At 68.2% G+C, this 114128-nt stretch carries 109 protein-coding genes and 1 tRNA gene (1 of these 110 running past the window's edge); 50 read left to right on the forward strand and 60 right to left on the reverse strand.

From position 1 onward, the window contains the following. Window positions 1–157: 157 nt before the first annotated feature. The gene (gene aat / locus DIZ26_RS22640) at window positions 158–823 is read right to left on the reverse strand and encodes a leucyl/phenylalanyl-tRNA--protein transferase (protein ID WP_112244745.1); all 666 of its coding nucleotides are present in this window, start codon (window positions 821–823) and stop codon (window positions 158–160) included. A 96-nt stretch (window positions 824–919) separates the two neighbouring features. Between aat and DIZ26_RS22645 the strand changes: the two genes are divergently transcribed. The 5 genes from DIZ26_RS22645 to DIZ26_RS22665 all read left to right on the forward strand — a co-directional run bounded on the left by DIZ26_RS22645 (window position 920) and on the right by DIZ26_RS22665 (window position 4720). Further along, window positions 920–1861, forward strand: coding sequence for a class I SAM-dependent methyltransferase (locus DIZ26_RS22645; protein ID WP_112244746.1), 942 nt, complete (start codon window positions 920–922; stop codon window positions 1859–1861). Beyond that, window positions 1858–2367: a GNAT family N-acetyltransferase gene (locus DIZ26_RS22650; protein WP_157979786.1), complete on the forward strand. Its 510-nt coding sequence runs from the start codon at window positions 1858–1860 to the stop codon at window positions 2365–2367. Before DIZ26_RS22645 ends, DIZ26_RS22650 begins: the two co-directional genes overlap by 4 nt. Then, window positions 2364–3527 carry an SGNH/GDSL hydrolase family protein gene (locus tag DIZ26_RS22655; RefSeq protein WP_112244750.1) on the forward strand — a complete coding sequence of 388 codons (1164 nt, stop codon included), beginning with the start codon at window positions 2364–2366 and terminating at the stop codon, window positions 3525–3527. Before DIZ26_RS22650 ends, DIZ26_RS22655 begins: the two co-directional genes overlap by 4 nt. A gap of 114 nt (window positions 3528–3641) precedes the next feature. After that, window positions 3642–4337, forward strand: coding sequence for an EcsC family protein (locus tag DIZ26_RS22660; RefSeq protein ID WP_112244752.1), 696 nt, complete (start codon window positions 3642–3644; stop codon window positions 4335–4337). Beyond that, window positions 4334–4720 (forward strand): VOC family protein, encoded by a 387-nt coding sequence (locus tag DIZ26_RS22665; protein ID WP_198676233.1) that lies wholly within the window; start codon window positions 4334–4336, stop codon window positions 4718–4720. The genes DIZ26_RS22660 and DIZ26_RS22665 overlap by 4 nt, the downstream gene beginning before the upstream one ends. A 30-nt stretch (window positions 4721–4750) precedes the next feature. Here the strand turns inward: DIZ26_RS22665 and DIZ26_RS22670 are convergent, their stop codons facing one another. Together DIZ26_RS22670 and DIZ26_RS22675 are read right to left on the reverse strand one after the other, a co-directional pair. Then, window positions 4751–5587, reverse strand: a complete 837-nt coding sequence (locus DIZ26_RS22670; RefSeq protein ID WP_112244754.1) for a helix-turn-helix transcriptional regulator — start codon at window positions 5585–5587, stop codon at window positions 4751–4753. Between the two features lie 140 nt (window positions 5588–5727). Then, window positions 5728–6654: a hydroxymethylglutaryl-CoA lyase gene (locus DIZ26_RS22675; protein WP_112244755.1), complete on the reverse strand. Its 927-nt coding sequence runs from the start codon at window positions 6652–6654 to the stop codon at window positions 5728–5730. Between the two features lie 78 nt (window positions 6655–6732). Between DIZ26_RS22675 and DIZ26_RS22680 the strand changes: the two genes are divergently transcribed. Beyond that, on the forward strand, window positions 6733–7377 hold the full coding sequence (locus DIZ26_RS22680) for a GNAT family N-acetyltransferase (RefSeq protein WP_112244757.1): 645 nt from the start codon (window positions 6733–6735) through the stop codon (window positions 7375–7377). Between the two features lie 180 nt (window positions 7378–7557). On the opposite strand, the gene DIZ26_RS22685 is transcribed toward DIZ26_RS22680, so the two are convergent. The 4 genes from DIZ26_RS22685 to DIZ26_RS22705 all read right to left on the reverse strand — a co-directional run bounded on the left by DIZ26_RS22685 (window position 7558) and on the right by DIZ26_RS22705 (window position 11046). After that, the gene (locus tag DIZ26_RS22685; RefSeq protein ID WP_112244759.1) at window positions 7558–8364 is read right to left on the reverse strand and encodes a metallophosphoesterase family protein; all 807 of its coding nucleotides are present in this window, start codon (window positions 8362–8364) and stop codon (window positions 7558–7560) included. Window positions 8365–8514: 150 nt separating this feature from the next. Continuing rightward, window positions 8515–8940 (reverse strand): ester cyclase, encoded by a 426-nt coding sequence (locus DIZ26_RS22690; RefSeq protein WP_198676234.1) that lies wholly within the window; start codon window positions 8938–8940, stop codon window positions 8515–8517. A gap of 259 nt (window positions 8941–9199) precedes the next feature. After that, window positions 9200–10480 (reverse strand): hypothetical protein, encoded by a 1281-nt coding sequence (locus tag DIZ26_RS37520; RefSeq protein WP_157979787.1) that lies wholly within the window; start codon window positions 10478–10480, stop codon window positions 9200–9202. Then, window positions 10480–11046 carry a hypothetical protein gene (locus DIZ26_RS22705; protein ID WP_112244767.1) on the reverse strand — a complete coding sequence of 189 codons (567 nt, stop codon included), beginning with the start codon at window positions 11044–11046 and terminating at the stop codon, window positions 10480–10482. Before DIZ26_RS22705 ends, DIZ26_RS37520 begins: the two co-directional genes overlap by 1 nt. Before the next feature lie 810 nt (window positions 11047–11856). Here DIZ26_RS22705 and DIZ26_RS22715 point away from each other — a divergent pair. Both DIZ26_RS22715 and DIZ26_RS22720 read left to right on the forward strand, forming a co-directional pair. Then, entirely contained in the window at window positions 11857–12321 is a 465-nt protein-coding gene (locus DIZ26_RS22715; protein WP_112244771.1) for a MarR family winged helix-turn-helix transcriptional regulator, read from the forward strand. Window positions 12322–12412: 91 nt separating this feature from the next. Further along, window positions 12413–13975 (forward strand): molybdopterin-dependent oxidoreductase, encoded by a 1563-nt coding sequence (locus tag DIZ26_RS22720; protein WP_112244773.1) that lies wholly within the window; start codon window positions 12413–12415, stop codon window positions 13973–13975. On the opposite strand, the gene DIZ26_RS22725 is transcribed toward DIZ26_RS22720, so the two are convergent. Then, window positions 13962–14588 carry a TetR/AcrR family transcriptional regulator gene (locus tag DIZ26_RS22725; protein ID WP_112244775.1) on the reverse strand — a complete coding sequence of 209 codons (627 nt, stop codon included), beginning with the start codon at window positions 14586–14588 and terminating at the stop codon, window positions 13962–13964. The genes DIZ26_RS22720 and DIZ26_RS22725 overlap by 14 nt on opposite strands. Before the next feature lie 58 nt (window positions 14589–14646). Here DIZ26_RS22725 and DIZ26_RS22730 point away from each other — a divergent pair, with 58 nt between their 5' ends. Together DIZ26_RS22730 and DIZ26_RS22735 are read left to right on the forward strand one after the other, a co-directional pair. Next, window positions 14647–15588: a hypothetical protein gene (locus DIZ26_RS22730; protein WP_232828522.1), complete on the forward strand. Its 942-nt coding sequence runs from the start codon at window positions 14647–14649 to the stop codon at window positions 15586–15588. Then, window positions 15585–17648, forward strand: coding sequence for a YhgE/Pip domain-containing protein (locus tag DIZ26_RS22735; protein WP_112244777.1), 2064 nt, complete (start codon window positions 15585–15587; stop codon window positions 17646–17648). The genes DIZ26_RS22730 and DIZ26_RS22735 overlap by 4 nt, the downstream gene beginning before the upstream one ends. Here DIZ26_RS22735 and DIZ26_RS22740 read toward each other — a convergent pair. From DIZ26_RS22740 to DIZ26_RS22775, 8 genes are all read right to left on the reverse strand, one after another. Further along, the gene (locus DIZ26_RS22740; protein ID WP_112244779.1) at window positions 17645–18520 is read right to left on the reverse strand and encodes an RNA polymerase sigma-70 factor; all 876 of its coding nucleotides are present in this window, start codon (window positions 18518–18520) and stop codon (window positions 17645–17647) included. The genes DIZ26_RS22735 and DIZ26_RS22740 overlap by 4 nt on opposite strands. Continuing rightward, window positions 18517–19779, reverse strand: coding sequence for a hypothetical protein (locus DIZ26_RS22745; protein WP_112244781.1), 1263 nt, complete (start codon window positions 19777–19779; stop codon window positions 18517–18519). Before DIZ26_RS22745 ends, DIZ26_RS22740 begins: the two co-directional genes overlap by 4 nt. After that, window positions 19776–20681 carry a carbohydrate ABC transporter permease gene (locus tag DIZ26_RS22750; protein ID WP_198676235.1) on the reverse strand — a complete coding sequence of 302 codons (906 nt, stop codon included), beginning with the start codon at window positions 20679–20681 and terminating at the stop codon, window positions 19776–19778. The genes DIZ26_RS22745 and DIZ26_RS22750 overlap by 4 nt, the downstream gene beginning before the upstream one ends. 10 nt (window positions 20682–20691) lie before the next feature. Beyond that, window positions 20692–21582 carry a carbohydrate ABC transporter permease gene (locus tag DIZ26_RS22755; RefSeq protein WP_112244783.1) on the reverse strand — a complete coding sequence of 297 codons (891 nt, stop codon included), beginning with the start codon at window positions 21580–21582 and terminating at the stop codon, window positions 20692–20694. 1 nt (window position 21583) lies between these two features. Further along, the gene (ngcE, locus tag DIZ26_RS22760; RefSeq protein ID WP_112244785.1) at window positions 21584–22960 is read right to left on the reverse strand and encodes an N-acetylglucosamine/diacetylchitobiose ABC transporter substrate-binding protein; all 1377 of its coding nucleotides are present in this window, start codon (window positions 22958–22960) and stop codon (window positions 21584–21586) included. Between the two features lie 109 nt (window positions 22961–23069). Further along, window positions 23070–23747: an N-acetylmannosamine-6-phosphate 2-epimerase gene (locus DIZ26_RS22765; protein WP_232828523.1), complete on the reverse strand. Its 678-nt coding sequence runs from the start codon at window positions 23745–23747 to the stop codon at window positions 23070–23072. 11 nt (window positions 23748–23758) lie between these two features. Then, window positions 23759–24643, reverse strand: coding sequence for an N-acetylglucosamine kinase (locus tag DIZ26_RS22770; RefSeq protein WP_112244788.1), 885 nt, complete (start codon window positions 24641–24643; stop codon window positions 23759–23761). Beyond that, on the reverse strand, window positions 24640–27297 hold the full coding sequence (locus DIZ26_RS22775) for a hypothetical protein (protein WP_112244790.1): 2658 nt from the start codon (window positions 27295–27297) through the stop codon (window positions 24640–24642). The genes DIZ26_RS22770 and DIZ26_RS22775 overlap by 4 nt, the downstream gene beginning before the upstream one ends. 174 nt (window positions 27298–27471) lie before the next feature. Here DIZ26_RS22775 and DIZ26_RS22780 point away from each other — a divergent pair, with 174 nt between their 5' ends. Both DIZ26_RS22780 and DIZ26_RS22785 read left to right on the forward strand, forming a co-directional pair. After that, on the forward strand, window positions 27472–28554 hold the full coding sequence (locus DIZ26_RS22780) for a glycoside hydrolase family 172 protein (protein WP_112244792.1): 1083 nt from the start codon (window positions 27472–27474) through the stop codon (window positions 28552–28554). A gap of 11 nt (window positions 28555–28565) precedes the next feature. Next, the gene (locus tag DIZ26_RS22785) at window positions 28566–29012 is read left to right on the forward strand and encodes a GNAT family N-acetyltransferase (protein ID WP_198676236.1); all 447 of its coding nucleotides are present in this window, start codon (window positions 28566–28568) and stop codon (window positions 29010–29012) included. Between the two features lies 1 nt (window position 29013). Here DIZ26_RS22785 and DIZ26_RS22790 read toward each other — a convergent pair whose 3' ends face one another. Further along, window positions 29014–30447, reverse strand: a complete 1434-nt coding sequence (locus DIZ26_RS22790; RefSeq protein ID WP_112244794.1) for a gamma-aminobutyraldehyde dehydrogenase — start codon at window positions 30445–30447, stop codon at window positions 29014–29016. A gap of 197 nt (window positions 30448–30644) precedes the next feature. Here DIZ26_RS22790 and DIZ26_RS22795 point away from each other — a divergent pair, with 197 nt between their 5' ends. Next, window positions 30645–32024 (forward strand): aspartate aminotransferase family protein, encoded by a 1380-nt coding sequence (locus tag DIZ26_RS22795; RefSeq protein ID WP_112244796.1) that lies wholly within the window; start codon window positions 30645–30647, stop codon window positions 32022–32024. 287 nt (window positions 32025–32311) lie between these two features. On the opposite strand, the gene DIZ26_RS22800 is transcribed toward DIZ26_RS22795, so the two are convergent. The 5 genes from DIZ26_RS22800 to DIZ26_RS22820 are packed head-to-tail and all read right to left on the reverse strand — an operon-like array spanning window position 32312 to window position 37793. Then, on the reverse strand, window positions 32312–33736 hold the full coding sequence (locus tag DIZ26_RS22800; protein WP_112244797.1) for an NAD(P)/FAD-dependent oxidoreductase: 1425 nt from the start codon (window positions 33734–33736) through the stop codon (window positions 32312–32314). After that, complete coding sequence (locus DIZ26_RS22805) at window positions 33726–34535, reverse strand: ABC transporter permease (RefSeq protein WP_112244800.1); 810 nt, start codon at window positions 34533–34535, stop codon at window positions 33726–33728. Before DIZ26_RS22805 ends, DIZ26_RS22800 begins: the two co-directional genes overlap by 11 nt. Then, a complete protein-coding gene (locus tag DIZ26_RS22810; RefSeq protein WP_112244802.1) occupies window positions 34532–35434 on the reverse strand; it encodes an ABC transporter permease in 903 nt (300 codons plus the stop codon). The genes DIZ26_RS22805 and DIZ26_RS22810 overlap by 4 nt, the downstream gene beginning before the upstream one ends. After that, the gene (locus tag DIZ26_RS22815) at window positions 35434–36594 is read right to left on the reverse strand and encodes an ABC transporter ATP-binding protein (RefSeq protein WP_232828524.1); all 1161 of its coding nucleotides are present in this window, start codon (window positions 36592–36594) and stop codon (window positions 35434–35436) included. The genes DIZ26_RS22810 and DIZ26_RS22815 overlap by 1 nt, the downstream gene beginning before the upstream one ends. A gap of 11 nt (window positions 36595–36605) precedes the next feature. After that, on the reverse strand, window positions 36606–37793 hold the full coding sequence (locus DIZ26_RS22820; protein WP_112244806.1) for a polyamine ABC transporter substrate-binding protein: 1188 nt from the start codon (window positions 37791–37793) through the stop codon (window positions 36606–36608). Between the two features lie 145 nt (window positions 37794–37938). Here DIZ26_RS22820 and DIZ26_RS22825 point away from each other — a divergent pair, with 145 nt between their 5' ends. After that, a complete protein-coding gene (locus tag DIZ26_RS22825) occupies window positions 37939–38421 on the forward strand; it encodes an Lrp/AsnC family transcriptional regulator (protein ID WP_112244808.1) in 483 nt (160 codons plus the stop codon). Between the two features lie 33 nt (window positions 38422–38454). Then, window positions 38455–39915, forward strand: a complete 1461-nt coding sequence (locus tag DIZ26_RS22830; RefSeq protein ID WP_232828525.1) for an NAD(P)/FAD-dependent oxidoreductase — start codon at window positions 38455–38457, stop codon at window positions 39913–39915. On the opposite strand, the gene DIZ26_RS22835 is transcribed toward DIZ26_RS22830, so the two are convergent. Then, window positions 39916–40824: an NADP-dependent oxidoreductase gene (locus tag DIZ26_RS22835; RefSeq protein ID WP_112244810.1), complete on the reverse strand. Its 909-nt coding sequence runs from the start codon at window positions 40822–40824 to the stop codon at window positions 39916–39918. 179 nt (window positions 40825–41003) lie between these two features. Here DIZ26_RS22835 and DIZ26_RS22840 point away from each other — a divergent pair, with 179 nt between their 5' ends. After that, window positions 41004–41600, forward strand: a complete 597-nt coding sequence (locus tag DIZ26_RS22840) for an HD domain-containing protein (protein ID WP_198676237.1) — start codon at window positions 41004–41006, stop codon at window positions 41598–41600. Window positions 41601–41652: 52 nt separating this feature from the next. Here DIZ26_RS22840 and DIZ26_RS22845 read toward each other — a convergent pair whose 3' ends face one another. The 3 genes from DIZ26_RS22845 to DIZ26_RS22855 all read right to left on the reverse strand — a co-directional run bounded on the left by DIZ26_RS22845 (window position 41653) and on the right by DIZ26_RS22855 (window position 44631). Further along, a complete protein-coding gene (locus DIZ26_RS22845; protein ID WP_232828526.1) occupies window positions 41653–42498 on the reverse strand; it encodes an SCO6745 family protein in 846 nt (281 codons plus the stop codon). After that, window positions 42495–43196, reverse strand: a complete 702-nt coding sequence (locus DIZ26_RS22850) for a hypothetical protein (RefSeq protein ID WP_198676238.1) — start codon at window positions 43194–43196, stop codon at window positions 42495–42497. The genes DIZ26_RS22845 and DIZ26_RS22850 overlap by 4 nt, the downstream gene beginning before the upstream one ends. A 100-nt stretch (window positions 43197–43296) precedes the next feature. Next, window positions 43297–44631, reverse strand: coding sequence for a glycoside hydrolase family 36 protein (locus DIZ26_RS22855; RefSeq protein ID WP_112244812.1), 1335 nt, complete (start codon window positions 44629–44631; stop codon window positions 43297–43299). A gap of 105 nt (window positions 44632–44736) precedes the next feature. Here DIZ26_RS22855 and DIZ26_RS22860 point away from each other — a divergent pair, with 105 nt between their 5' ends. Beyond that, window positions 44737–45189 (forward strand): MarR family winged helix-turn-helix transcriptional regulator, encoded by a 453-nt coding sequence (locus DIZ26_RS22860; RefSeq protein WP_232828527.1) that lies wholly within the window; start codon window positions 44737–44739, stop codon window positions 45187–45189. On the opposite strand, the gene DIZ26_RS22865 is transcribed toward DIZ26_RS22860, so the two are convergent. After that, window positions 45186–45926, reverse strand: a complete 741-nt coding sequence (locus DIZ26_RS22865; protein ID WP_112244816.1) for a GntR family transcriptional regulator — start codon at window positions 45924–45926, stop codon at window positions 45186–45188. The two genes, DIZ26_RS22860 and DIZ26_RS22865, sit on opposite strands and share 4 nt — an antisense overlap. Before the next feature lie 179 nt (window positions 45927–46105). Between DIZ26_RS22865 and DIZ26_RS22870 the strand changes: the two genes are divergently transcribed. The 9 genes from DIZ26_RS22870 to DIZ26_RS22910 are packed head-to-tail and all read left to right on the forward strand — an operon-like array spanning window position 46106 to window position 56908. Next, window positions 46106–46894: a TIGR03084 family metal-binding protein gene (locus DIZ26_RS22870; RefSeq protein ID WP_112244818.1), complete on the forward strand. Its 789-nt coding sequence runs from the start codon at window positions 46106–46108 to the stop codon at window positions 46892–46894. Next, window positions 46891–48624: an acyclic terpene utilization AtuA family protein gene (locus DIZ26_RS22875; RefSeq protein WP_112244819.1), complete on the forward strand. Its 1734-nt coding sequence runs from the start codon at window positions 46891–46893 to the stop codon at window positions 48622–48624. The genes DIZ26_RS22870 and DIZ26_RS22875 overlap by 4 nt, the downstream gene beginning before the upstream one ends. Next, window positions 48621–49754 carry an acyl-CoA dehydrogenase family protein gene (locus tag DIZ26_RS22880; RefSeq protein ID WP_269815401.1) on the forward strand — a complete coding sequence of 378 codons (1134 nt, stop codon included), beginning with the start codon at window positions 48621–48623 and terminating at the stop codon, window positions 49752–49754. Before DIZ26_RS22875 ends, DIZ26_RS22880 begins: the two co-directional genes overlap by 4 nt. Further along, window positions 49751–51319 (forward strand): acyl-CoA carboxylase subunit beta, encoded by a 1569-nt coding sequence (locus tag DIZ26_RS22885; protein WP_112244823.1) that lies wholly within the window; start codon window positions 49751–49753, stop codon window positions 51317–51319. Before DIZ26_RS22880 ends, DIZ26_RS22885 begins: the two co-directional genes overlap by 4 nt. Before the next feature lie 5 nt (window positions 51320–51324). Beyond that, a complete protein-coding gene (locus DIZ26_RS38915; RefSeq protein WP_112245426.1) occupies window positions 51325–52590 on the forward strand; it encodes an ATP-binding protein in 1266 nt (421 codons plus the stop codon). Continuing rightward, entirely contained in the window at window positions 52587–53510 is a 924-nt protein-coding gene (locus DIZ26_RS38920) for a biotin/lipoyl-containing protein (RefSeq protein WP_232828528.1), read from the forward strand. The genes DIZ26_RS38915 and DIZ26_RS38920 overlap by 4 nt, the downstream gene beginning before the upstream one ends. After that, window positions 53507–54664 carry an acyl-CoA dehydrogenase family protein gene (locus DIZ26_RS22900; protein ID WP_112244825.1) on the forward strand — a complete coding sequence of 386 codons (1158 nt, stop codon included), beginning with the start codon at window positions 53507–53509 and terminating at the stop codon, window positions 54662–54664. The genes DIZ26_RS38920 and DIZ26_RS22900 overlap by 4 nt, the downstream gene beginning before the upstream one ends. Window positions 54665–54709: 45 nt before the next feature. Beyond that, window positions 54710–56275 carry an AMP-binding protein gene (locus tag DIZ26_RS22905; protein WP_112244827.1) on the forward strand — a complete coding sequence of 522 codons (1566 nt, stop codon included), beginning with the start codon at window positions 54710–54712 and terminating at the stop codon, window positions 56273–56275. Window positions 56276–56299: 24 nt separating this feature from the next. Beyond that, window positions 56300–56908 carry a TetR/AcrR family transcriptional regulator gene (locus DIZ26_RS22910; protein ID WP_198676239.1) on the forward strand — a complete coding sequence of 203 codons (609 nt, stop codon included), beginning with the start codon at window positions 56300–56302 and terminating at the stop codon, window positions 56906–56908. Here DIZ26_RS22910 and DIZ26_RS22915 read toward each other — a convergent pair. After that, window positions 56891–59173 (reverse strand): NACHT domain-containing protein, encoded by a 2283-nt coding sequence (locus DIZ26_RS22915; protein ID WP_232828529.1) that lies wholly within the window; start codon window positions 59171–59173, stop codon window positions 56891–56893. The genes DIZ26_RS22910 and DIZ26_RS22915 overlap by 18 nt on opposite strands. A gap of 165 nt (window positions 59174–59338) precedes the next feature. On the opposite strand from DIZ26_RS22915, the gene DIZ26_RS22920 reads away from it, so the two are divergent. After that, window positions 59339–60790 (forward strand): MDR family MFS transporter, encoded by a 1452-nt coding sequence (locus tag DIZ26_RS22920; RefSeq protein ID WP_112244829.1) that lies wholly within the window; start codon window positions 59339–59341, stop codon window positions 60788–60790. Here DIZ26_RS22920 and DIZ26_RS22925 read toward each other — a convergent pair. Beyond that, window positions 60787–61662: a proline dehydrogenase family protein gene (locus tag DIZ26_RS22925; protein ID WP_112244831.1), complete on the reverse strand. Its 876-nt coding sequence runs from the start codon at window positions 61660–61662 to the stop codon at window positions 60787–60789. The two genes, DIZ26_RS22920 and DIZ26_RS22925, sit on opposite strands and share 4 nt — an antisense overlap. Before the next feature lie 38 nt (window positions 61663–61700). Here DIZ26_RS22925 and DIZ26_RS22930 point away from each other — a divergent pair, with 38 nt between their 5' ends. Beyond that, on the forward strand, window positions 61701–62717 hold the full coding sequence (locus tag DIZ26_RS22930) for a GNAT family N-acetyltransferase (RefSeq protein ID WP_112244833.1): 1017 nt from the start codon (window positions 61701–61703) through the stop codon (window positions 62715–62717). On the opposite strand, the gene DIZ26_RS22935 is transcribed toward DIZ26_RS22930, so the two are convergent. After that, window positions 62704–63135 carry a MarR family winged helix-turn-helix transcriptional regulator gene (locus DIZ26_RS22935; protein ID WP_112244834.1) on the reverse strand — a complete coding sequence of 144 codons (432 nt, stop codon included), beginning with the start codon at window positions 63133–63135 and terminating at the stop codon, window positions 62704–62706. The two genes, DIZ26_RS22930 and DIZ26_RS22935, sit on opposite strands and share 14 nt — an antisense overlap. 28 nt (window positions 63136–63163) lie before the next feature. On the opposite strand from DIZ26_RS22935, the gene DIZ26_RS22940 reads away from it, so the two are divergent. Continuing rightward, window positions 63164–63574 (forward strand): MarR family winged helix-turn-helix transcriptional regulator, encoded by a 411-nt coding sequence (locus DIZ26_RS22940; protein WP_198676240.1) that lies wholly within the window; start codon window positions 63164–63166, stop codon window positions 63572–63574. Window positions 63575–63949: 375 nt separating this feature from the next. On the opposite strand, the gene DIZ26_RS37955 is transcribed toward DIZ26_RS22940, so the two are convergent. Then, window positions 63950–64126: a hypothetical protein gene (locus DIZ26_RS37955; protein WP_198676241.1), complete on the reverse strand. Its 177-nt coding sequence runs from the start codon at window positions 64124–64126 to the stop codon at window positions 63950–63952. Window positions 64127–64356: 230 nt separating this feature from the next. On the opposite strand from DIZ26_RS37955, the gene DIZ26_RS22950 reads away from it, so the two are divergent. From DIZ26_RS22950 to DIZ26_RS22975, 6 genes are all read left to right on the forward strand, one after another. Next, a complete protein-coding gene (locus DIZ26_RS22950) occupies window positions 64357–65655 on the forward strand; it encodes an XRE family transcriptional regulator (protein WP_112244840.1) in 1299 nt (432 codons plus the stop codon). 26 nt (window positions 65656–65681) lie between these two features. Then, on the forward strand, window positions 65682–66227 hold the full coding sequence (locus DIZ26_RS22955; RefSeq protein ID WP_112244842.1) for a GNAT family N-acetyltransferase: 546 nt from the start codon (window positions 65682–65684) through the stop codon (window positions 66225–66227). A gap of 95 nt (window positions 66228–66322) precedes the next feature. Beyond that, a complete protein-coding gene (locus DIZ26_RS22960; protein ID WP_112244844.1) occupies window positions 66323–67993 on the forward strand; it encodes a PHP domain-containing protein in 1671 nt (556 codons plus the stop codon). Window positions 67994–68032: 39 nt separating this feature from the next. Further along, the gene (locus DIZ26_RS22965; protein ID WP_112244846.1) at window positions 68033–68935 is read left to right on the forward strand and encodes an oxygenase MpaB family protein; all 903 of its coding nucleotides are present in this window, start codon (window positions 68033–68035) and stop codon (window positions 68933–68935) included. A gap of 9 nt (window positions 68936–68944) precedes the next feature. Then, complete coding sequence (locus DIZ26_RS22970) at window positions 68945–70156, forward strand: ROK family transcriptional regulator (protein ID WP_112244848.1); 1212 nt, start codon at window positions 68945–68947, stop codon at window positions 70154–70156. 72 nt (window positions 70157–70228) lie between these two features. Further along, window positions 70229–71041, forward strand: coding sequence for an SAM-dependent methyltransferase (locus DIZ26_RS22975; protein ID WP_112245432.1), 813 nt, complete (start codon window positions 70229–70231; stop codon window positions 71039–71041). Between the two features lie 73 nt (window positions 71042–71114). Here the strand turns inward: DIZ26_RS22975 and DIZ26_RS22980 are convergent, their stop codons facing one another. The 6 genes from DIZ26_RS22980 to DIZ26_RS23005 form a co-directional block, all read right to left on the reverse strand. Continuing rightward, the gene (locus DIZ26_RS22980) at window positions 71115–71711 is read right to left on the reverse strand and encodes a ParA family protein (RefSeq protein WP_112244850.1); all 597 of its coding nucleotides are present in this window, start codon (window positions 71709–71711) and stop codon (window positions 71115–71117) included. An 89-nt stretch (window positions 71712–71800) separates the two neighbouring features. Next, on the reverse strand, window positions 71801–72769 hold the full coding sequence (locus tag DIZ26_RS22985; protein ID WP_232828530.1) for an ABC transporter substrate-binding protein: 969 nt from the start codon (window positions 72767–72769) through the stop codon (window positions 71801–71803). A 20-nt stretch (window positions 72770–72789) separates the two neighbouring features. Continuing rightward, on the reverse strand, window positions 72790–74724 hold the full coding sequence (locus DIZ26_RS22990) for an ABC transporter permease (RefSeq protein ID WP_112244852.1): 1935 nt from the start codon (window positions 74722–74724) through the stop codon (window positions 72790–72792). A 1-nt stretch (window position 74725) separates the two neighbouring features. After that, the gene (locus DIZ26_RS22995) at window positions 74726–75811 is read right to left on the reverse strand and encodes a quaternary amine ABC transporter ATP-binding protein (protein ID WP_112244854.1); all 1086 of its coding nucleotides are present in this window, start codon (window positions 75809–75811) and stop codon (window positions 74726–74728) included. Window positions 75812–75943: 132 nt separating this feature from the next. After that, on the reverse strand, window positions 75944–76405 hold the full coding sequence (locus DIZ26_RS23000; RefSeq protein WP_112244870.1) for a group II truncated hemoglobin: 462 nt from the start codon (window positions 76403–76405) through the stop codon (window positions 75944–75946). 34 nt (window positions 76406–76439) lie between these two features. Beyond that, window positions 76440–77381 (reverse strand): aminoglycoside phosphotransferase family protein, encoded by a 942-nt coding sequence (locus DIZ26_RS23005; RefSeq protein WP_408610264.1) that lies wholly within the window; start codon window positions 77379–77381, stop codon window positions 76440–76442. Window positions 77382–77416: 35 nt separating this feature from the next. On the opposite strand from DIZ26_RS23005, the gene DIZ26_RS23010 reads away from it, so the two are divergent. After that, window positions 77417–78190, forward strand: coding sequence for a hypothetical protein (locus DIZ26_RS23010; protein WP_198676243.1), 774 nt, complete (start codon window positions 77417–77419; stop codon window positions 78188–78190). Between the two features lie 3 nt (window positions 78191–78193). Here the strand turns inward: DIZ26_RS23010 and DIZ26_RS23015 are convergent, their stop codons facing one another. The 13 genes from DIZ26_RS23015 to DIZ26_RS23075 all read right to left on the reverse strand — a co-directional run bounded on the left by DIZ26_RS23015 (window position 78194) and on the right by DIZ26_RS23075 (window position 89995). Further along, window positions 78194–78871 (reverse strand): class I SAM-dependent methyltransferase, encoded by a 678-nt coding sequence (locus DIZ26_RS23015; RefSeq protein WP_112244876.1) that lies wholly within the window; start codon window positions 78869–78871, stop codon window positions 78194–78196. Between the two features lie 138 nt (window positions 78872–79009). Next, window positions 79010–79831, reverse strand: a complete 822-nt coding sequence (locus DIZ26_RS23020) for a siderophore-interacting protein (RefSeq protein WP_112244878.1) — start codon at window positions 79829–79831, stop codon at window positions 79010–79012. A 166-nt stretch (window positions 79832–79997) separates the two neighbouring features. After that, window positions 79998–80717, reverse strand: coding sequence for a cation transporter (locus tag DIZ26_RS23025; protein WP_332872742.1), 720 nt, complete (start codon window positions 80715–80717; stop codon window positions 79998–80000). Continuing rightward, window positions 80714–81046 carry an ArsR/SmtB family transcription factor gene (locus tag DIZ26_RS23030; protein WP_112244879.1) on the reverse strand — a complete coding sequence of 111 codons (333 nt, stop codon included), beginning with the start codon at window positions 81044–81046 and terminating at the stop codon, window positions 80714–80716. Before DIZ26_RS23030 ends, DIZ26_RS23025 begins: the two co-directional genes overlap by 4 nt. A gap of 43 nt (window positions 81047–81089) precedes the next feature. Beyond that, window positions 81090–82328 (reverse strand): MFS transporter, encoded by a 1239-nt coding sequence (locus DIZ26_RS23035; RefSeq protein ID WP_232828531.1) that lies wholly within the window; start codon window positions 82326–82328, stop codon window positions 81090–81092. Between the two features lie 267 nt (window positions 82329–82595). After that, a complete protein-coding gene (locus tag DIZ26_RS23040) occupies window positions 82596–83159 on the reverse strand; it encodes a YbhB/YbcL family Raf kinase inhibitor-like protein (RefSeq protein WP_112244884.1) in 564 nt (187 codons plus the stop codon). Window positions 83160–83199: 40 nt separating this feature from the next. Further along, window positions 83200–83676, reverse strand: a complete 477-nt coding sequence (locus DIZ26_RS23045) for a MarR family winged helix-turn-helix transcriptional regulator (protein ID WP_112244886.1) — start codon at window positions 83674–83676, stop codon at window positions 83200–83202. 195 nt (window positions 83677–83871) lie between these two features. Beyond that, window positions 83872–84303, reverse strand: coding sequence for a VOC family protein (locus DIZ26_RS23050; RefSeq protein WP_112244888.1), 432 nt, complete (start codon window positions 84301–84303; stop codon window positions 83872–83874). Between the two features lie 52 nt (window positions 84304–84355). Next, window positions 84356–85477, reverse strand: a complete 1122-nt coding sequence (locus DIZ26_RS23055) for an endonuclease (RefSeq protein WP_112244890.1) — start codon at window positions 85475–85477, stop codon at window positions 84356–84358. Between the two features lie 392 nt (window positions 85478–85869). Further along, window positions 85870–86703 (reverse strand): carbohydrate ABC transporter permease, encoded by an 834-nt coding sequence (locus tag DIZ26_RS23060; RefSeq protein WP_112244892.1) that lies wholly within the window; start codon window positions 86701–86703, stop codon window positions 85870–85872. Next, window positions 86700–87671: a carbohydrate ABC transporter permease gene (locus tag DIZ26_RS23065; RefSeq protein WP_232828532.1), complete on the reverse strand. Its 972-nt coding sequence runs from the start codon at window positions 87669–87671 to the stop codon at window positions 86700–86702. The genes DIZ26_RS23060 and DIZ26_RS23065 overlap by 4 nt, the downstream gene beginning before the upstream one ends. Before the next feature lie 4 nt (window positions 87672–87675). Continuing rightward, window positions 87676–88944 carry an extracellular solute-binding protein gene (locus DIZ26_RS23070; protein ID WP_112244894.1) on the reverse strand — a complete coding sequence of 423 codons (1269 nt, stop codon included), beginning with the start codon at window positions 88942–88944 and terminating at the stop codon, window positions 87676–87678. 268 nt (window positions 88945–89212) lie between these two features. Continuing rightward, window positions 89213–89995, reverse strand: a complete 783-nt coding sequence (locus DIZ26_RS23075) for a PrsW family intramembrane metalloprotease (RefSeq protein ID WP_112244896.1) — start codon at window positions 89993–89995, stop codon at window positions 89213–89215. Between the two features lie 129 nt (window positions 89996–90124). Here DIZ26_RS23075 and DIZ26_RS38375 point away from each other — a divergent pair, with 129 nt between their 5' ends. After that, window positions 90125–90505 (forward strand): hypothetical protein, encoded by a 381-nt coding sequence (locus DIZ26_RS38375; protein ID WP_232828533.1) that lies wholly within the window; start codon window positions 90125–90127, stop codon window positions 90503–90505. A 122-nt stretch (window positions 90506–90627) separates the two neighbouring features. Beyond that, on the forward strand, window positions 90628–94302 hold the full coding sequence (locus tag DIZ26_RS23085) for a S8 family serine peptidase (RefSeq protein WP_112244898.1): 3675 nt from the start codon (window positions 90628–90630) through the stop codon (window positions 94300–94302). A 42-nt stretch (window positions 94303–94344) separates the two neighbouring features. On the opposite strand, the gene DIZ26_RS23090 is transcribed toward DIZ26_RS23085, so the two are convergent. Beyond that, window positions 94345–95352 (reverse strand): helix-turn-helix domain-containing protein, encoded by a 1008-nt coding sequence (locus DIZ26_RS23090; protein ID WP_232828534.1) that lies wholly within the window; start codon window positions 95350–95352, stop codon window positions 94345–94347. Window positions 95353–95535: 183 nt separating this feature from the next. Here DIZ26_RS23090 and DIZ26_RS37525 point away from each other — a divergent pair, with 183 nt between their 5' ends. Beyond that, complete coding sequence (locus DIZ26_RS37525; RefSeq protein ID WP_157979789.1) at window positions 95536–95736, forward strand: hypothetical protein; 201 nt, start codon at window positions 95536–95538, stop codon at window positions 95734–95736. Here DIZ26_RS37525 and DIZ26_RS23095 read toward each other — a convergent pair. Genes DIZ26_RS23095 through DIZ26_RS23105 form a run of 3 tightly spaced genes read right to left on the reverse strand, consistent with a single transcriptional unit; the run spans window position 95680 to window position 98884 of the window. Next, entirely contained in the window at window positions 95680–97557 is a 1878-nt protein-coding gene (locus DIZ26_RS23095; RefSeq protein ID WP_112244902.1) for a hypothetical protein, read from the reverse strand. The two genes, DIZ26_RS37525 and DIZ26_RS23095, sit on opposite strands and share 57 nt — an antisense overlap. Beyond that, window positions 97542–98294 (reverse strand): ABC transporter ATP-binding protein, encoded by a 753-nt coding sequence (locus DIZ26_RS23100; RefSeq protein ID WP_112244904.1) that lies wholly within the window; start codon window positions 98292–98294, stop codon window positions 97542–97544. Before DIZ26_RS23100 ends, DIZ26_RS23095 begins: the two co-directional genes overlap by 16 nt. Beyond that, window positions 98294–98884: a TetR/AcrR family transcriptional regulator gene (locus tag DIZ26_RS23105; RefSeq protein WP_112244906.1), complete on the reverse strand. Its 591-nt coding sequence runs from the start codon at window positions 98882–98884 to the stop codon at window positions 98294–98296. Before DIZ26_RS23105 ends, DIZ26_RS23100 begins: the two co-directional genes overlap by 1 nt. An 82-nt stretch (window positions 98885–98966) precedes the next feature. Here DIZ26_RS23105 and DIZ26_RS23110 point away from each other — a divergent pair, with 82 nt between their 5' ends. Then, the gene (locus DIZ26_RS23110) at window positions 98967–99569 is read left to right on the forward strand and encodes a GNAT family N-acetyltransferase (protein ID WP_112244908.1); all 603 of its coding nucleotides are present in this window, start codon (window positions 98967–98969) and stop codon (window positions 99567–99569) included. Here DIZ26_RS23110 and DIZ26_RS23115 read toward each other — a convergent pair. After that, complete coding sequence (locus DIZ26_RS23115) at window positions 99566–100393, reverse strand: carbon-nitrogen hydrolase family protein (RefSeq protein ID WP_112244910.1); 828 nt, start codon at window positions 100391–100393, stop codon at window positions 99566–99568. The genes DIZ26_RS23110 and DIZ26_RS23115 overlap by 4 nt on opposite strands. Before the next feature lie 96 nt (window positions 100394–100489). Then, window positions 100490–100573: transfer RNA gene (locus DIZ26_RS23120), tRNA-Leu, on the reverse strand. Window positions 100574–100807: 234 nt separating this feature from the next. On the opposite strand from DIZ26_RS23120, the gene DIZ26_RS23125 reads away from it, so the two are divergent. The 6 genes from DIZ26_RS23125 to pknB all read left to right on the forward strand — a co-directional run bounded on the left by DIZ26_RS23125 (window position 100808) and on the right by pknB (window position 108358). Next, window positions 100808–101626: an FhaA domain-containing protein gene (locus tag DIZ26_RS23125; RefSeq protein ID WP_112244912.1), complete on the forward strand. Its 819-nt coding sequence runs from the start codon at window positions 100808–100810 to the stop codon at window positions 101624–101626. A gap of 10 nt (window positions 101627–101636) precedes the next feature. Further along, the gene (locus DIZ26_RS23130; protein ID WP_112244914.1) at window positions 101637–102119 is read left to right on the forward strand and encodes an FHA domain-containing protein FhaB/FipA; all 483 of its coding nucleotides are present in this window, start codon (window positions 101637–101639) and stop codon (window positions 102117–102119) included. A 9-nt stretch (window positions 102120–102128) separates the two neighbouring features. Then, entirely contained in the window at window positions 102129–103520 is a 1392-nt protein-coding gene (locus DIZ26_RS23135) for a protein phosphatase 2C domain-containing protein (RefSeq protein WP_112244916.1), read from the forward strand. Then, window positions 103517–104914 carry an FtsW/RodA/SpoVE family cell cycle protein gene (locus DIZ26_RS23140; protein WP_112244918.1) on the forward strand — a complete coding sequence of 466 codons (1398 nt, stop codon included), beginning with the start codon at window positions 103517–103519 and terminating at the stop codon, window positions 104912–104914. The genes DIZ26_RS23135 and DIZ26_RS23140 overlap by 4 nt, the downstream gene beginning before the upstream one ends. Further along, window positions 104911–106368: a peptidoglycan D,D-transpeptidase FtsI family protein gene (locus DIZ26_RS23145; RefSeq protein WP_112244920.1), complete on the forward strand. Its 1458-nt coding sequence runs from the start codon at window positions 104911–104913 to the stop codon at window positions 106366–106368. The genes DIZ26_RS23140 and DIZ26_RS23145 overlap by 4 nt, the downstream gene beginning before the upstream one ends. 127 nt (window positions 106369–106495) lie before the next feature. Further along, the gene (gene pknB, locus DIZ26_RS23150; RefSeq protein ID WP_112244922.1) at window positions 106496–108358 is read left to right on the forward strand and encodes a Stk1 family PASTA domain-containing Ser/Thr kinase; all 1863 of its coding nucleotides are present in this window, start codon (window positions 106496–106498) and stop codon (window positions 108356–108358) included. Between the two features lie 124 nt (window positions 108359–108482). On the opposite strand, the gene DIZ26_RS23155 is transcribed toward pknB, so the two are convergent. Both DIZ26_RS23155 and DIZ26_RS23160 read right to left on the reverse strand, forming a co-directional pair. After that, on the reverse strand, window positions 108483–109100 hold the full coding sequence (locus DIZ26_RS23155) for an aminodeoxychorismate/anthranilate synthase component II (RefSeq protein ID WP_112245442.1): 618 nt from the start codon (window positions 109098–109100) through the stop codon (window positions 108483–108485). A gap of 43 nt (window positions 109101–109143) precedes the next feature. Then, window positions 109144–109776, reverse strand: a complete 633-nt coding sequence (locus tag DIZ26_RS23160) for a DUF881 domain-containing protein (protein ID WP_232828535.1) — start codon at window positions 109774–109776, stop codon at window positions 109144–109146. A gap of 270 nt (window positions 109777–110046) precedes the next feature. Between DIZ26_RS23160 and DIZ26_RS23165 the strand changes: the two genes are divergently transcribed. Next, window positions 110047–110313, forward strand: a complete 267-nt coding sequence (locus tag DIZ26_RS23165) for a cell division protein CrgA (RefSeq protein WP_112244926.1) — start codon at window positions 110047–110049, stop codon at window positions 110311–110313. A 268-nt stretch (window positions 110314–110581) separates the two neighbouring features. On the opposite strand, the gene DIZ26_RS23170 is transcribed toward DIZ26_RS23165, so the two are convergent. Then, on the reverse strand, window positions 110582–111568 hold the full coding sequence (locus DIZ26_RS23170) for an alpha/beta hydrolase (RefSeq protein WP_112244928.1): 987 nt from the start codon (window positions 111566–111568) through the stop codon (window positions 110582–110584). 95 nt (window positions 111569–111663) lie between these two features. Here DIZ26_RS23170 and DIZ26_RS23175 point away from each other — a divergent pair, with 95 nt between their 5' ends. The 3 genes from DIZ26_RS23175 (at window position 111664) to DIZ26_RS23185 (ending at window position 114098) form a co-directional block, all read left to right on the forward strand. Continuing rightward, window positions 111664–112197 carry an EXLDI protein gene (locus DIZ26_RS23175; RefSeq protein ID WP_112244930.1) on the forward strand — a complete coding sequence of 178 codons (534 nt, stop codon included), beginning with the start codon at window positions 111664–111666 and terminating at the stop codon, window positions 112195–112197. A 147-nt stretch (window positions 112198–112344) separates the two neighbouring features. Then, complete coding sequence (locus tag DIZ26_RS23180; protein ID WP_112244932.1) at window positions 112345–113310, forward strand: ATP-binding cassette domain-containing protein; 966 nt, start codon at window positions 112345–112347, stop codon at window positions 113308–113310. Then, the gene (locus tag DIZ26_RS23185) at window positions 113307–114098 is read left to right on the forward strand and encodes an ABC transporter permease (RefSeq protein WP_112244934.1); all 792 of its coding nucleotides are present in this window, start codon (window positions 113307–113309) and stop codon (window positions 114096–114098) included. Before DIZ26_RS23180 ends, DIZ26_RS23185 begins: the two co-directional genes overlap by 4 nt. Here the strand turns inward: DIZ26_RS23185 and DIZ26_RS23190 are convergent, their stop codons facing one another. Further along, a protein-coding gene (locus DIZ26_RS23190) for a pyridoxamine 5'-phosphate oxidase family protein (protein ID WP_232828536.1) crosses the window boundary here: on the reverse strand, window positions 114099–114128 show its end. It continues 654 nt past the right edge of the window; only the last 30 of its 684 coding nucleotides appear in the window; its start codon lies off the right edge, out of view; its stop codon occupies window positions 114099–114101.

Consider the following 114128-nt stretch of genomic DNA (forward strand, 5'->3'; position numbering starts at 1 on the left):
GGTGGCGGCGGGCTGCGGGCGGCGGGCTGCCGCCGTGCGGTCCGGCGGCGTGGGTCCGGCGGCGTGGGTCCGGCGGCGTGGGTCCGGCGGCGTGGGTCCGGCGGCGTGGGTCCGGCGGCGTGGGTCCGGCGGCGTGGGGGCGTGCCGCGCCTGTGGATTAGCTGAAGGCGGCGGGGAGTGGGAAGGCCAGGGCGCGTTCGACGCGGGCGATGTACTCCTCGCGTGGGATCGCGATCGCGCCGAGGGTGGCGAGGTGGCTGGTCACCCACTGGATGTCGAGCACTCGCTCGGAGGCGTACTTGTCGTCGAGCAGTTCGACCAGCCCGGCGACGGCCGCCTTCGAGCCGTCGGTCTTGTGGTGGAACATCGACTCGCCCGCGAACAGTCCGCCGATCGCCACGCCGTACAGGCCGCCGGCCAGCTCGTCGCCGTCCCAGGCCTCGACCGAATGCACCCAGCCGAGCTCGTGTAGCCGCGTGTACGCCGCGATGATGTCCGCGTCGATCCAGGAACCCGGCCGGCTCGGATCCGCGCAGGCCCGGATCACCTGGTCGAACGCGGTGTTCACCCGGATCTCGAACTTGCTCCGGGCCCGGCGCAGCGACCGCGACGGCGCGAAGTTGTCGACCTCGATCACGCCACGCTCGACGGGCGACCACCACAACAGCGGACCGTGGCTGTCCGGCATTGGGAAAAGCCCTCGCCGGTACGCCGCGAGCACCGTACCCGGCTCGAGATCCGCCCCGGCCGCGACCACATCGCCGGCTCCGGCGACTCCGACCGGCGGAAAGTCCCAGACAGACGCGGGAGGTTCGATTGGCACCCCACCATCCTGACGTACACCCCTCGACACAAGACGGCCTGGGCGAGGCGCAACAAATGTTGCGCGGAAGCAGCACAGGCAACATATGCTGCTCAGGTGAAACCAACGAGACGGATCGTGGCGGACATCGTCGGCGCGGGCGGGATCGACGGCCTGGCCCGGGTGACGAAGGTGCTGACCGCGTTGGAGGCCGAGCGGGCTGAGCTGATCCAGCAGTTGCGGTCGCAGCGGCTGGCGAGCTGGGACGAGATCGGTCAGGCCTGCGGCATGACGCGCCAGGGTGCCAGCCGGAGGTGGTCGCAGCAGGCTCAGGCGACCTCCTTCGGCGACGCGGCAGCGGCGTACCAGCAAGGGCGGCCGCCCTACCCCGCCTCAGCAGTCGACTGGCTGGTGCCTGGGAATTCTCACCGGGTGCTGGACTTGGGAGCGGGGACGGGGAAGTTGACTCGGTTGCTGGTCGATCGCGGCTTCGAGGTGACTGCGGTCGAGCCGTTGGTGGAGATGCGGGAGCAGCTTGCCGCGAGCGTGCCGAAGGCGGCCGTGGTGGACGGTACCGCCGAGCGAATTCCGGTGGCGGACGGCAGCTTCGATGCTGTCGTGGTCGCTCAGGCTTGGCATTGGTTCGACGCGGCGACAGCGCTGCGAGAGGCGGGCCGAGTGCTCGTTCCGGGCGGGACGCTGGGTCTGGTCTGGAACGTTCGCGACCAAAGCGAGCCGTGGGTGGCCGAACTCGATCGCATTCTGCATCAGCACGGGCCGCAGGTGATGGACACTCGCCCTGAGCTGGCAGCGCCGTTCGAGCAAGCGGAACGCCTGGAGGTTCGCTGGGAACACCAGCTGAGCCGAGCCGACCTGCTCGCGATGGTCGCGTCCCGCAGCTACGTCATCACCTTGCCCGAGACCGAGCGAACCGAGTTGCTGAACCAGGTCTCCGAACTCCTCGACTCACACCTGGACCTGCGCGGACGCAAGCGCCTGACGATGCCCTACCTCACCCATTGCACCCGGGCCCGTCTGTCCGCGACAGGCGAGTCGTGATCGTCCGGCCGCTCGGGCCAGAAGACGCCAGGCAATACCGGGAGTTTCGGTTGCAGGCGTTGCGGGATTCGCCGAGCGCGTTCACTTCGTCGTACGAGGAAGAGGTCGAGAAGCCGCTGGAGTTCACGATCGATCGGCTGCTCGGGGGAGGGCGGCCCAAGGACGTCACGCTCGGCGCGCTCGACGACGACGGGCAACTGCTCGGCATCGCCGGGATGACGGTCGAGCCGCGGCGGCAGGTGCAGCACAAGGCGACCCTGTTCGGTATGGCGGTCGCGCCGGCGGCGGCTGGACGAGGGATCGGCAAGACGCTGGTGACCGCGATCGTCGAGCAGGGGGCCGCTACCGACGGGCTGCTGCAGATCGGACTGACCGTTTCCGAAGGCAACGAAAGGGCCGAGCGGCTCTACCGCTCGTGCGGCTTCGAGGAGTGGGGACGCGAGCCGCAAGCCGTGATAGTCGGAAGACAGCCGGTGGTGAAGATTCATATGCTGCGGTTCTTATGACTTTGATCAGTACGCCGATCACGGCGGAGATTGTCCGGGGCGCGCTGGAGTTGGAGCCGACGGAGTACGGCGTACTGCCGCATCGGTTGCCTGCGCGGGCGCGGGCGCAGAACACCGATGGGCAACTGGCGATGTCGGAGTCCAAGCCGGCCGGCGTCCGGGTGGTCTTCCGGACTCGCGCTACCGAGATCGAACTCGTGACGCGTCCCACCAAGATGGTTTACGTGGGTGCTCCGCCGGTGCCGGATGGGGTCTACGACCTGGTCGTCGACGGAGTTCTCACCGCCCAGGGAAGTGTTGCCGGAGGCAACATTCTGACCCACGACTGGGCTACCGGGTCGTCAGAGCTGACGCCGGGGCCGACCGGAACTCTTCGGTTCGACGGGTTGCCCGGTGACGACAAGGACGTCGAGATCTGGCTGCCGCACACCGAGACCACCGAATTGGTTGCCTTGCGCACCGACGTACCGGTTGAGGCCGCGCCGGACCGGGGGCGGCGAGTGTGGCTGCATCACGGGAGTTCGATCAGCCACGGCTCGAACGCGGGCAGTCCTACCGCGACGTGGCCGGTGCTGGCTGCCGCGCTCGGTGAGGTGGACCTCATCAACCTCGGCTTCGGCGGCAGCGCGTTGCTGGATCCGTTCACCGCGCGGGCGATGCGCGACACTCCGGCCGACCTGATCAGCGTCAAGCTCGGCATCAACCTGGTCAACGCCGATCTGATGCGCCTGCGCGCCTTCGGTCCGGCGGTGCACGGCTTCCTCGACACGATTCGCGAGGGGCATCCGACGACGCCGCTGCTGGTGATCTCGTCCGTCTACTGCCGGATTCACGAAGACACGCCCGGGCCGGCCGCGCCGGACTTCAGCACCGGGAAGATGTTGTTCCGGGCGACCGGTGATCCGGCGGAGGTCGCGGCCGGAAAGCTGACGCTGAGCGTGATCCGCGACGAGCTCGCCCGCATCACCGCCGTACGGGCGGCCGAGGATCCCAACCTGTACTACCTCGACGGTCTCGAGCTGTACGGCGAGGCGGATTACGCCGAGTTGCCGCTGCCCGACGAGTTGCATCCGGACACCGCCGCGCATTGCCGAATCGGCGAGAACTTCGCCGCCCACGTCTTCGCGCCCGACGGCCCGTTCGCGGAGAAGCGTTCGTAGTACGGGGCTGGTCAGGGTTTCTCCCGAGTGGCGGGTTCGGGGGTGGCACGTAGAGTTGAGGGTGCGCCCAGCCTCGAGACCAGGGGTCGGCGTCCCGAGTTCCGAAGGAGCACTGTGGCCGGAGTAGCCAGGTTCGTCGCCAGCAGTCTCGCCCCCGCGGCGCAGCGGTTCGCACCGCAGGCCGCCGCGGGTGTCCTTCGTCAGGTGCTGGAAGTCGCCATCGACGGCTATCAGCGGTTCCCCGGTGCCGAGAAGGTCGCCGCCAAGCATCTGGAGAAGAACGGCGACGACCCCGAACTCGCCGTCGACACGGTGATCGAGCAGCACATCCGGCTGGCCGGCGTCCAGGGGTTCGTCACCAGCATCGGCGGGCTGATCACGCTCCCGGTCTCGCTCCCGGCGAACCTGACCGGGATCGCGATCGTGCAGGCCCGGATGGTGGCTTCGATCGCGCATCTGCGCAACTACGACCTCGACGATCCCCGGGTCCGCACCGCGGTGATCACCTGTCTGCTCGGCGAGGACGGCGTCACCGACCGGCTGAAGAAGGAGAGCCTGGTGACCTCGCCGCTCGCGATCGCGACGGCGCCGGTGTTCGACCCGGAGCTGGATCGGCAGGTGGCCGGCGAGGTCGTCGGCGAGCTGATCGCCCGGATCAGCGGCAAGCGGATGGCGCTCACGGTGACCAGGCGGGTGCCGCTGCTCGGTGGCGCCGTGGGAGCCGGAGTCGACGGCTGGTCGACGTACCGGATCGGTCAGTACGCCGACAAGAGCCTGGTCCGGCGGATTCCCCGGTCCCTCGAGCAGTGATCGCACCGTTCTGGGGGCCGATGCTGGACTGCCCGGATCCGCAGGCGCTGGCCGAGTTCTACCAGCGGATCGGCGGCGGCACGATCGCGGTGTCCTCGGAGAACTTCGCCGAACTCCGCTGCGACGGGGTCAGCCTGGGCTTCCAGCGCGACCTCAACTATCGGGCGACGACCTGGCCGGACCCGCGGGTTCCCCAGCAGTGCCACCTCGACTTCAAGACCGACGACCTCGATACCGCCGAGGCTCAATCGATTGCGGCAGGCGCGACGAAGTCAGCAGTACAGCCGCACCCCTCGGCTTTCCGCGTCCTGCTCGACCCGGCCGGCCATCCCTTCTGCCTCTCCACCTGGGGCACCGAAGCAGGCCCACCGGAATCCCGGTAGCTCCGTCCGCGAGGTGGTCTCGGGGCTGGATCAGAGCTCAGCCGGCTGGAGCGAGCGACGGGTGAGGGGCAGACGCTCGCGACTGATTTCGTCGGACGGGGTGTCGACGAACAGGACCAGGTCGGGGTGGGCCGGGACGGCGAGCTCGGTGACGGTGAGGTGGAGCTCACCAGCGACCGGGTGGACCACATGACGCGGACGTGGGGTGCACTCGGCGACCTCGTGCCGCGCCCACAGCTCGGCGAACTCCGGGCTCAGCTTGCGCAACCGGGCCAGGTCCTCCTCCCAGTCGGGATCGCCGATGTGCTCGCTGTAGGCCGAACGCAGGCGCGCGACCAGGTAGGGCACCTCGTCCTCGTAGTTCAGCAACCGCTTGCGGGCCAGCGGTTCGGTGACGATGCACCAGAGCAGGTTCTTGTGCACGCAAGGCAGCGTGTGCCAGTCGTGGAAGAGATCTCTGAACGCCTGGTTCGGCATCACGATGTCGAAGCGGGTGTTGGTGATCACCGCCGGTAGCGGGTCCAGGGCGGTCAGGATCTCCGTCAGCACCGGCTCGCTGGCGCAGACGCCGCGCTTCGGTCGCACCGGCGTCGCCTCAGCGAGTCGATACAGATGCGCGCGCTCGGGATCGGTCAGCCGCAACGTCCCGGCGACCGCGTCGAGGACCTGACCGCTCACGTTGATCGGGCGGCCCTGCTCGAGCCACGTGTACCAAGTCACGCCGACGCCGGCGAGCTGGGCGAGCTCCTCGCGCCGAAGTCCCGGCGTACGACGTCGTCCGCCCGGGGGCAGGCCGACCTCCTGAGGGGTCACCTGCGCCCGGCGGGCCTTGAGGAAATCACCCAACTCGGCGCGGCGAGTACTCACTGGATCATCGTGACAGGCAGGACGGACACTTTCCTCCGGATTACCGGGGATCCGGCTCTGGCTTGATTACCGGGGATCCGGCTTTGGCTTGATTGCCGGGGGTCCGGCTTTGGCTTGATTACCGGGGATCCGGCTCTGGCTCAGCCGGCGAGCGCCTGGACCACTCGGCTCGCGGACGGTTTACCGAGTTGTTCGGCCATCCAGGTGCTGGTGCCGACGAGCTTCTCGAGGTCGACGCCGGTCTCGATGCCGAGGCCGTCGAGTTGCCAGACCAGGTCCTCGGTCGCGAGATTGCCGGTCGCGCTCTCGGCGTACGGGCAACCGCCGAGGCCGCCCGCCGAGCTGTCGACCGTGGTGACGCCCTCGCGCAGAGCGGTCAGGGTGTTGGCGAGCGCCTGGCCGTAGGTGTCGTGGAAGTGCACGGCCAGCCTGTCGACGCCGACGCCTGCCTGGCCGAACGACTCGATCAGGCTGATCACCTGGCCGGGCGTGGCGACGCCGATCGTGTCGCCCAAGGAGAGTTCGTGGCAGCCGAGTTCGACCAGGCGCGCGCCGACCTTCACGACCTGGTCGATCGGTACGTCGCCCTCCCACGGATCGCCGTAGCACATCGAGACGTAGCCGCGGATGCTCAATCCCGCCGCGAGCGCCCGCTCGATCGTCGGGGTGAACATCGCGAACTGATCGTCCAGCGTGGAGTTCAGGTTCTTGGCCGCGAACGTCTCGGTGGCGCTGGCGAAGATCGCGATCTCCCGTACGCCGGCGGCCAGCGCGCGGTCGAGGCCGCGCTCGTTCGGGACAAGGACGGGAGCCCGTACTGCGGCGGGCAGGTCGAGTTGGTCGAGAAGCTCCGCGGCGTCGGCGAGCTGGGGAACCCACTTGGGGTGGACGAAGCTGGTCGTCTCGACGGTGGTCAGGCCGGCCTCGACCAGCCGGCGGATGAACTCCGCCTTCACCGCGACATCCACGATGGCCGACTCGTTCTGCAGGCCGTCGCGCGGACCGACCTCGTAGATCGTCACCCGCTCGGGAAGTCCCTCGGCCCGAACCTGCTGCGGTCTGCGCATCTTCAGCCTCCGTCTCGACCCGCTTCGTGGGCGGGCACTCGCCGCCGTCCGGAGGGTTCTCCTCCAGAATGGCGGGTGATGACAACTCTGGCTGACATTCTGCGCGGGATCGAAGGTGGGACGTTTCCCACCCCCGATCTCGAGGTCGAGGTACTACCGGCGCCGTCCGAGCGGGAGGTGTGTGTCGTCGCCTTCACCGCGCACATCGTGGTGGCCGCGGACGTGACCCCGCAGTGGGTTGCCGAACGCGTTCCGGCCGGCGACCTCTCGGCGCCACTCAACCCGCCGTTCCTGTTCGCGCTCGAGCAACTGACCGGCCGGCGGGTGAACGCGATCGACGCGATGCTGCTCGCGCCGGCGCTGCCCGATGCGGCCGAGCGAGCGATTGCGGTCGACGGGCTGACTGAGTTCACCGACCACACGCATCCGCGCATCCAGCGAGCCTGGCGGTACCGCGACGGCGTACGGGCTTATGCCGATCCGTACGGCGGGTTGGTCGTGATCGGGACCGGTCTCGCCGGCCGGCTCGAGTGCGCGCTGGAGGTGCCCGAGCGATCGCGCGGCAAGGGCCACGGACGGCGGCTCGCGCGCGCGGCCCGGGCTTTGATCCCCGCCGATGCGCACATCTGGGCCCAGGTCAGCCCTGGCAACGCCGCCTCTCTCCGCACCTTCCTCGCCGCCGGCTACACCCCCATCGGCTCCGAAGCCCTCCTCACCAACTGACACTTCCGCCGGCGCGGTGGTGCAGCCACATGCGCACGTCGGAGAGGTGCGGGGCGTACCGACGGACAGGAGGTGTCGCTTGTTGGTGGGAGAAGCCACACCGCGTTGAGCGTGCACGTCGGGTGATCGCCCGAGGACCTCCTGTCCGTCGGTACAGCCTTCCGGCGGACGCGGGTGGTGTCAGCGGTTGGTGTCGGCCGGCTTGGTGGTTCGGCGGTGGTAGGTGGGTGGGGTGTTGGCGTAGAGGTCGCCTCGGTAGATGCCGTGGATGATTTCGGATTCGTAGCCGGCGAGTTCGGGCATGCCGAGGGTGCGGGCGATCTCGAGTTCGGCGGCGGCGTCGTACGGGACGCGGACGAACTGGATCGAGAAGGGTGCCTCGTCGAGGGTGTCGGGGATGCCTTCGAGGATCACGTAGACCGGGGTCGGGTCGCTCATGCTGTTGCCGACGCTGCCGGCGTTGAAGAGGACGCGGCGGTCCAGGTCGGCCTCGTAGAACGGGTCGTGGGTGTCGCCGTACCCGACGACAGTGGGGATGGGGCCGTCGCCGGTGGCGGGGGTGTTCTCGAACATGCCGAGGTACTCCTGCTCGTCATGGTCGAACCGGACCCGGCGGTGTACCGAGGTCGCGGACGCGTGGAAGAGGCGGATCCGGCGACCGCTCAGGACGAAGTCGTGGCTGAACGGGAGGTCGCGGAGCCACTTCCACTGGTCCTCGCGGAGTTCGTTCTTCCACCAGCGGAGGCTGTCGTTGTCGATCTCCCGGTCGGGGTCGGGCAGAAAATCGTCCCAGTTGCCGAGGATGTTCACCTCGCAGAGCTCCCGGCACCGGTCCACCACCGCGCGCCCGCGCGGTCCTTTGCCGACATAGTCGCCGAGGTTGAAGATCCTGCTGATCCCCCGCGCCTCGATATCCGCGAGCACCGCCTCCAAGGCCGACAGATTCCCGTGCACATCCGAAATCAACGCGATCCGCTCCAGCCTCATCACCCCATCATCCGTCAGGGCGCTTCCACTGTGCAGACAGCCCGTCCGCCTCTGCCGCTTGTTGCAAAGGCAGCCCATCCGCCTCTGCCGCTTGTTGCAAAGACAGCCCGTCCGCCTCTGCCGCTTGTTGCAGAGGCGGACGAAGGCCGGTCAGTCGGTCTGTGGCCAGGGCCAGCCGAGCTGGAAGAAGAGGCCGAGGCGGTCACTCACCGCCCGGATCCCGGAGATCTTGCCCTCGGTCAGGGTGAGGATCCAGATCGCCTCGTTCTCGAAGCTCCGGCCGGTCGGCTCGGGCATGCGAGGGTGGGTCCCGCTGTGGACGCCCCGCTGGATCACCCGGGCGACCACCTGATCGCCCTCGCCGATCAGCTCCTCCACCTGGACGGTGAGGGGATCGAACGCGGCCAGCTGCTGACGGAGCCCCTCGAACGCCGCGCCGGGCTCGTCCGGCTCGCCGTGAATGATCTTGTTGTGGTCCACGACGTCCTGCGCCACGTACTGCGGCAGGTCCTCGACCCGACGGTCGCTGACCGCCTCGAAGAACCCCAGGACCGCCTTCTTGTTGTCGTCGATCACGATCTCCCCACCCCTGTCTGAGCCAATTTGCCGGCCGCAAGATTAGCTTGACCGGTAGCTCATTCAGCGGCTTCCGGTGGGGCCCGCGGGTTGTCCGTGGCTGGGTGGTGGCGTCGCGCGGGTGGTGTCAGCGGCTTCCGGTAGGGCCTGTGGGTTGTCCGTGGGCCGCGTGGTCGATGTCGCGCGGGTGGTGTCAGCGGCTTCCGGTGGGGCCGGTGGGTTGTCCGTGGGCTGCGTGGTCGGTGTCGCGCGGGTGGTGTCAGCGGCTTCCGGTGGGGCCGGTGGGTTGGGGAGTATTGCTGGAGGAGGACGAGCGGCTGCTGGATCGGCGGGGGGCGCCGGGGCGGCTGGTGGAGGAGTTGGTGGGGGTGGGGGAGCCGCCGCCGGATTCGCCGGCGGAATGGGCGGCCGCGCCTGCCAGGCCGCCGCCGGCCTTCTTGGCGCCCGACATTGCGGCGCCCGCTGCGGCCGCCCCGACGCCGATCGCTCCCGTGGCCCGGCCACCGCCACCGCCCCCTCCTCCACCGCCGCCGCCCGAGCCGCCAGAGGAACCGCCTGCGCGGCCTGACGAGCGGCCGAGGTTGATGGCACCCGTGGCGAGGTTCCCCGGGTCGGCGACGCCCGCACCGGCGCCCGCGCTACCGCCTGCGACAGCGGCGGTGACCGGTACGGCGAAGCGCAGGAGCGCGGGCAGCGCGAAGACCGCAAGCAGCATCATCATCAGTCCGGTCAGTGCTTGGACCATCCCATTGCCGGACTTGCTCGTGATGCCGGCCTCGTTCATCTTCATTGCCGCCGCGTAGATCAGCGCCGCGGCCGGTTTGTAGGCGATGAAGGCCAGCGCCCACGCGCAGTACTTCTTGAACCACGCCTTGCCTGCTTCGGTGTTGGTCGCGGCAGCGGCGATCGGGAAGGTACCTGCCAGGAGCACGAGCATCGCCGACCGGATCAGCAGCAGGACGACCTGGATCACCGAGGCGATGAAGACGGCGATGCCGAAGAACATCCCGACGATCAGCGGCACGTTCCCGAATCCCGTGCCTTGCGTACCACCCTGCAGCACAAGGCCGCCGAGCGCGGAGTGGAACGCCTGGTCGTGCGGTGTCGCGTGCTGGACGATGTCCATCGCGAAGGTGTCGGACCAGGCGGACAGCAACTGGATCGTGGCCGTCCCCATTCCCGCGACCACCACCAGCGTCATTGTTGCCTTGAGCAACTCTCTGAGTGGCTCGGCGCGTTGCTCCCAGGCCGTTCGCATACCCGCGATCAGGACGGCGAACGTGAAGACGCTGATGGCGAGCGCCGTCGAATAGCTGTGCAGGTAGGCGACCGGACCGCTGTCGACCCAATCGCCGGACTTCTGGGTCGCGAGCTGAGGGCTGTCGATCTTCATCCAGAACGTGGCGACCGCTTGCAGACCTGCGCTCGCGGTCTCACCGATCTTGGTCGCGAGATCGTTGATCATGCTCGACGCGGCGTTCGTCGCGGCCGACTGGAAGCTCTCGCGGACATTGCACGCGACATCGAGACGCCCGCACATCAGACACCACTCCAGGCGACGAAGCCGGACAGATCACGCTGCTGCCCGTACGGCGCGCCGACCGACTCGCCTGGTCTGGGCGGCACCACTCGCCAGTCGCCGGCGGACCACACCAAGGTGAAGGTGGCGCTGACGAAAGCGGTCTCGACGGGCATCGCCAGCATCACCGTGACGCGGTCCGCCTCGGCGTCGACCACTCGGTAGCCGGAGATCTGGGTCGGGTTCGAGTCTTCGTCGCCAGAATCCTTGCGCAGGTCCGCGAGCAGGGCGTCGGTGTCCGGACCGGGGACCATCAGTTTGCCGACGGTGGTGAGGACGTGGCGCTGATCTGCCATCGCCGCGACCGCGTGGTACGCCGCGTACAGCGCGCCCGTCGGCGAGTGGGCGAAACAGCGCCGGAAGCCGTCAGGATCCTGCTTCAAAGGTCCGTACGCCGAGGAGCGCGGCACCACGACGCGATGGTTCACCTCCCAGCTGTCGACCGCCGGTGCCTTCGCCGGAATCCCCTGATCGCCGGCCGTCAGCCCACAGCGGCTACCGGCTGTCGAGTCACCCGAAGCAGGCACCGCAGGACCACCAACCGAAGGCGCACACCCAGCGGAGGCACTCGACGCGGACGAGCGCGAGACGGAGATCGCCCGGGCGGAGTAACTGGAACCCCGGGCGCCCGCAGCGGAGGTGGCCAAGGTGGAGATCGCCGGGGCAGAGGAGCCGGCGCCCGCGCCGCCGGACACAGAGGAGCCCGGGACGGAAGAGCCCGGGGCGGAAGAGCCCGGGGCGGAAGAGCCCGGGACGGAAGAGCCCGGGGCGGAAGAGCCCGGGGCGGAAGAGCCCGGGACGGAAGAGCCCGGGGCGGAGGAGCCCGGGGCGGGGGCGGCGGGGCAGGGGGTGGGGGTGGTTTGGGGAGTGACGGCGGCTGGAGGGCTTTGCGGGGTGGGGGTGGGTTGGGGAGTGACGGCGGCTGGAGGGCTTTGCGGGGTGCCGGCGGCTGGCGTGCTGGATGGGCCGGTAACCAGGAGGAGGATGCCGCAGAGGAGGATGGCGGTGAGGACGATGGCGGCGGCGACGAAGCCGCGGCCGTAGGGTGATTTCTCGTCGGTGGTGTTCATCGTGGTCCCCGATCCGCGGCGGCTGATTGCGTACGATCACCAGCCTGGCAAAGATCGGCCGACCGCCGCGGAAGTTATCCACAGGCGGTTGTCACGCTCAGCTGTCCATCAATCGTGTCTCAACCTGTAGCTGACAGGTCACCCCGTGTAGCGAAGTGACCTAGTCAGCTAATAGAGTCCGCGCATGACCATCGCGCCATCGCTTTGCTCGCCCCTAGCGCTCGCCGATGCAGAACCCACTCACGCCGCCGAACCCTGGGAAGCGACGTGATCACCGCGTACGGCCTGCTGCGTGAAGCAGCAGCCGAACTCGATCACCTGATGCGCCATTCCCTGAAGCGCAGTGGTCTGCAAATGGCAATGTTCGAACTGTTGCTGCGGCTCGCCCGCAGCCACGGCGAAAGACAGCGTCTCACCTCACTCGCCCGGGAGCTGACCGTCACCACCGGCGGCATCACCCGGCTGGTCGACCGTGCCGAGAACCTCGGCCTGGTGCGTCGGGAGCCCTGTCCCGACGACGCCCGCGGGTCGTTCGCGGTTCTCACGGAGGAGGGCAAGCGGCGGCTGCGCGAAGCGCTGCCGGACCACCTCCTGGAGATCGACAGCCTCTGGATGTCGCAGCTGGCCGACGAGCGCGAGCTCGTCCTCGGCAAGCTCCGCCGGGTCCGTGACAATGCCCGTCGCTGGCCGAACGGCCGGCCCACCCTGCCTCCCATCTCCGACCGGCTCTGACCCGACCGGATCTGACCCGATCGCATTACCCGCTTCTAACGGATGGGGCGCCTGGCTGGCGCCGGGCGCCCCGCCGAGCAATTGTTGAGTAGTGAACCAGTCCCAAGCTCCGGTCCAGCCCCGGCCGGTGACCTCGCCGCCGTCTCCGCCACGGCGCGCAGCATTCCTCCGCGCCGCCATCGGCGGCGTTCTCGCCGCACTGGCCGGCCTGGCCGCCGGCTCGGTCGCCGCGGCGCTGCTCGGGACCGGACAGACGCCGGTGGTGGCGATCGGTTCCGCGTTCATCGACCGGACGCCGCCGTGGCTGAAGGACCTGGCCATCTCCCTGTTCGGCACGCACGACAAGCTCGCGCTGCGGACCGGCATCCTCATCGTCCTGCTCGCGTTCGCCGCTTTCGGCGGAGTTCTGGCCGTACTGCGGTACTGGGCGGGCGCCGCCGTCGTTGTGATCCTCGCGGGGCTGGCCGTCCTGGCGGCCCAGACCCGGCCGGACGCCGGGCAGACCGGCTTCGTCCCGTCCTTCGTGGCGGGGGTCGTCGCGTTGCTCGTACTGCGGTTGTACTCCCAACGGCTGGCCACGCTGCTGCACGACCCGGAGGACGGCGTGAGCCGGCGAGGCTTTCTCCAGCTGTCCGCGGGGGTCGCGCTGGGCTCCGTCGCAGTAGGTGCCCTAGGCAACGTTATTGGCGGTCACCGGTCAGCGGTCACCGATGCCCGCGACGCGCTCCAGCTTCCGGTCCCACCCAGCGTCGACCCGCCGCCCGGAGTACAGGTTGCGGGCGCTCCTCCGTGGGCGACTCCGAACGACGAGTTCTACCGGATCGACACCGCGCTGTCGGTGCCGCTGATCATGCCGGCCGACTGGAAGCTGCGGATCCACGGGATGGTCGACCGCGAGATCGAGCTGGACTTCGCCGCGCTGCTGAAGCGCACCGTCGTGCACAAGTGGGTCACGCTGACCTGCGTGAGCAACGAGGTCGGCGGCGACCTGATCGGCAACGCACTCTGGTCCGGCGTACTGCTGAAGGACCTGCTCACCGAGGCCGGGGTGTCGGCCGATGCCGATGCGATCAAGTCGACGTCCAAGGACGGGTTCACCGCCGGTACGCCGTTGAGCACGTTGCTCGACGACCGCGAGTCGATGCTCGCCTTCGCGATGAACGGCAAGCCGCTGCCGCTGGAACACGGGTTCCCGGTGCGCATCGTCGTACCGGGGCTGTACGGGTACGTCTCGGCGACCAAATGGCTCGCGGAGATCGAGGTCACCAGGTTCGACCAGTTCCAGGCGTACTGGACACCGCGTGGGTGGTCCGAGCGTGGGCCGATCAAGCTGTCGTCGCGGATCGACGTACCGCGGTCGAAGGCGGCGCCGGGACCGGTCACGGTCGCCGGAGTCGCGTGGGACCAGCATGTCGGGGTCTCGAAGGTGGAGGTCCGCGTCGACGGCGGCGCCTGGCAGGAGGCGACACTGGCCACGGACGCCTCCATCGACACCTGGCGGCAGTGGCACTGGACCTGGGATGCGCCGCGCGGTCACCACGTCCTACAGGTCCGCGCCTTCGACGCCAAGGGCAATCCGCAGATCGAGAGTCAGGCGCCGCCCGCTCCGGACGGATCGACCGGGCTGCACAGCGTCGACATCAAGGTCGGCTGACACCCTCCGTAGGCCTGCTGATCGCTTCGAGCACCATCGGTAGGAAGAGGTGCTCCAGGGACCCAGCGGGGACCTCTGTGGGCTCCAGCAGACTCTGCGATCGCGCTCCCTCATGCAGCGCGATCACCAGCCGCACGAACTGCTCCGGCGGCACGCTCATCCGCAGCTCGCCGGCCGTGCTGATCTCCTCGACCAGAGCGGTCAGTTGCTCGCGGAACATCTTCCGCTGCTGGTTGAGCGCCTCCGCCGCTTCGGCGTTGCGGAGCGCGTGCAGCGTGAACTCGGTCGAGATGAGATGCCACTGCCGTCGATCAGGCGCAGCATCGTCCAACAGGCCCAGTACTGCGTCCAGCAGCGTGCCGGGTTGGTCAGCGAGCCCCGGTAGCAGCGCGGCGATCTGCTCCAGCAGGCGATCGGTGGTTGCCTGGAACAGGGCGAGCACGAGCTCGTCCTTGGAGGCGAAGTTGGAGTAGAACGCGCCCCGGGTGAAACCGGCGCGCTCGCAGATGTCCTCCACGGAGGCACCGTTGAAGCCGCGCTCGGCGAACACGTCGAGGGCGCCTTCGAGCAGGCGGGCCCGGGTGGCGGAGCGGCGGCGCTTGGGCGTTTCCATGAGCTTAGGATACAGTTCTGTATTGAATACACAATCGTATTGAACGGGGTAGCCGACGATGGAGCTCAAGGCCCACGCGATCAGCGTGCAGGGTCCGCACGCACCGATGCTGAACCCGACGTCCGTCAGCGTCGGCGATCACCAGGTGGTGCTGCTCGCCGGTTACCCCGGACCGGGCCATGTCGCTGCGTCGCTCGCGTTGTCCGGCCGGCTGCGGCCGAACGGCGGTGACGTGAAGCTCGACGGGCAGACCGACGGCGGCGTACTGCGCAGGCGGGTCGCCGTCGTCGACGCGCCGGGTATCACCGAGCCGGATGACGCGCTGCCGGTGCGGTCTGTCGTTGGCGAGGAGCTGGCGATCGCGGGGCGCAAGGCTGGTGGGAAGGCCGTGCTGGCGTGGTTGGAGGAGCACGGCTGGCACGAGTACGCCGACAAGCGGTTCGAGCATCTGCCGGTCGCGGTGCGGACCAAGTTGCTCGCGGAGCTGACGGTGGCGCGGCCCGAGGTGAAAGTGGTGATCCTGACGATGCCGGACCGGCACGGCGGAGATCCGCACGAGTGGTACGGCGTGGGCCGGGAGCTGGCGTCGCGCGGCTACGGCGTGATCATCACCTGCGCGGACGCCTCGACCCGCTTGCTCAGCGTCCCCGCTGCCCAACTGGGCTCCCTGACCCCACCCGAGCCGGTCCAGGTAGCTCCGGTCGAACCGATCGAGCAAACGAAGGTCGACCCGATCGCCGACACAAAGCCGAACCCGATGGTCAAGAAGCCAGAACCGGCGGTCAAGGCGGAGGCGGAGTCGGGGGTGGGGACAAAGGCGCAGCCGAGTGTCGGTGCGAAGCCCGAAGCGGGGGGCAAGGCGACGCCGGAGGCGGAGGCGGTGGTCGAGACGCGACCGGGGACGGAGACGAAGCCGGTGGAAGCAGCAACACGCGAAGACGGTGTAGAGGCGGAGTCCGTAGTACTGGGCGAGAGTGACGAGAAGAAGGCTGGGGCATGACTGCCATCCGGATGGCGATGAGTGAGTTGCGGCGGTTGACCGCTGGGCGGTTGCCGAAGCTCGCGGTGGTGGCGATGTTGTGCGTGCCGATGCTGTACGGCGGCCTGTATCTCTACGCGAACCACGACCCCTACGGCCGGCTCGACAAGGTCCCGACCGCGGTCGTGCTGGAGGACGAGGGCACGACCCTGTCCACCGGCGAGAAGCTGTCCGTCGGCCCGCAGGTCGCCGACGAACTGGTGAAATCCAAGAGCTTCGACTGGCATCAGGTCGACCGCGCCGAAGCGACCCAGGGCGTTTCCGACGGCAAGTACGAGTTCGCGCTCGTGCTGCCGAAGTCGTTCTCGGCCGATCTCGCGTCGAGCGCGGAGTTCCAGCCGCGGCAGGCGACGCTGGAGCTGTACACGAACGACGCCAACAACTACCTCGCGCACACGATCGCGAACCAGGTGGTCGCCCAGGTGACGAAGACGGTCGCCTCGCAGGTGAGTGAGACGGCGGCGAGCAAGCTGCTGGCCGGGTTCAGCACCATCCACGGCCAGATCACCAAGGCGGCGACCGGCGCAGGCCAACTGCAGAGCGGACTCACGTCGGCCAACACCGGAGTGACGCAGCTCAAGACCGGCGCAACCCAGCTCAGTACTGCGCAACAGCAGCTGTCCGCGGGCGCGACCAAGCTCTCCACCGGCATCGGCCAGGCCTCGAAGGGCGCCACCGATCTCGCCACCGGCGCCGGCCAGCTGAGCGCCGGTCTCAACACTTTGAGCACGAAGACGGCCAATCTCCCCAAGCAGACCAGGGATCTCGCGACCGGCGCGGACAAAGTTGCTGACGGCAACGAGAAGATCGCGGCCGTCGGTCAGCAGGTGGCGACCGCCTCCAGCACGTTAGTGACCGACCTCTCCAGCCTGGATGCCGCTCTCGCCCAACGACTCAAAGCACGCGGCTTCACGCAGGCCCAGATCAACCAGGTGCTGCAGGAAACCGCCAAACTGCGCGGCCCCGTCGTCACGGCGAACACGAAGATCCAGTCCACCTCGAAGCAGCTCAACCAGCTCGCGACCGGCGCCCGCCAGGTTTCCAACGGAGCATCGACGCTAGCCAACGCGACTCCGGCGCTTACTTCGGGCATCGGCAGCGCGGCCACCGGCGCCAGCAAACTCAACACCGGCGCCACCCAATTGAAGACCGGCCTGGGCACTCTCCAGACTGGCGCCTCGCAGCTCGCGACCGGCGAGCGGCAGGCCGTCACCGGGCAAACCCAACTACTCACCGGCATCACCACGCTCAGCACCGGCATCGGCAAGCTGAAGACCGGCGCGACCGAACTCAACACAGCGCTCACCAACGGCGCGAAGCAGATTCCCGACCCGTCACCCGAGGCGCGGAAGGCAGTCGCCGAGACCCTGGGCGCGCCGGTCGGCCTGCACAACACCTCGCAGGCCACGGCCGACAGCTACGGCGCCGGTCTGGCACCGTTCTTCCTGAGCCTGTCCTGCTGGATCGGCGCGTACGTACTGTTCCTGCTGGTCCGGCCGCTGTCGCCGCGAGCCCTCGCCGCGCTGCAATCGCCGCTCCGGGTCGCACTCGGCGGTTGGTTGCCGCCGGCGATCTTCGGCGCGATCCAGGCCGCCCTTGTGTTCACCGCAGTCATCTTCGGCCTCGGCATCGACACCGCGCATCCCTGGCTGACCGTCGGCTTCCTGATGCTGACCTCGCTGACGTTCGTCGCGATCCTGCACGCGTTGTCGTCCTGGTTCGGTGCCGTGGGCAAGTTCCTCGGCCTGGTCCTGATGGTGATCCAGCTGGTCAGTGCCGGCGGCACGTTCCCCTGGCAGACCATCCCGCACCCGCTGTACTTCTTCCACCACGTGCTGCCGATGAGCTACGCGATCGACGGCGTCCGGCACCTCATGTACGGCGGACCGGGCGACAGCCTCGGCCGGGATCTCCTGGTCCTCGCCGCCTGGCTGCTGGCCGGCATCACCGCTTCCGCCCTGGCCGCCCGCAAACAACGCGTCTGGCCCGCCAAGAAGCTTCAGCCGGAGCTCGCGCTCTAACCGGCAGCGGAGATCTTGGCGAGCTTGGCCGGACTCATCACCCAGAGAAGGCGGTCGATGCCGGCCTCGGAGGCGGTGATGGAGAGGAAGACGAGAGGGGTGCCGTCGCGGTACACCAGAGCGGCCGGGCGGCCGTTCGCCTCGATCCAGGAGACGGTGGTGTCCGGCCAGAAGCGCGGAGCGAAGGCCTTGAGGTACGCCGCGACGTGGGTCCGGCCGAAGACCGGGATCCGGCTGGCCCGGACCACGCCGCCACCGTCGGAGTAGCTGATCACGTCCTCGGCGAGCAGCTCCTCGAGAACGGCCAGGTCACCCTTGCGGGCAGCCGCGAGGAACGCCTCCAACAGCCGCCGGTGCTGACCCTTGCCGACCGGGTCGCGTCGCTCGGTCGCCAGCCGCTTGCTGCTGCGGCTGACCAGTTGCCGCACGTTGGCCTCGGACAACTGGAGGATCTCCGCGATCTCGTCGTACGGGTAGGCGAAGGCCTCGCGCAGGACGTACGCGGCTCGTTGGGTCGGGGAGAGCTTCTCCAACAGGTGGAGCAGGGCCAGCTCGAGGGCGTCGTCGCGCTCGGCGCCGAGGGCCGGGTCGTTGGCGGTGTCGACCGGCTCGGGCAGCCACGGGCCGACGTACGCCTCGCGCCGGACGCGTGCGGACTGGGCCGCGTTGATCGCGAGTCGCGTGGTCGTGGTGGCGAGGAAGGCCGCGGGGTCGACCACCTTCGACCGGTCGTAGGCCTGCCAGCGGATCCACGCTTCCTGCACGATGTCCTCGGCCTCGACGGCGCTCCCGAGCATCCGGTAGGCGATCCCGAACAAGCGCGGCCGTATGCCGGCGAAGACCGCGGCCGCCTCGTCGAGCTCACTCGTCACTGCTCCATCGTACGAAGCAGCCCGGCCGCGGTCGTCAGTAACTCCTCGGTCGTCGGCTGGTCGAAGTAGGTGATCAGCGCTTCGTAGGCACCGGCAGCCACGGCGTCTGCGTCCACCACATACCCGAAGTACCCGTCGGCGTAGCCGATGACGCGGGTGATCGGATAACCGCTGGCCACCTGCAGGCGGCGGCCGTGCAGGGCGAAGAGCTCGACCGGGAGATTGAGCCAGGCAACGTCCCCGAGGGTGATCGCGCTGAGTTGCAACTCGAGCTTCGACGGCAACGCGGCGGCGGCCATCAACGCCTGCCCGCGAGCACCGTCCAGCCGGGTCTGGGCGATCCGGGCGGCCGGATTGTCGAGTCCGCCACCGAGGCCACCTTCGGCGGCTGCCACGATCGCAGCTGCTTCGACGGAGGTCGGCAGAGCCCGGACCTTCAACCGGGCCGTCGTACGCCGGATGGTCGGGGCCACCGAGGGGAGTTCGAGGCCGGGCCTGGCGAGGGCGTCACCAACTTGCGCAGCAAGCAGCCCCCCGAGCCGCTCGACCTCGGCCGCTCCGCGACCCTGCCGTGTGAAACGGGGGCTGACATCACCCGCCGCTCCTTGCAGATAGCCCACCACCACGTTGTCCGACCCGGCCAGCGCCCGTCGGGCCGCGCCCGGCCAGTCGGCGGACCACAGCAGGTTGTCCGGCCCGTAGGTGGTCGGGTGGCACGCGAAGTCCAGCAGGAGCGCGGCGAGCGAACCGTCGAGCGAATGCAGGGACAGTACGCCGGCTGTGTTGTCGTGCGGACCATCGCGTCTGTGCCGGTTCGTTCCGACACCGGTCACCGGAGTCGACCGCCAGAACGCGCGGACCGGCGAGCGGGTGAGCGGAGCGGCCGCGACTGCCGCGATCAGCGGCTCGTACAGCTCGGGCTCACGGGACGCCGGGATGACCGGATGGATCTGGCCGGTCCAGCCGGACGGACCCGAGTGGGTGTGCGAGGCGCAGACCACCACGCACGACGGCGGGATGCCTGCTGCCGAAGCGGCAGCCGCGGACAGTTCGGCGACCAGTTCCGTACCGGCGGCGACCGCGTCCAGGCTCAGCCAGAGCACTCCAGGCGAGTCCACGCTGCTGAGCCAGATAAGTGTCGCGCGCAGCGGGTCGGCCGTCCCGATCGCCGGCTGCGTGCGGGCGGCGTACCCGTCGAGGCGGTGGCCCGGCGGCGGAGTCACGTCCAGGGATGCGGCCGCGAGCAGCAATGCGCTCACTTCAGCGCTCCGGCCGTCATCCCGGTGCTGATCTGCTTGTGGAAGACCAAGTAGACGGCGAGTACCGGCAGGATCGAGATGGTCAGTCCGGCGAACAGCCCCGAGAAGTCACTGTGGTAGCCCTGCGTCACCGCGATGTTCGCCAGTCCCTGGGTCACGAGATACCTCTGCTCGTCGGTGTTCAGTACCAGCGGCAGCAGGTACTCGTTCCACATCCCCAGGAACTGGAAGATCCCGATGCTCACCAGCCCCGGCCGGGCCAGCGGCAGCATGATCCTGAACAGCACACCCCAATGAGAGCACCCGTCGACGAGTGCCGCCTCCGCGAGCTCTTTCGACTGCGTCCGGAAGAAGGCGGTCAGGAAGAACACCGAGAACGACATGCCGTGCGTGGCGTAGACCAGGATCAACCCGAGATAGGTGTTCAGCAGGCCGAGGTTCTGTACGACGAAGAACAGCGGCACCAGCGCGAGGAAGCCGGGAAACACCATGCCGCCGACGAATACGTAGTACAGGATGCGGTTGCCGGGGAACTCGAATCGGGCCAGCACGTAGGCGACGGCCGAGGACAGGACGAGCGTCAGCACGACTCCGCAGCAGACCACGATCACGCTGTTGAGGAAGTACGTGCCGATGTGCGACTCGTTCCAGGCGCGCTCGAAGTTGTCCCAGTGCCAGACCGCCGGCAGTCCCCACGGGCTCTTGAAGATCTCCGGGTCCGACTTGAACGAGCTGACCAGCGCCCAGAGCAGCGGGAACACCACCATCACGCCCCAGATCAGCACGAACCCCTGACTGGTGCCGCCGAGCAGTACCGAGCCGACCGTACGGCGTACGTGCGGCTCGGGCTCCGGTTCGGGTGTGGCCGGTCGCAGCCGGGCCGGATCGATCAGTGTGGCCACTCGTTCCCCCTCAGTACTCGACCCGCTCGCGGCGGGTGAGCCGGAACGTCAGCAGGGTGAGAATCAGGTTGATCGCGAACAGGGCGACACCGATCGCGGCGGCGTAGCCGAAGTTCCCGTAGGTGAAGGCGTTCGTGTACATGTAGAGCGAGATCACCTGGGTCGCGTCGTCCGGGCCGCCAGGTCCGACCGACAGCACCTGGACCAGCGCGAACATGTCCAGCGCGCCGATCACCAGGTACGCGATCGCGACCTGCACGCTGCCCCAGATCAGCGGCAGGGTCAGCCGCCAGAAGGACTGCCACGGTCCGGCGCCGTCGAGCAGCGCCGCTTCGTACAGGTCCCGCGGGATCGCGCTCATCGCGGCCGTGAAGAGCACCACGTAGAAGCCAACCCCGCCCCAGACGACGACCGCCATGATCGAGCCCAGCGCGGTCTTGCCGTCGCCGAGCCAGATCTGTTTCAGATCACCGAGACCGACGGCCTGCAGGAACCCGTTCAGCAGGCCGTTGCGTGGTTCGAAGACGAACTGCCAGAGCACGCCGACGACCGCGATCGACAGCACGCTGGGGAAGAAGTAGACGACCTTGTAGATCCGCGAGCCCGGCACGCCGCCTTGGTAGTTCAGCATCGCCGAGAAGAACAACGACAGCGACACGATCACCAGCGGGATGCTGACCAGCAGGAACACGTTGTGCCGCAGCGCGGTCCAGAACACCGGGTCGTGGAACAGCTTCACGAAGTTGTCGAAGCCGATGAAGTGGGAGTCGGCCGTCATCCCCTGCCAGTCGGTCAGGGCGATCGAGAAGGCCTGCAGATAAGGGGAGATGACGAAGACCGCGTACAGGCCGACAGGAACCAGCAGCAGGCTGAAGACGAACCTGTACTTGCCGTGGTGCATGTCAGGCGTGGAACTTCTTGATCGACGGATCCTTGGCCGTCTCGTCGGCGAACTTCTGCATCCGCTTGCTCCACTCGTCCGGGGTGACCTCGCGGTTCATCAGCGCGGCCATCGCCTTGTCGGAGTTGTCGAGCAGCTTCTTGTACCAAAGGCGGAACGACCAGTCGAGGAAGATGTTCGTGCCGGCCTCGTCGATCACCTTCTGCATCGACTTGTTCGCCGACGACAGCGCCACGCCGTCCGAGGCGCCCTTGACCACGCTGAGCGACTTGGTCAGCTCGGTGAAGTTGCGCATGCACTTCTTCGACGTGATGATCCGCAGCAGTTCGATGCCACCTTGGGGGTTCTTCGCCTGGGCCGGCACGATCAGCGCGCCGCCGGGACCGCCGGTGACGGTTTCGAACGGAGCCTTGTCGGCCGACGACAGGCCGGGCACCGGGACCATGGTCATCCCGAGGTCCTTCGGTGCGATCGCGCCCAGCTCGTTCTCCAGCCAGCCACCGCACGGGATGAACACGGCCTTGCCCTGCGCCCAGTAGGTTTGCGACTGCGTGTGCGACAGCGCCTGCGACCCCTCCAGCAGGTAGCCCTTGCTCACCAGTTCCTGGTAGCCCTCGGCCGCCGCGATCAGTGCCGGGTCACGCCAGGCGTTCGGCTCCAGGTTGTCGATCTTCTTCTTCAGATCCGGTCCGGCCGCCTTGTACGCCGTCATCAGCATCGGACTGGTGAGGTAGCCCGGGAACTTGCCCTGGTACGTCCACGGCGCGATACCGGCTTTCTTGATCTCCGCGCACAGGGCGAGCATCTCGTCCCAGTGCTTCGGATAGGTCCAGCCGTGCTTGTCCATCAGCGGCTGGCTGTACCAGATCCCGGCGACACCGAAGACGTACGGCATCTCGTACTTCACGCCGTCGTACCGGCCGGCCTCCGCGACGCCCGGAAGCAGGGTGTCCTTCACCTTCACACCGGGCTGGTCGAAGGACTCCATCTCGAGCAGCGCGCCGATGTCCATCAACTGCTTCTGCGAGGCGAGCGCGGCCGCGTCCAGGCCGACATTCTCGATCAGGTCCGGTGGGTTGCCCTGGATGAACCGCGGCTGCAACTGCTGTTGCAGCTTCTGGCCGCTGGTGAGCTTCACGTCCGCCTTCGGGAACTCCTGGCGGTACAGGTCGAGCGGCATCTGGGTCCAGGCCTTGCCGTAGCCGCCGTCGAAGTTGAAGAACTCCAGTGCCTTCGTGCCGTCCACTTTGCTGCCGGTCTGCGCAGCCGGGGCAGCCTTGCTCGCCGGCTTGGCACACGATGCCAGCGCGCCCGCGGCGGGTACCGCCAGCGCGAGGCGGAGGAGGGTGCGGCGCTCGACCTTGCCGTCAGTACTCATCTTTCGCGTCCTATCTCAGGGGGAGTTGCGCCATGGTCGCGCCGCGCGGCGTGAGAGCGGAAGAGGATTCGACGGGGTTCGACAAGATGGACTAGACCACTTGTTTGGGCTACCCGCGGGGAATTGCGCCGACCAGCCGGGCCGTGATGTCCATCGGATTCGTGATCGCGTAGCCGACCACGACGGCGTACGCGCCGGCATCACACACGGCACGGACGTCTTCCGGCGTACGGATCCTGCCTTCGGCAACGACCGGGCAGTCCAGCTCGGCCGCGAGCCGGCGGACCAGCTCGACGTCTGGTCCGATCGGGGTCCGGCCATTGGTATACCCCGACAACGTGGTGGCGACCAGTTCGGCACCCGCTTCCCGGGCGGCGATGCCCGCCTCGACACTGTCCACATCGGCCAGCACCGGTACGCCGAGTTCGCGGTGGATCCGGTCGATCTGGCCGGCCAGATCGGCGCCGTCCGGCCGAGGCCGCAAGGTGCCGTCCAGTGCGATCAGGTCCGCGCCGGCTGCGACGATGTCCACCGCCGACTCGAACGTCGGCGTGATGAAGACGCCGGCGGGATCGCCGAGTTTGTTCAGCCCGATGATCGGCAGCCGGGTCACCGCCCTGATCGCGGCCACGTCGGCGGCGCCGTTCGCCCGGATCGCGGCCGCCCCGCCGGCTTCGGCGGCTCTGGCCATCAGCGCCATCGGTTCGGGCGAGTGGAACGGGTTGCCAGGACCGGCCTGACACGAGACCACCAGCGAGCCGGGCCGAAGGAGATCAGAAGTGATCATGGGTTCCTGTTTCATGAGCGGTAGGTGACGATCAGGTCGGCGTACGGGCCTGGTGGGCCGGTCGCCAGCCGTTCCGCGCCGTCGAGACAGTTCCCGGCCGCAGCCACCAGGTCAGCCCGCGGCGGCAGGGCTTCCCGCAGCGGGCCGAACAGTTGCTCACCGCTGCCGCGAAACAGCCCGCCGATACAAGCCACTGGAACCTGACCGCTCCCTGCTGTCAGCCGAACCGCCGTCGCAATCGTCTCGGCGACATCCCCAGCAGCCCGTACGACGATGTCGCGCGCCACCGCGTCGCCATCGGCCGCACACCGCAGTACGTCGGGCGCGAAGCGGGCCACGTCGTCGACGAGCGTGGGCGACAGGTAGAGGCTCACCGGATCGAGCGACGTCTCGGCCAGCAACGTATCCGGGCCACGCCCATCCCGGGCCCGCTGTACTGCGACCAGCCCCGCCCGGCCGATCGCGAAGGCACTCCCGGCATCGCCGAACAGGTACCCGTGGCCGTCGATCTTGTGCCACGAACCGTCCCGGTCGACCGCGAGACAGACCAAACCGGTGCCTGCGGCAACGACCACGCCGTACCCCTCGGGCAGTGCGCCGGCGTGCGCCGTCACCATGTCCTGGGTGAGCCGGACCTCCTTGGCAGCAAGGGTTTTCGCGACTCCCTCGGCCAATAGGTGCGCAATCCGCGGATCCGGTGGAAAGCCGGTCAGGCCGAGCGCGACCAGCTCGACCGATTCGGTCACGCCGGCGTCGTCCGCCGCTGCCCTGATGGCGTCGAGCATTCCCTGCACGCTGCTGGAATGCGTATAACCGGGTCCTGTGCCGGTCCGGCCGTCGCCGACCACTCGAAGCCTGAGCGCCGACTGTCCTCCGTCGACCGCCAGCCGGATCATGCGGTGATCCAGTGCGAGTAGTCCTGCCAGGGCAGGTGCCAGCGGTTCACCTTCCGGGTCCGCCGGTCCTGGCCCGCGCTGTCGTTGGCGACCAGGCGTACCGTGCTGAGCTGTTCGTCGTACATCACCGCCGGTGAGCCCTGGAAATGCAGGGTGCCGACCTGTTCCCACGGGGTGTGGCCGCCGCGGACGTCGATCATCGAGCAGTGGTGGATGTGCCGGTCCTTGCCGAGCACGTAGACCTCGACGGCGTCGGCACCGGGATTGAAGGCGACCACCGGATCGTCGGCGAGTTCGAGCTCTCCGATTCGTTGCCAACGGCCCTGACCAGTCCGGTCGTCCAGGTAGGTGTGATGCAGGTGGCCGTCGGCGCCGCGGACGTAGATCTCGATCGACTGGGCCGGCTCGTTGCGCGCCCAGACCGGCTCGCCGGCGGCGATCAGGTCGCCGAGCACGGCCCGTACACCGCCCTGCTCGCGAACGACCCGGCCGTCCGCCCGCCGGGAGAAGGTTGCCGACGCCGGCCGGCCCGCTGCGATCGCGTCGAAATCCGCCCGGACCGTCGCGGCCAGGTCGGACCGGCCGGCGCCGGGTTCAGGGGGTGGCGGGAAGAACGTCCCACCGGTGAGGTGCAGCATCGCGCCGATCAGGCTGGGCGCGACCGACCAGCCCGTCTCCACGCAGTACGGGCCCCAGCCGAGGTCCGCGTTGGAGCCGAAGTACTCCCAGGCGTCGAAGTCGAACGCGCGCTGCCAAGCCCCGTCGAGTTGCTCGTCACCGTTGTCGATCTGGATCCGGGACAGATAGTCCAATACGCCATTGGCCAGTTCGCCGAAGATCTCCTCGCCGGTGATCCGGTGCACGACCGGGAGCGCCCAGGCGGCGAACGGCGTCCCGTAGAGCTGGTCGGTGACCGGATCGCCGTTCGACTGGAAGATGGAGGCCTCGTCGACGCCGTACGCCTCGTTGCTCGGCGGGCATTTGCCGTCCCACTCGGCGAAGCCGCCGTCGGGACCTTGGCGGCTCCTCAGGTACTCCGCGAGCGCACGCAGCGTGTCGAGATACAGCGGCTTCTTCGTGTAGTAGTACGCCCCTGCGAGCGGCAGCAAGAAGCGCCCTGCCTCGCAAGTGCGGCTGGTCTCCAGCCGGGCTCGCGGGAAGTGGCTTGCCATGTGGTCGAGGCCGCGGGTGGCGATGTCGAGGTAGCGCTGCTCGCCGGTGATGCCGTACGCGTAGAGATACGCGCACTGGGCCGAGCTCTGCCAGTGCGAGGTGAGGTCCAAGCCGTCCGGGATCGGCGATCGCGAGATTTCATCCCAGCCTTTGACCAGGAGCGTCGACGGGGTTCGCCACGGGTCGACCTGCAGGCCGAGCTCGGCACTTGCCGTGCGGATCAGCGACTCCACGCCTCGCAGGCCGGCCTCGGTGTCACCGGAGATCAGTGCGAACAGCGAGATCCATCCGTTGTCATCGGCAAACAAGTTGTTGGTGCCGGTGAGATCGGTGCGCGCGCCTCGCGGCTCGAAGCTACCGAAGAGCGCGTTGCGATCGGTGAGCTGCTCCTCCTCGATGACCAGGCGCATCAGGTTGTCGGCGATCGTCCGGCCGCGCGGGAAGCCGGCCAGGTCGGCGTACATCCGGAACGCGTGCGCGACCTGGGTGAAACAGTCACCACGCGGTACCGGACGGAACGGCAGCTTGCCGTCCAGACCGACCTCGTTGGAGAAGCCCTCCGCGACGCCCTTCGAGCCGTCGGGCTGGTCGTAGAACATCCCGGCCCGGTCGAACCACGCGATGCCACGGTCGACCATCCGTCGGTAGCGCAGGTCTCGCGGGCCGATTTGGACGGTGGTCTGCTCGCCGCCGACGGTGAACGAATGGGTGCCATCGGCAAGGTATTGCTGCTCGGACTCGAACCGGCCCGGCGCGGTCTCGACCAGTTCCAGATCGGCCTCGGGCTTGGTGGTCGAGCGGACCACGAGCTTGAGCGGCTCTCCCGACGCGACCCAGACCCGCGGCTCGGTGAAGACTTCGAGCTCTTCGGGAAGCTCGGCGCCGGTGAGCTCCGCAACGATTGCCTGGAGCAACCGGCGCCATCGGCGTACGGGCTTGTAGTTGCCTTCGGTCCAGTGGCTCAGCGGAGTCGTTGCATAGAGCAACGTGCCCTGCTGCTTCGGGATGCTCAGCAGCGCCGGGAATGTCTGCTCGGGTGGGCCGAAGACTGCGAGATGAGTGCCGGCGACGTTGCCGTAGGTGAGGAATTCTGTTGCGCCCGGTTGCACGCTGACCACCTGCGCGCGGGAGGAGTGTTCGTCGAGGACGCTCATCGGTTCCAGGCCGCGGAGGGTGCCGGGGCTGAAGATGCGCTCGGTGTGGGCGATCCGGATCTCGTCGGCGACCGGCAGGAATCCGGACTCGTCGGTGGCGAACTCGACGTAGGCCCGGCCGCCGCGCTCGGTGAACGCCGCGATCGTCGTGGTGTCGAGACCGGCCGGCTCGGGGTAGCTCCTGGCGGGGACGATCAGCACGCCGTACTGCGTGAGGTCGGCGGCCGCGAGTTCGTCGTACCGGTCGAACGGGACCCCGGTCTGGTCGAGCGCGGCCGCGAACGCACCGGCCGGACCGATCAGAGCGACGGGCAGGTGAGCGGTCATCGGTACGTCGAACCTCGGCCTTCTGCGGTCTGCTTCGATGGGCCAACTGTGGCTGGTCGGATGCGGTGGGTAAAGCAAACCGAGTAGACCACTTCAGGTGGTCAGTCGTGGCTGGTCCGCGCCGGTCGCCGAGGACCGCCAACCGGCGTACCGGCCGTCATAGGGTCGCTGGGTATGGGTGACTTCAACGGACTCGACGTCCAGCTGGGCAACCTCGCGCGGCTGTCGGATGCGACGACCTGGTCGATCAGCGCGGAGAACCGCGACGGCTCGAAGGGCGGCGGCGCCAGGGCCACCGAGGGGGTGTTCTCCAGGCAGGCGCGTGATCTCGGACCGGGGTGGAAGATGTCGCCCTGTCTGCCGTTGCCGGCCGGATCGACGACGACGCTGGCGGACATCGAGGGCTCGGGCGCGATCACGCACATCTGGATGACACTCAACAAGATCCACTGGCGGTCGGTGATCCTGCGCGCGTACTGGGACGACGAGGAGACGCCGTCGATCGAAGTACCGATCGGAGACTTCTTCTGCAGTGGCTGGGGCGAGCACAGCCAGGTCAGTTCGGTGCCGATCGCCGTCAACCCGTCCGGCGGCTTCAACAGCTACTGGCAGATGCCGTTCCGCGCCTGCGCCCGGATCACGGTGGAAAACCTGCTCGACGAGGACATCAGCGAGCTCTTCTACCAGATCGACTACGTCAAGACCTCCGTGCCGGACGACCTGGCGTACTTCCACGCGCAGTTCCGGCGCAGCAACCCGGTCCCGTACGGCGAGGTGCACACATTGCTCGACGGGGTCCGGGGACAGGGCCAGTACGTCGGGACGTACCTCGCCTGGGGCTGCAACAACACCGGCTGGTGGGGAGAGGGCGAGGTGAAGTTCTATCTCGACGGGGACGAGGAGTATCCGACGATCTGCGGCACCGGCACCGAGGACTACTTCGGCGGCGCTTGGGGCTTCATCCACCAAGACACCTACACGACCTTCACCACGCCGTACCTGGGCATGCCGCAGGTGATCCAGCCGGACGGTCTGACGAGGAACCAGCAACGCTTCGGCCTCTACCGCTGGCACATCACCGACACCATCCGCTTCACCCAGGACCTCCGAGTCACCGTCCAGGCCCTCGGCTGGCGCCGCGACGGCCGCCTCCTCCAACTCCAGGACGACCTCGCCTCCACGACGTACTGGTACCAAACCGAACCCCACGCCCCCTTCCCCCAACTCCCGGACAAGGACTACCTCGAGGTGATCTGATCTTCGTGACCATGGATGACGAACCTGTCGTGCGGAGGGCCGAGACCGAGGCCGACGCCGCGCGCTGCTGGCCGGCCATGCAGGAACTGCGCCCGCACCTGAGCAGTCCCGAGGAGTTCCTCCAGCGCTGGCGGCAACAGTCGGCCGAGGGCTACCAGCTCGCGTTCATCGAGGCGGGTGAGTCGGTGGTGGCCGTCGCGGGCTACAGGCTGCTCCACACGATGACGTACGGCCGGATCCTGAACCTCGACGACCTCATCGCCCTGCCTGCGGCGCGGGGGCAGGGCCTGGGGTCGTCGCTGCTGCGGTTCGTGCAGGCCGAGGCGGTCCGGCTCGATTGCACCGAGGTCCACCTCAACACCGGCTTCCAGCGACACGATGCGCACCGCAGCTATCTGCGCAACGGCTTCGATCTCAGCTGCCACCACCTTGCCTGGAAGCGGACGGGCCGCGAGTGACTCAGACCTCGATGTTGGACATGACGTGTTTGATGCGGGTGTAGTCCTCGAGGCCGTACATCGACAGGTCTTTGCCGTGGCCGGAGTGTTTGAAGCCGCCGTGGGGCATCTCGGCGACGATCGGGATATGGGTGTTGATCCAGACGCAGCCGAAGTCGAGGCGGCGGGCCATCCGCATCGCGCGGCCGTGGTCGCGGGTGAAGACCGAAGAGGCGAGACCGTACTCGACGCCGTTGGCCCAGCGGAGCGCCTCGTCCTCGTCGGAGAAGCGCTGCACGGTGATCACCGGGCCGAAGATCTCGTCCTGGATGGCCTCGTCGGCCTGCTGCAGGCCGGACACGACGGTCGGGGAGTAGAAGTAGCCACGGTCACCGACCACTGAACCGCCGGTCTGCAGTTCAGCGTGGTCGGGGAGGCGATCGATGAAACCGCTCACCCGGCTGAGCTGATCGGCGTTGTTCAAGGCCCCATAGGCGACATCGTCGTCGGGCTGTCCGGTCGTGGTGGCCTTGGCCTGCTCGGTCAGCGCGGCGACGAAGTCGTCGTGGATCCGCGGACCGGCGAGCACCCGGGTCGCGGCGGTGCAGTCCTGGCCGGCGTTGAAGTATCCCGCACCGGCGATCGCCTCGGCCGCGGCCTCCAGGTCGGCGTCGTCGAAAACCACCACCGGCGCCTTGCCACCGAGTTCGAGATGCGTCCGCTTCAACTTCCGGGCTGCGGCGGAAGCGACCTCCATCCCGGCCCGCACCGATCCCGTGATCGCGACCAGTTGCGGGATGTCGTGGTCCACCAACGCCCGACCGGTGTCTCGGTCTCCACACACGACGTTCAGTACGCCGGGCGGCAGGAACTCGTTGCACAACTCCGCCAGCAGCACCGTCGACGCCGGCGTGGTGTCGCTCGGCTTCAGCACCACGGTGTTGCCCGCGGCAAGGGCCGGCGCGATCTTCCAGATCGCCATCATCAACGGGTAGTTCCAAGGCGTCACCTGACCGACCACGCCGACCGGCTCACGCCGTACGAACGATGTGTGGCCGGCCAGGTACTCACCCGCCGACCGACCCTCCAGCAACCGGGCGGCGCCGGCGAAGAACCGCAACTGGTCCACACACGGCGGCAACTCCTCGGCAGCCGTGAGAGCCAACGGCTTGCCGGTGTTGTCGCTCTCCACCTTGGTGAACTCCTCGGACCGCGACTCCAGCGCGTCGGCGATCCTCAGCATCATCCGCTGCCGCTCGGCGGGAGTGGTGTCCCGCCACGACTCGAAGGCACGGGCGGCGGCGGTCATCGCGTCGTCGATGTCCTCGGGTCCGGACAGCGGGGCCTGCGCGTAGACCTCACCGGTCGCCGGGTTCACCACGTCGTAGCTCGCGCCGCTCCGGGCGCCGACGGTCCTGCCGTCCACGAGGTTCGCGAAGGTCTGCTGGTCAGCCATGACGGTCCTTGTCTCTGCTCTCGGGTGCCTCGACAAAGGCCGAGCCTAGCGTCCGTCACGACGGAATCGGTAGGTCTGCCGCGTTTCTACCGTCGACATAGGCAGGCAAAGGGCCTTCTGAGTGCGAAATCACTTGTCAAGAAGCATTGCCCGGGAGAAGATGGCGGCCTACGGCCAGCCCGAGAAGAGGAACCGACATGACCTCCGACGCCGCCGACCTAGCCCGTCTGCAGGAGTCCGCCCGCAACCACCTCTGGATGCATTTCTCCCGGATGGGGAGCTACCAGACCGCCGAGATCCCGGTCATCGTCCGGGGTGACGGCGCCTACATCTGGGACGCCGGCGGCAAGCGGTACCTCGACGGTCTGGCCGGCCTGTTCGTCAGCCAACTCGGGCACGGCCGCACCGAGCTTGCCGAGGCCGCGGCCAAGCAGGCTTCGGAGCTTGCCTTCATGCCGCTGTGGTCATACGCGCACCCCAAGGCGATCGAGCTGGCCGAGCGGGTGGCCGGTTACGCACCGGGCGACCTGAACCGGGTCTTCTTCACCAGCGGTGGCGGCGAAGCCGTCGAGACCGCGTGGAAGCTGGCCAAGCAGTACTTCAAGCTGACCGGCAAACCCACCAAGCACAAGGTGATCAGCCGCGCGATCGCGTACCACGGAACCACGCACGGCGCGCTGTCCATCACCGGCCTGCCCGAACTCAAGGCGCCGTTCGAGCCGCTGGTCCCGTCGACCTTCCGCGTCCCGAACACGAACTTCTACCGCGCGCCTCAGCACGGCGACGACCTGGAAGCGTTCGGCCGCTGGGCCGCCGACCAGATCGCGGTCGCGATCGAGAACGAGGGCGCCGACACCGTGGCCGCCGTCTTCCTCGAACCCGTCCAGAACGCGGGCGGCTGCTTCCCGCCGCCGCCCGGGTACTTCGAGCGGGTCCGCGAGATCTGCGACACCTACGACGTACTGCTCGTCTCCGACGAGGTGATCTGCGCCTTCGGCCGGCTCGGCCACATGTTCGGCGCCGAACGCTACGGCTACCAGCCCGACATGATCACCTGCGCGAAGGGACTCACCTCCGGCTACGCACCGCTGGGCGCGATGATCGCCACGGACCGGCTGATGGAGCCGTTCCTGCAGGGCACGACCTCGTTCGCTCACGGCTACACCTTCGGGGGTCACCCCGTCGCCGCGGCCGTCGCACTCGCGAATCTCGACATCTTCGAGCGCGAGGGCATCAACCAGCACGTACGGGACACGGAGGGTGCGTTCCGTGCGACGCTGGAGAAGCTGCTCGACCTTCCGTTGGTCGGCGACGTCCGGGGCGACGGGTACTTCTACGGGATCGAACTGGTCAAGGACAAGGGCACCAAGGAGACGTTCGACAACGACGAGTCCGAGCGGCTGCTGCGCGGTTTCCTCTCCAAGGCGCTGTACGACGCGGGGCTGTACTGCCGCGCCGACGACCGTGGCGACCCCGTCATCCAGCTCTCCCCGCCGCTGATCTGCGACCAGTCGCACTTCGACGAGATCGAGCAGATCCTCCGCGCGGTCCTGATCGAGGCGGAGTCCCACCTCTGACCGCTCCACCTCCCCGACGCCAACCCACCACTCGAGAGGCCAACCCACCACCTGAGGGGCCAACCCACCGCCTGAGGGGCCGACCCGCCAAAGTGCGGGTTATCCGCCCGCATACCCCGCGCCAACCCACCATGGGAAACGCCAAGCCCCCAAAACGGCGGGTTCGCCCGTCACTCGAGAGGGTTGGCGCGCCAAAGTGTGGGTTGGCCGGTTGCATACCCCGCGCCCACCCACCACCTGAGGGGTTAACGCTTCAGGTTGTGGGTTCGCCGGAGGAGGTGGGCGGGTCAGAAGTCGAAGCCGAGGCCGAGGTGGTCGAGGGTTCTCAGCCAGAGGTTGCGGTGGCCCGCGTGAGCGTCTGCGCGGGCCATCGACCATTTGGTCAGCCGGATCCCGGCGTACCGTAGCGGTTCGGGTGGGAACGGGAGCGGTCGTTCGCGGACCATCCGGAGTCGCCGGCGCTCGGAGTCCTCGTCGTACAGCAGGTCGAGCATCACGTCCGCGCCGAAGCGGGTCGCGGCGACGCCGAGTCCGGTGTAGCCGAGCGCATAGGCGACGCGGCCGGAGTACGCCATACCGAAGAAGGCGCAGAAGCGGGTGCTGGTGTCGATCACTCCACCCCAGCGGTGCGTGAAGCGGAGTCCTTCCAGTTGCGGGAAGGTGGCGAAGAAGTGCTGGGCCAGCATGGTGTGGATCGGGTCACGCTGTTCGAGCGACTCGTGGATCTTGCTGCCGAACGAGTAGAGCGGTTCGTAACCTCCCCAGAGGATCCGGTTGTCGCGGGTGAGGCGGTAGTAGTGGAACAGGTTCGACGCGTCACCGATGCCTTGGCGATGCTGCCAGCCGACCGACGCCAATTGCCCGGCAGACAAGGGCTCCGTCATCAGCACGAGGTCATAAACAGGCACGGTGAAGGGTCGAAGTCTTCGCAGCAAGGACGGAAAGGCGTTGGAAGCAAGGGCAATCCGGTCAGCTCGCACCTCACCCGTTGCTGTGAGCAACAACCCCGAGCGCAGCCCGGTCACCGGAGTGTTCTCGTAGATCCGTACGCCGAGGTCGAGGCAGGCCCGTCGTAGTCCCCGGACCAGGTGAGCCGGTTCGACCAGCGCAGTACGGGATGGTGCTGCCAACGCACCCAAGTACGTCGGCGAGTCGACCTCGGCCCGTACCGCGGCTTGATCGAGCAACTCGATCTTCTCACCAGCGGCCTGCCGTACTGCGACTTCCTCGGCCAGCTCGTCGAGCTGATGTGGTGCGGTGGCGACGGTCAGCTCACCGGTCCGCTCCCAGTGGCAGTCGATCCCGTACTGCGTGATGGTGTCGCCGATTGCCTCCAGATTCGCCATCCCGAGTCGCTCGAGCAGCTCCAGCTCCTCGGGCCAGCGCGCCAGACCGTTGCCGTACCCGTGGGTCAGACTGGCATCGCAGAAGCCACCGTTGCGACCGCTCGCCGCGTTCCCACAGGTCGAGGCTTCCAGTACGACGACGTCGAGTTCGGGATAGCGCTCCTTCGCCCGGAGCGCTGTCCACAGCCCGGTGTAGCCGCCACCGACCACGGCGAGGTCGGCTTTCTCGTCGCCACGCAGCGGTTCGCACGGGTCCGGACCGGGCTCGTCGAGCCAGAACACAGCCGGCTTGGCGTCGGCGAGGGCCCATTCAGCGCGAGCCCGTTCAGCGACGGCCCGCTGAGCGAAGGCTCGGTCAGCGAGCACGGGACGCCCGGCGACGACGCGTCAGCTCGCCGCCGAGGACGAGGATCAGTGCGAGTAGGAACATCGCCGTACCGACCACGTTGATCTGCGGCGGGATGTCGCGCTGCGCGGACCCCCAGACGAACATCGGGAAGGTCACGGTGCGCCCGGCGTTCAGGTTGGTGATGATGAAGTCGTCGAACGACAGCGAGAAGCTCAGCAGGGCGGCCGCGAGGATGCCGGGGAAGACCAGCGGGAAGGTGATCCGCCAGAACGTCTGCCACTCGGTCGCGTAGAGATCCATCGCCGCCTGTTCCAGCCGGGTGTCCATCCCGGACAGCCGCGCCTTGACGGTGACGACCACGAACGACAGGCAGAACATCACGTGCGCGATCAGGATCGTCCAGAACCCGAGCCGGCCGCCCAGGCCGCCGGAGACGAACAGCGCCAGCAGCGACGAGCCCAGCACGATCTCGGGTGAGGCCATCGGCAGGAAGATGAACAGGTTCGTCGCGGCCCGGCCGCGGAAGCGGTGCCGCACCATCGCGAACGCCATCAGCGTGCCGAGCGCGGTCGCGATCACGGTGGCGACCAGCCCGATCCGCAGACTCGCACTCACCGCGTCGCAGAGACCGAACGGCTGGCAGGGATGCGCCCAGTTGTGCAGGGTGAAACCGTCGAAGGTGTACGACAGCTTGCTCTTCGGCGCGTTGAACGACATCAGGATCACGACGAAGATCGGCGCGAACAGGTAGAGCAGCACGAGCAACCCGATGAAGAGGATCAGGTGCCGCCCGATCCAGCGGCCGACGGTCGTCATACCAGCTCCTCCGTCCCGGCGCGGCGAACGTAGAACAGCACCAGCACGGTGATCGCGGCCATCAGCGTCACCGAGAGCGCGGCGGCGGTCGGGTAGGCCCCGGCCGCGAACAGGCGCTGGATGTCGTTGCCGATCATTCGCTGCTTCGGCGTGCCGAGCAGTTGGGCGTTGATGTAGTCACCGGCCGCGGGGATGAAGGTCAGCAGCGTCCCTGCCACGACGCCGGGCATCGCCAGCGGGAAGGTCACAGTGCGGAAGGTGGTGAAGGCGCTCGCGTACAGATCGCTGCCCGCCTCGATCAGCCGGTGGTCGATCTTCTCCAGGCTGGCGTAGAGCGGCAGGACCATGAACGGCAGGAAGTTGTATGTCAGGCCTGTGACCACGGCCGCTGTGGTCGCCAGCAGCCGGCCGTCGGAGCCGAGGATGTGGACGGTTCTCAGCGCATCGACCACGAAGCCGTTATCGCCGAGCAGGAGCTTCCACGACAGCGTGCGGATCAGGAAGCTGGTGAAGAACGGCGCGATCACCAACGCCAGCAGCAAGTTCTTCCACCGGCCGGCCTTGAAGGCGATCGCATACGCCAGCGGGAAGCCGAGCAGCAGACAGAAAGCGGTGGTGAGCAACGAGTACCAGAGCGAGCGTCCGAGCGGCACAGCGTAATCAGCGATCGCGTCCACGTAGTTGTGGAAGCTCCAGGTCATCCGGAAGCCGGCCTCGATCGAGCCGTTCGGGTCGTACAGGCTGGCGGCGACGAGCGACACCAGCGGCACGACGAAGAACAGGATCAGCCAGAGCCCACCGGGAAGCAGCAGCAGGTACGCCGTACGCCGGCGGCCGCCTTTGCGCGCCGCCACCGGTTCGGGGGTGACCGGGGTACTCAGGTGGCCAAGCGCGCTCATCAGGCGTCGTCCGCGATGTCTTCGACACCGGCCAGCGCGTCCTGCGCGGCGTCCAGCACGAACGTATGGGCCGGCTGCCAGTGCAGGTCGACGGGATCGCCGACAGTGAGCGTGTCGCGGGCACCCGTGTTCTGCTCGAAGACCGTCAACTCCTGCCCCCACGGCATTCGAGCCAGGTACTGCGTACTCACGCCGACGTAGCTGACATCGGTGACCGTGGCGCCGCGAAGCGCATTGCCGCCGTTCTGCTCGGCTCCGGCCGGGGCCAGGAAGACCTTCTCGGGCCGGATCCCCATCCAGATCTCGCCCTCGGTGACCCGGCAGCGCGGGACCGGCACGGTCACCTTGCTGCCGTGGACGTCCACCACCAGTTGCCCGTCGGCCTTGCCGACGATTGCCGCCCGGACCAGGTTGGACTGGCCGAGGAAGTTGGCCACGAACGTGGTGGCCGGCAGGTCGTAGAGCTCGGTCGGGGTACCGCGTTGCTCGATCACGCCGGCGTTCATCACCGCGATCGTGTCGGCCATCGTCATGGCCTCTTCCTGGTCGTGCGTGACGTGCACGAAGGTGATGCCGACCTCGGTCTGGATCCGCTTCAGCTCGATCTGCATCTGCCGGCGGAGCTTGAGGTCGAGGGCACCGAGCGGCTCGTCGAGCAGCAGCACCTGCGGCCGGTTGATCAGTGCCCTCGCCAGCGCGACCCGTTGCTGCTGGCCACCGGACAGCTGGTTCGGCTTTCGCTTGCCGAAGGCCCCTAGTTCGACCAGATCGAGCATCTCGCCGACCTGCTTCTTGACGTCCTTGACACCGCGCCGGCGCAGCCCGAAGGCGACGTTCTCGAAGATGTCGAGGTGCGGGAAGAGCGCGTAGTTCTGGAAGACCGTGTTGACCGGCCGCTTGTACGGACGGAGCCGGGTGATGTCCTGCTCGCCCAGGCTGACCGTGCCGGTGGTCGGCTCCTCCAGCCCGGCGACCATCCGCAGGGTGGTGGTCTTGCCGCAGCCGGACGGACCGAGCAGCGCGAAGAACGCGCCCTCCGGCACGGTCAGGTCGAGGTCGCGGACGGCGTGGTACGCACCGAACTGCTTGCTCACTCCGGACAGCACGAGGTCGCCGGTGGTTGGTGCTGCGGTTGCGGTCGCTGAAGTCGTGGATGTCACCGAAGTCATGGTCAGCCGCCGATCGCGAGGTTGAAGTCGGTTTCGTAGAGCTTCGCCTTCGCCGTGTCCAGGGCCATGAACCCGGTGGACTTCTCCAGCGTCGCGGAGTCCGGGAAGATCAGCGGACTGTCGACCAGCTCGGGGTCGACCTTCTCCATCGCCTGCTGTGCACCCTCGACCGGGCAGATGTAGTTCACCCAGGCGGCCAAGGTGGCCGCGACTTCCGGGTCGTAGTAGTAGTTCATCAATGCCTCGGCGTTCGCCTTGTGGCTTGCTTTGTTCGGCACCAGCATGTTGTCCGACCAGATCGCGAGTCCCTCTTCGGGAACGACGAACTTGATGTTCGGGTTGTCCGCCTGGAGCGCCAGCACGTCGCCGGACCAGGCCTCGCAGGCGACGATGTTGCCCGCGTTGAGGTCCTGCACGTAGTCGTTGCCGGTGAACCGCCGGATGTGCCCGGTGCCGACGTAGTCCTGGAGCTTCTCCAGCGCCTTGCTCCACGCGGCGTCGTTGAACTTCGCCGGGTCGGCGCCGGTCAGTTTCAGCATGAACGACATCGTGTCCGGCATCTCCGACAGCAGGGTGACCTTGCCTTTCAGATCCGGCCGGCTGAGCAGGTCGGCGAAGCTGCCGACCTCCTTGGTGAACTTCGCGTTGTAGGCGATCCCGGTCAGCCCGGTCTGCCAGGGCACGCTGTAGTCGCGGTTCGGGTCCCAGCCCGGCGCCCGGAGTTGCTTGAGCAGATGCTTGTCGACGTTCGGGATCTTGCTGTGGTCGAGTTTCTGGATCCAGCCCAGGCCGACGGTCCGGGCCGCCATCCAGTCGGTCAGCACGATGATGTCCCGGCCGCACGGCTGGCAGGCGCCCAACTGGTCGCGAATCTTCGCGTAGAACTCGGCGTTGTCGTTGATGTCCGGGGTGTAGGTGACCTTGACGCCACTGCGCTTCTCGAACTCGACCAGCGTCGGCAGCACGGTCTGCCCGTTCACCTTCTCGTCCGACTCGTCCATGTAACTGGGCCAGTTCGAGAAGATCAGCGTCTTCTGTTCGGCCGACTTGTCGGTACTCAGGCAGCTGTCCGCCGACTGCTTGGCCGCGGGGATGCCGCAACCGGCCAGCGTCCCGCCCGCGGTCAGGCCCAGCGCGGACAACCCCAGACCGCGCAGAACGGTCCGGCGTCTGACGGGCTGGCTGCGCATCGGGCCTCCTACTGAGCGGCTTCGCGGGCGATACTGTCAAAGTGATTGCCCGAAGACAAGGGATTCCGTAGCGGAGGCCGCAGTTCGCAACGGAATCCGGTATCGCGGGTTGCTTACGCCCCGTGACGCTGACAGGATCGACGCTGTGACCGGACGCAACCCCACGCCTGACAAGACCCCGGGCCTGCTCGACGACACCGCGAAGGCGATCATCCGCGAGCTCCAGGTGGACGGCCGCAAGTCGTACGCCGCGATCGGGAAGGCGGTCGGCCTGTCCGAGGCGGCCGTCCGGCAACGCGTCCAGCGGCTCACCGATGCGGGCGTGATGCAGGTGGTCGCGGTCACCGATCCGCTCGAGCTCGGCTTCGCCCGGCAAGCCATGATCGGGATCAAGGCCGAGGGCGCGCTGGAGCCGATCGCCGACAAGCTCGCCGCGATGGACGAGATCGAGTACGTCGTGATCACGGCCGGTTCCTTCGACCTGCTCGCCGAGGTGCTGTGCGAGAGCGACGAACACCTGCTCCGGGTGCTGTCCGACCGGATCCGGCAGATCGACGGCGTCAAGGTGACCGAGACGTTCGTGTACCTCAAACTGGTGAAACAGACCTACTCATGGGGTGTGCGCTGAGATGAGACCCGCTGGAGCATGCGCTGAGCCGACGTGCGGTTGCTCGTGGGGCGTGCGCTGAGCCGGGGTGGTTCTGCTGCCGGCGTCCCGCTGTGGGCTGCCGGCGATCCCGCTGATGAGCGACCGATCCTTGCCTCCGGCGCTTTCGGCCACGCCGTCCCCGGCGCGGGACCGGACCGGGCAGTGTTGCCGGGAGACAAGGACGCCGACATCGCGATCGTCGGCGCCGGCTACACCGGACTGTGGACGGCGTACTACCTGTTGAAGGCCGATCCGACGTTGCGGATCGTCATCCTGGAAGCGGAGACGGCCGGCTTCGGCGCCTCCGGTCGCAACGGCGGCTGGTGCTCGGCCCTGTTCCCGGTGTCGACGAAACGCCTTGCCACGTTGCCCGGATCGAGCCGGGAGGCTGCTCGGGCGATGCACTGGGCGATGCAGGCCACCGTCAACGAGATCGGCTTGGTGACCGCCGCCGAACAGATCGACTGCGACTACCACAAGGGTGGCACGATCGTCCTCGCGCGAACCCCGGCCCAATTGGCCCGGGCCCGCGCCGAAGTGGCCGAAGCCCACGAGTGGGGTCCCGGCGACCTGCGCTTCCTCGAACCGGACGAGGTCGCTACGCACGTCCACGCGAAAAAGGTGCTCGGGGCAACATTCACACCACACTGCGCCGCGATCCACCCCGGCCGGCTGGTCCGCGGTCTCGCGGCGACCGTCGAGCGACTCGGCGCCGTGATCCACGAGCACACGCCGGTGACGGCGATCGAGCCGGGCCGCGCAATCACGCAGTACGGCGTGGTGCGGGCGGAGGTGGTCGTCCGGGCGACCGAGGGCTTCACGCCGCAGCTCGCCGGACAGGTGCGCACCGTGGCGCCGGTGTACTCGCTGATGGTGGCGACCGAGCCGTTGCCCGACGTCGTTTGGGATCGGATCGGGCTGGCCGGGCGGCCGACGTTCAGCGATCACCGGCACCTGATCATCTACGGCCAGCGCACGGCCGACGGTCGCCTCGCCTTCGGGGGCCGCGGCGCGCCGTACCACTTCCGGTCCCGCATCCGGCCGTCGTACGACGATGCGCCGCGGGTGTTCGCGGGATTGCGGGCCACGCTGCGGGACATGTTCGACGGGCTCGACGACGTGGAGTTCACGCACGCCTGGGGCGGGCCGCTCGGCGTACCGCGGGATTGGTGCGCGTCGGTCGGTCTCGACCGCGGGAGTGGGCTCGCATGGGCCGGCGGTTATGTCGGCGACGGCGTCGCGACCACCAACCTGGCCGGTCGCACGCTGACCGATCTGATTCTTCGCCGCGACACCGACCTCACCCGGCTTCCGTGGGTGGGCCACCGTTCGCGCCCGTGGGAGCCGGAACCGCTTCGCTGGCTGGGCATCAACGCCGGGCTGCGCGTGATGACACTGGCCGATGCCGAGGAACGCCTGACCGGCCGGGAAAGCCGCATCGCCCGCAGGATGGCGCCCCTGCTCGGCGGCTGATCAGTCCTTGGTCACCTTGATGATCGTTCTGCCGCGGGCGCTGAACGCTGTGGGTGCATCGTCGAGCGAGCTGACCGTGGTGACGAGCGGCGTCAGGCGGCCGGTTCGCACGCGAGTCGCCAGGTCGATCAGCTGCTGCCGGTCGGGCTCGACGACGAAGAAGATGGCCCTGCCGTCGCGAGGCTGCGTCGTCGCCGGACCGGCGATGGAGACGAGCGTGCCGCCTGGGCGTAGCAGCTCGGTGGAGCGATCGCGGAGGTCGCCGCCGATCACGTCGAGTACGACGTCGACTTCGCCCGCGTCCTGCAGGTCGTCGCCGTGGAGGTCGAGGAAGCGGTGAGCGCCCAACTCACCGGCTCGCTCCCGGTCGGAGGGCCTTCCGGTGCCGATGACATAAGCCCCTGCCTCGCGGGCCAGTTGGGCAGCCACCGAGCCGACCGCACCGCCGACGCCATGGATCAGGACGGTTTGCCCGGTCTGCAGCTGCGCGTGGTCGAAGAGTGCCTGCCAGGCCGTCAGTCCGGAGATCGGAAGAGCGGCCGCGGTGACGCGGTCGATGTCGGCCGGGAGCGGCGCCAGGTTGCGAGCCTCCACGGCCGTGTACTCCGCGAGCGAACCGTCGCGGGCCCAGTCGGCGAATCCGAAGACGCGCTGGCCGACCGTGAGACCAGTGGTGCCGTAGCCGAGGCCGACGACGACACCTGACAGTTCGTGGCCGGGCACACTCGGCGTACGGTCGCGGCCCGCGCGGTCCGTCCAGGTCGCAGGCCAGTCCAGCTCGCCACGGGTGAAGCCCGCCGCGTGAACCTGCACGATGACGTCGTTCTCAGCGGCGTGGGGATAGGGCAGCTCGGTCAGGGACAGTCCGCCAAGGCCGGCGTCGCGGTCCTGGACAGTGATGGCACGCATGAGATTCCTCGCTCTACTGGTTCCACTTCGTCTTCACCTTCGACCGTAGTTAGCCGGGCTCCGCTTCCGGTGGGCCATTTCGAGGCGGGGTTGCTGGGCCGCTTGGGCGGAGAGTGGCCCACGATCGAGGTGCTGGAATGGACCAACGACGGATGCCTGCCGCGCCGTACCGTCGAAGCATGATCGCTTTGGACGACGTCGTGATTCCCGGCAGTGCTGCCGCCGCAGCTGCGTTGGAGGTGGCCACGGCCTACCAGTCGCCCGCCTTGCTGAGCCACTCGCGCCGGGTCTACATCTGGGCAGCCGCCTTTGGGCGAGAGCACGGCATCCGGTACGACGACGAGCTGCTGTTCGTGGCGGCGATGTTCCATGACATCAGCCTGGTGCCGGAGTTCGACAACCACACCATCTCCTTCGAAGAGGCCGGCGGCCACGTCGCCCGCGTGTTCGCCGCCGGCGCCGGGTGGCCGGCCGAGCGCCGCGATCGCCTCGCCGAAGTCATCGTTCGGCACATGTGGCCCGAGGTCGACCCTGCCGAGGACCCCGAAGGCCACCTGCTGTCGCGCGCCGCGGCCCTCGACATCGTGGGGAAGAATCTCGACGATTTCACCCCGGCCTTCCGCGCCGAAGTCCTCCGGAATCACCCACGCCTCGGCCTCGCCGAGGAGTTCCTCAACTGCTTCCAGTCGCAGTCCGACCGCAAGCCACACAGCTCGGCAGCCCGCGCGATCAACAGCGGCCTGCCGGCCAGAATGTCCGCCAACCCGCTCGACTAGCGTCCCCCGCTTCGGCCACAGGTGGTGCACCCAGTAGGCCGCGGTGGTGCGCTCAGTGGTCGCCGGCTGCTATCGCGGCGGCGATCGGGTCGAGGCCGGCGATCAGCTCGTCGAGCTCGGCCGCAGTCAGTACGTCGTACGCGGGTGCCGCCATTTCGTCGGTGAGGGTCTCGATCCGCTCCCGCAGCTCCCGGCCCGCGTCGGTGAACCCACCGCCGGCGTTCACCAGGCCGCGGTCGCGCAGTCCGTCGATGACAGCGGCCAGTTGCGCCTTCGGCAAATGATGGATCCGGCCGAACTTCTCCGCCTCCATTCCGAGCGCGAGAGCCATCAGCACATGAGACTCGGTACCACCGATGCCGTGGGCGACGAGGATGGCGTTGTGCCCGTCGCCGCGGTGCTCCCGCAGCAACGTCGCCGCGTGCCACACCTTCGCGACCGGATCCTCGGGAATGTCGAGCGCCCGAAGCCCGGCGTACAGCACCCTCCCCTCCATCGGCGCGCTGACGGCAGCCCGGGTCGCGAGCTCGGCGATCCGTGCCAGACCAGGCGACTCGGCAAGGTCGCCGATCCGCTGCCGCACCGCGTCGGCACTCCCTCGCTCGCGAACAGCGATCGCCTCCGCCGGGGTGAGCTTCCCCCACACCCACGGAATGTGCCGCGCGACCTCGCCGTCGGCAAAGTTGTAGAAGACCGCGTGCACCACCTCGGCCGACGCCAACCCGAGCGGCGCAGCCCGCCCCGCGAAGTAACCGTCCCAGTAATTCCGCATCCCCACCGCAAGAAACGCCTCATTCGGCACCTCGGAAAAAGTGACGGTCCCGATCGCCTCCACCAACTCGAACATCCGATGAACCTTCTGCTGCGGATGCACCATCGCCACACTCCCGTCACTCACGACCGCGCCCTCGTGGCGGCCTCACCCCAACCACGCACAGGCTCCCCCAAATCCGACACTTCCGCCCTGATTCCGTCCTCCCGTTGGTGCAACGGGTTCGGGAGGAGGGTGGCCAGGGGTGGGCCGGTGAGGGGGATGGTGGGGTGGGGCCAGGTGGTGGGGGTGGGGGTGGCGGTGGTGAGTTCGGTGTGGGTGAGGTCGTAGAGGTTGGCGGGGTTGCCGGTCTGGGCGACGATCTGTTCGAGCAGGCGGGTGGTCTGTTCGACCCAGAGAAGGTTGTCGGGGGCAACTTCGTCGGGGCGGACCAGGAGCAGGTCGATGTCGCTGTCGAGGTCGCCGTCGGAGCGGGCGATCGGGCCGAAGAGACTGGCGTGGAGCGGGGCGATGGTCCAGGTCGCGAACTCGGCGGCCAGGTTGGCGGCGAAGGTGGCGCGGAGGTCGGCAAGCAGCTCGACGGCTTGGGCGGCGAGGTGTTTGCGGTTCAGCGAATAGAGCAACGAGTTGCCCGACTCATGGACGTGGACGAGACCCGTCGTCGCCAGGCGTTGCAGGACGAGGCGTACGCCGGCGACGCTGCCCGAGTCGGCCAGGCTGTGGATCTGGCGACCGGACAGTTCACGGTCCGCTGCTGCCAGCACCTGCAGGACCGGTCCGTCGAGTGAGGGGATGACGGTGCTGATCGGCCGGCTGAGATCCATCCGGAAAAAATAGTGGCCAAGGGCAAACAATTCTAATCAGCGTGATCGGTCAGCTACAAGGCGTCACGATGGTCCCCTGAGAGAAGTGGTCTAGCCGGAGTCAGCCGGCCGGTGCCTCGAAGGGGGTTGGCGGCGGAGCGGTGGACAGCAACGTGCGGGCGGTGTGCAGGCCCCACTCGTCGAGGGCGGCGATGCGGTCGGAGCTGCAGCGTAGGCCGCCCGACGTCGCGACCGTGGCGGCCCAGGATTCGCGTTGTTCGACGTCGGGGCGGGCGAGGATGCAGTCGGGGTCGTTCACCCAGAAGCGGCCGTGCTGCCAGGCGCGGCCGACGGTGGAGAGCGTGGCGGCGCGTTGCGAGTACGCCGACAAGTCGTCGGTCAGCGGCTCGTAGTGCGGGGCGATGTCGGGACCCACCCGCATCGCGTCGACCAGGCCGACGCTCGGGAGGATCGGGGCGCCGCAGCCGAGCAGGTACGCGTCGCCGATCGTCGCCCGGATCTCGGCCAGCGTCTCGCGGTACAGCGGCAGGCCGGAGAGAGCGCCCGCGAAGAGGTAGTCGAGCTTGAAGTAGTCGAAGTACTCCGTGAGCTCGGTGAACACCTCGACCAGGTGGGCGCGCGCAGCCTGTTTGGTCAGGTCGAGCGCGAAGAACTCCTGCTTCCAGCCGGGACCGAGAGATCGCCCGGCCCAGTCGGGATGGCGGCGGATCAGATTGCTGTCGGAACCGACGATGAACGGCGCGACCCAGACGCCCGGCCGCCGCCCGGCCGAGCGAATCGCACCGGTGATCGCGGCCAAACCGTCGAGCGGTTGCCGCGGCCGGTGGCCGTGCAGGTTGAACGTTCCGTACGGATCGAAGCGGGACGAGACGCTCAGCCAGTCGCCGACTCCGGCTTGCCAACCGTCGTCGAGTTGGATGACGTCGACAGGGAGGTCGTGCTCGCCGATGGCTTCGAGGTTCTCGCGGACGTCCGCCTCCGCGACAGCGGCGTAGTACTGGTACCACGAGCACCAACCGGTCGGGGCTGGGCGGATCTCCTTCGGGGCGGAGACGAACGTCGACGCCCAGTCGCCGAGGGCGGCGTACAGGGACTTGCTGGTGACGTGCTGCTCGACCTGACCGTCCGCCTCGATGACGAGCGTGGTCCCGGTGAGAGTGGCGCGGATGGACGGTACGACGTCCGGGCCGGGCGCCGCGAAGACGTGGGTCGGCTCGCCTGGAGCGGGTGAGACCGCGAGCAGTCCTTCGCCCTGGAAGCCCGCAGCGGGGAGCTCGACGTCGGGGCGGTAGCCCATCAGCTGAGCTGCGGGCGAAGCCGGCCGATGACCGGTGCCGGCGACCGGGTGATCGGTGCTCGGGCTCCAGCTCTGCCAGCCGTGCTCGTAGACGCGTCCCTGCTCGGGGTCGACCTCGATCTCCGCGATCCGCTCCATGCCCCGCACGGTAACCGTGGAACCGATTCCGGTCTAGACCGCGATCACGGAGTGAGAGTGGTCAATTAAGGTGATCGTCAACGATCGAGACCATGGAGACAGCGAGTGCCGAGCCGGGCTGAGCGCAGCAGGACGAACCCTGACCTCGGCATGCTGTCCGGCCAGCTGCTGTTCGCGGTTCAGCGGGAGTTGTTCGGCTCGCTGGCCGAGCTCGGTTTCGACGACCTGCATCCCCGGCACGGCGCGGTGCTCGCCTACCTGGATGCGGCCGGCGTCCGCGCGACCGAGCTGTCCCGGTTGTCCGGCCAGCACAAACAGGTGATCGGCACGATCGTCGACGAACTCGAGGCCCTCGGGTACGTGGAACGCGCGCCCGACCCGGCCGACCGAAGGGCGAAGCTGATCCGGCCGACCGACCGCGGGCAGGCCCAGCTGGCGGCGGCCGACAAGATCATGGCCGCGATGCAGGAGCGGCATGCGCGACGACTGGGCCGCGAGACCTACGCCGCCTTCAAGGCCGCGTTCCTGGACGTGGTCGAGCATCAGCGCCGGCACTAGAGGCCTTTCGAGTCGGCCTTGAGCGTGGGCGTCATCCGGAGTTCCGCGGTGAAGGCGTACCGGTCGCCGCGGTAGACGCCGCTGGTGTACTCGAAGACGCGCTCGCGACGGTCGAAGCTCACGCCGTGCAGGGCGAGGCAGGGCTGGGTGGCCGGGATGCTGAGCCACTCCGCGGTCTTGGCGTCGGGCATCACCGGCTCGAGCTTCGAGGTACCGCTGACCAGCTCGATGCCGTAGCGGTTCCACAGCAGTTCGTACAGCGAGCCGTTGAGATCGTCCGCCTCCAGCCCGGGGACGTAGCTGCCGGGCAACGTGGTCCGCTCGACCACCATCGGGAGTTCGTCGGCGAGGCGGACGCGGGTGAAGGTGAGCACCGGGTCGCCGACCGGGATGCGCAACCGGCGGGCCGCCGCGCGCTCGGCCTTCTGCCGGCGGAACTCCAGGATCTTGCTGCCGGGCTCCATGCCACGCCGCCGGATGTCCTCGGTGAAACCCATCATGCCCAGCCACTTGGATACCTTCGGGCGAGCCGTGTACGTGCCGCTGCCGTGCCGACGGACCAGCAGTTCCTCGATGACGAGTTCGTCCACGGCCCGGCGCAGCGTCATCCTGGCGACGTTCCATCGCGCGGCGAGTTCGCGCTCGGGCGGCAGCGCGGCACCTTCGGCCAAGGTGTCGATCAGGTTGAGCAGCAGTGCCCGGATCTCGGCAGCCTTGCCGGGCAATGAGCTGTGCATCCGTCCTGCCTAGCACCCGGCGAGGGTCCGCGGGAAGCCCTTCGACGTGGGCGCAAACACAACGGTGTAGACCAATTCACCGCCGCCGAAAATTCACCGCCGCCGAAAAACAAGCAGGCTTGATTCCTTTTGGCCGGAGTGGGAGGCTCGGCAGACGATCTGCCGCAGGGGAGTCCCGAGTGCAACTGGACGATGTACTTGCTGACCTGAGTGCCGAGAGCGCCGACCTGGACCTGCTCGTCGGCGGCCTGCCGGCCGACGGCTGGGCGACACCGACGCCGGCTGAGGGGTGGACGATCGCGCATCAGATCGCGCATCTCGCCTGGACCGACGAGGCGGCGCGGCTGGCTGCTACCGATCCCGCCGAGTTCAAGGTCGAGCTGCAGAAGGCGATGGCCGATCCGGCCGGGTTCGTAGAGGCGGGCGCAGCCGAGCTGATCTCGTTGCCGCCGGGTGAGCTGCTGACGTACTGGCGGCAGACCCGCGGCGAGCTGCCTGTCGCACTCCGGTCGGTACCGTCCGGCGACAAGGTGCTGTGGTTCGGACCGCCGATGAGCCCGACCTCGATGGCGACCGCACGGTTGATGGAGACGTGGGCACACGGGCAGGACGTGGCCGACGCGCTCGGAGTACAGCGTCGTCCGACCGGCAGGCTGAAGCACGTCGCACATCTGGCTGTGCGGACCAGGAACTTCGCCTACCTGCTGAACGACAGGACTCCGCCGGCGGTCGAGTTTCGCGTGGAGTTGGAAGGTCCTGATGGGGAGACCTGGACTTGGGGGCCCGATGACGCCGAGCAGCGGGTGACCGGGTCGGCGCTCGACTTCTGTCTGCTCGCGACGCAGCGCAGGCATCGTGACGATCTCGACGTTCAGGCTGTCGGTGCCGAGGCAGATGTCTGGCTCGGCATCATCCAGGCCTTCGCCGGCCTGCCGGGCAAGGGTCGTCGGCCGGGGCAGTTCGCATGACCGTCGACGAACGAGTCCGGGTCCGGATCGGCAACGCCTCCGGGTTCTACGGAGACCGGTTCAGCGCGTTCCACGAGATGCTGACCGGCGGTGAACTCGACTACCTGACCGGCGACTACCTGGCCGAGCTGACCATGCTCATTCTGGGCCGGGATCGGCTGAAGGACCCATCGCTCGGCTATGCGAAGACGTTCCTCAAGCAGCTCGAGACCGGCCTCGGCGAAGCGCTCGACCGTGGGGTGCGGATCGTCACCAACGCGGGCGGCCTCAACCCGGCCGGGCTCGCCACCGCCATCCACGAACTGGCGGACAAGCTCGGCCTGCGGGCCAAGATCGCGTACGTCGAAGGTGACGACCTGCTGCCCCGCGCGAAGGAACTCGGTCTCGGCCGGCCGCTCACCGCCAACGCCTATCTCGGTGCCTGGGGCATCGTCGAGGCGCTCGACGACGGCGCCGATGTCGTCGTCACCGGCCGGGTCACCGATGCCTCGCTGACCGTCGGCCCGGCCGCTGCCGATCACGGCTGGCGGCGCGACCAGTTCGACGAGCTCGCCGGCGCGATGGTCGCCGGCCACGTGATCGAGTGCGGTTGCCAGGCCACCGGCGGCAACTACGCCTTCTTCCACGAGATCCGCGACCTCGGCCGCCCGGGGTTCCCGATCGCGGAAATCTACACCGACGGCAGCTGCGTCATCACCAAGCACGGCGGCACCGGCGGCGCGGTCACGATCGACACGGTTAAGGCCCAGCTGCTCTACGAGATCACCGGCGCCCGGTACGCCGGTCCGGATGCGACCGCGCGGATGGACTCGATCGAGCTGAGTGCGGACGGGCCCGACCGGGTCCGGATCCGCGGTGTCGAAGGCGAACCACCGCCACCGACGTACAAGGTGTCACTGAACACCGTGGGCGGCTTCCGGAACGAAGTGAACTTCGTACTGACCGGGCTCGATCTGGAAATCAAGGCGGATCTCGTTCAGCGGCAGCTCGAGCGTGGACTGCGGCGGCGGCCGGCTGAGCTGAAGTGGTCGGTCGCGTGGACCGAGCAGGCCAACGCCGAGAGTGAAGAGTTGGCGAGCGTGCTGCTGCGGTGCACGGTGAAGGACCCGGATCCGAAGGTGGTGGGTCGCGCGTTCTCCAGCGCCGCGATCGAGTTGGCGCTCGCTAGTTACCCCGGCTTCCATGTGACGGCTCCGCCGGACGACGCATCGCCGTACGGCGTGTTCACCGCCGGGTACGTCGATGCTTCTGAGGTCGAACACGTTGCGGTGATGTGGGACGGCACGCGCAAGGTGATTACGCGGTCGACCGAGACGTTGGAGTTGGAGCCGGCTGAAGGCGCTGCCTTGCCGATGCCGTTGCCTCAACTCGTCGCGGCCGGGCGGCCTGCGCGATCACTGACTCGCGAGGTGCCGCTCGGACGGATCGCCGGTGCGCGCAGCGGCGACAAAGGTGGCGACGCGAATGTCGGGGTGTGGGTGCGGAGCGAGACCGCGTGGCGATGGTTCGCGCACACGTTGACCGTGGAGAAGTTCCAGGAGCTGCTGCCCGAGACCGCCACCCTCCGCGTCACCAGGCATGTGCTGCCGAATCTCTGGGCGCTGAACTTCGTCGTCGAGGGGATGCTCGGCGAGGGCGTCGCGTCGCAGGCGCGCTTCGACCCGCAGGCGAAGGCCGTCGGCGAATGGCTGCGCTCGCGGTACATCGACGTACCGGAGGTGCTGCTGTGAGTTCCGAACAGCAGGCGCTGCGGGAGACCGTACGACGGTTCATGGCGCGCGAGGTCTTGCCGGAGCTGGACCAGTGGGAGCGGGCAGGCGAGTTGCCGCGCGAGCTGCACAAGAAGGCGGGTGAGCTCGGGCTGCTCGGCGTCGCGTTTCCCGAAGCGGTCGGCGGCGGTGACGGTTCGTTGCTGGACGCGATCGCCGTGGTCGAGGAGATGCACTACGCGGGTGGATCCGGTGGGCTGGTCGCGTCGTTGCTGACCTGCGGGATCGCGTTACCGCACATCGTTGCTGCAGGCAACCAGGAGCAGCTCGAGCGCTGGGTGCGCCCGACGCTGGACGGTTCGCTGATCGGCTCCCTGGCGATCACCGAACCCGACGGTGGATCCGACGTCGCCGCACTCCGTACTACGGCCCGTCGCGACGGCGACCACTTCGTCGTCAACGGGGCGAAGACCTTCATCACCTCGGGCGCTCGGGCCGATTTCGTCACCACCGCGGTGCGCACGGACGGCCCCGGCGCGCACGGGATCTCGCTGCTCGTGATCGAGCGCGGCACGCCTGGGTTCGAGGTTTCGCGCAAGCTGGAGAAGCTGGGCTGGCTCTGCTCGGACACGGCCGAGTTGTCGTTCACCGACGTCCGCGTGCCGGCCGCAAACCTGGTCGGCGAGCGGGGCACCGGGTTCGTCCAACTCGCGCAGAACTTCGTCGCCGAGCGACTGACCCTCGCAGTACAGGCGTACGCCGGTGCGCAGCGGGCTCTCGATCTCACCGTGGCGTGGTGCCGGATGCGGGAGACGTTCGGGCGGCCGTTGATCTCGCGGCAGACCGTGCAGCACACGCTGACCGAGATGGCGCGACGGATCGACGTCGCCCGGGTCTACGTGCACGACGTCGCCCGTCGTTCGTCGGCTGGTGAAGAGGTCACGGCAGAGGTCTGCTTCGCCAAGAACACCGCGGTCGAGGCGGGCGCTTGGGTGTGCGATCAGGCGCTGCAGTTGCACGGCGGACTCGGGTACCTGCGCGAGGCCGAGGTGGAACGCCAGTACCGCGACCAGAAGATCCTCGCCATCGGCGGCGGCACCACCGAGATCCTGACCAGCTTGGCGGCCAAACGACTGGGGTTCACTGCATGAACGACAACCGGGTGGCGATGCTCGACAAGCTGGCTGCGCTCGATGCCGAGCATGCGAAGGCGCTGGCGGGCGGCGGGGAGAAGTACGTCGAGAGGCATCACAAGCGCGGGAAGTTGCTCGCGCGCGAGCGGATCGAGTTGCTGCTCGACCCCGACTCCGCGTTCCTGGAATTGTCGCCGCTGGCGGGTTGGGGAAGTGACTTCGCGGTCGGAGCGAGCCTGGTGACCGGGATCGGCGTGGTGGAAGGCGTCGAGTGCCTGATCACGGCGAACGACCCGACGGTCAAGGGCGGGGCGAGCAATCCGTGGACGTTGCGAAAGGCGTTGCGGGCGGACGAGATCGCGCGGGCCAACCGGCTGCCGGTGATCAGCCTGGTCGAGTCCGGTGGCGCGGATCTGCCCACCCAGAAGGAGATCTTCATCCCGGGCGGGGCGATGTTCCGCAACCTCACCCGGTTGTCCGCCGAGGGGATTCCGACGATCGCGCTGGTGTTCGGCAACTCGACCGCCGGCGGCGCGTACATCCCAGGCATGAGCGACTACGTGGTGATGGTCGACGGCGGCGCGAAGGTGTTCCTGGCCGGCCCGCCGCTGGTCAAGATGGCGACCGGCGAGGACGCCGACGACGAGTCCCTCGGCGGCGCGTCGATGCACGCCCGGACGTCGGGGCTCGCGGACTACTTCGCTGTCGACGAGCGGGACGCGATCCGGCTCGGCCGGCAGATCGTCTCGCGGCTGAACTGGAAGAAGCTCGGCCCGCCACCGGGAACGCCGTACGACGAACCTCTGTACGACGCCGACGAGTTGCTCGGGATCGTGCCGGGTGATCTGAAGATCCCGTTCGATCCGCGGGACGTGATCGCGCGGGTGGTGGACGGGTCGGTATTCGACGAGTTCAAGCCGCTGTACGGGTCGTCGCTCGCGACCGGGTGGGCGTCGGTGCACGGGTACCCGGTCGGGATCCTGGCGAACGCGCGCGGGGTGCTGTTCAGCGAGGAGGCGCAGAAGGCGGCGCAGTTCATCCAGTTGGCGAACCGGGCGTCGGTGCCGTTGATCTTCCTGCACAACACGACCGGGTACATGGTCGGGCAGGAGTACGAGCAGGGCGGGATCATCAAGCACGGCGCGCAGATGATCAACGCGGTGTCGAACTCCCGGGTGCCGCACGTGTCGATCCTGATGGGGGCGTCGTACGGGGCGGGGCACTACGGGATGTGCGGGCGGGCGTTCGATCCACGGTTCCTGTTCGCCTGGCCGTCGGCGAAGTCGGCGGTGATGGGGCCGCAGCAACTGGCGGGTGTGCTGTCGATCGTGGCGCGCGCCGCGGCCGCCGCGAAGAACCAGCCGTACGACGAGGACAGTGATGCCGCGATGCGGGCTTATGTGGAAGGCCAGATCGAAGCCGAGTCACTGCCGATGTTCTTGTCCGGAAGGCTTTACGACGATGGTGTGATCGATCCGCGGGACACCCGGACGGTGCTCGGTCTGTGTCTGTCGGCGATCCACTCCGCTCCCGTCCAGGGAACCGACTTCGACGGCGCCAACTTCGGCGTCTTCCGGATGTGATGGCGATGTCGGCGTACACCTCGACTCTGAAGCTCGTCTCGGCACCGCCGATCACTTCGGTGCTGGTGGCGAATCGCGGTGAGATCGCCCGGCGGGTGTTCCGGACTGCGCGTGATCTCGGTCTGCATTGCGTTGCCGTGCACTCGACGGCCGACGCGTCCGCGCCATACGTCGGGGAAGCCGATGCGGCGGTTCACCTGCCGGGTACTGCGCCGGGTGACACCTACCTGCGTGGCGAATTGGTTATCGAGGCTGCTTTGAAGGCCGGGGCCGACGCGGTGCATCCGGGATACGGCTTCCTGTCGGAGAACGCTGCTTTTGCGCGAGCGGTCGAAGCGGCTGGGCTGGCGTGGATCGGGCCGCCGGCTGACGCGATCGAGTCGATGGGTTCGAAGATCGAGTCGAAGAAGTTGATGGCGGCGGCCGGCGTACCGGTGTTGTCGCAGTTGGTGCCCGATGAGGTGACCGAGGGCGATCTTCCTGTGCTGGTGAAGGCTTCCGCGGGTGGTGGTGGGCGGGGGATGCGGGTCGTTCACTACCTGGAGGACCTGACGTCGGAGATCGAGGCGGCGTCGGCTGAGGCATTGTCGGCCTTCGGTGACGGGACGGTCTTCTGCGAGCCGTATCTGGCGACCGGGCGGCATATCGAAGTACAGGTGCTGGCTGATCAGCACGGGACGATCTGGGCGGTCGGTGAGCGCGAGTGCTCGATTCAGCGGCGGCATCAGAAGGTGGTCGAGGAGGCGCCGTCGCCGTTGGTCGAGCGGTTGCCTTCGATGCGGGCGGAGTTGTTCGAGGCGGCGCGAAAGGCTGCGGCGGCGATCGGGTACGTCGGCGCCGGGACGGTCGAGTTCCTTGCCGATGACAACGGCCGCTTCTACTTCCTGGAGATGAACACGCGTCTCCAGGTGGAGCATCCTGTCACGGAGTCGGTCACCGGTCTGGACCTGGTCGCATGGCAGTTCGCGATCGCTTCCGGCGCTGAATTGCCGGCTGAGCCGCCCGCTCCCGTAGGACATTCGATCGAGGTGCGGTTGTACGCCGAGGATCCCGCCCAGGACTGGCAACCCAAAACCGGCACCCTCCACCGCTTCGCGGTGGAGGGTGCCGGGAGTGGCGGGTGGGGCGCGGGATCGGGAGTGACCGCTGGAGGGCCGCCGGGGGCGGCGGCTCCGCCGCGGGAGGGCGGGGTGGCGGCTCTGCTGCTGAGTTCCGTGCCGGGGGGCCTCGGGACGGTACGCCGTGGGTGCGGGTCGACTCCGGGGTGGTGAGTGGGACTGAGGTTTCGCCGTACTACGACGCGATGTTGGCGAAGGTGATTGTTTGGGGGGCGACTCGCGAGGTGGCGGCGGCGCGGTTGGCGGCGACGTTGGAGCGGGCGGAGTTGCACGGGGTGCGGACCAATCGGGATCTGCTGGTGCGGATCTTGCGGCATCGGGCGTTTCTGGATGGGGAGACCGATACCGCGTTCTTCGAGCGGCATGGGCTCGAGGTGCTTGCGGAGCCGTTGGCGGACAAGTCGACCGAGGAGTTGTCGGCGCTGGCGGCCGCGCTCGCCGACGCCGCGCGACGCCGGAGTACGGCGAAGGTGCAGAGCCGGTTGCCCAACGGGTGGCGGAATCTGGCCTCCCAGCCGCAGCGGAAGACGTTCGTGGCGGGCGATTCGACGTACGAGGTGTCCTACCGGCTCACGCGCGACGGGCTGGTTGCCGACGGCGATGTGGCGCTGGTCGACGCCTCGGCCGATCAGGTGGTGCTGGAGGTCGGAGGCGTACGGCGGCGGTTCGCCGTGGCAGCGTACGACGGGCTGGTCTGCGTGGACTCGGCTTCGGGGTCGGTGACGCTGACTCCCGTCGATCGGTTCCCGGATCCGTCGCAACAGGTTGCTGCCGGGTCGTTGCTCGCGCCGATGCCAGGGACGGTGATCCGGGTCGGCGTGGCCGTCGGTGATGAGGTGAAGCACGGGCAGCCGCTGCTGTGGCTGGAGGCGATGAAGATGGAGCACACGATCTCCGCACCAGCGGACGGTGTGGTTGTCGAGCTCGGCGTCGAGCCTGGTCAGCAGGTCGAGGTCGGCGCTGTGCTGGCCGTCGTGGAAGCTCCCGCGACTGACGCAGTACGAGAAGCAGGCGCACGAGAAGCAGGCGCAGTACGAGAGGCCGTCGCGGGACGAGTTGAGGAGAAAGCATGAGCTTCGTCGAGAGTGAGGAACGCCGCGCGCTGCGGGCGGCGGTGCGCGAGCTCGGCCGGAAGTACGGCTACGCCTGGTTCACCGAGCGGGCCCGATCGGGCGGCCAGACCACCGAGCTGTGGCAGGAGGCGGGCAAGCTGGGCTACCTCGGCGTCAACCTCCCGGAGGAGTACGGCGGCGGTGGCGGCGGGATGGGCGACCTGTCGATCGTGCTGGAGGAACTCGGCGCTGCCGGCTGCCCGTTGCTGATGATGGTCGTGTCGCCGTCGATCTGCGGCACGGTGATCAGCCGCTTCGGCACCGACGAGCAGAAGCAGCGCTGGCTGCCCGGCCTCGCGGACGGCTCGACCACGATGGCGTTCGCGATCACCGAGCCGGATGCCGGGTCGAACTCGCACAACATCACGACGACAGCACGCCGTACGGCGGACGGCTGGTCGCTGTCGGGCCGGAAGGTCTACATCTCCGGGCTCGACGTCGCGCAGGCCGTGCTGGTGGTCGGCCGGACCGAGGACGCGAAGACGGGCAAGCTGAAGCCCGCGTTGTTCATCGTTCCGACGGACGCGCCCGGGGTCGAGTTCACCAAGATCGAGATGGACCTGATCAGCCCGGACAAGCAGTTCTCCCTGTTCCTCGACGACGTCCAGCTGCCGCCCGAGGCGCTCGTCGGCTCCGAGGACGCGGCGCTGATGCAACTGTTCGCGGGCCTCAACCCGGAACGGATCATGGCGTCCGCGTTCGCCATCGGGATCGCCCGGCACGCACTCGGCAAAGCCGTTGCCTACGTCAAGGAACGCCAGGTCTGGAAGACCCCGATCGGCGCGCACCAGGGCATCGCCCATCCGCTGGCGCAGCTCAAGATCGAACTCGAGCTCGCCCGGCTGATGATGCAGAAGGCGGCCGCCCTGTACGACGCCGGCGACGACCTCGGCGCCGGCGAGGCGGCGAACATGGCCAAGTACGCCGCCGGCGAGGTGGCCGTGCGGGCGACCGACCAGGCGGTGCAGTCGCTCGGCGGCAACGGGATGACGGTCGAGTACGGCGTCGCGTCGCTGGTCGCAGCGGCCAGGGCGACCCGGATCGCGCCGGTCAGCCGGGAGATGATCCTCAACTTCGTCGCCCAGCACTCATTGGGTCTACCCAAGTCGTACTGAGTTCGGTCAGAGTCGTGTTCCCCGTCAGCTGAAAGGACCGCCGCCATGGTCATCCTCAGTGAGTTCGCACCGGTCGAGCTGCTCAGCCAGCCGCTGCACGAAGCCGTTCTCGGTCGCGCCCGGGAGTACGGCGACCGGCCGGCGCTGGTCGACGGCGTCTCCGGACAGGAGATCAGCTACACGCAGCTCGACCAGATGACCCGGCGGATGGCGGCTGGTTTCGCCGAGCTGGGCATCGAGCACGGCGACGTGATCGCCCTGCACAGCCCGAACACCATCCTCTATCCGGTCGTCTTCTACGCCGCCACTCGCGCGGGCGCCACGGTGACGACCGTCAACGCGCTTTACACCGCGGACGAACTGCACAAACAACTCGTCGACTCGCACGCGAAACTGCTGGTGACGATCTCGCTGTTCCTGCCGGCCGCGACCGCGGCGGTCGAGGGGACCGACGTCGAGCAGATCTTCGTCTGCGATCAGGCCGAGGGCTATCGCTCGGTCACCGAGCTGCTCGCGTCGACAGCACCGGAGCCGGTCGTCGAGATCGATCCGGCCGAGGACGTCGCCGTACTGCCGTACTCGAGCGGGACGACCGGCATCGCCAAGGGCGTGATGCTCACCCACCAGAACATCGCGACGAACCTGGTGCAGGCCGAGGCGACCTTCAGCATGGCCGAGAACGAGCGGATCATCGCGATCCTGCCGTTCTTCCACATCTACGGCCAGGCCGTCTTGATGAACCTGCCGTTCCGGCTCGGCGCGACCGTGGTGGTGCTGCCGAAGTTCGACCTGCAGCAATTCCTGACCACGCTCGAGCAGCAGAAGATCACCCGGGCGTTCGTCGCGCCGCCGGTGGTGCTGGCGTTGGCCAAGCACCCGGCGGTCGATGGGGTGGACCTGTCGGCGCTCAGGTACGTGACGTCCGCAGCGGCACCGCTCGACGGTGACCTTGCCGACGCCTGCGCGAAACGGCTCGGGCTGCACGCAGTACTGCAGTGTTACGGGATGACCGAGTTGTCACCGGGGACGCACGCCGTACCGCAGGACGAGGTGGATCCGCCGGCTGGTGCCGTGGGCAAGCTCTTCCCGTCCACCGAGATGCGGTTGGTCGGTGCTGATGGCAACGATGTCGACGACGGCGAGACCGGCGAGATCTGGATCCGCGGACCCCAGGTGATGAAGGGGTACCTCGGCCGGCCGGCGGAGACCGACGCCACCATCGACCCGGAGGGCTGGCTGCACACCGGCGACATCGGCCGGGTCGACGACCGCGGCTTCCTGTACGTCGTGGACCGGGTCAAGGAGTTGATCAAGTACCACGGGTACCAGGTGCCGCCGGCCGAACTCGAAGCCGTTTTGCTGACCGACGACCGGATCGCTGATGCGGCGGTGATCGGGGTGCAGGCCGAGGGCAACGAAGTACCGAAGGCGTTCGTGGTGCCGATGCCGGGTGTCGAGCTGACGGCCGAGGACGTGATGGAGTACGTCGCGCAGCGGGTGGCGCCGTACAAGAAGGTTCGGCAGGTCGAGTTCATCGATGCTGTGCCGAAGGCCGCGTCGGGCAAGATCCTGCGGCGCGAACTGCGAGCCCGGGAGGCGACCCGTGAGTAGAGGCCACCTGATCTTGGACACGTTGTGAGCGAGGCTCTGCGCGAGCCACAGCAGGACCGGAGCCGGGCGACCCGGCAGAAGCTCCTGGAGGCGTCGCTCGAATCACTGGCCGAGGTGGGCTACTCGGCGACCACTGTCGCTGTCGTGGCGGCTCGGGCCGGGGTTTCGCGTGGGGCGGCGCAGCACCATTTCCCGACGCGGGCCGACCTGTTCGCGGCGGCGGTCGAGTACATGACCGAGGTGCGGCTCGCGGAGATCAGGCAGCAGGCCACCGGGCTGCCCAGCGGAAAGGGCCGGACCGAGGCGATCGTCGGGATGCTCGCTGACGTCTATACCGGCCCACTGTTCCGAGCTGCGTTGCATCTGTGGGTCGCGGCATCGACCGAGGATGCCCTGCGCCAGCAGATCGTGCGGCTGGAAGCGCACGTCGGACGACAGGCGCACCGGGCTCTGCTCGAGGTGCTGGAGGTCGAGGAGCGTACGCCGGGCGTGCGGGAGACCGTCCAGGGTGTGCTCGACATGGCTCGTGGACTGGGGCTGGCTGACCTACTGACCGACGACGCGGCTCGGCGGCGCGGCATCGTGCGGCAGTGGTCGCTGATCCTCGATCAGGTACTAGCGGCTGCGCGCTAGTCCGGGCCGGCCACCTCTGGCCGCGATTCGCTCGTCCACCTTCGCTGCGAGGGCATCCGGGTCGCACTCGGCCAGGTGGTCGCGAACGAGCAGGTGGATGAAGGCGTACTCACCAGGTCCGGTCCGGGCCAGCACGTAGCGGTCGGCGGCGTACCGGAGGAAGGCGCCACGCCACCAGGGCAGGTAGCCACTCCAGCGCAACAGGAAGCCGTGCAGCAAGCGGGACAGCGCACCGGCGAAGACAGGAGCACGACGCCGCCAGGCCTTCGCGGCGACCGTGCCTGCCGCGATACCGAGGGCTGCCTCCAGTGCGTGCGTGCCCAGCGACGCACCCAGAGCCACAGCTACGAGCAGCCCCGCCAGCGCACCAGCGATCGTCCAGGGATCCATCCGGGCACCGCTGCCTTGATACTCGTCGGCACCGTGCGGATAGACCAGGTGATCCATCGGCAGCGCCTTCACGAAACGGATGCCCTGGGCAACTATCAGCCCGGTCGCACAGCCGGCCACGAACGCGTGCGGATCGGAGACGTGGGTGAACACCAGCCAACTGGCGACTGTGACACCGACCAGCCTGACCCCGAGCAGCACCAACCGCCGGTTGCTCGGCGACAAGAGATACTCCAACCCGTACGACGACCACACGATCGCCCCCTGGAAGGCAAGGCCGATCCAAGCCGGTACCTGCTCGGCCAGCGCCACGACGGCCAGCACCGAGAGCAGCCCGGTGACGGCACCCACGGTGAGCATCACAGCCTGCAGAAGACCTCGTGGTTGCTCGCGTCCTTCTCGGAGCTTCCACCAGGTGTGCGGTGTGACGTGCACCAGGACCAGAGCAGCCACACCGACAGCGAGACCCGAAAGTACGCCGTACAGGGCCGTGGCGGCCAGAGCCGCGCCACCCACCAGGCCTGCGAACAGGGCGGGGAGGCAGACCATGTGGGCGAGGTAGCCGACGGCGGGGAGCACGAGGCCGTACCAGCCGTTCGGAGTCAGACGGCGGGGGACCTCGATGCGGTCGCCGGCGCGGGTTCTGGTCCACCAGGCCAGGCACCACAGCGACCGGACTGCGGCTTTGGAGTCGTAGGACACGGTGTTCGAGCGCTGCCGGGACAGCACCTCGGAGATGAAGGTGTCGAAGAGTTCCCGGCGGTGATCGGCTACCGCGCCGGCTGCGACTTCCCTGGCGTCGCGGCCACGGTAGGCGAGCGCCATCACGTTCAGCATCAGCGGTGAGTTGACCAGGTCCCACAGGTCGTCGTCGCGCTCCATGGCGGCTCGGGCGCCGGCCAGCTCCTGGCCTCCGGAAGCGAAGTAGTCGAGCACCTGGCGGCGGCTCAATGGGCGGATCTGGACCGCGCCGTACAGCTTGAGCCGGTGCTGGAGCCGTTCGTAGTCGAGGATGCGGCAGGTGACTGCCAGCTGGCCGATCAGGTAGTGCTGGACGAGCTCGTCCAGCACCGGCGCGAGCTTGTCCTGGTGTGGTGCGGACACCTCGTCCAGACCGTCCAGGAGCAGAGCGAGGCCGCCCCGCTGCAGCCAGACTCGGCCAACAGCGATCGGGATCTGGTATCGGCTACTGAGCTCAATCAGCAGCCAGCGGACGAACCCGGCGAGCAAGGGACTGTCACCGGGGTCGTCGCCGTCCGCCCTTGCGGTCGACGCGGTCCAGCCGGCTAGGTCGACCACTACCGGCATCGGCGTGCTCGGATCGAGGTGCGCCTTCGCGGCGAGTGCACGGGCCAGCTCGAGCAACAGTGTGGTCTTGCCGGCGCCCGGTGCGCCGAGGATGAGCATCGAGTCCTGGAGGTCGTCGAAGGCCGCGGTGATGTCGGCGTCCTCGCGGATCTCCGAGACGTGGCTGTCGAGCGGCTGGACGAGCAGGTCGTACGGCCGGATCACTGCCTCCGGACTCACCTCGAGCGCGAGCGCCAGTTGCGTCCGCGAGGCCAGCGAACCGGCGAACCGGTCCGCCAGGTAGCGGTCCACCCGGGCCAGGGCGTTCGGGCGGTTCCGGGGCTGGTCGGCCGATCGGGCGCTCAGACCGACGGTCCGGCGGCTGCGGAACTCCCAGAGCCCGGTCAGGATCGCGACCAGCCAGAGCACGCCGATCAACGGCCAGGTCCAGCCGACGTACGGGGCGAGGAATCCGGGCGCGGTGCCGCCGGTGCCGACGTTGATCGCGATCGGCAGCAGCACCAGCGTGAGCGAGACGGTGAGGATCACCACGACGACCCGGAGCAGGGCGTTGCCTCGAATCCTCACTCCGGGAGGTTATCGACCCGGCGGTCTCCCGGCGCCGGTCATCAGCGTTTCACTCCCCGGCTGTGGTCCGCATTTCGCTCCCGTCGGTCTCGGTCGCGGTAGGCGTTCACCTGCTGGGCACTGGGGGCGGGAATCGTTGTCCAGTCACGTAAGTTGGTTTGAGTCATGACTTCTACCGAGCGAATCGACACCAGCGGGGTGGGGCTGCGGTCGGAGCGGGGACCGATCCTGCTCGCCGTGATGCTGAGCATCGGGCTGGTGGCGATCGACGCGACCATCCTGGCGACCGCGGTGCCGTCGGTGGTCGAGGACCTCGGCGGCTTCAGCCAGTTCCCGTGGCTGTTCTCGATCTACCTGCTCGCGCAGGCCGTCTCGGTGCCGATCTACGGCAAGCTCGCGGACCAGCGCGGCCGCAAGCCGATCATGATGCTCGGTGTCGCGCTGTTCGTGCTCGGCTCGGTGCTGTGTGGTTTCGCCTGGAGCATGCCGGCACTGATCGCCTTCCGGCTGATCCAGGGCCTCGGCGCCGGCGCGATCCAGCCGATCGGGATGACGATCGTCGGCGACATCTACAGCGTCGCCGAGCGGGCCAAGGTGCAGGGCTACATCGCCAGCGTCTGGGGGATCGCCTCGTTCGTCGGCCCGACGCTGGGCGGGGTGTTCTCCGACTACATCTCCTGGCGCTGGATCTTCTTCGTGAACATCCCGCTGGGCCTGGCCGCCGCGTGGGTGCTGCTGCGCAAGTTCCAGGAGAACGTCGCCGCAGCCACCAAGCACCAGATCGACTATGCAGGCACGATCCTGCTCGCGACCGGCGGGTCGCTGCTGCTGCTCGGGCTGCTCGAGGGCGGCGTCATGTGGTCCTGGGATTCGGCCACCAGCATCGCGATCCTTGCCGTCGCGGCTGTGCTGCTGACCGCGTTCGTTTTCGTCGAGCGACGGGCGCCCGAGCCGGTGCTGCCGCTGTGGGTGCTGGGTAAGCGCGTCCTGAACTCGGCGAACGCGTCGGCGCTGCTGGTCGGCGTACTGATGATCGGGCTGTCGACGTACGTGCCGCTGTTTGCGCAGGGGGTGCTGGGGACGTCGGCGCTCGTTGCCGGGTTCGCGCTGGCGGCGATGACGCTCGGGTGGCCGATCGCTGCGTCGCTGGCTGGTCGGATCTACCTGCGGCTCGGGTACCGGACCACGATGATGTTCGGCGCGAGCATCGTGGTGATCGGCGCCGCTCTGCTGCTCACGGTGAACTCCAGCAGTTCCGTGCTCTACCTGGCCCTCACCTGCTTCGTGATCGGAGTCGGACTTGGCTTCACCGCCTCCCCGGCTGTCGTAGCAGCCCAGTCGTCGGTCGACTGGCGCAGCCGCGGTGTGGTGACGGGTGCCAACATGTTCGCCCGCTCCGTCGGCAGTGCGGTTGGTGTGGCCGTCTTCGGTGCAGTAGCGAATGGCGTGGTCGCACGGCGACTCGGCTCCGGCCACGGCGAACTGGAGAAGCTACCGAGCAACGTGCTGGCCCCGGCGATCCACGACGTGTACTACGGCGCTGCCGCAGCCGCTGTCCTCCTCGTCCTTGCCGTCGTCTTCATGCCGAACCGCGTCGCCGAACAACCCCGCGACTAGGCTCCGCGGGACTCCGCGACGCGGCGGAGCCAGTAGCGGAACCAGGCCGGCCCATAGGGGATGTAGACGCGCGTCGGGATGTCCCTGTCACGCAACTGGGCGAGCACCTCGGGGCGGACGCCTAGTAGCTGCTCGACGGGGACCGTGCCGACACTGAGCAGCACAGCTTCGCGCAGTCGGCCGTCGTGTGTTGCCAGGGACCAGTTGGCCTTGCTCGATGCCAGCTGATGGGCGAGCTGGAGATAGGCGATGTCCGTGGGTTCGCCGTACGGGTGGGCGCCGGTCGGCTCGACGTACGCGCCCTTGACGAGGCGTACGTGTACTCCGGCGGAGGTCAGCGCGTCGATGTCGCCGGGAGAGCGCAGGAGGTTCGCCTGCACGGTTGCGCCGAGTCGGTCGGCCAGGCCGCGGGCGGCGACGTTCAGGACGCACTGCTGGATCCTGTCGGTCCGGGCGATGTCCTCGGCGCCGATCTGCAGCCGTCGGCCGGGTGGGAGCGCTTCGGCGATCCGGGCGACGCGGTCTGCCGCGCCGGTGGGATCCACGTCGAGGGCGAGATGCGAGAGATCCAGCGACAACCACGCGTCGGCAGGCGGCGGCGGAAGGAGCGTCGCCAGCTCCAGGTATTCGTCGACCACGCGGGCCGCGTCGTCCGGGTCCTCGGACAGCTCACCGAAGAGATCGACACTGATGCCGTGACCCTTGGCGAGCTGGTCCGCCGCCACGTCGAGCGCTTCGTCGCGGGTCCGGCCGGCGACGTACCGCGAGGCGGCGCGCCAGGCGTTCTCCTCACCGCCGGGTACTGACTTGACCAGTTGTTCGAGTCGTTCGTTCGTTGCCAGTTTGAAGAGCACTGCCCGGTCCAGACGCATGGAGGCAGTCTGCCAGCGCCCGGTACTACGGTGCTCGCATGCGTGCTGTGGATTGTGTGGGGGCGCTGGTTCGCGACGAGCGACACCGGGTGTACGTGCAACGGCGTACGGCGCAGCGGCGGTTGCTGCCGGGGATCTGGGACATCGTCGGCGGTCACCTCGAAGCCGGGGAGAGTCCGGAGCAGGCACTGGCGCGCGAGGTCGAGGAGGAGACCGGCTGGCGGGTGCGCTCGATCGACGCGACCGTCGCCGACTGGGAGTGGGAGTACGAAGGCCGGGTACGCCGGGAGGTGGACTACCTCGTCACGGTCGACGGGGATCTCTCGCGGCCGCTGCTGGAAGACGGCAAGCACGACGCCAGTGCGTGGGTCGGACCGGACGACCTCGACCTGCTGATGGTGAACCGGACCGATGGGGACCGACGACTGCGCGACATCGTGGCGCACGCGGTCCGGACCCGATTCACCGAGCGACTCCGGCTCGTGCCGATCACGGGACCGGGTGAGGTCCTCCCCGGACATGGAGCGGACCTCGAGCGCCTGCACGAGGATCCGTGGGTGGCGGAGTGGTACGCCGGAAGCTGGTCGCCTGAGGAGGCCATCCGCCAGGCCGTGGGCTTCCAGGCGCGCTGGGAGGCGAACGGGACCAGCAAGTGGATCGCCTACCGGCGGTCGGACGGTTCGCTGGCCGGGCGCGGTGGGATGGAGCGAATGGACGCCCACGCCGAGGTCACCGGCAAGGTCGCCAGGCTGCTCGACGATCGTGGCGCCTGGGCGGCGGATCGGCTGGAGCTGGGCTGGGCGCTGATGAGCTCCGCCCGCGGCGAGGGACTGGCGACCGAGATCGGGCAAGCGGGGTTGACGTTCGCCTTCGAGACGCTGGCCGCCCGCTCTGTCGTCGCCTTCACGGAGCGGCACAACCTGGCGTCACGAGCGGTGATGGAGCGACTCGGGATGAAGTTCGCGGGCGAGATCCGGACCGACGGGCTGGTCGAGGGCCGGCAAGGCATCCATCCCGACGCCCCGTTCGCCGTCTACCTGGCTAGTGCTGGCTGAGCCCTGCGACGAACCGGCTCAGGAGGACGGCGAACGTCTCCTTGTCGGTTTCCGGCCAGTCGTGCATGGCCGTGGCGAAGCGGCGCCGACGGTAGCTGTGCACGGTCTCGAGCCGTTCGCGCCCGGCCTCGGTGAGCACGAGATTGGTACGGCGGCCGTCCTGCTGGTCGGCCTCGCGGCGGACCAGGCCCGCGCTGACGGCGGCCGCGACCAGTTTGCTCGCCCGCGGCTGGTCGACGCCGAGCGCCTCGGCGACGCCGTTCACCCCGATCGGCTGCTCGCCGGCGGCCTCCACGGCGTCGATCACCTGCTGGGCCGACACGTCCTGGACCCCGGCCTCGCGGGCGAAGACCCGCCGCGTCTGACGCTGGCGGATCTCGACCATCGCCGCCTCGACCGCGGCAACAGGGTCGACCATGGATCCTCCAAGGTATATGCTCAATGACATGCATATGTCAGATGACATCAAGCCTATCGGATGGTGGCTGAAGGAAGTGGACCGGTTGCTCGAGGTGTCCTTCGAGCAGGTCCTCGCGGCGGACGGGGTGAACCGGCGCCAGTGGCAGGTCCTCAACGCCGCCCGGGGCGAGGAGCCGATCGCGGTCGCGCTCGCACCGTTCCTGGCCGGCGACCCGGCCGGCCTGGCGGCGTACACGGAGCCGTTGGTGGCCCGCGGCTGGCTGGACGGCGAGGAACTCACGCCGGCCGGCCGGGTGGCCCTCGCGGCGCTGGCCGAGAAGGTGCAGGTCCAGCGCCGGCGGCTCACGAACGGCATCGTCGACACCGAGTACCTGCAGACGGTCGACGTACTGCGCCGGATGGCGGCGAACCTGGACCCCGAGAACTCCGCTGTGTGACCGCCCAGGCGCGGCGGTCACACAGCAGAGCCGGCCACCTCGGAGTGTGGCTCCTGGTGAGGTGTCAGGAGCCACACGTGCCCGGCGCCGGAGACCCGGGCGTCATCGCCGGCGGGTCTCCGGCACTTGGCACTGCCCCGCCCGGCCCGAGGTGTCGGCCAGGAGGTGGTTGGAACGGCTGGGCAGCGGCGATACAGGGACTCAGCCGCTTGCCCAGCCGGGCTGTGGGCGGTGCGGTCCGGAGCTGAGGAGAGCTCCGGACCGCACCTCGGGTTTCGTCCGGGGGCTGAGGAGTGCCCCCGGACCTTCGGTACCACTCCTGGACGTGAGGAGACCCCAGGAGCGTCTGCCGGGTCTGAGGAGGACCCGGCGGGCTCAGTTGTCCGCGTGTTCCTGCGGCCCGAGGATGTCGTTGGTGACGCGGAGACCGGCGAAACGGCGCCGCATCGCCTGCTCGTAGCGGGCCGCCAGCGGTGCTTCGGCGACGTATTGCGCGATCACGTGCTCGCCGAACCAGACCCGCACCCGGCGGCGGTGTTGCCTCGACGTCATCTCCGCGATTGCCACTACTTTCTCACCCCGTAACTCTCAGGCCTTGCAACCAGTTGGACTTACTGGTTGTCATGGCAGTAATGGTGCACAGACCGACCGTGACCGCTCTAGGACCTGGACCGGACCTTTGCCGGACCTCTCCCGGACCTCTGGCGGACAAAGCCGGTCTGCACCTTGTCGTGGGGCATTCAGTCGAGACAACGTCTGATCTGACGTGAACGGGAGGAACGATGGCGGGTAGGTATACGCCAAAGACGGTCCTGGCGCACCTGATCCAGCGCCGGAACCAGACCTACTCCGAGATCGTCGCCGAGTTCGTCGAGCTGGGTGGAACCATCACCGAGCGGCACCTGCGGCGCCTCGCATCGGGCGAGCGCGCAGGGACCACTCCACAGACCCGGCGCACCCTGCAACGCATGTTCGGCAAGCCGGTCGAGGAGCTCCTCGCCCCGTACGTCCCCGAGCAGGCCGGCCAGGTGGTGCCGGTGACTGCGGCAGGTGGGCGGATCACGACAGGTAATGAGATGGAGGTACTCGACATGGCTGCCAGCCGTGCGCGGGCTTTCGCCCTCGCGGCCCAGACCGGTCTCGGAAGCGAGGCCATGGAGCAGGTGTACGACGACGTGCGACACGTCGCGAAGGCCTATCCACAGCGCCCGCTGCCCGAGATCCTCGGCCAGCTGGTCGAGACCCAGGACCTGGTCTTCGCGTTGCTGGAGAGCCGGCAGCGTCCTGAGCACCTGCGGCAGCTGTACTTCCTCGGCGGCGTCACCGGCGGTCTGCTCGCCAAGGCCTCGCACGACCTCGGCAACCCGCACGCGGCCCTGACCCAGGCCCGGACGGCGTTCCTCTGTGCCGACAACGCCGACCACCACGGCCTGCGCGCCTGGGTGCGCGGGCTGCAGTCGCTGGTCTCCTACTGGGCCGGCAACCCGCACGACTCGGTCCGGTACGCCCAGCTGGGCGCCGGCTACGCCGAGCAGGCCAACAGCACCACCAGCGTCTGGCTCCCGGTCAGCGAGGCCCGCGCCTGGGCCGCCCTGGGCAACGCCGACGCCACCCGGGCGGCCCTGGAGCGCGCGGAGAACGCCTGGTCCACGGTCGTCGAAGGCGACGACCTCGACGAGATGGGCGGCCTTTGCACCTTCGGCCGCAACCGCCAGCTGTACTACGCGGCCGACGCGCTCGCGTGGCTGCCCGGCGAGCGGGAGACCGCCGAGCGGTACTCGCACCAGGCCGTCGACGCCTACACCGACCAGTCGCACCCCGAGTGGGCCTTCGGCGACGCCGCCGGCAGCCACGCCGCCATGGCCATCACCCGGATCGCGAACGGTGAACTCGACGGCGCCGCCGACGCGATCGCGCCAGTCCTCGGCCTGCCGACCGAGCGCCGGATCAACGGTGTCGTGCACTCCGCCCGCCGGGTGCACCAGGCGCTGCGTCAGTCCGGCCGCGCCGACGACGCCCGGGACCTGCAGGAAGAGATCGAGCTGTTCACCCGCACCCCGATGCAGACCTACCCGCGGTAAACCGGTCGAGGTCTAGCATCCCGCCCATGGATCCGCTCACCGGCGATGCTGTCCGCCTGCGTGATTTCCGGCCGGACGACCTCGAGGACCTGCTCGCGATCACCGGTGACGACCGGGTGACCACCTGGATGTCGTTCGACAGCCACACCCGAGCGGACGCCCAGCGCCTGCTCGACAGGTGCATCGCCGACGCGGCCGTCGAGCCGCGCACGATCTACGGACTGGCGATCACCGGGCCTGACGACGACCAGGTGATCGGCTTTGCCCGGCTGGCCTTCAGCGGAGTGAAAGCGGCCAAGCTGGGCTACATGATCGCGGCCGACCACTGGGGGCACGGCTACGCCACCGACGCGGCCCGCACCGTACTGCGGTTCGCCTTCGACCCACTCGCCCTGCACCGGGTCACCGCCGCGATCGGTCCGGAGAACTCCGCCTCGATCGCCGTCGTGAAGAATCTTGGCTTCACCTACGAGGGCCACCTCCGCGACCACGTCTTCACCAACGGCGGCTGGCGCGACTCACTGCTGTTCTCCCTGCTCAGCACCGAGACCGCGGCCCTGACTCCGCGCTGAGCCGCCGGCCGTTCATCCGGCGAACACCTCTGTGTCATGCGATTGCTTGACAGTGCCTTGACACGTGCATGTCAGCACAAGAAAGGTGTTCCGCCATGACGTCTGAGCAGCAGGTACCCGTCTGGGCCGATCCGGCCGTCCCCGAGGAGGCGCTGGATCCGCAGGGGCTTTCGCGGCGTGGGTTGATCCGCCGGGCCGGGTTGCTGGGTGCCGGGTTCGCGGCGGCCGGCGTACTGGGGACGGGTGAAGCTGCCGCGGCTCCCGGTGCAGCGGATTCGCAGTACGGGGATGGGCCTGAACTGGTTTATCTCGTCGGGGATCACCATGTGCACAGCCGGTACAGCCATGACGCGAAGTACGACTTCAGCCAGTTGGCGTTGCGCGGGTCGCAGTTCGGCCTGGACTGGATGGCGTTCACCGAGCACAGCAACTTCGGGCACGCCGACAAGGGTGCGCAGGCGGAGAACGCAGAGGTGCTCAAGGCGCGGGCGGAGAACCCGCGGATGCTCGTGTTCCAAGGGCTCGAGTGGTACATCCCGGCGGCCGAGCACGGGACTGTTCTGGTGGCGCCCGGCGCGAACAACGTGGCCCTGCTGCAGCAGTTCGAGCGCGAGTACGACGGCAAGCTCACCGGGCGCTCGGCGAGTACACCGGAGAACGAGCAGCATGCGGTGAAGGCGCTGGCGTGGCTCGCGGAGCAGAAGCGGACGGGGTTCGTCGACGACGTGCTGGTGTTCGCCAACCACCCGATGCGGCTGGGGATCGACTCGCCGCACGAGGTCCGGGCGTGGCGCGACAGTGGGGTCTGCATCGGTATGGAAGGCGCTCCTGGTTCACAGGGCGACGCGGATCCGGCCTGGTGCGCGTTCCGCGGTACAACGACCAACCAGCGCGGCGAGTACACCAACAACCCCAGTGACGCGAGCTGGCCCGGTTACCCCGTCGATGCCTATCGCACGTACGGCGGCTTCGACTGGGCCACTGCGACCGTCGGCGGGCTGTGGGACTCGCTGCTCGCCGAGGGACGCCTGTTCTCGATCACCTCGAACAGCGACAACCACCGGACCATCTGGGACACCTGGAAGGACGGCGAGTACCCGCCCGGCCAGAACTTCGACTCACTCGGCTGGAAGCCGTCTCCGACCGACGCCGGTACGCCGCAGGCCGGCAGCGACTTCTGGCCGGGGCAGTTCAGCCGGACCCACGTCGGCGTGACTCGCTACGGCTACCTCGACGTGATGGCCGGGCTGCGCGCCGGGCGCGTCTGGGTCGACCACGGTCAACTGGTCGACGGCATCGACGTACGGGTGGCTCCTGTTGGGTCCAGGCAGCGTGGTGTGACGCTGGGCGGGCGTTTGAAGGTGCATCGCAACCAGCGGCTCGAACTGCGAGTCACAGTGACCAGCGCGACGCGGCCGAACTTCCACGGCGTACTGCCGAGGCTTGCTCACCTGGACGTGATCCGGGGCATCGTGACCGGTACTGCGAAGGACCGCGACAGCTGGAAGGCTCCTGACACCCGGGTGGTCGAGCAACTCGACGTACAGGGCAAGACCGGTAGCTACACGCTGCGGATCCCACTCGGTCGAGCAGAGCAGTCGCACTACCTGCGACTGCGGGGCAGTGACGGTCGGCGGAACGGGCCGGGCTACCTGGGGCGGCGCATCGATCCGGCTGGGCCGATCCAGCACCCGCCGGCCGACGGCGATCCGTGGCTGGACACCTGGCTCTACACGAATCCGGTCTTCGTGGACGTCGTCCGTTGACCATGATCGAGGGTTTGGAGTGGTGGGGAGACTGGTCGTATGGCCATCACTACACCGCTGAACATGCTGGACCCTGTGCGGGACGGCTTGGCCCGGATGATCCTGACGAAGGTGGCCGGGCCGGATCCGTGGGCCGAGCGAAACCGGGTGCACAGCACTCCGGGTCCTAGGTGGTTCGCGGCGGACCGGCCGATCCGCCGCGTGCACGGCGACGCCTCGATGTTCGCGGGTGGCCTGCGCGCGCTACTACTGCAGTCGCTGCACCCGATGGCGATGGCTGCGGTCTCGGCGCACTCCGGCTATCGCGGTGACCCGTGGGGCAGACTCCAGCGGACCAGCTACTTCCTGGCCATCACCACGTACGGCGCTGCGCAGGACGCAGAGGAGGCCGTCGCCCGCGTCAAGGCGGTGCACGAGCGAGTGCGAGGGACCAGTCCGGACGGGACTCGCTACCGGGCTTCGGACCCGCACCTGCTCAAGTGGGTGCACGTGGCAGAGGTGGATAGCTTCCTCGCGGCACACCAGCGGTACGGCGCTTCACCGCTCAACGCTGCCGAGCGAGACGCGTACGTCGAAGACACTGCGCTGGTGGCCGAGGCTCTGGGCGTCGTGGATCCACCTAGGACCGAGGCGGAGCTACGGGAGACCCTGAAGTCGTACCGGCCCGAGTTGCGGGGGACTGCCGAAGCGAGAGCGGCAGCGCGATTCATCCTGGTTCACCCACCAGTGCCCTTGGCCGCGCGTCCGGCGTACGGCGTATTGACCGCGGCGGCGGTCGGACTGCTGCCGTGGTGGAGTCGTCGGCCGCTGCGGCTGCCGTACCTGCCGCTGGCGGAGAGCACGATGGTCCGGGTGGCCGGTGACGGGCTGACGCGCACGATCCGCTGGGCACTCGCCTCGCCGACGCTGACACCGGAGTCTGTGACCGCCGATACCCGGTAGTTTTCTCCCATGCCGAAGCGCCCGTACCGCCCGCTGCCGTTGGGTACGCCGGCGGGGGTCGAGGTGCTGACCAAGATCCTGACCCAGGGACCGATTCCGCGGGTCCAGATCGCCCGGCGGACCGGGTTGTCCCAGGCCGCGGTGACCAAGGCCGTCGCGCCGCTGGTCGAGGCCGGCTTCGTGACGGACCACCCGGCCGAGGCCGAGGACGGTACCGAGGTCCGGGCGGAACTGGGGATCGGCCGGCCGGTGAGTCCGCTGACCGTGGTCGCCGACAGCGTCTCGGTGATCGGGCTGAAGGTGACGCCGACCGACCTGATCGGCGTGACCACCGACTTCAAGGCCGGGATCCGCGCGGTCCGGCACCAGCAACTGACGGACAAGTCCGCGGATTCCGTGCTCGAGCGGTTGGCCGAGCTCGCGACCGAGTTGATGGCGACGCTGCACGACAAGACGGATCCGGCCGGTCCGCTGATCGGCGTGGGCGTCGCGGTCTCCGGCGACGTGGACGCTCTGCAGGGCGTGGTGCGCGATTCGCCGTTCATGGGCTGGCGAGATGTGCCCGTGGCGGCCCTGCTCGGCGAGAAGCTGAAGGTGCCGGTGGTCGTGTCGAACGACGTACGGGCCCTGACCGTGGCCGAGCACTGGTTCGGGGTCGGCGTCGACGCGGACTCGTTCGCGGTGGTGACGATCGGTTCCGGTGTCGGCTGCGGCCTCTACATCAACGGCGAGGTCGTGTCGGGCGCGCACGGCGTCTCCGGCGAACTCGGGCACCTGCCACTCGCGCCGGGCGACCTGGTCTGCACCTGCGGCCGCCGTGGTTGCGTGGAGACGGTCGCTTCGTCGGATGCGATCCTGGCCCGGATCCGCGAGACGACCGGCCGGCCCGAGCTGGACCTGGCCGGTGCGATCGAGCTCGCGCACGAAGGCGATGCCCACGCGCGGGAGGCCTTCGACCGGGCCGGCGAAGTGATCGGCTCGGCATTGGCCGCCATGGTGAACCTGGTCGGCCCGCAGCTCGTCGTGATCGCCGGCGAAGGCGTCGCGGACTACGACCTGTACGACCAGCGGATGCGGCAGGCGTTCGCGGAGCACGCTTTCGGTGCCGCCGGCGACTGCACGCTGATGCTCCGCTCGCACACGTTCGACGACTGGGCCAGGGGCGCGGCCGCCACGGTGATCCGCTCGTACGTTCGCGGCGAACCGCCTTTACACCGGTGACCGGCAGCCCGGTTTCCGAACGATCGCATAGAGTGAGCCCAGACCTCAGTTGAGCCGGAAGGTTTGTTCGCGATGACAGACATGGGTGTGCCGGAGCAAGGGATTCCGGGGGTTGATCCGACCAAGCCGAGTATCGCGCGGACGTACGACTACCTGCTCGGTGGCAAGGACAACTTCGCCGTCGACCGGGCGCTCGGGGACAAGTTCATCAACGACCTTCCCGGCTCGCGCGTGATCGCCTTCGACAACCGCGGTGCGCTGATCCGTGCGGTGCGCGAGATCGTCACCAGCGGGGTCAAGCAGTTCATCGACCTCGGCAGCGGGTTGCCGACGGCGGACAACGTCCACCAGATCGCGCAGGGGCATCGGCCCGAGGCGAAGGTCGTGTACGTCGACATCGACCCCGTCGTCCTGAGTCACGGTCGCGCACTGCTGGCCGAGAACGACTTCACCACCGTGATCGAGGGCGATCTGCGGGACTCGGAGAAGATCTACCAGAACCCGGACCTGCAGTCGCTGATCGACTTCGACCAGCCGGTCGCGATCATCCTCAGCGCGATCCTGCACCACGTGAACGACGACGAGGACCCGGCCGGGCTGGTGCAGTTCTGGGTCGATCGGATCCCGTCGGGCAGCTATGTGTTCATCAGCCACTTCCGCAGCGAGGACGATCCGCGCAGCGCCGAGATGCAGCAACTGCTGCAAGGCTCGCTGGGGCGCGGGCGGTGGCGGACGGACGACGAGTTGCGGGCACTGTTCGGCAAGGAGCTGCAGATCCTGCCGCCCGGGCTGGTGCCGACGGCCGAATGGCGGCCCGTCACCGAGCCCGACGAGCTGACCGACTGGCAACGCCTGATCGCCGCCGCTCTCGCCATCAAGCCCTGACCACCGCGGCGGCGTAGTACAGGCCGGAGCGCCCTTCCGACCCCGTGGGCTGGAAGGGCGGCTCGTGGCGGCCTCAGCTGCGGGCTGCCGCCAGGATCTTGCGCCAGACCTTGCGGTAGGACTCCAGGCCGTCCTCGGCCAGTGGTCCGGTCGGGCCGGCGGTGATGGAGACGCGTTCGGGGATGGTGCCCCAGACCGGGATCTCCTCCGCGGCGTACTGCTGCATGGCCTCCTGGTAGGCGCGGGTGTAGGTCCGTGCCGAGCAGATCACCACGCCCACCGGAACCTCCTTCGGCACCAGGTCCAGCACCGCCCGGACCCGGGGAGTCTCCACCCCGCCGACGCGGGTCGGGATGACGACGATCCGGGCCCGTTCGAGCGCCTTGTTCAGCAGCCGTTCGTGCGACGGGGGCATGTCGACGACGCCGATGCCCTCGGGCGGCACCTTGTCGAGTGCCTTGGTCAGGAGGCGCTCGGTCGGCGCCTCGGCGATCTCGATCCTGGCCAGGTGGTCGTCGTCGGAATCCGCGATCCAGTCGGCAGCGCTGCCTTGTGGATCGGCGTCGACCAGGGTGGCGGTGCGACGGTTGGAAGATGCCAGCGCGGCCAAGTACACCGACGTGGTTGTCTTGCCGACCCCGCCCTTCAGTGCAGCTGTCACGATGATCATGGAACCGACGCTACCCGGTTTTGTCCGATTTCCGGCGTGTCGTCGGCGTTGCCCGAACGCGTCGTGATAGTTGCCGGTGGCCCCGGGCGCTACTTCCCGAGCCAGGCGTCGACCTTCGACCGGTTCGCCTCGACCCACTTCTGGGCGGCCGCGTCTGGGCTCAGCTTGTCCTCGGCGATGTACTTGGCGACCTGGTTCTGGTCGTCGTTGGTCCAGCTGAAGTTCTTCACCAGGTCGTACGCCGGGCTGCCCGAGTCGGCGAACTTCTTCGAGACGATCTTGTCCAGCGCGTACGCCGGATAGTCGCAGGCGACCTTCTCCGGTACGGCGTCGCAGCCGGCCTTGTACGGCGGCAGATTCACTTTGACCAGCTTGAGCTCGTTGAAGAACCACTGCGGCTCGTAGAAGTATCCGATCACGGGCTTCTTGTTCTTCTCCGCGTCGCGGAACGCCTGGATCAGCGCCGTCTCGCTGCCGGCGTACACGACCTTGTAGTCGAGCTTCAGGTTCTTCACCAACGCCTCGTCGTTGGTGACGAACGACGGATCGCCGTCCAGCAACTGGCCCTTGCCGCCGGACTCCGACGTCTTGAACATCGCCGCGTTCTTGTTCAGCGTCTTCCAGTCGGTCAGCTCCGGGTGCGCGGCGGCGAGCCACGGCGGCAGGTACCAGCCGATGACGCCCTTGTTGCCGGTCGGGCCCGCCTCGACGGCCACCTTCTGGTCGGTGATGTACTTCTTCTTCAGGTCTTCGTGCCCCCAGTTCTCCAGGTTCACGTCGATCTCGCCGGTGCTGAACCCCTGCCAGGCGATCTCTTCCTTGAGGTTCTTCTTCACCACCTTGCAACCGAGGTCCTTGGTCGCCACGTAGGCGACGACGGCCGCGTTCGCCTCGTATCCGACCCACGGGCTGACGGTCAGATTGACGGTGCCGCAGACCTTGCCGCTCGGGGCCGGCTTCTGCTGCGCGTCGCCGACCTTCGCACCCCCACACGCGGTCAGCGCGAGCGCCATCGCCGTCAGCACACCGGCCGAGCGCAGCAGCTTGTTCGTCACCACAGGTTGTCTCCTCATGATTTTCAGCTGAACTTCCTGGTACGGCGGGCCGCGGCCTGCGTGATCCGGTCGAGCATGACACCGAGCAGCACGATCGCCAGCCCCGCCGCCAGCCCCTTGCCGTAGAGCTCACTCTGCGCGAAGCCGGCGGCCACGTCGTACCCGAGGGCACCCGCGCCGACCAGGCCGCCGACGACGACCATGGACAGCACGTAGATCAGGCCCTGGTTCACCGCCAGCGTGATCGCCCGCCGGGCGACCGGCAGTTGCACCTTACTGATCACCTGCCAGCTGCTGGAGCCGACCGAGTTGGCGGCCTCGACCGTCGCGACCGGGACGGCTCGGATGCCGTCGGCAACGATCTTCGTGGTGACCGGTACGGCGAACACCACCGCGGCCGCGATCGCGGTGAACCGGCTGGTGCCGAACAGTGCGAGGAACGGTACGAGGTACACGAACGGTGGCATCGTCTGTCCCGCATCGAGCACGGGTCGCAACCAGCTGTCGGCGCGCTGGTTCCGCCCGGTCCACACCCCGAGAACGATGCCCACAGCAACCACTACGACGGTCGCCAGCAGCGTGGAAGCGAGCGTGACCATGCTGTCGTGCCAGACTCCGGTCGCAACCAGCAGACCAAGGCAGACAGCAGCCGGTACTGCGCCGCGCCAACTCCCCAGTACTGCGGCGAGAGCCACGATCACCACGGTGACAAGCCACCACGGCGACTCCGTGAGCAGCCCTTCCAGCGGGTTGAGGAGTCCCTCGGTCACAGCATCGCGTACGCCGTACGTGAACCCGCCGAAGACGTCCTGGACCCACGTCGTCACGTCCGACGCCGTCACGGCGATCCGGGAGCCCACACCGACGTCAGTGGGGAACTCGGCGGCCCACAGATACGTGCGGGAGAACCACACGGCCACCAGCACGGCCACACCGCCGACGCCGAGCAGCACACGGCGGCGGACGCTCGCAGTACGCCATGGTCGGTCACCGGCCGCAGTGGTCACGCGGTCGAGCACGATCGCGATCACCACGATCGCGAGACCGGCGTTGAACGCTACGCCGACGTCAAGCGTCTGCAGCGCCTTCAGTACGGTTTGCCCGAGACCGGGCGCATCGATGAGCGCAGCGACCGTGACCATCGACAGTGCGGCCATGATCGTCTGGTTGATGCCGACCACGACCGTACTGCGCGACATCGGCAGCAGCACTTTGAACAGGGTTTGCCCGCCGGTGGAGCCGAGCGAGCGAGCCGCCTCGACGCTTTCGGCCGGAACCGAACGGATCGCGTGCGCGGTCAGCCGGACGACCGGCGGCGCCGCGTAGATCAGGGTCGCGATGGTCGCCGCCGCCGGGCCGATCGCGAAGAACAGAGTGAGCGGTGCGAGGTACACGAACGTCGGCAGCGTCTGCATCAGGTCGAGGATCAGCGTGGCGACCTTGAACGCGCGGTTCGACAGTCCGGCCCAGATCCCGAGCGGAATGCCGACCAGCAGCGAGAGCGCGACGGCGGCGATCGTGAGCGAGAGCGTGTCCATGCTCTCCTGCCACAACCCTTGCAGCCCGACGAAGGTGAGCCCGGCGGCTGCGAGCAGCGCGACCTTCCAGTTGCCGAAGGCCCAGGCCAGGTACGCCGCGATGGCCACCACGCCGAGCCAGCCGACCACCGGCACGGGCCGCCCGTACGCCGGTTGGGACAGCACGTTCTGCAAGAGGATGACCAGGTGCTCGACCGCGATCCGGATCGCGTCGAAGAACGCGTTGCCGTTGCCGAGGAAGTCGCGGTGCGCGGTCAGCCAACGGTGCAGCGCGGTGGTCTCCTGGCCGCCGATCGCGAGCGTGTCGATTCCGCGCAGCACGAACCAGGCCGCCACCCAGCCGACCACCAGCACGCCGGCGATCACCGTACGGCGTGGTTTGCGGACCCGGATCTCGACCGAGCCGGTGATGGACGCCATCTCAGCCGTCTTGGGGGCGCGGCGCGGACGGGTCCGGATCCGCGACGACGGCCAGGATCGCCTCGTCGTCGATGACGCCGAGGAGCTGGCCTTCGGCAACGACCTTGACCGGGCGGTCGGACTCCAGCACCAGCCGGGTCGCCTCCCGGACCAGGACGTCGGGGCCGAGCTCGGGGCCGTCCAGCTGCTCGTCCGGTCGCGGCTGCCGGACGATCCAGCGCAGCGTGAGGATGTCGGCCCGCGGTACGTCGCGGACGAACTCGCGGACGTAGTCGTCGGCCGGCGCTCCGACCAGTTCGTCGCCGGTCCCGAGCTGGACCGCCGCGCCGTCGCGCATCAGCAGGATCCGGTCGCCGAGCTTGAGCGCCTCGGACAGGTCGTGGGTGATGAACACCATCGTCTTGCCGACCTCGCGGTGCAACCGGGCCACCTCGGTCTGCATCTCGCGCCGGATCAGCGGGTCGAGCGCCGAGAACGGCTCGTCGAACAGCAGTACGTCGGGGTCGTTGGCGAGCGCACGCGCCAGGCCGACCCGCTGCTGCATGCCGCCGGACAATTGCTCGGGGTACAGCTGCTCGTTACCGGCCAGACCGACGAGGTCGATCACCTCCTGCGCCCGGCGGCGGCGGTCGGGCTTGCTCTCGCCGCGCACCTCCAGGCCGTAGGAGACGTTGTCGATCACCTTGCGGTGCGGGAGCAGGCCGAAGTGCTGGAACACCATCGAGAACTTGCTCCGCCGGAGCGTCCGGAGCCGCTTCTCGTCGGCGGCGCGCAGATCCTCGCCCTCGAAGTAGATGCTGCCCGCGGTCGGCTCGATCAGCCGGGTCAGGCAGCGGACCAGCGTCGACTTCCCGGACCCCGACAGGCCCATGACGACGAACACCTCACCGGGAGCGACGTCGAAGCTGAGGTCGCGGACGGCCGCCGTACAGCCGGTCTTCTGGTAGAGGTCCTTGCGGTCCAGGCGCGCGAGATCAGGACGTCGCGGTACGCGGTCCGCCTTCGGCCCGAACACCTTCCACAGGTCCTGGATCGAGAGCAGTGCGTCCGACGCCTGCGGATCGGGGTACTCGAGCTGAGCGGTCACAGTGGTTCACCCTCGCATCCCGGCCACCGGGTTCGTCGTGAACCGCGACTTTATCGAAGCCCCGGCTCCCCAGCGCCGCCGCGGGTGTCTGACCCTTCAACCTTTACCCGCACCAAACACCCTCCACGCCGGTTACGAGGGCTGGTACGGCGGAGCCTCGCCCCAGCCCCACCTCGGTACCGGCGCCTGTGGTGGTGGGGTCGCGCCGGGCTGGGAATTGGCCAGCGCGATCCGGGTGCCCCACTCGATGTAGGCCACAAAGGCCGACCGGAACTCGGGATCGTCCGGCAGGCCGGCCGGGTCGGCGCTGGCGGCGATGAGCGCGGCCCACCTCGCGCGCTGCTCCTCGGTCAGACCGAGATTCAGGTGGTGCGACAGCATCGCCGGGTAGCCGCCAAGCTCTTCGGTGTACGTCTTGGGGCCGCCGAACACCTCCCCGAGCCAGATCGCCACGTGCTCACGGTGCTTGTCGCTCATGTGCGCGAACACCGGCGCGAGCAGCGGATCCTCCAGCACCTTGTCGTAGAACACCTCGGTCAGCCGCCTGAGCGCTTCCAGCCCACCGGCCCACTCGTACACCGTCGGCGTCGTCATCTCACCCTCCTCTGATTGCAGTGTAAGCATGTAATCAGATTCCAAGGTTCATCAACGCTCTGGCGATCGCGACCTGAGCCGGCTCGATCCCGCGTTCGCCGTCCTCGAGGTCCCAGAGCACGTTCTGCAGGATCCGCCCGAGCGTCCAGCCGACGGCCCGGTCGCGGTCCAGGCCGACCACGTCGACCAGCAGGTCGAACCGCCGCCGGATCGCCTTCGCCAGGTCGCCGGTCGCGACCAGGTCGTCCCAGCGGTTGTTCAGCGCCGGGAACAGCTCGAAGCACGGGTCGCCCGCGAGCGGCTTCGGGTCGATCACCAACCACGGTTCCCGCTCGGCGGCCATCACGTTGTCGTAGTGGAGATCCCAGTGGAGCAGCCGATCACCGGACTCGCCTTCCAACTCGGCCAGCCGGGCAGCGCACCGGCGTACGAGGTTCTGCTCGTCTCGGTCAGCCAGTCGCGGGATCTCTCTGGGCGCTTCGTCCAGCATCGCAGCGGTGAGGTCTTCGAGCTTCCGGAGCACAGGAGGAGCCTGTACTGCGCTCAGCCGGGCTAGCAGCTCTGCCAGGACCTGGGTGGCCTCCTGGTCGTTTGGGACGGCGCTGAGCATCCTCGGCTGCAGGCGCTCGATCAGGATGGTGCCGGTCGATGGATCATCCTCCAGGACCAGTACTACGCCGTCGCCGTCCCACGTACGCAGAGCGAGTGCCTCGCCGGCGTTCTCCTCGTTGAGCGGTTGGAGCTTGAGCATCGCGGCAGTGGCGTCTCGGCGGCGCACGGGGAGCACCAGCGAGCCGGCGCCGTACAGGGGTTCGCCGTCGAGCTGCAGTGACCACTGGTCGAGGTAGCCGGTGGTCAGCTCCGGCAACGCGTCCAACCAGTGCTTGGCGTCTTCCTCGTGCAGCTCTCGGAGACCCGCCGGTACTACGAACTCGCGCAACTGGACTCCTTTGCTCGCGGCCGGGCACTCCGACAGTAGGTGGTCGGGTGGACGTGTGCTTGGGTTTTCCCGTGAGTTCCCCTGAGGCGGCCGACGCGGCCCATGCAGTGGCCCGGCAACACCGTCGCGCGCAAGCATTGGTGGGCGTGGTCTATCTCGGTTTGCCGCTGGCGTTCCTGGTGGTGACCGTGGTGATCGCGTCGACTCGGTCGGCGTTCGCCTGGCCTGCGGTCGTGTTCCCGGCGCTCGTGCTGGTGCTGGGCTGGTTCCTGCGAAGCAGGCAGCGGTATCAGGTCGGGCGCTGGACCACCGTCGGCGCCTGGTTCGGTGGGCTGGGCGTGCTGTACGTCGGGTTCTTCTCGCTGGTGTTCGACGTTCGCTGGCTGGTCGCGGCCATCATGCCCGCTGCGCTGGTCGGCGCGTTCCTGGGTGCGCTTCTCGGACACGCTGCTCAGCGCGCGATCATGGCACCTCTGCGGCCCGAGCTCGCCGGTACGCAGTACGAGCTCACGCTGCAGTTGCGGGGCGTGCTGCTGACCACGCTGGACATCGGTACGTCGACGGTGACTGTGCGAGGGCGGTTCTTCGCCACCCCGCCGGGCGGGCGGGAGGCGGGCCGGCGTACGTATCCCTTGTCGGCGGTGACCGGGGTCTTTGCCGCCTCGCTCAGCGGCTCCGAGCGGCTGAAGTTCCCGATCGCGCTACCAGCCAAGGCAGTCGGCTCGGCGGGACCGGCGCTGATTTTGCAGGCTCGCGGCGAGGACTGGGTCCTCCCCCTCAGCGCCGCCGACGCCGTCGCCGCCTTCCTCAACCACCGAGTCAGCGCCGCAAAGCTGACGTCCTGAGGATCACCCAGCGCGCTGGTCGGTCCACCGCATGCCGAGGGCGAAGCCGAGATCGTCGTACTCGGCACCGGGAAAGACCAGGTCGTGGACCTCGCGGAACTGGCGACGGGACAGGTAGACATCGCTGGCCAGATGGTCGAGCCACGGTCTGCTGAACCAGAACCGCAGCCCGAACCACGCGTCCCGCAGCCCGATCCGTCGTACCTCGGCCGGGAACCCTTTGATCGCACCCACCTGGTAGACGATCCGCGGCGGCGTCGGGTAGAGATCGCACACGTTGTCGACCAGCGCGACCGTGCCGCCGGGGCGGACCAGCGACTTCAGTTGCTCGAGGCCGGCCCGGTAATTCGGCACGTGATGCATCATCGTGTGGCTGTAGACGAGGTCGAACCCGTCGTCGTCCACCTCGAACAGATCAGCCACCCGGTACTCCGTGTTCGGCCGCGCCCGCTTCGCCCGGGCGATGTCGATCAACGGCTCACTCAGATCGACCCCGAGGACGTACCTGAAGTCGTCGGCCAGCCTTGCGACCGCGTAGCCCGAGCCGCAGCCGACGTCGATCGCGCGCTCACCGCGGACGCCGAGGCCGGACACCCATCCGCAGTTCTGCCCCGGGTGCAACCCGACGAACCGGTCGTAGTCGGCCGCGAACCGATCGAACAGCTGTGCATCAACCGTCATGCGAGTACGACGTCACCCGACGCCCGACGGTTGGGTCGGGATCGGCCTCCAGTCCGTCGGGCTCCGTTTTATCGGGGCACCGTTTTGTCGGGGCTCCGTTCCGTCGGGGCACCGTTTTGTCCGGGCACCGTGCTGGGGTCAGGCGCCGGCGGCTTCGCGTTCCTTGCGGGAGGTCTCGGCCTTCTCGGCCTGCCAGCCGTCCTCGTTCTTGCCCAGACGCCAATAGCCGGAGATCGAGACGCGGTCGCGGGGGAGACCGCGCTCGGCGTGCAGGTGGCGGCGGAGCTGGGTGACGAAGCCGGCTTCGCCGTGGACGAAGACGTGGACGTCGTCGGAGCGGAACTCGAGCTCCTCGACCGCCCGGACCAGGTTCTCCCCGCGCTCGCCCGTGCGGTGGAACCAGGTCAGCTCGACGTCGCCGGGGCCGTCGAGCTTCTGCTCCTCGGTCTCGTCCTCGACCTCGACGAAGACCTTCGCCTTCGCACCCGGCGCGAGTTGCTCGATCGCGGCACCGATCGCCGGCAGTGCGCTCTCGTCGCCGACCAGCAGGTGCCACTCGGCGTCGGGGTTCGGCGCGTAGCCGCCACCCGGACCGTTGAACCAGAGCTTGTCACCGGGCTGGGCAGCCGCGGCCCACGGCCCCGCGATCCCCTCGTCGCCGTGGTAGACGAAGTCGATCGTCAGCTCCCGCGCGGCCTCGTCCCAGTTCCGGACGGTGTAGGTGCGCATCGTCGGCCACTGCTCGGCCGGGAACTGCTCACGGATCACGCCCATGTCGAGCGGCTCGGGATACGTCACGCCGGGCTTCGGGAAGAGCAGTTTGACGTAGTGGTCGGTGGTTCCGTTGTCGACGAACTCGTCGCAGCTCAGCACCAGCCGGATCATGTGCGGAGTGATCCGCTCGCTCCGGCGGACGACCGCCAGCTTCGCGCGGCGGTTACGGGGTGCGGGGTTGCTCACGCGACCACGGTCCTCTCAAAACTTCGAGCAGAATGTTAGGCATACCTAACTAGGCTAACCGACACTCCGAAATCCCCCGCCATCGCGGCGCAAACCAGCGGGCGCTGGGGTAGCCGCCTTCGTTCTCAGGGGATTCCCCTTCGTTCTCTGCGGTAGCCGCCTTCGGTCAGCAGCAGTCGTCGCAGGCTCGCGCCGTACCGTCCGTGGTGGGCGCGCAGCAGCCTTCGCCGCGCCAGGCCTGGACACCCTCGCGGAGGGCGACGGCCGAGATCACCAGCCCGGCGATCGGATCGGCCCAGTACCAGCCGAGGGTCGCGTTGAGCAGCAGGCCGAGCAGAAGCACCGCGGACAGGTAGGTACACAAGAGAGTTTGGGTGCTGTCAGCAACTACCGCGTTGGAGCTGAGCGCCTTACCGGTACGGCGTTGCGCGTACGAGAGCAACGGCATCACCACGAGCGACGCGATCGCCAGGCCGATTCCTACCCCCGATGTGTCCGCCTCGCCTCGGCCGAGCAGAGCGCGCACGGATTCCACCGTCACGTAAGCGGCGAGACCGAAGAACGACAGCGCGATCAGGCGCAACGCCCGACGCTCCCGCGTCTGGGGCAGTGGATGCCGGAACTGCCAGAGGATGATCAGCCCACTCGCCACCTCCACCACCGAGTCGAGCCCGAACCCGACCAGCGCAACAGATCCCGCGACCGTCCCGGCCGAGATCGCGACGATCGCCTCGATGACGTTGTAGGTGACGCTCGCACCGGCCAGCAGTTGCGCCCGTCGCCCCAGCTTCTTGCGCCGCTCCTCCGCTCCGACCGTTTGCTGCTCTCCAACCATCGGCAGCATCCGCAGCTCGACGGGGTGGGCCGCGTGGTCCCGCTCGCTCATCGGCAGTCGCCTTCTGCGTCGGGCCGGCAGCAGGCGGGATCGACGGCCAGTACGACGTGCAGCAGCTCGGCGAGCGCCGTACCGAGGCTTGGGTCGGCCAGCTCGTAGCGGGTACGCCGACCTTCCGGTTCCGCGACGACGAGACCACAGCCTCGCAGGCAGGCGAGGTGGTTCGACAGGGACTGCCGGCTGACGCCGATGCGCTCGGCCAAGTCTGCGGGGTAGCTCGGACCATCGTGCAGCACGAGCATCACCTGCGTGCGCGTCGGATCCGACAGCGCATGCCCGAATCGGGCCAGCACCTCACTCCTGCTCACGATCGCGTCCACGCGCACGACAGTACACGATTCGATGTATTCAGCAGAACCTGTACTACGCGTCGCTCGGCGCCACCGCCTTCGCCGAGCGCTGCCACAGCACCGCGAGCGGGATCGCCGCCGCGACTCCGGCGAGCCCGAACCATCCGACCGCCTGCACCGCGTCGGTCTTGTCGGCGAGCACACCGGCGAGCAGCGGGCTGACGCCGGTCGCGGTCGTCAGACCCGAGTTCGACATGCCGATCGCCTGGCCGCGCCGCGCATCGGGAAGCATGAAGGTCATCGACGTCGTCGCCTGCATCACCACGATCGTGCCGAACGCTCCCGCGAACACGAACAACACAACGGACACGACCAAGCCGGGTCGCAGCAGGCACAGCGCCACCGGCACTGCGGACGCGATCGCGAGCGGACCGAGCAGCCCCGGCCGTTTCTCCTCCGGCACCAACTTGCTGAACAGGAACGCACCCACCACGCTGCCCAGCGGATCCGCCGCCAGGATCAACCCGACCATCACCGAATTGCCGCCGAACACAGCGGCGTACGGAGCTGCCATCCCTTCGTACACAGCCACCAGCGCCATCAACCAGAGCATCAACACCAACGCGCGCATGCCCCGGTCCGCGAACAACAGTCCCCACGACTCTCCCGCCGACGCCCGCCACGACCGCCGTACGCCGGTGTCGCCGGGCTTGTCCGCGTTGGCCGCCGGGCGCGGTCTGAGCCGGCTGCGGATCAGCAGAGCGGATCCGAAGAAGGTGACCGCGTCGAGCGCGAGGACGACGTACGGGTTGAACAGGGCGATCAGGAGGCCGCCACCGGCGAACCCGGCCATCTGCGCCGACTGGATCGTGATGCTGCGGATCGCCATCCCAGTCGCGTAGCGCTCGGTGCCGAGTACTTCGGGGAGCAGCGCGAGCTGGGCCGATTTGAAAACCGGTTGGAGGAGCGAGACGACGCTCACCAGGACGCACCGCAGCCAGAACGGCACCGGCGGAATCGCGACCAGAACGATCAGGCAGCCGCGCAGTCCGTCGACCGCCATGATCAGCTCACGCCGCGGAAACCGATCCGCCAGCCCGGTGAGGAAGATCCCACCGAGCAACGACGGGACGAACGTCAACGCATAGGTGAGACCGGTCAGCGCCGCCGAACCGGTGTCGGCGAAGACGAGCACCGACAACGCCACCCGGGCGAGCTGATCCCCGGCGACCGACTGCAACTCCGCCAGCCACATCGCCCGGAACTCCGGAACGCGAAAGCACTCCCGATAACTGCTCCTCGAACCTGCCACCACGGGGCCTCACTCACACTCACGCCTCCCGGCCGCGCCCCCAGACGACCCTGCCAGCCGCAGCGTAGGTCCCAGATCACCCCCACTTCCTCCCTTTCGAACATCCTGAAAACGTTCCGCACACACCAACCACACAGCACATCCCGCTGCTGAATCGTCGGACTACAGCAAGTCAGGTGCGCTGGTGTCCGCAGTCGAGAACCCCAGCGCTCGACCAGCCTTCAATTGCGGTTTGTTCCTGCGCGAGGGCCCCGCACGCGGGGGCGGTCATGACGTGCGCTGGTAGTAGCCATCGAGGCGGCCGCGGGCGAGGACAGGGCCGGCTGCGGCCAGGACGTCGCGGGGCTTGGCGGACTCCAGCGCGCTCCTTGTGGTCAGGGTCGACGCCAGAGCGAAGAGTTCGAACACGTAGCGGTGTGGGCCGTGGCTCTTCGGCGGTGCCGGTCCGAAGTAGCCGCTGCCGATGCCCGAGCGCAGTAGGCGTACGCCGTCGGCGGGACGTCCGGCATCGAGCGCCCCCTGAGCGAGAGCCGTGAGCTGTACGTCGAGCAGCGCCAAGCAATGCACGAACGGCAGGGGCGTGGGAGCGTCAGGATCCTCGACGACCAGCAGTAGTTGCACCGCAGCTTCCGGCGCGGGTGACCAACTCAAAGCCGGTGAGAGGTCATTGCCGCCGACCCGGACCGAGGCATGGACGGCCGGGATCGTCCCCTCGTGATCGAAATCGGGACTGGTCAGGTTCAGGGTCTGCTCGCCGGCAAGGTTCGCCGAATTCCAGGCAAGCCCCGCTTGCCCCGACACTCGTCGCTTGGCCGACTGGTGCGTTGTCACATGTTCTCCTCGGACAGCTGGATTCGTACTGGACGGCGGGTCAGCGCGGGTCGGGGTTCTGGCGGAGCCGGGCGAGCTCGTCGAGTGCGCTGCGCTGGGAGCGCTCAATGAATCGCGCCAGTGCGCCCAACTCGTCCAGGTCGAGCACCCCGAGGTCTTCGTGGGCGCGGGCAGTCAGCCCGTCGTAGTACGCCGCGATGCGAGCCAGGCCGTCACTGGTCGGTTCGATGAGGACGCGGCGCCGATCCTGGGGATCGGCGGTTCGCTTGATGCAACCGGCAGCGTCGAGCCGGTCGATCATCCGCGACACCGACCCTGGCGTCAGGCCGACAGCGCCTGCCAGTTCGGCAGCGGTGGCGGGTCCGCGCTGGTTCAGCACATGCAGACCGTCCAGGTCGCTGGCGGTGACGCCCATGCGCTCGGCGATCAGCCGGTTGAGCTGCGAGATCGCGTTGACCCAGCTGGGCAGCGCGGCCAGCACCTGCCGCTCGGCCTCACGCCGCGATCGATTCCCCATCCGCCCCTCCTGGTTGGACGACCCGCAATCGAGGAACTAGTGCATGACACAACTATTGCGTGACACACTTATATCCGGATCGTGAACGATTTGTCCACGCGAAGTCGGTACCGGTCGGAATCGGACTTAGCCGGGCCGATGGTGGATCGAAGTAGAGCTGCTGGACCGAACGTCACGAGGGGGGCGTCGGGTGGGTCAGGTGGCGAAGACGGCGGAGTCGTGGGCGAAGGCTTTGAATTCGAGGGCGTTGGTGGCGGGGTCGTGGAGGAACATGGTCCATTGCTCGCCGGGCTGGCCTTCGAAGCGGAGGTAGGGCTCGATGACGAACGGGATGCCGGCGGCGCGGAAGCGGTCGGCGAGGGCGTGGAAGTCGGGGATCGAGAGGATCAGGCCGAAGTGCGGGACGGGGACGTCGTGGCCGTCGACGGGGTTGTGGATCGGGGCCGGGCGGGCAGGGGCGAGGTGGGTCACGAACTGGTGGCCGCGCAGGTTCCAGTCGATCCAGGTGTCGGAGCTCCGGCCACGCTCGCAGCCGATCACGGTGCCGTAGAACTCCGCGGCAGCGGCGAGATCGTCGACGGGCATGGCCAGGTGGAAGCGGGGCAGCGGTGAGGTCGAATCGGTCATGCCTAGAACATACGAGCCGATCCGGCCTCACCGAGCGTTGTCCACAGGCGAATCACGGCCAGATCGACGCGACCCATTCGGGGTGGTCGATGAACGGGTTCCGGTTGTGCTGCCAGGTGTCGAAGATGACCTGGTTGCGGCGCTTCTCGAAGGCGTCCGGCGGGTCGGCCGCACTCCACGCCTTCAACACCGACAACCTGCCGATGTACGGCGCGGTGCCGTTGTTCACCGAGTCGTTCGGCTCCAGGTTCGCGAAGCCGTCGTCGCCCTCGTACCGCACGGCCATGTAGAAGATCATCCGGGCCACGTCACCGCGCACCGCCGGCCGCGGGTCGAACGAGTCCGAGTCAGCCGTGCAACCGGGGCACTGGGCAACCGCCGTACCGCCGTTGTCGAAGTCCAGATTGCCGCGGGCCGAGTTCACCGAGACATCCTCGGGCCGAAGGTGGTGCACGTCGGTCCCAGGCCCGGTGGCCGTGCCGAAGTCACCGTGGGACTTGGCCCAGACGTGTTCACGGTTCCAGTCGTCCACGCCGCTGCCGTTGGAGGACTTGCTCTGCGACCGTCCGGAGTACAGCAGGATCACGTTGTTGGGGTTGGCCGGGTCCTGGTCGGTGTCCTTCAACGCGTTCCAGACCTGGTCGTAGGTGAGCTTGGTCTGGTTCGAGATGATCGTGTGCAGCGCAGCCTTCAACGCCGTGCCGGACTTCCCGGCCGCGGCGGCGTAGTAGTCGCCGGGATCACCCGGATCCGAACCGCCGGCCCCGGTGAAGGCAGTCGCGTTCTTCAGCCCCGCGTGGGGAGTGAAGTACGGCGTGAGCGTGCCGGTGACGGCGATCTTCGTCCCGACCAGCCCAGGATTCGACAGCAGTCCGTACTGCGTCCTGAAGGTCGTCGGGATCTGCACGTAGAGCATCGAGCCCGTGCTCGTCTGACTCGCCGAGTCGGCCAGTGCCAGCGCGGTGTCGGCGGTGAAGTTGCTCCTGATCACCGTGGTCGCGGCGGTCGGTTGACCGACCACGTAACCCTCGACGGTCGCGACGGATCCGTCCTGCCGGCCGATCGCAGTACTGACGGAGATGGTCGCGGTAGTAGCCGCTGTCGACGGCACTACGCCGTACCCGAGCAGACCTAGAAGGATCGTTCCGATCAAGAAGGCACGGCGAACAAGCACGGCGGACTCCCACGGGGCGGTAGGAACGGGGCGGTCGCAGTGCAGTCTGCCCGGCAAGAGGGCCGGGGAAGCGTCATCGGAGGAAAATGTTGTCCGACGATCCGGCAAACTTGAGTCGGTGGGGCGGCAGCGCGTTGGCGCTGGGCCGCCCCACCTAGGTGTCAGGGCCCCCATCAGTTCACGGCTTGCACCGCGTTCTGCTCGCCCGTCCACCAGCGAGGCGCTACTGGCGGGCAGCACCTCACCGACCGGTCGGAGTGTCCCACTCCGGGTCTGGCGTGGTGCGGACGCCGTTACGGACCGTACTCAGTCCGGAACGGATTGTCCATGGTGAACAGCCCTCGTCTCACGCTACTGACAGGTCACTGATACAGCAGCAGATTTGCCCCGGACTAGCCCTTCACGGCACCTGCGGCCACGCCGGTAGTCACCCGGCCCTGCAGGACCAGGAAGATCAGGAGCACGGGCAGCATGAACAACGTCGCCGCTGCCATCGTGGCACCCCAGTCGGTCCCGAAGGTGTTGCTGAACGAGGAGAGCCAGACCGGCAGCGTGCGCTGGTCCTGGTTCTTGATGATCAGCAGGTTCGCGAAGGCGAACTCGTTCCACGCGGTGATGAAACCGAACAGCGAGGTGGACAACAACCCGGGCGCGAGCAGCGGGAACACGATCCGCCGGAATGCCGTGAACTGGTTGCAGCCGTCGACCTGGGCCGCTTCCTCGAGCTCGACCGGGATGCCCTTCAGGAACCCGCGCAACGTCACGATCGTGAACGGCAGCGTCATCATGAAGTAGATCAGCGTCAGCATCGGCAGCTTGTCGAGCATGTCGGTGTCGCGGGCGATCACGTACATCGGGATCAGCAGCGCCTCCCACGGCGTCATCTGCGCGATGAACACCATCAGGATGAACGCCTGCCGCCCCTTCCACTTCATCCGCCCGACCGCGTACGCCGCCAGGCAGGCCACCACGAGCGACAGCAGCACCGCGCTGATCGCGACCATCCCGCTGTTGCGCCAGAAGGTCCAGAAGCCGTCCGCGTGCACCGCAGTACTGAAGTGGTCCAACGTGACGTGCGTCGGGAGGAACGACGGCGTCTCGGCCTGGATCTCCTTGGTCGGCTTGAACGCGGTCAGCACCATCCAGTAGACCGGGAAGATCGAGAAGAACAGCACGCCGAGCGCCACGACGTTCAGCGTGATCCTGCGGCTGAGCCGGGTCCTCACAGTTCACCCTCCTCTTTGAACATCTGCCGGAAGTAGGCGAACAACACGACGGCCAGGATCAGCACGGTGACCATCGAGATCGCCGCACCCAGGTCGTAGCGGTTGAGGGACTGAGCGATCTGGTAGGCGTAGACGGGCAGCGTCAGCGTCGCGTTACCCGGGCCGCCCTGGCTGATCGCCCAGATCTGGACGAAGCTCTTGAACACCCAGATCACTTCCAGGCAAAGGATCAGCCCGAACATCGGCCGCAGGATCGGGAAGGTGATCAGCCAGAAGGTCTTCACCGAACCGGCCCCATCGATCTGGGCCGACTCGTGCAGTTCCCGGGGCACGGTCGTCATCGCGGCGTACAGGGTGAGCGCCGCGAACGGTACCGACTGCCAGACGATCAGCAACACGATGATCGCGAACGTCGAGTTGCCGTCCGCGAACCAGGCCTTGCCGTCGAACTGCTCGAAGCCGAGCGCGACCAGCACCCAGTTCACGACGCCGAGCTGGGACTGGAACAGCCATTGGAAGACGGTCGTCGCGGCGATCACCGGGATCGCCCAGGCGACCACCAGGCCACCCATCACGGCGAACCGCATCCACTTGCCCAAGGCACCGATCAGCAACGCGACCAGGGTGGCCAGCACCATGATCAGCGCGACGTTGATCGCGGTGAACACGAACGTCCGGCCGACCACACCCCAGAACTTGTCGTCGGACAGGATCTGCCGGTAGTTGTCGATCCCGACGAACTCGGCGCCGCCGCGGATCAACTGGGCGATCCCGAACTTCTGGAACGAGATCAGCAGGTTGCGGACGAGCGGATAGGCCAGCAGGTACGCCGTACCGACGACTGTCGGCGCCACCAGCAGGTAGGGCAGCACGCGGGCCCACAGGGGTTGCCCCCGCCGGACCGAGCGCGGCGGACCGGGCTCGGGGGCGGGGGCTGCTGTGGTCGTGTCGATCTCAGCCACAGCCATGGCGCTACTTCGTGTTCAGGGCCTGGGTGATGATCTCGTCGGCGGCCTTGGCCGCGGCGGACGGGTCACCGCCGGTCAGCACCTTGGTCTGGTACTCCTTGATCGGGTTCTTCGCCTCGACCGCGGCCCAGTTCGGCGAGTTCGGGGTCGCCTTGCCGTTGGCCGCGCCGGCTGCCATCGCCGCCACGCCCTCGTCCGCGCCGACCGACGAGGCCAGGCTGGTCCGGTTCGGCACGTACTTCATCGACTTGGCCAGATCGACCTGCCACTTCTCGCCGGCCAGTTCCTTGATGAAGGTGTACGCCGCGTCCTGGTTGGCCGAGGCCTCCGGGATGATCAGGTCGGAGCCACCGGTGAAGACGGCACCCGGCTTGTCGGCGGTCTTGCCGGGGATCGGGAAGAAGCCGATCTTGTCCTTGAGCGCCGGGTTCGCCTGCGCGATCAGTTCGGCGGCCCCCGGTACGGCGATCATCTGCGCGACCTTGCCCTGCGCGAACACGTCGGTCTGCGTCGGCTTGGCCTCGTCGGAGTCTTTCGGGCCCTTGCCGAGCGCCTGAATCTGCTTGTAGAAGTCCATGCCCTTCAGCGCCTCGGGCGTCTCCAGCGCGCCCTTCCAGGTGTCGCCGTCCTTGACCGCGAGGTCGCCGCCCTCGTCCCAGATGAATCCGGACAGCACGTAGAAGTTCTGGCCGGGCAGGTAGATGCCCTGGTTGCCGCCGGTGTTCACCTTCGCGGTGTCGGCCAGCCACTCCTCGCGCGTCTTCGGCGGGGTGCTGATGCCGGCCGCGGTGAAGAGGTCCTTGCGGTAGAGGACGACCCGGTTCGCGGCGTAGTACGGGATGCCGAACTGCTTGCCCTCGTAGTTGCCGGGGCCTGCCAGACCCTCGATCCAGTCGTCGCCCTTGAGGTCGGACTTCTTGTCGGTCAGGTCCTTGACCCCACCACTGGCCGAGTACTGCGCGACCTGGGTGTTGCCGACCTCGATCACGTCCGGCGCGTCCTTGCTGGCCAGCGCGCCGATGATCTTTGGGCCGATGCCGTTCCATTCCTGGATCTGCACGTTGGCCTTGATGTCCGGGTGGCTGGCGGCGAAGTCGTCGGTGAACCGCTTGAGGAAGTCGTCGGAGACGCTGCCCTTCATCAGCCACACGTCGATGCTGGTCGGGCCGGACGCAGCGGTGTCTTTCTGGTCCGAGCTGCCGCAGGCGGCGAGCGCGGTGAGCGAGAGAGCCGCGACCGCGACTGTGGATATGGCAAGGGGACGGAACTTCATCGGATCACCTCTGGCGGAGTAGCCGGGGCAGCCCGGCTGACTGGTATGAACCTGTCGTTCAGTGGCGCAGAGCCTTGCCGGATTCCGGGGACCGGTCAATACTTCAGTAGTCTCCGTTATTAAGTTGTGAGAGCGCTCACGAGCGCCAGAAGTCCCCAAAATGAAGACATGACAGCAAGGCCCGCAGTTGGCGTTGCAGATAGCGCAACGGACCAGTTGAAGGTTCTGGTAAGTCGTTGACCGGACCAGTTGAGGGAGAGGAAAGCAGCTACACCACAGGACGGCCGTCGTGCTGCTGCGCCTTGCGGAGCCCGACGAGCAGCAGACCGATGCTGATCGCCCCGACGACGGCGTACGTGATCCGGCCGCCGATGCCGTCCCAGGTGGTGTGCAGACCGACCGCCACGGCGTACATGCCGAGGAAGCCGAGGAACCGCTTGCCGGTCGGCTCCACCGCGAACCGCCAGAGGCCCCAGCACGTGAGGCCGGTCCACGCCGCATGACCGGCCGGTGACAGCAGGCCGCGGATGAACAGGGTCTGCTCAGCCGCACCGACGTTCCCGCCCGACTGGAGCAGGGCGACGAACGCGTAGCCCATCGTCTCCAGTACTGCGAACCCCGTGCCGACCGCGACTCCGATGACGATGCCGCCACCGATCGACCGGTACCGGTGGCCGAAGAACAGCACCAGCACCACCGGGACGATCAGCTTGGCGGCCTCCTCGATCAGGCCGACACCGAGCATCGGCAGAGCGCCCAGCCTGCGCATGGCGTCGTACTCGAGCAGGCCGGCCACGGCCACACCCACCACGCCTCCGAACAGCAGCGACCCGCCCAGCGTCGGCCCGTCGATCAGCCATCGACCGGAACGACCCGCGGCGAACGTGACGAAGGTCAGCGGTACTACGAGCGCGCCGAGCAGGATCAACGTGGGGAAGAGGTTCGGATTGTCCGTATCGGCGAGCACAGCCAGCACCGCGAGGTAGAGAGCGCTTCCGATCACCAGAGTGCCGAGCCAGGCCCACCTGCGAACAATCTGCTGTGCCGTCATGTACAGATCCTGCACGGGCAACGTGACCAGTGCAGCGGTCTGCCGCGCGTGTCTGCGTTGACGCGCCGTCGCAAGTCGGGTTGCGCCGATCGCCACCGTCAGCGACTGTCGAGACAGGAGGTGCTCACAGTGCGCGTACTACGTATCGCTCAGGTACTCGGATGCGGTCTGCTCCTACTGGCCGGCGGCACGTCCTGCGGCACCGGCGAACCAGCCGGCCCAGTGACGGTCACCGTGACCAGCACCCCACCTCCACCGACCACGCCGACCCCGACCCCGACCGGAGCGAGTGGCGTGGTGCCGAACGTGGTCGGCGTGAACCACCAGCTGGCCCAGGACACGATGCAGGCCGCCGGCTTCTTCCACCTCGCCGAAGAAGATGCCACCGGCAAGGGCCGCCTGCTGATCAACGACCGCAACTGGGTCGTCGTCTCCCAGGTCCCGGCCGGCGGAACCAGAACCCTCCTCACCACCAAGATCCTGCTCCGCTCGAAGAAGATCGGCGAGTAGCGGCTGGCGTTGTTGGGACATGGCGCAGGGACGGCAGGGATGGACAGGGCGCTGAGGTGAGCTGCGGCTGCACACTCACTCGGAAGAGGTGCCTGCCCTAGCCTCTCGAAGGAGACCGACCCATGTCCTCCCCGAAGAAACGTGCCGCCATCCTTGCGGCTGTCCTCGCGATCAGTACGACGGCAATCAGTACTGCGGCGGTCCCGGCGACCGCTGCGCCGCCGGACCCCGGCATCGTCACACCACGCACGACGACGAACGCGGCGAACGGCGTACAGACTGTGACGCTGGTGACCGGTGACGTCGTGCAGGTCACCGACGCCGGTGGTGGCAAGAAGGCGGCGACGGTCAAGCCCGCGCCGGGCCGTGAGCGCGTTGCATTCCACACGATCGAGGTGGACGGCGAACTGCGCGTACTGCCCAGCGACGCGGTGCCGTACATCTCCAGCGGTGTCCTGGACGCCAACCTGTTCGACGTGAACGAGTTGATCGCCGATGGCTTCGGTGACTCGGCAGCCACCTCCCTGCCGCTCATCGTGCGGTACGCCGACAAGAACACCGCCCGCTCACAGTCACTCGCCGGTACGACGACCGTCCGGCAACTCCCGTCGATCGGCGCCACCGCGATCCGGGCCGGCAAGGGCGAGCTCACCTCGCTCTGGCAGTCGCTGAAGCCTTCGCAGACCGCCAGGTCGCTCAACAGCGGCATCACGAAGGTCTGGCTGGACGGCAAGGTCCACGCAGTACTGGACCGGAGTGTGCCGCAGATCGGCGCGCCTGCTGCCTGGCAGGCCGGGTACGAGGGCACTGGTGTCTCAGTCGCAGTACTGGACACCGGTGTCGACGCCAACCACCCTGACCTCGTCGGCAAGGTCAAGAAGGCCGTGGACTTCTCCGGGAGCCCCACCGGTCCTGTGGACCACTTCGGGCACGGGACGCACGTCGCCGCGACCATCGCGGGGACCGGAGCCGGTGCGGGCGGTACCCGTAAAGGCGTGGCGCCCAAGGCCGACCTGCTCATCGGCAAGGTGCTCGGCGACGACGGCTTCGGCTACGACTCGTCGATCATCGCCGGGATGGAGTGGGCCGCCACCGAGGGCGCCCGGGTGGTCAACATGAGCCTCGGTGGCGACCCCACCGACGGCACCGATCCGCTCAGCCAGGCCGTCAACGACATCACCGCGCGCACCGGCATGCTGTTCGTCGTTGCTGCAGGCAATGAAGGCGCCGACCAGACGGTCGGTACGCCGGGCGCAGCCACCTCCGCTCTCACCGTCGGCGCGGTCGACCGGGACGACAAGCTGGCCGACTTCTCCAGCCGCGGGCCACGCCTTGGTGACGGCGGCCTCAAGCCGGAAATCACCGCACCGGGCGTGGACATCGTCGCGGCTCGCGCGGCCGGCACTGCGATGGGCGACCCGCTGGACGACCTCTACACGGCAGCCTCCGGTACTTCGATGGCCACACCGCACGTGGCCGGCGCCGCCGCCCTGATGGCCCAGGCACACCCTGACTGGAAGGCGGACCGCCTCAAGAACGCGCTGGTTAGTACTGCGAAGACCGCTGCGAACGTCAGCGTCTACTCGCAGGGCGCCGGCCGGGTGGACGTCGCCAGGGCCGTTGCGCAGAAGGTCTACGCGACCGGTGTCGCCGACTTCGGCCTGCAGACCGCCACTGGTGGATCCACGCAGACGATCACCTACCGCAATGACACCACGGCACCGGTGACGCTCGACCTGACGGCCGACGTGGACAACCTGGACACGAACAAGCCCGAGACAGACGCGTTCACCCTGCCCAGTACCGTCACAGTGCCGGCTGGAGCGAGTGCCGACGTACCGGTGGCGCTGGACGCCGCCAAACTCGACCGTGGTCAGCACAGCGGCTGGATCGTTGCCACCGGCCCCAATGGGGTCGTCACGCACACCGCGGTCGGCGCCTGGCGCCAGGCCCCGAACCACACGGTCACGCTGCGGGCCGTCGGCCTCGACGGCAAGCCGACCGGCGTACCGGTGGTCTCGCTGTTCGGTGACAACTCGCGGTCCGACACGCTGGCGTGGATCCCGGACGGCGGGACCTACAAAGCCGTCGTCGAGGAAGGCACCTACCTGCTGCACTCGATCGTCGAGAACAACGACCCGCAGGACGAGAAGGTCAGCCTGTTCACCGATCCGAACGTGGTGGTGAACAAGGACCTCGAGGTGGTGATCGATGCCCGCAAGGCGGCTCCGATCACGATCGAGACGCCCAAGCCGTCGGAACAGCAGGCAGTGCTCAGCTACTACGTGTACCGCCAGTACGGCAACGGTCGGAAGATCGCTCACGGCGTGATGCACTTCAGCGCGGTCAAGCAGGTGCTGGTCACGCCGACCAAGCCGGTGGCCGACGGAACCTTCGAGTTCTCGTCCCGCTGGCAACTGGTCGCGCCGATCGTGCAGGCATCCGTCCCTGCCGTCAGCGGTCCACTCGACCTCAACCTGCTGCACCAGTCGCCTGCTCTCGGAGGCAAGAAGCGCTTCCCACTGACAACCACTGTCGTGAAGGGCGCTGTCGCGGTTCTGAACGACAGAGAGGACATCAGCGAGGAGGAGCAGATCGCTCTCGCAGCCGAGGCCGGTGCCGCCGGGGTCATCCTGGTCCGCCCGCCGGACTGGTCGACCTGGACGGTTTGGACCCCGGACGGAGACAGGGAACCCATCCCGGCACTGGTGACCAGCACCAAGGACGGCCAGAAGCTGATCGACCGGGCCCGCAAGGGACACGCCACGATCGACCTGACCCTGACCACCTCCAGCCCCTACCTGTACGACGTACAGCAGGTCTCGGCCGGGCAGATCCCCGCCAAGATCACCTACAAGGTCACCGCCGCCAACAGCGCGCGAGTGAACACCGCGTACGCCGACAACGGGGGCTTCAACTGGGCCAAGGAGCAGCGGTTCGGGTGGCGGCCGTGGCAGGAGTACGCCTGGAACGACTCACAGCGCTTCGTCGAGACCCCGAAGGTCCGCGAGGAGTGGGTGACGTCCGGCGATTCGCTCTGGCAGCACCGGGTCCACCACCTCTACACCTGGGACTCGATGAACCCACTGGCCGGTGGCATGACCTCCGTACCGCGGTCCTACCGCCCCGGTTCGTCCACGGAGACCTGGTTCGGGCCGGTGGTCCGTCCCGCGGCAGCACCTGGCCTGGTGTCCACCAGGACGGGTGACAGGTTGTCGCTGCGGATTCCGTCGTTCGTCGACGCGGCCGGGCACTACACGATCGGCGAGACCACGTCCGCTTCAGCGGTGCTGAGCCGGGACGGGCAGGTGGTAGCCGAGCTGCCCGACGCCTGGCAGGACGCGATCACCAGCAGCGGCGACTCGGCGTACAGGCTGGATCTCTCGACGGCGCGCGTGGACGAGGAGGGCGAGTGGAACTGGGGGACCAGCACTCGTACGGTCTGGGACTTCCGGTCCAAGAAGACCTCGGAGACGACGGCGACGGCACTGCCGCTGCTGCAGGTCGACTACGAGGTGCCGACCGACCTGACCGGTCGGGTGGCGGCCCGGGCGCACCTGATCGGGTTCAAGGTCCACCAGCAGGCAGGCGTCACAGCGCGCTCGACATCGCTACGGGCCGAGGTGTCGTTCGACGAGGGCAAGACGTGGCGCCGGATCATCGCGATCGGGGGTCGCGGCCACTACGTCGCCGTAGTACCGGCAGGCAAGGGCACTGTGTCGCTGCGGGTCGTTGCCGGTGACAACGCGGGCAACAAGATCAGCCAGACGGTGATCCGCGCCTACGGCTTGAAGTAACCGGCTGAGAAGGGCGCGGGCAGGTAGCAGACTGCCCGCGCCCTACAGCCAGCTTCGCTTAGCTGCTTGGAACGCCAAGCCGGTACGGGTGTCCACACCGGCCAGCGACATCAGCCGATCGAGCCGGCGCTGCACCGTACGGCGACTGATCCCCAGCTGCGACGCGATCGACTTGTCCGGTACGCCGGCGACCATCAGCGACAACAGGAACCGCTCGGAGTCGTCCAGACCGTCCGGCCCCTGCTGATCACCGCCCTGCAGCTTCACCGGCGTCGCTTGTTCCCAGTGACTCTCGAAGAGAGCAAGCAGTGCGTCGAGCAACTGTCCGCGGCCGATCACTGCAGCAGTGGGTTCGCCGATACCCAGCTCGTCGTCCCGGACCAGCGGGCAGATGGCAGTAGCCCGGTCCACGATGGCCAGCCGCACCGGCAGCGCCAGGAGCGTCCGGGCTTCCTCACCCCAGCTGACCCCTTCAGCGATGCTGTCCAGCTCACCAGGCGTCTCCAGCAGAGCCCGCTCGTAAATAGCGCGATACCGTACGCCGCGGCTGAGCGCGCCGTACTCCTCGGTGTTGTCCGCGCCCTGCATCGCCAGCGGGTTCGCCCGGCAGAACCAGAGGATCTCCTCCCGGGCCGAGTTCTGCAGATCGCGCAGCCGGTCCCGCAGCGTGGTGGCGCCCACGATCACCTCGACCAGGTGGTGCGCGTCCCGGCGACTCGCGCTGGCGCGGAACTCCTCACTCAGCGAGGCCACGGTCTTGCGAGCCGACTCCAGGGACTCCTGCCGGCGCAGCAACGTCGTACCGAGGGCAACGTCGGGCGGCAGCGGGCGGAACACCGGCTCGTCACCGGGCTGGATCGCCACCAGGCCCTTCGCATGCAGTCGTTGCAGCACCTCGTCGGCCTCGTGCTGCGACAGCTCCGCGACCTCGGCCAGCTCCGCCGACCTCGCCGACGACAAGCCGACCAGCAACCGGTAGGCCTGCTCCTCGCGGGCGTCCAGCAACCCGTCTTGCATCCCGGCCTCACCCTCCCGTGCTCGAAGCTCCACCTAATCAGGGGATCCAGCGCACTGGCGAGCATTTTGTCCACCATTCGGCACAGCTGGGCCAACTGACCTCGCTGGCACTCCTGGCACCGGAGTGCCATCACGAAACTGCTCGCGCACCGTCACTACCGGTGAAGGATGCAATCGCGAGACTCCCGCCCGAGCCGCCATCGAGAGAGAACCACCATGAACTGGACTGACTACGCCGGTCTCGCCGGCCTGGCCGCCGCCGCCGTTCTCGCCGCCTGGATGCTGCTCGGTGCGGGCAACACCACACCGCACCGGGGTGATCACCGGCATGCCGCCGCCCACCCCGCCCTCACCACCCGGTCAGGCCGCCACCGAGCGCCCGCTGTCCGCATCCTCCAGCGGATCCGCTTGCGGTGACTCCACGCTGAGTTTGCTCGCCCGGTAGTAGGTGAGGCCTCCGAACGCGTACATGCCGAGGCCCAGCAGAGCCATGCCCGCGATCACCGGCCACTGCCAGGCGGGAGCGGTGTAAAGGGCGAGGAACCAAGCCTTTGCGTCGACGTGGTTGAGCTTGAAGATCGCCGGCACCACGGCTTGCGGGATCAGCGGGATAGCGCCGAAGCCCAGGCAGAGGCCGGCCAGCGTGCGTCTCCACTGGGGCAACTGGGCGAGCTTGGCCGACAGCGACGACGCCGCTGCCTGCTGCCCCGGCTGCCGGCCGTGCCGGAGCAGGGTGAGCAGCTCCGGACCACGCCGCTCCAACCGACGTGCGGCCAGCCGACCGAAGTACCACCAAGTCAGTACGCCGGAGGCGAGGCCGACCGGAATACCCCACCAGGCCCACGCGAGCGCTGCGAGCAGGGCAGGTGCAGCAGCGAGCGAGATCAGGACGAGCATCACGTAGACGAGGCCCATGGTCTCCCCTTCGTTCTCGCCGGAATTCAAGGGGTTGCCGGAGCGCTTGTGCGCGTCCGTCGTCGGCACCGCCGAGTAGACCGACGAGAGCATGATCAAGCCCGCAGCCCCGCCCAGTAGAGCCGGCAGGGTGCTGAGCACCAGCGGCCAGGCGCTGGAGATGCCGGACCACCAGGTCAGCAGCAGGGTGATCAGCAGGGCGGGTGGACCGAACACGAGCAGGAAGGCCCGCTGGCGAGCGCGCACGTCGAGTCGGGTCGCCCCGGGTGTCATCACGGTCATCCAGAGCGCGGTGCCGTCGGCGCCGTACAGGTTGGAGAACATCGCGCCGCCCATCACCACGGCAGCGGCGCCGGCCCACGGCAGCATGGCCTTCCAGCCGACGGCGAGCGGCATCAGGCAGAAGAACAGCCCGTAGCTGATCGCGAAAACCGCGCGGTGACCGTAGAGCAGGTCTCGTGTCCACGACCGGACCTCCTTGGCTCCAGCGGCTCCGCCAGCATCCGTAGCGGTCAACGCCCGACGTACGCGTACGCCGCTGCGCGTAGCCGTAGTACGGCGTACCAGTAGGGCTGACCAGGCAAGGAACATCAATCCGTTGAGCAGCGCGAGCCCAGCCAAAGCCAGGACCGTCTGCAGCCAGTCGCCATGTCCAGCAGACTCCACTGCCGCCAAACCCCAACCAGACGGTGCGATCCGAGCAGCATCCGCCACTGTGCCCTGCACATCAGTACTGATGAACGCAGCGATCAGTGCCCACCCCTGCGCAGTGAACGCGAGAATGAATGCATTGACCAGCGCAGCCAGTACTGCGCCCGCTCGCACCTGCAGCAACACGCCGTAGATCGCGACAGCGAGCCGTGACGCCAGCACGAACGAGACCAACTGCAGCACCACCGCAGGCAACGCAATCAACAGTGCGCCCACAGACAGTTGACCGCCGACCACCACCAGAGACAGGAGCGCGACGAAGCTCACAGCGGGCGCGAAGCCGGCCAGCGCGGCCGCGAGCAACCCACCCGACAACGCACGCGGTGGCAGCGGCAGCATCGTGAAGTACTCCGGCTTGAGCGTCTCGTCGCCACCGCCCGCGAACAGCGGACCGACGATCCAGCCGAGCGCCCATACGGTGACAGCTACCGCGACCAAGTTGGCATCAGCTCCCGCCGCGGCCCAGATGGTCGCACCGGCCAGCACCAGGCCGAGGAAGGCGCCACCGGCGACCCAGGCGACCCGATTCTTGTCCCGCAACGAGTGCCGCAACGCGGCCAGCCGCATCCGGACCAGCGTGTCCGCCGTCGCGTAGGTTAGACCGACAGCCATGTCAGCCCTTCCGCCCCGCGCGTCGACGCGCCGACCAGCGACACGAACGCATCCTCCAGCGACCCGCCGGCCTGCACCTCGAAAACGGTGCCCGAGGCAACTACTTTGCCGTCGGCGACCACCGCGACCCGATCGCAGAGCTGCTCGACCAGGGCCATCACGTGACTCGACATCACCACCGAGCCGCCACCGGCGATGAACCTGTTCAGGATGGTCCGGATCGTTGCCGCCGACACCGGATCGACCGCCTCGAAGGGCTCGTCGAGCACCAGCAACCGCGGCGCGTGCAGCAGCGCGACCGCGAGACCGAGCTTCTTCCGCATCCCGGTCGAGTATCCGATCACCTGCTTGCCGTCCTCGTCGTCCAGTTCCAGTACTTCGAGGAGCTCCGTCGTCCGGGCCGCGACCTCGTCGGCGGGCAGGCCACGCAGCAGACCGAGGTAGGTGAGGACCTCGCGGCCCGTCAACCGCTCGGGCATGCCGAGGCCGTCCGGCAGCACGCCGACCAGCCCTTTGGCCCGCACCGGCTCGGCCCACACGTCGACGCCGAAGATCTTCGCCGTACCGGTGTCGGGCCGGAGCAGACCGACAGCCATCGACAGCGAGGTGGTCTTGCCGGCGCCGTTCGGGCCGAGCAATCCGAAGAACGAACCCTGCGGTACGACGAGGCTGAGGTCGTCCACCGCCTTCTGCGGACCGAAATTCTTGCCGAGGCCGAGCAACTCCAGGGCTTCCATCAGTGGCTTTCCTTCCGGGTCGCGCGGTCGAAGAGGCCGGCCAGTTCCTCGCCGTACGCGGTCAGGTCGAGGTCCTCGTCGCGGCTGAGCAGCAGCGGTACGGCGTCGATCGCGGCCCGGATCGTGGTCGCCATCACCCGGGTGTCGAACGCGCCGAACTCGCCGGTGTGCTGGCCCCAGTGCAGGACCTTCTCGACGTCGGAGATCGCCTGGGCTCCCTGCGCGGCGTACACACCGTCGTCGGCCCGGATGATCTCCAGCAGCGCCCGCAACGCGTTCGGGTGCTGCTTCATGAAGTCGAGGTTGCTGGTGATCAGCGTGCGCAGCCCCTGGGCCGCGGTCGGCTGCGCGACGATCTGCGGCTCCATCAGCGCGACCGCGGTCTTCGCGACCTGCTCGACGACGGCGGAGATCAGGCCGGCCTTGTTGCCGAAGTGGTACGAGATCACGCCGACGCTGACCCCGGCCCGCTCGGCGATCCGGGCCATCGACGCCTTGCCGATCCCGGCCTCGGCGATCACGTCGACCGCGCACTCGGCCAGTTGCGCCCGCCGGGCGGCCTCGATGAAGGTCTCGTTTTCTGAACGCACGTTCAAAATTTAACACGCTTCTTCAATCGTGTCGATGATCTAAGGTATGGGAGCGCTCTCACATCGCTTCTGGAGGGATTCAATGCCTGAGATCCGGCCGTACCGGGTGGACGATCGGCCCGCCGTGGGCGACATCTGCGTCCGCACCGCCGACAACGGCGGCGACTCGCGGTCGCGCTTCCCCGACCTCGAGCTGATGCCGAGCATCTTCGCGTTCCCGTACGTCGAGCTGGAGCCGGAGCTCGCCTTCGTGCTCGACGACGGCGAGCGGGCCGTCGGCTACATCCTCGGTTGCGCGGACACACCCGCGTTCGCCCGCCGGTTCCGCGCCGAGTGGCTGCCCCGCGTCCCGCAGTACGGGCCGTTGACGGGGCCGCCCCGGACACCGGCGGAGGAGATGATCGGCCTGCTGCACGACCCTGAGCGACTCGTCGTCCCCGAGGTCGCGGACTACCCGGCGCATCTGCACATCGACCTACTGCCGGCCTATCAAGGAGCCGGCCACGGCCGTGCCCTGATGAATCGCTTCCTGACCACCCTGGCCGATCGCGGGGTCCCGGCCGTCCACCTGACGATGCTCACGAGCAACACTCCGGCCCGCGCCTTCTACGACCGGCTCGGCTTCCACCACATCCCCGTCCCCGGCGTGGACGTGGTCACCTACCTCGGCCGCAGTACGAGCTAGACCGTGGTGCGGTTGGTGGAGCGGGGGTCGGTTACTCGGCGGGTGCGGTAGATGTCGCCTTTGAGGGCGGTGGCGCGCCAGGGGCGGGCCAGGTCGAGGGGGATGTGCAGGTCGGGGTCGTCGCGGTCCAGGTCGGCGATGACCAGGTCGGTGCCGGAGACGAGGGCGGCGTAGGTGCCGTTGGGGTTGATCAGTCCGGACGGCATCAGGTGGTTGGTCTGCGCCGGCAGCGACATGGCGATCCAGTAGGCGTTGATCGCGGCGTACGCGCGGGCCTTCACCTCGAAGATCGAATCGACCGGGTACGCCGACAGCAGCAAACATTCGACGCCGAGCCGTTCGTACTCCGAGAACAGGTGCGGGAAGTTGATCTCGACGCAGATCGCGAGCCCGAACCGGTAGCCGTCGACGTCGAACACCACCGGCTCGAAGCCGGGACTGTAGTACTGCGTGATCTCGGTGTGCGAGCAGAAGCGTTTGTCGTACCGATCCACGATGCGGCCGGTGTCGGAGATCACGTAGAGACTGTTGTGCGGCCGGTTCGGCGGGGTGAGCGGATGCGCGGAGCCGAGCACGACCCACAGCTTCAGCTTCGCGGCGAGCGCCATGATCTGCTCGAGCTCGGAGCGGACCACGTCGAAGTCGACGTCGGCCCAGTCCGCGATCTGCTCCTTCGCATACCCCGACAGCAGCCCCTCCGGGAACTGCACCAGCCGCGCCTTCCCCGCCGCGGCCTGCTGCATCAACCGCCGGACCTCGGCCCCGTTCTTCCGCGCGTCAGCCGTGATCTCCGGCTGGGCGATCGCAATCCGTATCCCCGTCATCACCCAACGGTCTCAGGCCGCACCGACAGATTCTCCACAAGGGGTGGGGAAAGCAAAACTCCCGGCCAGTTTCCTGGCCGGGAGTTCGAGACGCTGTGCGCGAGGGGGGAGTTGAACCCCCACGCCCTTTCGGGCACACGGACCTGAACCGTGCGCGTCTGCCTATTCCGCCACCCGCGCGCATGGTCACCGATAGCCTCGAAAACTGCTACCTGCAACCGAGGAAGAACGTTAGCACGACCTGAGGCAGACTCTGACATTGCGGGTTCGGTCGAACCTCCCGATACGATCGATCGTCGTACCCGGTGTGCCCACCACACCGGTGGGCGCGGCGTACGGCGAGCCTGTTGGAGCCGCCGGACGGCAAGCACGATCGTTGGCTCCAGCCGACGATCGAAGAGTGGAGGAGGACGCGTGCGACCGCTGCAGCGCTTCGAGCGACGCCTCGAGGGCATCGTGAGTGGTGTCTTCGCGCGCGCGTTCAAGGGCGACGTGGAGCCGATCGAGCTGGCCGCCGCCCTCAAGCGTGAGATCGACAACACCGCACGGATCCTGTCCAGGGACCGGCGGCTGGTGCCGAACCACTTCACCATCGAGCTCGGCCCGGAGGACTTCGAGCGGCTGAACGCGTACGGCCGGACCCTGAACCACGAGCTGGCCAACGAACTGCGCGACCACGCCGACATCCAGCGCTACACCTTCTCCGGCCCGGTCGAGATCGAGCTGACCCAGGCCGACGATCTGCCGACCGGCAAGTTCCGGGTGGTCAGTGCGACCATCGGGAAGCCCACCCGTCCCCGGCCGCAACCCCCGCAGCCGTATATCCCCGATCCGAACGAGGGCCAGACCGTGATGCAGAGCGCCCCGGTCCCGCCGCCGCCCGCGCAGCCGATCCGGCAGGGTCACCCGCAGGTGATGCTCGAGGTGAACGGCCGGCGCCGCCCGATCAACCCGCCCGGCGTCGTACTCGGCCGCGGTACCGACGCGGACATCCAGATCAACGATCCGGGGGTCTCGCGGCGGCATGCGGAGATCCGGTTGATGCCCGAGGGCCCCGGAGGTGTCAGGGTGGTGCTGGTCGACCTGGGCTCCACCAACGGCACGCTGGTGAACGGGCGCCGGGCCGCCGAGGCCGAACTGACCGACGGATCTACCGTGAGGATCGGGAACACCACCATGACGCTGCGCCTAGCGGACGAGCCGATCGCCCAGCCGCCCAGCAGCGGGTGGTGACCACACTTCCATGTCGGAACTCACGCTGACCCTGATCAAACTGGGGTTCCTGGCCCTATTGTGGATGTTCGTCCTGGCTGTCTTGTCGGTGATCCGGTCGGACCTGTTCGGCGCCAAGGTGGACAGCCGCGCGCTGGCCGCGCCGGTGGCCACCAACGGCCGGTCCCCGAAGCCGGCCAAACCGGTGAAGAAGCGCAAGGGCGTGCCCGGATCGGTCACGATCGCCGACGGCCCGCAGGCCGGTGTCGGCGCCACCTTGAGCTCGGAGCCGGTGGTGATCGGCCGCGGTTCGGACTGCCAGATCCGCCTCGACGACGACTACTCCTCCACCCGGCATGCCCGGGTGTTCCAGTCCGAGGGCGAATGGTGGGTCGAGGACCTCGGCTCCACCAACGGCACCTACCTGGACGGGCAACGGGTGACCCGGCCGGTGCCGGCCGAGATCGGCGGTTCGATCCGGATCGGCCGTACGACGCTGAACATCGCGAAGTAGGCCCCGTCCATGACCCTGTCGCTCGACTACGCCGCACTGTCCGACGTCGGACGGGTGCGCCGCAACAACGAGGATTCGGCGTACGCCGGTCCGCATCTGCTGCTGCTCGCCGACGGGATGGGTGGCGCGGCGGCCGGCGAGGTGGCCAGCGCCGCCGCTGTCCAGGTGATCCGCCGGCTGGACACCTCGAACATCACCGGTCCGGACATGATGGAGGCGCTCGCGGGCGCCGTCCACCGGGCCAACGAACGGCTGTCCGAGCTGGTCGAGGAGGACCCCGAGCGCGAGGGCATGGGGTCCACGGTGACCGCTCTGCTCTTCGACGGCGAGCACCTCGGCCTGGCCCACCTCGGCGACTCCCGGGCGTACCGGTTGCGCGACGGCCTGCTCTACCAGTTGAGCCACGACCACACGTTCGTGCAGTCGCTGGTGGACGAGGGCCGGATCTCCAAGGAAGAAGCGTTCACCCACCCGCACCGCAACCTGATCCTGCGCGTGCTCGACGGCCGGCCGGACTCCGATCCGGACCTGGAGATGCTCGACGTCCGGGCGGGTGACCGGTTGCTGCTGTGCAGCGACGGCCTGCCCGACTACGTCAGCGACCAGGTGATCGCCGCCTCGATGGCCGACGGTACGCCGGACTCGGTGGTGGTCGAGCTGATCACGCACGCCCTCGAGGCCGGGTCGAACGACAACATCACCTGCGTCGTGGCCGACGTGGTCGAGACCGCCCCGGCCAGTGGGGACCAGCCGCAACTGGTCGGCGCCGCGGCCGAGCTCGCCCAGGGCGGCACGGGTCGCGGCGAACCGACCATCGCCGTACGGGGTCATGGTGACGGCGACGGCGGTGCTGGTGGCGCGGGGATAGATCCCGAGGAGCTGCGGTATGCGCCCAGGCCGCCGAAGCGCTTCCTCTGGCTGCGTCGGCTCGCCGTGCTCGCCGTAGTACTGGCTCTGATCGCGGGCGGCGGGTGGTTCGCCTACAGCTGGACCCAGAAGCAGTACTACGTGGGCACCGACGGCGACTACGTGGCCATCTTCAAGGGGGTGGACCAGGACTTCCCCGGTCTGTCCTTGTCGAGCGTCTACGAGCGGCAGCCACTGCAGGTGGACAAGCTGCCGACGTACAGCCGTGAGCAGGTGGAGGGCACCATCCAGGCGGACGACCTAGCCGGTGCCCGGACGATCGTGACCGAGCTCCAGCGGGTCGCCGACCAGTGCGCGGCCAAGGCGAAGCCGCCGGTGAAGCCGACCACCAGCCCGACACCGAGCAAACCGGCCACGACGCCGTCGAAGCCCCCGGTCTCCACTCCGGTCTCGAAGCCGCCGGCGACCGCTCCGTCCACGCCTGCCTCGACGCCCGCCGGTAGCAACCCGGACGACTGCGACGGGGTCCGATGAGCATCGCCTCGACGTCGGTCATCCAGATCATGCCCCGTACCCGGCGCGGGGTGGAGCTGATGCTGCTGATCATCGCGATCGGTGTCTCGGTCGGCGCGTACGTCAACGTCGGCCTCACCGTGCAGGACAAGGTGCCGGCCAGCACCGGGTACTACGCGGCCGGCATCGGCCTGCTCGCGCTGACCGCCCACCTCGCCCTGCGCTACCGCGCCCCGTACGCCGACCCGGTGCTGCTGCCCTGCGCCGTGCTCCTGAACGGCCTCGGCGTGGCGATGATCCACCGCCTCGATCTCGGCCTGGAGGCGAGCGCGATCGCGGCCGGCCGGACCCCGAAGTCGCCGACGGCACCGCAGCAGATCACCTGGACCGCGGTCGGCGTCGTGCTCTTCCTGGTGGTGATCCTGCTGGTCAGAGATCATCGCCGGCTGCAGGCACTGACCTACACGGCCGGACTGGCCGGTCTCGTGCTGCTCGTCCTGCCGCTGATCCCGGGTCTGGGGGTCAACCTGAACGGTGCCCGGATCTGGATCCGGCTGGCCGGGATGTCGTTCCAGCCCGGTGAGTTCGCGAAGTTGTGCCTGGTCATCTTCTTCGCCGGCTACCTGGTGGTGAAACGGGACGTGCTGACGCTGGCCGGGCACCGGTTCCTCGGCCTCGACCTGCCGCGCGCCCGCGACCTCGGCCCGATCGGGGTCGCCTGGCTGGTCAGTTTGGGCGTGCTGGTGTTCGAGAGCGATCTCGGGTCGTCACTGCTGTTCTTCGGCCTGTTCCTGTTCCTGCTGTACGTCTCGACCGAGCGCGCGGGCTGGCTGATCATCGGCGGCCTGCTGTTCGTCGGCGGCGCGTTCTTCGCGTACTCGGCGATCGGTCACGTGCACAAGCGGATCACCGACTGGCTGGACCCGTTCTCGATCGACGGCGGCCAGATCGCGGTCGGCCTGATGGGGCAGGGGTGGGGCGGCGTTCTCGGCCGCGGTCTGGGTCAAGGCCGGCCGGAACTCACGCTGTACTCGCAGAGCGACATGATCATCTCGTCGTTCGCCGAGGAGCTCGGGCTGACCGGACTGATCGCGATCATCTTGATCTACACGCTCATCATCGAGCGCGGCCTGCGCACCGCACTCGGCTGCCGGGACATCTTCGGCAAGCTGGTCGCGACCGGTCTGGCGATGTCGTTCGCGCTGCAGGTGTTCGTGATCATCGGCGGTGTCACCGGCCTGATCCCGCTGACCGGTCTGGCCACGCCGTTCATGGCGCTCGGTGGTACGTCGCTGGTGGCGAACTGGGCGATCATCGCGCTGCTGCTGCGGATCAGTGACCAGGCCCGGCGGCCACAGACCCCGGCGGCCCCCGTGTCCGACGAGACGATCGCCATGGTGGTGCAGAAGCAGTGAACTCAGCTATCCGACGACTGGCCGTGGCCGCGATCATCCTGATGCTCGCGCTGATGGCGAACTCCACCTATCTGCAGGCCTTCCGGGCGAGTGACCTGAACGGACGCAACGACAACAAGCGGGTCCGCGACTCGCAGTTCTCGGTGAACCGCGGGGCGATCCTGGTCGGCAGTGTGCCGATCGCGCAGAGCAAGCCGTCCAACGACCGGTTCGTGTATCAGCGGACCTATCCGCCGAACATCGCCGAGGCCTACGCCCCGGTGACCGGCTACTACTCGTACCTGTTCGGCCGGGCCGGGATCGAGCTGAGCCAGAACTCCGAGCTGAACGGCTCCGACCCGTCGATGGCGTTCCGCCGGGTGGTCGACGTGATCACCGATCGTCGCCAGCAGGGCGCGAGCGTCACGCTGACGCTGAACGCGGCGGCCCAGATCGCGGCGTACCGGGGGCTTGCGGGGAAGACCGGTGCGGTGGTCGCGCTGGAGCCGAAGACCGGCAAGGTGCTCGCGCTGGTGAGCAGGCCGTCGTACGACCCGAACGACCTGGCCGGACACGACCTGAACAAGGTCGGCGCCAACTGGAAGAAGCTGACCGAGGACAAGTCCCGGCCGATGTCGAACCGGGCGATCAAGGAGCTCTACCCGCCGGGTTCGACGTTCAAGCTGGTCACCGCGGCCGCCGCGCTGTCCAGCGGCAAGTACAACCCGCAGACGCACGTGCGCTCGCCTGCCGAGCTCGACCTGCCGCAGACCACCGTCAAGCTGCCCAACGAGAACGGGCAGAACTGCGGTGGCAGCGACAACGCCACCCTGACGGTCGCGCTGCGCTACTCGTGCAACACCGCGTTCGGCTCGGTCGGCCTCGAACTCGGCGCGGACGCGCTCCGCGACCAGGCCGAGAAGTTCGGCTTCGGCGAGCGGCAACTGCCCGAACTGGGCGCCGCGGCCAGCCAGTTCCCGGCCGACCCGAACGCGCCGCAGACCGCCCAGTCGGCGATCGGCCAGTTCGACGTCCGGGCCACTCCGCTGCAGATGGCGATGGTGTCGGCCGGGATCGCCAACGGTGGCAACGTGATGAAGCCGTACCTGGTCCAGAACATCAAGACCGTCGACCTGAAGACGGTGTCCGAGACCAAGCCGGAGTCGCTGCACCAGGCGGTCAGCCCCGACGTCGCGAACCAGCTGACCCAGATGATGATCGACGTGGTGCAGAACGGCACCGGCAAGCCAGGCCAGATCAAGGGCGTCCAGGTGGCCGGCAAGACCGGTACGGCGCAGACGACGCCGGACAAGCCCCCGTTCGCCTGGTTCACCGCGTTCGCGCCGGCCAACGACCCGAAGATCGCGGTCGCGGTGATGATCGAGGACGCCAACGTGCCGCGCAACGACATCGCCGGCGGTGCGCTAGCGGCGCCGATCGCCAAAGCGGTGATGGAAGCGGTGCTGGGACAGTGACGACGATGAGGTACAACCGGGTGACAGAACGTCCGCCGTACCAGGGCCGGCTGGTCGACACAGCTACCGTGGGCGGATTGAGTGTGTTTTGGCCGAGTTCGATCCGCGCAGGTTGGAAGGCAGAGGAATGACATCGCAGGCACGTCTCGTCGGCGGCCGCTACGAAGAGGGCGAACCGCTGGGTCGAGGGGGCATGGCCGATGTCCGCAAGGGCATCGACAACCGGCTCGGTCGAACGGTCGCGATCAAGCGGCTCCGGGTCGATCTGGCCAGCGACTCCACCTTCCAGGCCAGATTCCGGCGGGAGGCCCAGTCGGCCGCCTCGCTGAACCACCCGACCATCGTGTCGGTCTACGACACCGGTGAGGAACCGGACCCGAACGGTTCCGGCGTCACCATCCCGTACATCGTGATGGAGTACGTGGCCGGCAAGACGCTGCGTGACCTGATCCGCGAGGGCCGCAAGATCATGCCCGAGCGCGCCCTGGAGATCACCTCCGGTGTGCTCGAGGCGCTCGACTACAGCCACCGGGCCGGCATCGTGCACCGCGACATCAAGCCCGGCAACGTGATGCTGACCCCGCAGGGCCAGGTCAAGGTGATGGACTTCGGCATCGCCCGGGCCGTCGCGGACACCTCGTCGACGATGACCCAGACCGCCGCGGTGATCGGTACGGCGCAGTACCTGTCGCCCGAGCAGGCCCGTGGCGAGACGGTCGACGCGCGCTCCGACCTCTACTCGACCGGCTGCCTGCTGTACGAACTGCTCGTCGGGCGGCCCCCGTTCGTCGGTGAATCGCCGGTGTCGGTCGCCTACCAGCACGTCCGGGAAGAGCCGCTGCCCCCGTCGTCGTTCGATCCGGACATCCCGCCGGAGGTCGACGCGGTCGTCCTGAAGGCCCTGACGAAGAACCGCGAGCACCGCTACCAGAGCGCGTCGGAGATGCGGGCCGACATCCACCGGGTGCTGGCCGGCCAGCAGGTGACCGCGCCGATGGCCGCGATCGCCGAGACCCGTGCGATCCAGCCGACCGCGGTGGCGCCCGCGGCGGCAGCCACTCAGGCGTACCGTCCGGCGAGCGACCTGCTGCCGCCTGACGACGGTGGCGACGACGTCGAGGCTGCCCGCGCCCGGCGCAACCGTGGCCTGGCGTACTTCCTGCTCGGTCTGGCGATCGTGGCCGTCGCGGTCGGCGCCTACGCGATCATCACGAACCTGGGCAAGAAGGACGACCCGCCGCCGGTCACGCAGGTCGCCGTACCGAGTGTCGTCGGCAAGACGCAGGACGAGGCGACCGCGATCCTGACGGCGAAGGGCCTCCAGGTGGCGACGACCTCGGCGGCCAGCACCGACATACCGAAGGGCTCGGTCGCCAAGCAGCAGCCTGGTGCGAATGCGATGGTCGACAAGAACTCGACCGTCACGCTGGTGGTGTCCGCCGGCCCGAACACGTTCCCGGTGCCGGACGTGCTCGGCAAGTCCGAGCAGGACGCCAGGGACGCGCTGGAGAACGCTCCGGGCAAGTTCGAGGTGGCGTCCAAGGTGAACCGGGCGGACAGCGACGAGCCCAAGGACAGCGTGATCAAGGTCAGCCCCGATCCCAGCGGGCAGTACGCGCCGGGTACGAAGTTCACCCTGACGCTGTCCAACGGCAGCTCGAAGGTGGACGTGCCCGACGTCACCACGCAGAACCAGGACGACGCCACCAACACCCTGAAGGGCCTCGGCCTGGCCGTCGGCTACCTGCAGGACAAGTCGGACCCGAACGCGGTCGAGGGCACGGTCGTCAAGCAGAGCGTGAAGGCGGGCTCGAAGGTGCCCAAGGGCACGAAGGTGATCCTGTCGATCGCGGTCGCGGCGGATGAGCCGACGAACACGCCGACCAACACCCCGACCAACAGTCCGACGGAGTCCAACACGCCGATCATCGGCGGTGGCGGGCCGGGGCTGCCGCAACAGCCGAGTGGCGGCAGCAGCGGAGAGCGCTGAGGCAGAACGGCAAAGGACCGCGGGAATCGTCCCGCGGTCCTTTTGCTTGTTCCGGAGTTGCTCGACCGGGTTGCTTGTCCTGGGTTGCTTGTCCTGGGTTGCTTTGTCCCGGCTGCGTCCTGAGTCAGCTGACGACGGGAGCCATTCCGGCCGAGCGGGCCACCGCGCCGGCGTCGCCGCAGATCGCGAGCCAGTTGGCCAGCATCCGGTGGCCGCCTTCGGTAAGCACCGACTCGGGGTGGAACTGGACGCCCTCGACCGGCAGGTCCCGGTGCCGCGCGGCCATGATCACGCCGGCCTCGGTTCGCGCCGTCACCTGCAGTTCGTCGGGCACGCTGTCCTCGGAGATCGCGAGCGAGTGGTACCTGGTCGCGGTGAACGGCGACGGGAGCCCGGCGAGCACTCCGGCACCCTCGTGGAACACCTGGCTGGTCTTGCCGTGCAGCAACTCGTCGGCCCGCCCGACGACACCGCCGTACGCGACGCCGATCGCCTGCAGGCCGAGGCAGACCCCGAAGATCGGGACCTCGCCACCCGCCTCCCGGACGATGTCGACGCAGGCACCGGCTTCCTCCGGCGTCCCCGGCCCGGGCGACAGCAGGACACCGTCGTACGCCGTGACCTGGTCAGGGGTGACCTCGTCGTTGCGTAGCACGGTGGTGTCGGCCTGCAACTGCTGCAGGTACTGCACCAGGTTGTAGACGAAGGAGTCGTAGTTGTCGACGACAAGGATCCGCGGCATGCGCACCATTCTGACAGGCCCGCGGGAACTGTGGGGCTGTGTTTCAGCGACCGCTGCCGGTGACCGACGGGCTGACCGTCGGCTTCTTGTCGAAGCCCGGCACCGTCGCGCTCTGCAGGTCCAGGGTGCCCTCGTACGCCGGCATGGCGATCGACGACTGCGTCTTCACCTCGTAGCCGAGCTGGAACTTCACCACGTAGTCCTGCAGATTGTCGATGTACTGCGAATCGTCGAGCGCCTTCTGCAGCTTCCGCCGGTCGCCGATCGCGGTGATCTTGTACGGCGGGAGGTAGGGCACGCCGTGCAGGACGACCGAGTTGCCCACGCACTTGATGCCGGTCGTCGAGATGACCCGGTGGTTCTGGATCGAGATCGCGTCGGCGCCACCGGCCCAGAGCGCGTTCACCACGGCCTGGATGTCCTGCTGGTGGATCACCAGCCAGTCGGCGTCGACGTCCGGATTGTCCTTCACCACCTGTGACGGGGCGTCCTTCAGCGTGACGGTCAGTCCCGGGCCGGTCACCGGCACCGTCCCGACCTGCTCGGACAAGTCCTTCAGCTGCTTGGCCAGCTTGGGCGCGATCGAGCCCTGCTGCGCCTGCAGTTTCTCGATGTCCTGGGTCAACTCCGCGTGCTGGCGGGTCAGGGTCGCGCTACGGCGGCTCTGTTCCTCCACGAGGCCTGCGAGCGTAGTGTTGCGACTAGGGCGCAGGTCGGTGCCACGGGCATTGGTGGCACTGGTCGCGAACAGCAGACCGGCGCACATCAGCGCCACTGGCGCACTAGCCCGCCAGAGCGAAAAACGCCGCAGCCTGCTCACCCGTGAACCCCTTGCTCCCGTCTGCACTACGCTAACCGAGGCCAGACCCAGTGGTGTGGCTGGTGCCGGCCTCGCGAACCGAGGCGACACCACTCACCTTAGTGTCCGCTACAAGGAGTCGAATCCGTGCCCGAGTCGAGCAGTCGCAAAACGAAGAAGTCCTCCGCCGAGAAGGTGAAGGTGGAGAAGACTCCGAAGAAACCACGCACCACCAGTCGCGTCTGGGTGGCGCCGCTGATGCTCGGTTGCTGGCTGCTCGGACTCGCCTGGCTGGTCGTCTTCTACGTGGCCGGCCAGGACATCCCGGTGATGAAGGACCTGAACAACTGGAACCTGCTGATCGGCATGGGCCTGATCGCCGTCGGTTTCGTCGTCTCCACCCAGTGGATCTGACCCTTCTCAGCTAGTACTGCGTCAGCAGTTGGCCGCGCGCACTGGCGTTGCGGTACACCTCGGACCTGAGCCGGCGACCGGGCGCAACCGGCTCAGGTGCGAGGTTTCTCGTGCTTTCGGGGCGAATGACACGGCTGCAGTTATCCACATGGGTATCCCCAGCTGTGCACAGCTTTTGCGACCGTTGTCCCCAGGTTGTCCCCGGATTTCGGCCGATTCGGGGCCAAAATCGCCGAAATCTGTGGATCAACAAGGTTTGATCACCGTCTTATCCACAACTGGGGAAGACCTCGCCCAGCCAGCGCCCGAAGTTCTGTGGAAACTCGTGCCCCACACCCGGTACCCGCTGGATCGAGAGCCCGAAGCCGGTCAGCCGGTCGGCCGCGTCGTCCACAACCTCCAGCAGCTCATCGTCTTCACCGATCAGCACTTCGGCCGGTGCCAACGGCCCGGCCGCCTCGGTCGGCAACTCCCGCAGGGCCGGAGCGACCACGAGTACGCCGGTCGCCGGGGTCGGGTCCGCGGTCAACGCCCAGTCGAGCGCGGCCCGGCCGCCCGCCGAGAATCCCGCCGCGATGAGCGGCAATCCGCGCAAGGCGTCGGGCAGCTCGTCGAGAGCTCGGGCGATGTCCTCCACCGCACGATCCCGCTCCGGCCAGGTCCGGTACATCGGCGACATCCGCTGCGACGACTCCACGCACACCAGCGCGTAGCCGAGCTCCAGCACCTCCGCCCAGTCCGCCGCAGCCCGGGCCGCCGTCTGCCCGGCCCCGTGCAGCGCAACCACCACTCCACCAGCCAGCGATAGGTCGCTCGACCGGCTGGCGAGCATGTCGAGGCGGGCGTCTGCGGAGGGGTTGGTCGAGGGCGAGACTGACGCCGCGCTATCAGCGCGCGGCGGAAGCTGGATGAGCGCGGGACGCGGGTCCGGGCTCCTGCGTGTGGCCGAGAGAGCGACCAGCTCCTGGAACTCCGGCAGGGGCTGCAAGGTAGCCAGGTCGTCGTCATCGGTCAGGATCGACGGGTCCCACCAGGCGCCCGAGTCGCTCGCGGCTCGTAGTACCTGGAGAGCTGCCTCTGGTTCGCCGAGGGAGCCGTGCAGGCAGGCCGCGGTATGGGCGAGCTCCGCCGACCAGGGGGCGAGCTCAGGGTCTGGACGGCTCAGCAGTTCCAGGGCGGCGCGTTGCTCGCCTTCGGAGTACAGCGTGAAGACGCGGTCGGACAGGTCGTCGTAGCGCTGCTCGGGAGAATCCACGGGGTCGATCGTGGCAGATCTGAGCTGTATACGCAGGGATATATGTAGACATCTACGTAGGGGTGTGCGTATAGTTCTACGTAGGAGGAGAGCTGATGCCGAACAAGACGATCTACGTGTCCGATGACGACCTGGCCCTCTACAAGCGGGCCCAGGAACTCGCCGGGAACCTGTCCCAGGCGATCTCCATCGCGCTGCGGCGGTATGTGGAGTTGGAGGAAGGCCGGCTCGACGGGTTCGACGAGATCACCGTGCGGGTCGGGCGGGGGGCCGGTCGCAAGCAGCGGTTCTCCGGTGTCCTGCTGGCCGAGGGCGGCCGGTCGAACAAGAACGGCTACGAGGCGTTCAAGGTGTACCGGAGCAGGACCGGCAAGTTCGTCCTGTACGCCGACCGGACCAACCAGTTCACCGCCAACCAGACCGTCGACGGTGAGGACCAGAACTACACCGGCTGGCGAAGCTGGATCGGCAGCTTCAGCAGCAACCAGACCTGGAGCATGGCCCAAGGCGAGGCCACGCTGCACGTCGTCGACACCCTCGAGGAACTGCACGCGCTGATCCCGGACGACCTCTACGCACTGGTCGAGGAAGCCGCCGACCAGCCGGCCGTCGAAGACCTCAACATCTGATCCACGCCCCCACAACTGAACACCTGATCCACCGAGCGGCGACCTGACCACAGTCGGCCGGCTGGATCAGCACGTCCTGAATCTCCCCTCCGCAAACCCTTTGGCCATCAGGTCAGGTTCACCCTGCCCGAAAACAAGCGAGGAAGTATGAACAGTTCATCCCTGGCGATCGACGTCGCCGGCCTGCGCAAGTCGTACGGCGACAAGCTCGTGCTCGACGGCATCGACCTGAAAGTTGCCGAAGGCACCATCTTTTCGCTGCTCGGCCCGAACGGCGCGGGCAAGACCACTGCGGTCCAGATCCTGTCCACCCTGATCACCGCCGATGCCGGCGAGATCCGGGTCGCCGGGCACGACCTGCACCGCGACCCCGAGGCCGTCCGGGCCGCGATCGGTGTGACCGGCCAGTTCTCCGCGGTCGACGGTCTGCTGACCGGCGAGGAGAACCTGGTCATGATGGCCGACCTCCACCACCTCGGCCGCCGCGAGGCGCGCCGCCGGGCGGCCGAACTGCTGGAGCGCTTCGACCTGGTCGAAGCCGGCAAGAAGCTCGCGATGACGTACTCCGGCGGCATGAAGCGGCGGCTCGATCTGGCGATGACGCTGGTCGGGAACCCGCGGATCATCTTCCTGGACGAGCCGACGACCGGGCTCGACCCGCGCAGCCGGCACAGCATGTGGCAACTCGTCCGCGAGTTGGTCGCCGGCGGCGTCACGGTCCTGCTGACCACCCAGTACCTGGAGGAGGCCGACGAGCTCGCCGACCGGATCGCAGTACTGGATCACGGTCAGTTGGTCGCCCAGGGCACTCCGGCGGAGCTGAAACGGCTGGCGCCGGGTGGTCATATCCGGCTCCGGTTCACCGCGCCTGACCAGTTCGCCGCGGCGGCACAGGTGTTGCCGTCCGCGTCACGGGACGACGAGTCCCTGGTTCTCCAGGTGCCGAACGACGGCAGCGTGCAGTCGCTGCGCGCCGTACTGGCCCGGATCGACGACGCCCGCATCGAGGTGGACGAACTGACCGTCCACACCCCCGACCTGGACGACGTGTTCTTCGCCGTCACCGGTCAGCCCGCAACCAACCACACCGACGAGAAAGTGACGAGCAGATGAGCATCTCGAGCTACCCGATGGCCGACACCGCCACGATGTTGCGCCGCAACCTCCGGCACGCCCTGCGGTACCCCGGGCTGTCGCTCGGCGCGCTCGGCATGCCGGTGATCATGATGTTGCTGTTCGGCCTGATCTTCGGCGACACCTTCGCGGCCGGCCTCGGCGGCGGCAACGGCTTCGACTACCTCGACTTCCTCACCCCGGGCATCCTGCTGATGTCGATCGCGTCCGGGACGATGTCGCCGGCGGTCGGCGCCGCAATGGACATGAGCGAGGGCATCGTCGCCCGGTTCCGGACGATGGCGATCTTCCGGCCGGCCGTGCTGACCGGGCACGTGCTGGGCAACGTGCTGCTGACGATCGTCAGTCTCGCGCTCGTGATCGGGTTCGCCGTACTGATCGGCTTCCGCCCGAACGCCTCGGCCGGCGAATGGATCCTCGCGGCCGGACTGATGATCGCGGTGACCGTCTCGCTGACCTGGTTCGCGATCGCACTGGGCCTGACCAGCAAGACCCCGGAGGGCGCGAGCAACATCGTCCTGCCGATCAGCCTGCTGCTGCCCTTCCTGAGCAACACGTTCATCCCGCTGGAGTCGATGCCGAGCGGCATCCGCTGGTTCGCGGAGTACCAGCCCTTCACGGCGATCATCGACACCCTGCGGCACCTGCTGCTGGGAGCGCCGATGGACAGCGGCACAGGCTGGCTCGCCCTCGCGTGGTGTCTCGCGATTGCCCTTGTCGGCTACTTCTGGGCTCAGAAGAGCTACAACAAGGGCACCGCGGCCTGATCAGCTGGGGGCGCCGAGTTGGTTGGCGCG

This window comes from Kribbella monticola (assembly GCF_003261635.1).
Lineage (GTDB): Bacteria > Actinomycetota > Actinomycetes > Propionibacteriales > Kribbellaceae > Kribbella > Kribbella monticola.

Bases quoted from the DNA above. Each gene is read 5' to 3' on its own strand.
- DIZ26_RS22675 (WP_112244755.1), bottom strand. From the start codon at position 6,654: ATGCGCAGACCGCAGCAGGTTCGGGCCGAGGGACTTCCCGAGCGGGTG.
- DIZ26_RS23135 (WP_112244916.1), top strand. From the start codon at position 102,129: ATGACCCTGTCGCTCGACTACGCCGCACTGTCCGACGTCGGACGGGTG.
- DIZ26_RS23155 (WP_112245442.1), bottom strand. From the start codon at position 109,100: ATGCCGCGGATCCTTGTCGTCGACAACTACGACTCCTTCGTCTACAAC.
- DIZ26_RS22865 (WP_112244816.1), bottom strand. From the start codon at position 45,926: ATGCACAGCTCATTGCCCGGCAAGGCTGCCGAGATCCGGGCACTGCTG.
- DIZ26_RS22730 (WP_232828522.1), top strand. From the start codon at position 14,647: ATGGAGCTCAAGGCCCACGCGATCAGCGTGCAGGGTCCGCACGCACCG.
- DIZ26_RS22810 (WP_112244802.1), bottom strand. From the start codon at position 35,434: ATGAGCGCGCTTGGCCACCTGAGTACCCCGGTCACCCCCGAACCGGTG.
- DIZ26_RS23065 (WP_232828532.1), bottom strand. From the start codon at position 87,671: ATGGCTGTGGCTGAGATCGACACGACCACAGCAGCCCCCGCCCCCGAG.
- DIZ26_RS23110 (WP_112244908.1), top strand. From the start codon at position 98,967: ATGCCTGAGATCCGGCCGTACCGGGTGGACGATCGGCCCGCCGTGGGC.
- DIZ26_RS22755 (WP_112244783.1), bottom strand. From the start codon at position 21,582: ATGCACCACGGCAAGTACAGGTTCGTCTTCAGCCTGCTGCTGGTTCCT.
- DIZ26_RS23000 (WP_112244870.1), bottom strand. From the start codon at position 76,405: ATGACGACGCCGACGGTGTACGAGTGGGCCGGTGGGCTGGAAGCGCTC.
- DIZ26_RS22875 (WP_112244819.1), top strand. From the start codon at position 46,891: ATGACCGTCGACGAACGAGTCCGGGTCCGGATCGGCAACGCCTCCGGG.
- DIZ26_RS22940 (WP_198676240.1), top strand. From the start codon at position 63,164: ATGCATATGTCAGATGACATCAAGCCTATCGGATGGTGGCTGAAGGAA.
- DIZ26_RS22950 (WP_112244840.1), top strand. From the start codon at position 64,357: ATGGCGGGTAGGTATACGCCAAAGACGGTCCTGGCGCACCTGATCCAG.
- DIZ26_RS22975 (WP_112245432.1), top strand. From the start codon at position 70,229: ATGACAGACATGGGTGTGCCGGAGCAAGGGATTCCGGGGGTTGATCCG.
- DIZ26_RS22990 (WP_112244852.1), bottom strand. From the start codon at position 74,724: ATGGCGTCCATCACCGGCTCGGTCGAGATCCGGGTCCGCAAACCACGC.
- DIZ26_RS22960 (WP_112244844.1), top strand. From the start codon at position 66,323: ATGACGTCTGAGCAGCAGGTACCCGTCTGGGCCGATCCGGCCGTCCCC.
- DIZ26_RS22935 (WP_112244834.1), bottom strand. From the start codon at position 63,135: ATGGTCGACCCTGTTGCCGCGGTCGAGGCGGCGATGGTCGAGATCCGC.
- DIZ26_RS37525 (WP_157979789.1), top strand. From the start codon at position 95,536: ATGAACTGGACTGACTACGCCGGTCTCGCCGGCCTGGCCGCCGCCGCC.
- ngcE (WP_112244785.1), bottom strand. From the start codon at position 22,960: ATGAGTACTGACGGCAAGGTCGAGCGCCGCACCCTCCTCCGCCTCGCG.
- DIZ26_RS22735 (WP_112244777.1), top strand. From the start codon at position 15,585: ATGACTGCCATCCGGATGGCGATGAGTGAGTTGCGGCGGTTGACCGCT.
- DIZ26_RS23050 (WP_112244888.1), bottom strand. From the start codon at position 84,303: ATGACCGATTCGACCTCACCGCTGCCCCGCTTCCACCTGGCCATGCCC.
- DIZ26_RS22785 (WP_198676236.1), top strand. From the start codon at position 28,566: ATGGATGACGAACCTGTCGTGCGGAGGGCCGAGACCGAGGCCGACGCC.
- DIZ26_RS37955 (WP_198676241.1), bottom strand. From the start codon at position 64,126: ATGACGTCGAGGCAACACCGCCGCCGGGTGCGGGTCTGGTTCGGCGAG.
- DIZ26_RS22725 (WP_112244775.1), bottom strand. From the start codon at position 14,588: ATGGAAACGCCCAAGCGCCGCCGCTCCGCCACCCGGGCCCGCCTGCTC.
- DIZ26_RS23185 (WP_112244934.1), top strand. From the start codon at position 113,307: ATGAGCATCTCGAGCTACCCGATGGCCGACACCGCCACGATGTTGCGC.
- DIZ26_RS23015 (WP_112244876.1), bottom strand. From the start codon at position 78,871: ATGACGGTTGATGCACAGCTGTTCGATCGGTTCGCGGCCGACTACGAC.
- DIZ26_RS22900 (WP_112244825.1), top strand. From the start codon at position 53,507: ATGAGCTTCGTCGAGAGTGAGGAACGCCGCGCGCTGCGGGCGGCGGTG.
- DIZ26_RS22680 (WP_112244757.1), top strand. From the start codon at position 6,733: ATGACAACTCTGGCTGACATTCTGCGCGGGATCGAAGGTGGGACGTTT.
- DIZ26_RS23070 (WP_112244894.1), bottom strand. From the start codon at position 88,944: ATGAAGTTCCGTCCCCTTGCCATATCCACAGTCGCGGTCGCGGCTCTC.
- DIZ26_RS22920 (WP_112244829.1), top strand. From the start codon at position 59,339: ATGACTTCTACCGAGCGAATCGACACCAGCGGGGTGGGGCTGCGGTCG.
- DIZ26_RS22855 (WP_112244812.1), bottom strand. From the start codon at position 44,631: ATGGAGCGGATCGCGGAGATCGAGGTCGACCCCGAGCAGGGACGCGTC.
- DIZ26_RS23085 (WP_112244898.1), top strand. From the start codon at position 90,628: ATGTCCTCCCCGAAGAAACGTGCCGCCATCCTTGCGGCTGTCCTCGCG.
- DIZ26_RS22685 (WP_112244759.1), bottom strand. From the start codon at position 8,364: ATGAGGCTGGAGCGGATCGCGTTGATTTCGGATGTGCACGGGAATCTG.
- pknB (WP_112244922.1), top strand. From the start codon at position 106,496: ATGACATCGCAGGCACGTCTCGTCGGCGGCCGCTACGAAGAGGGCGAA.
- DIZ26_RS22925 (WP_112244831.1), bottom strand. From the start codon at position 61,662: ATGCGTCTGGACCGGGCAGTGCTCTTCAAACTGGCAACGAACGAACGA.
- DIZ26_RS22965 (WP_112244846.1), top strand. From the start codon at position 68,033: ATGGCCATCACTACACCGCTGAACATGCTGGACCCTGTGCGGGACGGC.
- DIZ26_RS22840 (WP_198676237.1), top strand. From the start codon at position 41,004: ATGATCGCTTTGGACGACGTCGTGATTCCCGGCAGTGCTGCCGCCGCA.
- DIZ26_RS22770 (WP_112244788.1), bottom strand. From the start codon at position 24,643: ATGATCCGGCTGGCGGTCGACGGAGGACAGTCGGCGCTCAGGCTTCGA.
- DIZ26_RS22655 (WP_112244750.1), top strand. From the start codon at position 2,364: ATGACTTTGATCAGTACGCCGATCACGGCGGAGATTGTCCGGGGCGCG.
- DIZ26_RS22930 (WP_112244833.1), top strand. From the start codon at position 61,701: ATGCGTGCTGTGGATTGTGTGGGGGCGCTGGTTCGCGACGAGCGACAC.
- DIZ26_RS22765 (WP_232828523.1), bottom strand. From the start codon at position 23,747: ATGATCACTTCTGATCTCCTTCGGCCCGGCTCGCTGGTGGTCTCGTGT.
- DIZ26_RS38915 (WP_112245426.1), top strand. From the start codon at position 51,325: ATGTCGGCGTACACCTCGACTCTGAAGCTCGTCTCGGCACCGCCGATC.
- DIZ26_RS22850 (WP_198676238.1), bottom strand. From the start codon at position 43,196: ATGGATCTCAGCCGGCCGATCAGCACCGTCATCCCCTCACTCGACGGA.
- DIZ26_RS22905 (WP_112244827.1), top strand. From the start codon at position 54,710: ATGGTCATCCTCAGTGAGTTCGCACCGGTCGAGCTGCTCAGCCAGCCG.
- DIZ26_RS23130 (WP_112244914.1), top strand. From the start codon at position 101,637: ATGTCGGAACTCACGCTGACCCTGATCAAACTGGGGTTCCTGGCCCTA.
- DIZ26_RS22795 (WP_112244796.1), top strand. From the start codon at position 30,645: ATGACCTCCGACGCCGCCGACCTAGCCCGTCTGCAGGAGTCCGCCCGC.
- DIZ26_RS22835 (WP_112244810.1), bottom strand. From the start codon at position 40,824: ATGCGTGCCATCACTGTCCAGGACCGCGACGCCGGCCTTGGCGGACTG.
- DIZ26_RS23075 (WP_112244896.1), bottom strand. From the start codon at position 89,995: ATGACGGCACAGCAGATTGTTCGCAGGTGGGCCTGGCTCGGCACTCTG.
- DIZ26_RS23140 (WP_112244918.1), top strand. From the start codon at position 103,517: ATGAGCATCGCCTCGACGTCGGTCATCCAGATCATGCCCCGTACCCGG.
- DIZ26_RS22820 (WP_112244806.1), bottom strand. From the start codon at position 37,793: ATGCGCAGCCAGCCCGTCAGACGCCGGACCGTTCTGCGCGGTCTGGGG.
- DIZ26_RS23100 (WP_112244904.1), bottom strand. From the start codon at position 98,294: ATGGAAGCCCTGGAGTTGCTCGGCCTCGGCAAGAATTTCGGTCCGCAG.
- DIZ26_RS23045 (WP_112244886.1), bottom strand. From the start codon at position 83,676: ATGGGGAATCGATCGCGGCGTGAGGCCGAGCGGCAGGTGCTGGCCGCG.
- DIZ26_RS22780 (WP_112244792.1), top strand. From the start codon at position 27,472: ATGGGTGACTTCAACGGACTCGACGTCCAGCTGGGCAACCTCGCGCGG.
- DIZ26_RS23095 (WP_112244902.1), bottom strand. From the start codon at position 97,557: ATGGCTGTCGGTCTAACCTACGCGACGGCGGACACGCTGGTCCGGATG.
- DIZ26_RS22805 (WP_112244800.1), bottom strand. From the start codon at position 34,535: ATGACGACCGTCGGCCGCTGGATCGGGCGGCACCTGATCCTCTTCATC.
- DIZ26_RS37520 (WP_157979787.1), bottom strand. From the start codon at position 10,480: ATGTGCGGGCGTCTCGATGTCGCGTGCAATGTCCGCGAGAGCTTCCAG.
- DIZ26_RS22885 (WP_112244823.1), top strand. From the start codon at position 49,751: ATGAACGACAACCGGGTGGCGATGCTCGACAAGCTGGCTGCGCTCGAT.
- DIZ26_RS22980 (WP_112244850.1), bottom strand. From the start codon at position 71,711: ATGATCATCGTGACAGCTGCACTGAAGGGCGGGGTCGGCAAGACAACC.
- DIZ26_RS22775 (WP_112244790.1), bottom strand. From the start codon at position 27,297: ATGACCGCTCACCTGCCCGTCGCTCTGATCGGTCCGGCCGGTGCGTTC.
- DIZ26_RS23115 (WP_112244910.1), bottom strand. From the start codon at position 100,393: ATGACGGGGATACGGATTGCGATCGCCCAGCCGGAGATCACGGCTGAC.
- DIZ26_RS23025 (WP_332872742.1), bottom strand. From the start codon at position 80,717: ATGAGCGAGCGGGACCACGCGGCCCACCCCGTCGAGCTGCGGATGCTG.
- DIZ26_RS22790 (WP_112244794.1), bottom strand. From the start codon at position 30,447: ATGGCTGACCAGCAGACCTTCGCGAACCTCGTGGACGGCAGGACCGTC.
- DIZ26_RS22970 (WP_112244848.1), top strand. From the start codon at position 68,945: ATGCCGAAGCGCCCGTACCGCCCGCTGCCGTTGGGTACGCCGGCGGGG.
- DIZ26_RS23180 (WP_112244932.1), top strand. From the start codon at position 112,345: ATGAACAGTTCATCCCTGGCGATCGACGTCGCCGGCCTGCGCAAGTCG.
- DIZ26_RS23175 (WP_112244930.1), top strand. From the start codon at position 111,664: ATGCCGAACAAGACGATCTACGTGTCCGATGACGACCTGGCCCTCTAC.
- DIZ26_RS22955 (WP_112244842.1), top strand. From the start codon at position 65,682: ATGGATCCGCTCACCGGCGATGCTGTCCGCCTGCGTGATTTCCGGCCG.